General features: G+C 64.1%; 105 protein-coding genes and 1 tRNA gene (1 of these 106 only partly in view). 53 read left to right on the top strand and 53 right to left on the bottom strand.

Going from position 1 to position 115,343, the window contains the following annotated elements; translation table 11 throughout:
• Positions 1–95: 95 nt before the first annotated feature.
• The 14 genes from mutL (at position 96) to F2P44_RS12640 (ending at position 12,628) form a co-directional block, all read left to right on the top strand.
• Positions 96–1,973 (top strand): DNA mismatch repair endonuclease MutL, encoded by a 1,878-nt coding sequence (gene mutL / locus F2P44_RS12705; protein ID WP_167087055.1) that lies wholly within the window; start codon positions 96–98, stop codon positions 1,971–1,973.
• Positions 1,970–3,199, top strand: coding sequence for a multidrug effflux MFS transporter (locus F2P44_RS12700; protein ID WP_167087054.1), 1,230 nt, complete (start codon positions 1,970–1,972; stop codon positions 3,197–3,199). The genes mutL and F2P44_RS12700 overlap by 4 nt, the downstream gene beginning before the upstream one ends.
• Complete coding sequence (gene miaA, locus F2P44_RS12695) at positions 3,196–4,140, top strand: tRNA (adenosine(37)-N6)-dimethylallyltransferase MiaA (RefSeq protein WP_167087053.1); 945 nt, start codon at positions 3,196–3,198, stop codon at positions 4,138–4,140. Before F2P44_RS12700 ends, miaA begins: the two co-directional genes overlap by 4 nt.
• 51 nt (positions 4,141–4,191) lie before the next feature.
• Positions 4,192–4,268, top strand: a tRNA-Met gene (locus tag F2P44_RS12690).
• 165 nt (positions 4,269–4,433) lie between these two features.
• On the top strand, positions 4,434–5,678 hold the full coding sequence (locus F2P44_RS12685) for a tyrosine-type recombinase/integrase (protein WP_167087052.1): 1,245 nt from the start codon (positions 4,434–4,436) through the stop codon (positions 5,676–5,678).
• A complete protein-coding gene (locus F2P44_RS12680) occupies positions 5,665–6,471 on the top strand; it encodes a hypothetical protein (RefSeq protein ID WP_167087051.1) in 807 nt (268 codons plus the stop codon). The genes F2P44_RS12685 and F2P44_RS12680 overlap by 14 nt, the downstream gene beginning before the upstream one ends.
• A gap of 103 nt (positions 6,472–6,574) precedes the next feature.
• Positions 6,575–6,805, top strand: a complete 231-nt coding sequence (locus F2P44_RS12675) for a helix-turn-helix transcriptional regulator (RefSeq protein WP_167087050.1) — start codon at positions 6,575–6,577, stop codon at positions 6,803–6,805.
• Positions 6,802–7,365 carry a hypothetical protein gene (locus tag F2P44_RS12670; protein ID WP_167087049.1) on the top strand — a complete coding sequence of 188 codons (564 nt, stop codon included), beginning with the start codon at positions 6,802–6,804 and terminating at the stop codon, positions 7,363–7,365. The genes F2P44_RS12675 and F2P44_RS12670 overlap by 4 nt, the downstream gene beginning before the upstream one ends.
• Entirely contained in the window at positions 7,362–7,652 is a 291-nt protein-coding gene (locus F2P44_RS12665; RefSeq protein ID WP_167087048.1) for a hypothetical protein, read from the top strand. The genes F2P44_RS12670 and F2P44_RS12665 overlap by 4 nt, the downstream gene beginning before the upstream one ends.
• Positions 7,653–7,666: 14 nt before the next feature.
• Complete coding sequence (locus F2P44_RS12660; protein ID WP_167087047.1) at positions 7,667–9,913, top strand: AAA family ATPase; 2,247 nt, start codon at positions 7,667–7,669, stop codon at positions 9,911–9,913.
• Positions 9,910–10,377: a hypothetical protein gene (locus F2P44_RS12655; protein WP_167087046.1), complete on the top strand. Its 468-nt coding sequence runs from the start codon at positions 9,910–9,912 to the stop codon at positions 10,375–10,377. Before F2P44_RS12660 ends, F2P44_RS12655 begins: the two co-directional genes overlap by 4 nt.
• A complete protein-coding gene (locus F2P44_RS12650; protein WP_167087045.1) occupies positions 10,370–10,663 on the top strand; it encodes a hypothetical protein in 294 nt (97 codons plus the stop codon). The genes F2P44_RS12655 and F2P44_RS12650 overlap by 8 nt, the downstream gene beginning before the upstream one ends.
• Positions 10,664–10,808: 145 nt before the next feature.
• Entirely contained in the window at positions 10,809–11,459 is a 651-nt protein-coding gene (locus F2P44_RS12645; RefSeq protein WP_167087044.1) for an HK97 family phage prohead protease, read from the top strand.
• Positions 11,456–12,628: a phage major capsid protein gene (locus F2P44_RS12640; protein WP_167087043.1), complete on the top strand. Its 1,173-nt coding sequence runs from the start codon at positions 11,456–11,458 to the stop codon at positions 12,626–12,628. The genes F2P44_RS12645 and F2P44_RS12640 overlap by 4 nt, the downstream gene beginning before the upstream one ends.
• A gap of 826 nt (positions 12,629–13,454) precedes the next feature.
• Here F2P44_RS12640 and F2P44_RS12635 read toward each other — a convergent pair.
• Complete coding sequence (locus tag F2P44_RS12635) at positions 13,455–13,667, bottom strand: hypothetical protein (RefSeq protein WP_167087042.1); 213 nt, start codon at positions 13,665–13,667, stop codon at positions 13,455–13,457.
• Positions 13,668–13,690: 23 nt separating this feature from the next.
• Positions 13,691–14,971: an SGNH/GDSL hydrolase family protein gene (locus tag F2P44_RS12630; RefSeq protein ID WP_167087041.1), complete on the bottom strand. Its 1,281-nt coding sequence runs from the start codon at positions 14,969–14,971 to the stop codon at positions 13,691–13,693.
• 109 nt (positions 14,972–15,080) lie between these two features.
• Between F2P44_RS12630 and F2P44_RS12625 the strand changes: the two genes are divergently transcribed.
• Positions 15,081–15,995, top strand: a complete 915-nt coding sequence (locus tag F2P44_RS12625; RefSeq protein ID WP_167087040.1) for a LysR family transcriptional regulator — start codon at positions 15,081–15,083, stop codon at positions 15,993–15,995.
• 9 nt (positions 15,996–16,004) lie between these two features.
• Here the strand turns inward: F2P44_RS12625 and F2P44_RS12620 are convergent, their stop codons facing one another.
• The 4 genes from F2P44_RS12620 to F2P44_RS12605 all read right to left on the bottom strand — a co-directional run bounded on the left by F2P44_RS12620 (position 16,005) and on the right by F2P44_RS12605 (position 19,935).
• On the bottom strand, positions 16,005–16,349 hold the full coding sequence (locus F2P44_RS12620; protein WP_167087039.1) for a putative signal transducing protein: 345 nt from the start codon (positions 16,347–16,349) through the stop codon (positions 16,005–16,007).
• Positions 16,350–16,438: 89 nt separating this feature from the next.
• Positions 16,439–17,590 (bottom strand): CaiB/BaiF CoA transferase family protein, encoded by a 1,152-nt coding sequence (locus F2P44_RS12615; protein ID WP_167087038.1) that lies wholly within the window; start codon positions 17,588–17,590, stop codon positions 16,439–16,441.
• Positions 17,591–17,602: 12 nt separating this feature from the next.
• Positions 17,603–18,745, bottom strand: a complete 1,143-nt coding sequence (locus F2P44_RS12610; RefSeq protein WP_441295292.1) for an acyl-CoA dehydrogenase family protein — start codon at positions 18,743–18,745, stop codon at positions 17,603–17,605.
• A gap of 5 nt (positions 18,746–18,750) precedes the next feature.
• Positions 18,751–19,935 (bottom strand): lipid-transfer protein, encoded by a 1,185-nt coding sequence (locus tag F2P44_RS12605; RefSeq protein WP_167087037.1) that lies wholly within the window; start codon positions 19,933–19,935, stop codon positions 18,751–18,753.
• Between the two features lie 102 nt (positions 19,936–20,037).
• Between F2P44_RS12605 and F2P44_RS12600 the strand changes: the two genes are divergently transcribed.
• A complete protein-coding gene (locus tag F2P44_RS12600; protein ID WP_167087036.1) occupies positions 20,038–20,673 on the top strand; it encodes a TetR/AcrR family transcriptional regulator in 636 nt (211 codons plus the stop codon).
• A gap of 63 nt (positions 20,674–20,736) precedes the next feature.
• A complete protein-coding gene (locus F2P44_RS12595) occupies positions 20,737–22,449 on the top strand; it encodes a cation:proton antiporter domain-containing protein (RefSeq protein WP_167087035.1) in 1,713 nt (570 codons plus the stop codon).
• 80 nt (positions 22,450–22,529) lie between these two features.
• Here F2P44_RS12595 and F2P44_RS12590 read toward each other — a convergent pair whose 3' ends face one another.
• Positions 22,530–24,494, bottom strand: coding sequence for an AAA family ATPase (locus tag F2P44_RS12590; RefSeq protein ID WP_167087034.1), 1,965 nt, complete (start codon positions 24,492–24,494; stop codon positions 22,530–22,532).
• Between the two features lie 453 nt (positions 24,495–24,947).
• Between F2P44_RS12590 and F2P44_RS12585 the strand changes: the two genes are divergently transcribed.
• Both F2P44_RS12585 and F2P44_RS12580 read left to right on the top strand, forming a co-directional pair.
• Entirely contained in the window at positions 24,948–25,085 is a 138-nt protein-coding gene (locus F2P44_RS12585; RefSeq protein WP_167087033.1) for a hypothetical protein, read from the top strand.
• 250 nt (positions 25,086–25,335) lie between these two features.
• Positions 25,336–25,599 (top strand): PEP-CTERM sorting domain-containing protein, encoded by a 264-nt coding sequence (locus tag F2P44_RS12580; RefSeq protein ID WP_167087032.1) that lies wholly within the window; start codon positions 25,336–25,338, stop codon positions 25,597–25,599.
• Between the two features lie 61 nt (positions 25,600–25,660).
• On the opposite strand, the gene F2P44_RS12575 is transcribed toward F2P44_RS12580, so the two are convergent.
• From F2P44_RS12575 to F2P44_RS12565, 3 genes are all read right to left on the bottom strand, one after another.
• Positions 25,661–26,215, bottom strand: coding sequence for a DUF1697 domain-containing protein (locus tag F2P44_RS12575; RefSeq protein ID WP_167087031.1), 555 nt, complete (start codon positions 26,213–26,215; stop codon positions 25,661–25,663).
• An 11-nt stretch (positions 26,216–26,226) separates the two neighbouring features.
• Positions 26,227–26,835, bottom strand: a complete 609-nt coding sequence (gene gstA, locus F2P44_RS12570; RefSeq protein WP_167087030.1) for a glutathione transferase GstA — start codon at positions 26,833–26,835, stop codon at positions 26,227–26,229.
• Between the two features lie 176 nt (positions 26,836–27,011).
• Positions 27,012–28,613: a sensor histidine kinase gene (locus tag F2P44_RS12565; protein ID WP_167087029.1), complete on the bottom strand. Its 1,602-nt coding sequence runs from the start codon at positions 28,611–28,613 to the stop codon at positions 27,012–27,014.
• Between the two features lie 170 nt (positions 28,614–28,783).
• Here F2P44_RS12565 and F2P44_RS12560 point away from each other — a divergent pair, with 170 nt between their 5' ends.
• Entirely contained in the window at positions 28,784–29,131 is a 348-nt protein-coding gene (locus F2P44_RS12560; protein ID WP_167087028.1) for a hypothetical protein, read from the top strand.
• A complete protein-coding gene (locus F2P44_RS12555; protein WP_167087027.1) occupies positions 29,128–29,970 on the top strand; it encodes an HDOD domain-containing protein in 843 nt (280 codons plus the stop codon). Before F2P44_RS12560 ends, F2P44_RS12555 begins: the two co-directional genes overlap by 4 nt.
• Positions 29,971–30,052: 82 nt before the next feature.
• On the opposite strand, the gene F2P44_RS12550 is transcribed toward F2P44_RS12555, so the two are convergent.
• Complete coding sequence (locus F2P44_RS12550; protein WP_167087026.1) at positions 30,053–30,394, bottom strand: hypothetical protein; 342 nt, start codon at positions 30,392–30,394, stop codon at positions 30,053–30,055.
• A 607-nt stretch (positions 30,395–31,001) separates the two neighbouring features.
• Between F2P44_RS12550 and miaB the strand changes: the two genes are divergently transcribed.
• The 13 genes from miaB (at position 31,002) to F2P44_RS12485 (ending at position 48,442) form a co-directional block, all read left to right on the top strand.
• A complete protein-coding gene (gene miaB, locus F2P44_RS12545; RefSeq protein WP_167087025.1) occupies positions 31,002–32,363 on the top strand; it encodes a tRNA (N6-isopentenyl adenosine(37)-C2)-methylthiotransferase MiaB in 1,362 nt (453 codons plus the stop codon).
• Positions 32,360–33,409 carry a PhoH family protein gene (locus F2P44_RS12540; protein ID WP_167087024.1) on the top strand — a complete coding sequence of 350 codons (1,050 nt, stop codon included), beginning with the start codon at positions 32,360–32,362 and terminating at the stop codon, positions 33,407–33,409. Before miaB ends, F2P44_RS12540 begins: the two co-directional genes overlap by 4 nt.
• Positions 33,393–33,857 (top strand): rRNA maturation RNase YbeY, encoded by a 465-nt coding sequence (gene ybeY / locus F2P44_RS12535; protein ID WP_167087023.1) that lies wholly within the window; start codon positions 33,393–33,395, stop codon positions 33,855–33,857. Before F2P44_RS12540 ends, ybeY begins: the two co-directional genes overlap by 17 nt.
• Before the next feature lie 41 nt (positions 33,858–33,898).
• Complete coding sequence (locus F2P44_RS12530; protein ID WP_167087022.1) at positions 33,899–36,154, top strand: hypothetical protein; 2,256 nt, start codon at positions 33,899–33,901, stop codon at positions 36,152–36,154.
• Positions 36,155–36,293: 139 nt separating this feature from the next.
• A complete protein-coding gene (locus F2P44_RS12525; RefSeq protein ID WP_167087021.1) occupies positions 36,294–38,627 on the top strand; it encodes a hypothetical protein in 2,334 nt (777 codons plus the stop codon).
• Between the two features lie 176 nt (positions 38,628–38,803).
• On the top strand, positions 38,804–40,399 hold the full coding sequence (locus F2P44_RS12520; protein ID WP_167087020.1) for an FAD-dependent oxidoreductase: 1,596 nt from the start codon (positions 38,804–38,806) through the stop codon (positions 40,397–40,399).
• A 178-nt stretch (positions 40,400–40,577) separates the two neighbouring features.
• A complete protein-coding gene (locus F2P44_RS12515; RefSeq protein ID WP_167087019.1) occupies positions 40,578–41,456 on the top strand; it encodes a CorC family transporter in 879 nt (292 codons plus the stop codon).
• Positions 41,456–43,012, top strand: coding sequence for an apolipoprotein N-acyltransferase (gene lnt / locus F2P44_RS12510; protein WP_167087018.1), 1,557 nt, complete (start codon positions 41,456–41,458; stop codon positions 43,010–43,012). The genes F2P44_RS12515 and lnt overlap by 1 nt, the downstream gene beginning before the upstream one ends.
• Positions 43,013–43,115: 103 nt before the next feature.
• Positions 43,116–44,027: a glycine--tRNA ligase subunit alpha gene (gene glyQ, locus F2P44_RS12505; protein ID WP_167087017.1), complete on the top strand. Its 912-nt coding sequence runs from the start codon at positions 43,116–43,118 to the stop codon at positions 44,025–44,027.
• Positions 44,028–44,044: 17 nt separating this feature from the next.
• Positions 44,045–46,132 (top strand): glycine--tRNA ligase subunit beta, encoded by a 2,088-nt coding sequence (glyS, locus tag F2P44_RS12500; RefSeq protein ID WP_167087016.1) that lies wholly within the window; start codon positions 44,045–44,047, stop codon positions 46,130–46,132.
• Between the two features lie 11 nt (positions 46,133–46,143).
• Entirely contained in the window at positions 46,144–46,707 is a 564-nt protein-coding gene (gene gmhB / locus F2P44_RS12495; RefSeq protein WP_167087015.1) for a D-glycero-beta-D-manno-heptose 1,7-bisphosphate 7-phosphatase, read from the top strand.
• Positions 46,708–46,754: 47 nt separating this feature from the next.
• Positions 46,755–47,495, top strand: coding sequence for a lysophospholipid acyltransferase family protein (locus F2P44_RS12490; protein WP_167087014.1), 741 nt, complete (start codon positions 46,755–46,757; stop codon positions 47,493–47,495).
• A 14-nt stretch (positions 47,496–47,509) separates the two neighbouring features.
• Positions 47,510–48,442: a M48 family metallopeptidase gene (locus F2P44_RS12485; RefSeq protein WP_167087094.1), complete on the top strand. Its 933-nt coding sequence runs from the start codon at positions 47,510–47,512 to the stop codon at positions 48,440–48,442.
• Positions 48,443–48,456: 14 nt separating this feature from the next.
• Here F2P44_RS12485 and F2P44_RS12480 read toward each other — a convergent pair whose 3' ends face one another.
• The 10 genes from F2P44_RS12480 to rfbB all read right to left on the bottom strand — a co-directional run bounded on the left by F2P44_RS12480 (position 48,457) and on the right by rfbB (position 58,004).
• Entirely contained in the window at positions 48,457–49,026 is a 570-nt protein-coding gene (locus tag F2P44_RS12480) for a YcxB family protein (RefSeq protein WP_229423518.1), read from the bottom strand.
• A 44-nt stretch (positions 49,027–49,070) separates the two neighbouring features.
• Entirely contained in the window at positions 49,071–50,336 is a 1,266-nt protein-coding gene (gene waaA, locus F2P44_RS12475) for a lipid IV(A) 3-deoxy-D-manno-octulosonic acid transferase (protein WP_167087013.1), read from the bottom strand.
• Positions 50,336–51,316: a lipopolysaccharide heptosyltransferase I gene (waaC, locus tag F2P44_RS12470; protein WP_167087092.1), complete on the bottom strand. Its 981-nt coding sequence runs from the start codon at positions 51,314–51,316 to the stop codon at positions 50,336–50,338. The genes waaA and waaC overlap by 1 nt, the downstream gene beginning before the upstream one ends.
• Positions 51,317–51,338: 22 nt before the next feature.
• On the bottom strand, positions 51,339–52,733 hold the full coding sequence (locus F2P44_RS12465; protein ID WP_167087012.1) for a phosphomannomutase/phosphoglucomutase: 1,395 nt from the start codon (positions 52,731–52,733) through the stop codon (positions 51,339–51,341).
• A gap of 200 nt (positions 52,734–52,933) precedes the next feature.
• Positions 52,934–53,242, bottom strand: a complete 309-nt coding sequence (locus F2P44_RS12460; RefSeq protein ID WP_054268487.1) for an H-NS histone family protein — start codon at positions 53,240–53,242, stop codon at positions 52,934–52,936.
• Between the two features lie 82 nt (positions 53,243–53,324).
• Positions 53,325–54,419 (bottom strand): glycosyltransferase family 4 protein, encoded by a 1,095-nt coding sequence (locus F2P44_RS12455; protein WP_167087011.1) that lies wholly within the window; start codon positions 54,417–54,419, stop codon positions 53,325–53,327.
• A gap of 219 nt (positions 54,420–54,638) precedes the next feature.
• On the bottom strand, positions 54,639–55,529 hold the full coding sequence (gene rfbD, locus F2P44_RS12450) for a dTDP-4-dehydrorhamnose reductase (protein ID WP_167087010.1): 891 nt from the start codon (positions 55,527–55,529) through the stop codon (positions 54,639–54,641).
• The gene (rfbC, locus tag F2P44_RS12445) at positions 55,526–56,071 is read right to left on the bottom strand and encodes a dTDP-4-dehydrorhamnose 3,5-epimerase (protein WP_167087009.1); all 546 of its coding nucleotides are present in this window, start codon (positions 56,069–56,071) and stop codon (positions 55,526–55,528) included. Before rfbC ends, rfbD begins: the two co-directional genes overlap by 4 nt.
• A complete protein-coding gene (gene rfbA, locus F2P44_RS12440; RefSeq protein WP_167087008.1) occupies positions 56,071–56,964 on the bottom strand; it encodes a glucose-1-phosphate thymidylyltransferase RfbA in 894 nt (297 codons plus the stop codon). Before rfbA ends, rfbC begins: the two co-directional genes overlap by 1 nt.
• Positions 56,961–58,004, bottom strand: coding sequence for a dTDP-glucose 4,6-dehydratase (rfbB, locus tag F2P44_RS12435; protein ID WP_167087007.1), 1,044 nt, complete (start codon positions 58,002–58,004; stop codon positions 56,961–56,963). The genes rfbA and rfbB overlap by 4 nt, the downstream gene beginning before the upstream one ends.
• A gap of 69 nt (positions 58,005–58,073) precedes the next feature.
• Between rfbB and F2P44_RS12430 the strand changes: the two genes are divergently transcribed.
• Positions 58,074–58,925 (top strand): symmetrical bis(5'-nucleosyl)-tetraphosphatase, encoded by an 852-nt coding sequence (locus F2P44_RS12430; RefSeq protein WP_167087006.1) that lies wholly within the window; start codon positions 58,074–58,076, stop codon positions 58,923–58,925.
• Here the strand turns inward: F2P44_RS12430 and F2P44_RS12425 are convergent.
• The 6 genes from F2P44_RS12425 to F2P44_RS12400 form a co-directional block, all read right to left on the bottom strand.
• A complete protein-coding gene (locus tag F2P44_RS12425; RefSeq protein ID WP_167087005.1) occupies positions 58,922–59,662 on the bottom strand; it encodes a lysophospholipid acyltransferase family protein in 741 nt (246 codons plus the stop codon). The two genes, F2P44_RS12430 and F2P44_RS12425, sit on opposite strands and share 4 nt — an antisense overlap.
• Before the next feature lie 78 nt (positions 59,663–59,740).
• Positions 59,741–61,057 carry a dihydroorotase gene (locus F2P44_RS12420; RefSeq protein WP_370662682.1) on the bottom strand — a complete coding sequence of 439 codons (1,317 nt, stop codon included), beginning with the start codon at positions 61,055–61,057 and terminating at the stop codon, positions 59,741–59,743.
• Complete coding sequence (locus tag F2P44_RS12415) at positions 61,054–62,019, bottom strand: aspartate carbamoyltransferase catalytic subunit (RefSeq protein WP_099875215.1); 966 nt, start codon at positions 62,017–62,019, stop codon at positions 61,054–61,056. Before F2P44_RS12415 ends, F2P44_RS12420 begins: the two co-directional genes overlap by 4 nt.
• Positions 62,012–62,530 carry a bifunctional pyr operon transcriptional regulator/uracil phosphoribosyltransferase PyrR gene (gene pyrR, locus F2P44_RS12410; protein WP_167087004.1) on the bottom strand — a complete coding sequence of 173 codons (519 nt, stop codon included), beginning with the start codon at positions 62,528–62,530 and terminating at the stop codon, positions 62,012–62,014. Before pyrR ends, F2P44_RS12415 begins: the two co-directional genes overlap by 8 nt.
• A complete protein-coding gene (ruvX, locus tag F2P44_RS12405) occupies positions 62,514–62,855 on the bottom strand; it encodes a Holliday junction resolvase RuvX (protein ID WP_223165028.1) in 342 nt (113 codons plus the stop codon). The genes pyrR and ruvX overlap by 17 nt, the downstream gene beginning before the upstream one ends.
• Before the next feature lie 89 nt (positions 62,856–62,944).
• Entirely contained in the window at positions 62,945–63,607 is a 663-nt protein-coding gene (locus F2P44_RS12400) for a YqgE/AlgH family protein (RefSeq protein ID WP_167087003.1), read from the bottom strand.
• Between the two features lie 182 nt (positions 63,608–63,789).
• On the opposite strand from F2P44_RS12400, the gene F2P44_RS12395 reads away from it, so the two are divergent.
• A complete protein-coding gene (locus F2P44_RS12395; protein WP_167087002.1) occupies positions 63,790–65,244 on the top strand; it encodes a cryptochrome/photolyase family protein in 1,455 nt (484 codons plus the stop codon).
• A gap of 149 nt (positions 65,245–65,393) precedes the next feature.
• Here F2P44_RS12395 and F2P44_RS12390 read toward each other — a convergent pair whose 3' ends face one another.
• The 6 genes from F2P44_RS12390 to F2P44_RS12365 all read right to left on the bottom strand — a co-directional run bounded on the left by F2P44_RS12390 (position 65,394) and on the right by F2P44_RS12365 (position 75,240).
• Positions 65,394–71,270 carry a hybrid sensor histidine kinase/response regulator gene (locus F2P44_RS12390; RefSeq protein WP_167087001.1) on the bottom strand — a complete coding sequence of 1,959 codons (5,877 nt, stop codon included), beginning with the start codon at positions 71,268–71,270 and terminating at the stop codon, positions 65,394–65,396.
• Positions 71,271–71,297: 27 nt separating this feature from the next.
• Positions 71,298–73,610 (bottom strand): methyl-accepting chemotaxis protein, encoded by a 2,313-nt coding sequence (locus F2P44_RS12385; protein WP_229423517.1) that lies wholly within the window; start codon positions 73,608–73,610, stop codon positions 71,298–71,300.
• Between the two features lie 44 nt (positions 73,611–73,654).
• On the bottom strand, positions 73,655–74,188 hold the full coding sequence (locus F2P44_RS12380; protein WP_289312240.1) for a chemotaxis protein CheW: 534 nt from the start codon (positions 74,186–74,188) through the stop codon (positions 73,655–73,657).
• A gap of 3 nt (positions 74,189–74,191) precedes the next feature.
• Positions 74,192–74,563, bottom strand: a complete 372-nt coding sequence (locus F2P44_RS12375) for a response regulator (protein ID WP_167087000.1) — start codon at positions 74,561–74,563, stop codon at positions 74,192–74,194.
• 17 nt (positions 74,564–74,580) lie between these two features.
• Complete coding sequence (locus F2P44_RS12370; protein WP_054268473.1) at positions 74,581–74,982, bottom strand: response regulator; 402 nt, start codon at positions 74,980–74,982, stop codon at positions 74,581–74,583.
• Between the two features lie 105 nt (positions 74,983–75,087).
• A complete protein-coding gene (locus tag F2P44_RS12365; RefSeq protein ID WP_054268606.1) occupies positions 75,088–75,240 on the bottom strand; it encodes a rubredoxin in 153 nt (50 codons plus the stop codon).
• A 107-nt stretch (positions 75,241–75,347) separates the two neighbouring features.
• Here F2P44_RS12365 and thiD point away from each other — a divergent pair, with 107 nt between their 5' ends.
• Both thiD and hemL read left to right on the top strand, forming a co-directional pair.
• Complete coding sequence (gene thiD, locus F2P44_RS12360; RefSeq protein WP_167086999.1) at positions 75,348–76,202, top strand: bifunctional hydroxymethylpyrimidine kinase/phosphomethylpyrimidine kinase; 855 nt, start codon at positions 75,348–75,350, stop codon at positions 76,200–76,202.
• A complete protein-coding gene (gene hemL / locus F2P44_RS12355; RefSeq protein ID WP_167086998.1) occupies positions 76,199–77,488 on the top strand; it encodes a glutamate-1-semialdehyde 2,1-aminomutase in 1,290 nt (429 codons plus the stop codon). The genes thiD and hemL overlap by 4 nt, the downstream gene beginning before the upstream one ends.
• A gap of 95 nt (positions 77,489–77,583) precedes the next feature.
• On the opposite strand, the gene corA is transcribed toward hemL, so the two are convergent.
• The 9 genes from corA to mpl all read right to left on the bottom strand — a co-directional run bounded on the left by corA (position 77,584) and on the right by mpl (position 86,205).
• Entirely contained in the window at positions 77,584–78,549 is a 966-nt protein-coding gene (corA, locus tag F2P44_RS12350; RefSeq protein WP_054268469.1) for a magnesium/cobalt transporter CorA, read from the bottom strand.
• Between the two features lie 81 nt (positions 78,550–78,630).
• Positions 78,631–79,059, bottom strand: coding sequence for a DUF4124 domain-containing protein (locus F2P44_RS12345; protein WP_167086997.1), 429 nt, complete (start codon positions 79,057–79,059; stop codon positions 78,631–78,633).
• Positions 79,060–79,079: 20 nt separating this feature from the next.
• Complete coding sequence (gene mtgA, locus F2P44_RS12340) at positions 79,080–79,790, bottom strand: monofunctional biosynthetic peptidoglycan transglycosylase (protein WP_167086996.1); 711 nt, start codon at positions 79,788–79,790, stop codon at positions 79,080–79,082.
• Positions 79,787–80,614: a shikimate dehydrogenase gene (aroE, locus tag F2P44_RS12335; protein ID WP_167086995.1), complete on the bottom strand. Its 828-nt coding sequence runs from the start codon at positions 80,612–80,614 to the stop codon at positions 79,787–79,789. Before aroE ends, mtgA begins: the two co-directional genes overlap by 4 nt.
• On the bottom strand, positions 80,611–81,495 hold the full coding sequence (locus F2P44_RS12330) for an energy transducer TonB (RefSeq protein ID WP_167086994.1): 885 nt from the start codon (positions 81,493–81,495) through the stop codon (positions 80,611–80,613). Before F2P44_RS12330 ends, aroE begins: the two co-directional genes overlap by 4 nt.
• A gap of 80 nt (positions 81,496–81,575) precedes the next feature.
• On the bottom strand, positions 81,576–83,636 hold the full coding sequence (locus tag F2P44_RS12325; protein WP_167086993.1) for a ribonuclease catalytic domain-containing protein: 2,061 nt from the start codon (positions 83,634–83,636) through the stop codon (positions 81,576–81,578).
• Between the two features lie 15 nt (positions 83,637–83,651).
• Positions 83,652–84,245: a chorismate--pyruvate lyase family protein gene (locus F2P44_RS12320; protein ID WP_167087087.1), complete on the bottom strand. Its 594-nt coding sequence runs from the start codon at positions 84,243–84,245 to the stop codon at positions 83,652–83,654.
• On the bottom strand, positions 84,242–84,829 hold the full coding sequence (locus tag F2P44_RS12315; RefSeq protein ID WP_167086992.1) for a YqiA/YcfP family alpha/beta fold hydrolase: 588 nt from the start codon (positions 84,827–84,829) through the stop codon (positions 84,242–84,244). The genes F2P44_RS12320 and F2P44_RS12315 overlap by 4 nt, the downstream gene beginning before the upstream one ends.
• Positions 84,826–86,205 (bottom strand): UDP-N-acetylmuramate:L-alanyl-gamma-D-glutamyl-meso-diaminopimelate ligase, encoded by a 1,380-nt coding sequence (mpl, locus tag F2P44_RS12310; protein WP_167086991.1) that lies wholly within the window; start codon positions 86,203–86,205, stop codon positions 84,826–84,828. Before mpl ends, F2P44_RS12315 begins: the two co-directional genes overlap by 4 nt.
• A gap of 208 nt (positions 86,206–86,413) precedes the next feature.
• Between mpl and F2P44_RS12305 the strand changes: the two genes are divergently transcribed.
• From F2P44_RS12305 to F2P44_RS12270, 8 genes are all read left to right on the top strand, one after another.
• Positions 86,414–87,061, top strand: coding sequence for a hypothetical protein (locus F2P44_RS12305; RefSeq protein WP_167086990.1), 648 nt, complete (start codon positions 86,414–86,416; stop codon positions 87,059–87,061).
• On the top strand, positions 87,058–87,624 hold the full coding sequence (locus F2P44_RS12300; protein WP_167086989.1) for a TlpA family protein disulfide reductase: 567 nt from the start codon (positions 87,058–87,060) through the stop codon (positions 87,622–87,624). Before F2P44_RS12305 ends, F2P44_RS12300 begins: the two co-directional genes overlap by 4 nt.
• Before the next feature lie 138 nt (positions 87,625–87,762).
• A complete protein-coding gene (aroQ, locus tag F2P44_RS12295) occupies positions 87,763–88,200 on the top strand; it encodes a type II 3-dehydroquinate dehydratase (RefSeq protein ID WP_167086988.1) in 438 nt (145 codons plus the stop codon).
• A 93-nt stretch (positions 88,201–88,293) separates the two neighbouring features.
• On the top strand, positions 88,294–88,758 hold the full coding sequence (gene accB / locus F2P44_RS12290; RefSeq protein ID WP_167086987.1) for an acetyl-CoA carboxylase biotin carboxyl carrier protein: 465 nt from the start codon (positions 88,294–88,296) through the stop codon (positions 88,756–88,758).
• A 9-nt stretch (positions 88,759–88,767) separates the two neighbouring features.
• Complete coding sequence (gene accC, locus F2P44_RS12285; protein WP_167086986.1) at positions 88,768–90,168, top strand: acetyl-CoA carboxylase biotin carboxylase subunit; 1,401 nt, start codon at positions 88,768–88,770, stop codon at positions 90,166–90,168.
• Positions 90,165–91,112: a 50S ribosomal protein L11 methyltransferase gene (gene prmA / locus F2P44_RS12280; protein ID WP_167086985.1), complete on the top strand. Its 948-nt coding sequence runs from the start codon at positions 90,165–90,167 to the stop codon at positions 91,110–91,112. The genes accC and prmA overlap by 4 nt, the downstream gene beginning before the upstream one ends.
• 4 nt (positions 91,113–91,116) lie before the next feature.
• Positions 91,117–93,381, top strand: coding sequence for a zinc-ribbon and DUF3426 domain-containing protein (locus F2P44_RS36360; protein WP_167086984.1), 2,265 nt, complete (start codon positions 91,117–91,119; stop codon positions 93,379–93,381).
• An 8-nt stretch (positions 93,382–93,389) separates the two neighbouring features.
• The gene (locus F2P44_RS12270) at positions 93,390–94,328 is read left to right on the top strand and encodes a carbohydrate kinase family protein (protein ID WP_167086983.1); all 939 of its coding nucleotides are present in this window, start codon (positions 93,390–93,392) and stop codon (positions 94,326–94,328) included.
• A 125-nt stretch (positions 94,329–94,453) separates the two neighbouring features.
• On the opposite strand, the gene F2P44_RS12265 is transcribed toward F2P44_RS12270, so the two are convergent.
• Positions 94,454–94,753, bottom strand: coding sequence for a DUF167 domain-containing protein (locus F2P44_RS12265; RefSeq protein WP_167086982.1), 300 nt, complete (start codon positions 94,751–94,753; stop codon positions 94,454–94,456).
• On the bottom strand, positions 94,750–95,280 hold the full coding sequence (locus F2P44_RS12260) for a YggT family protein (RefSeq protein ID WP_167086981.1): 531 nt from the start codon (positions 95,278–95,280) through the stop codon (positions 94,750–94,752). Before F2P44_RS12260 ends, F2P44_RS12265 begins: the two co-directional genes overlap by 4 nt.
• 107 nt (positions 95,281–95,387) lie before the next feature.
• On the opposite strand from F2P44_RS12260, the gene F2P44_RS12255 reads away from it, so the two are divergent.
• The 4 genes from F2P44_RS12255 to F2P44_RS12240 all read left to right on the top strand — a co-directional run bounded on the left by F2P44_RS12255 (position 95,388) and on the right by F2P44_RS12240 (position 97,793).
• On the top strand, positions 95,388–95,609 hold the full coding sequence (locus F2P44_RS12255; protein ID WP_167086980.1) for a hypothetical protein: 222 nt from the start codon (positions 95,388–95,390) through the stop codon (positions 95,607–95,609).
• The gene (locus tag F2P44_RS12250; RefSeq protein WP_167086979.1) at positions 95,582–96,487 is read left to right on the top strand and encodes a hypothetical protein; all 906 of its coding nucleotides are present in this window, start codon (positions 95,582–95,584) and stop codon (positions 96,485–96,487) included. Before F2P44_RS12255 ends, F2P44_RS12250 begins: the two co-directional genes overlap by 28 nt.
• A gap of 499 nt (positions 96,488–96,986) precedes the next feature.
• Entirely contained in the window at positions 96,987–97,172 is a 186-nt protein-coding gene (locus tag F2P44_RS12245; protein ID WP_167086978.1) for a hypothetical protein, read from the top strand.
• Between the two features lie 186 nt (positions 97,173–97,358).
• Positions 97,359–97,793 (top strand): cache domain-containing protein, encoded by a 435-nt coding sequence (locus tag F2P44_RS12240; RefSeq protein ID WP_167086977.1) that lies wholly within the window; start codon positions 97,359–97,361, stop codon positions 97,791–97,793.
• A gap of 94 nt (positions 97,794–97,887) precedes the next feature.
• On the opposite strand, the gene F2P44_RS12235 is transcribed toward F2P44_RS12240, so the two are convergent.
• The 9 genes from F2P44_RS12235 to F2P44_RS12195 form a co-directional block, all read right to left on the bottom strand.
• Positions 97,888–99,084 carry a ribonucleotide-diphosphate reductase subunit beta gene (locus F2P44_RS12235; protein ID WP_167086976.1) on the bottom strand — a complete coding sequence of 399 codons (1,197 nt, stop codon included), beginning with the start codon at positions 99,082–99,084 and terminating at the stop codon, positions 97,888–97,890.
• Between the two features lie 76 nt (positions 99,085–99,160).
• Positions 99,161–102,115, bottom strand: a complete 2,955-nt coding sequence (locus F2P44_RS12230) for a ribonucleoside-diphosphate reductase subunit alpha (protein WP_167086975.1) — start codon at positions 102,113–102,115, stop codon at positions 99,161–99,163.
• Positions 102,116–102,912: 797 nt separating this feature from the next.
• Entirely contained in the window at positions 102,913–104,340 is a 1,428-nt protein-coding gene (locus F2P44_RS12225; protein ID WP_167086974.1) for a sigma-54-dependent transcriptional regulator, read from the bottom strand.
• Entirely contained in the window at positions 104,337–106,067 is a 1,731-nt protein-coding gene (locus F2P44_RS12220) for a sensor histidine kinase (RefSeq protein WP_167086973.1), read from the bottom strand. The genes F2P44_RS12225 and F2P44_RS12220 overlap by 4 nt, the downstream gene beginning before the upstream one ends.
• Positions 106,068–106,070: 3 nt before the next feature.
• Positions 106,071–106,310, bottom strand: a complete 240-nt coding sequence (locus tag F2P44_RS12215) for a PP0621 family protein (protein WP_167086972.1) — start codon at positions 106,308–106,310, stop codon at positions 106,071–106,073.
• On the bottom strand, positions 106,307–107,110 hold the full coding sequence (locus F2P44_RS12210; RefSeq protein WP_167086971.1) for a cytochrome C assembly family protein: 804 nt from the start codon (positions 107,108–107,110) through the stop codon (positions 106,307–106,309). Before F2P44_RS12210 ends, F2P44_RS12215 begins: the two co-directional genes overlap by 4 nt.
• A gap of 66 nt (positions 107,111–107,176) precedes the next feature.
• Positions 107,177–107,974, bottom strand: coding sequence for an ABC transporter ATP-binding protein (locus F2P44_RS12205; protein ID WP_167086970.1), 798 nt, complete (start codon positions 107,972–107,974; stop codon positions 107,177–107,179).
• Position 107,975: 1 nt separating this feature from the next.
• Positions 107,976–108,791, bottom strand: a complete 816-nt coding sequence (locus tag F2P44_RS12200; protein ID WP_167086969.1) for an ABC transporter permease — start codon at positions 108,789–108,791, stop codon at positions 107,976–107,978.
• Between the two features lie 54 nt (positions 108,792–108,845).
• On the bottom strand, positions 108,846–109,820 hold the full coding sequence (locus F2P44_RS12195; RefSeq protein ID WP_167086968.1) for an ABC transporter substrate-binding protein: 975 nt from the start codon (positions 109,818–109,820) through the stop codon (positions 108,846–108,848).
• Between the two features lie 282 nt (positions 109,821–110,102).
• Here F2P44_RS12195 and F2P44_RS12190 point away from each other — a divergent pair, with 282 nt between their 5' ends.
• The 3 genes from F2P44_RS12190 to F2P44_RS12180 form a co-directional block, all read left to right on the top strand.
• On the top strand, positions 110,103–112,289 hold the full coding sequence (locus F2P44_RS12190) for a hypothetical protein (protein WP_167086967.1): 2,187 nt from the start codon (positions 110,103–110,105) through the stop codon (positions 112,287–112,289).
• A gap of 132 nt (positions 112,290–112,421) precedes the next feature.
• Positions 112,422–114,419: an NHL repeat-containing protein gene (locus tag F2P44_RS34895; RefSeq protein WP_187363295.1), complete on the top strand. Its 1,998-nt coding sequence runs from the start codon at positions 112,422–112,424 to the stop codon at positions 114,417–114,419.
• A gap of 209 nt (positions 114,420–114,628) precedes the next feature.
• Positions 114,629–115,343 carry the start of an NHL repeat-containing protein gene (locus tag F2P44_RS12180; RefSeq protein WP_167086966.1) on the top strand. Its footprint extends 1,190 nt past the window's final position, so only the first 715 of its 1,905 coding nucleotides appear in the window; the start codon lies at positions 114,629–114,631; its stop codon lies off the right edge, out of view.

Below are 115,343 nucleotides of genomic sequence, written 5' to 3'. Positions count from 1 at the left end.
CAGAGGTCAGACCCCGGTTGTAGGAATTTGATTCATGTTATGGGAACTCGGGAGAGCGCTGCGGCAATCGCGGGAGCAGGGGATATAATTCGCGCATGAACGCTCCTATTTCCGCGCACCGCCCGATCCAGGCCCTCCCCGACCAGCTGATTTCGCAAATTGCCGCCGGCGAGGTGGTCGAGCGGCCGTCGGCCGTGGTCAAGGAATTGCTGGAAAACGCGCTCGACGCCGGCGCCACCCAGATCACCGTGCGCCTCGAAGAAGGCGGCGTGAAACGCATCGCGATCACCGATAACGGCCGCGGCATCGCGCCCGACCAGCTGCCGCTCGCCCTGGCGCGCCATGCGACGTCCAAGATCGCTTCCCTGACCGACCTCGAAAACGTGGCGACACTCGGCTTTCGCGGCGAGGCACTCGCGTCCATCGCGGCCGTGGCCGCCGTCTCGGTCACCTCGCGCACCGCCGATGCGCCGCACGCCTGGGAAATCGTCGGCTCGCATCACGGCACCGTCGCCCCGTCCTCCGGCGCGCACGGCACCACCATCGATGTCCAGGACCTGTACTTCAACACCCCGGCACGGCGCAAGTTCCTCAAATCGGAGCAGACCGAATACGGCCATTGCGCGGAAGTGGTGCGCCGCATCGCCCTGGCGCGTCCGGACGTGGCCTTTTCGCTGTCGCACAACGGCCGCACCATCGATCACTGGAATGTGAGCGAGATGGCGCGCCGCAGCGCCCATATCCTCGGCAGCGATTTCGCCGAGGCGCGCCTGGCCATCGATGAATCGGCCGGCCCCCTGCGCGTGCACGGCTATGCCGGGCTGCCCACCGCGTCCAAGGCGCGCGCCGATGGCCAGTTCTTTTACGTGAACGGGCGCTACGTGCGCGACAAGCTGCTGGTGCACGCGGTGCGCGCGGCCTACCAGGATGTGCTGCACGGCGACCGTTTTCCTTCCTACGTGCTGGCGCTGGACCTCGACCCTTCGCTGGTCGACGTCAACGTGCACCCGTCCAAAATCGAAGTGCGCTTTCGCGACAGCCGCGCGGTGCACCAGTTTGTGTTCCACGCGGTCCAGCGCGCGCTGGCCAAGACCTCGGCCACGGACCACGGCAGCGTGCCGGCGCCGCAAATGGCCGCTGAAGTGGGCGGCGCGTCGACCTGGCGCCGCGAGCACGAGCAGACCAGTTTCGGCGCGCAGCTCTCGGCCACCTATTCGCCCTCGCCCTACCCGCCCGGCAGCCGCTACGACGGCCCCGGCGTGGCGCAAACGATGGACAGCTACGGCGCGCTTTTTTCCGGCGCTTCCGGCAGCACCGATGCGGCCTGCGCGCCCGTCACGCCCTACACCGCGCCGGCGCAGAGCATGTCGAACGATGAATATCCGCTCGGCTTCGCCCTGGCCCAGCTGCACGGTATCTATATCCTGGCCCAGAACACCAAGGGCCTGGTGCTGGTCGACATGCACGCCGCGCACGAACGCATCTTGTACGAACAGCTGAAAAACGCGCTCGACGCGCAGGTCGGCGGCCAGGAGATGCAGGTCCAGGCCCTCCTGATCCCGGTGACCTTCTTCGCCGATGCGGTGGAAGTGGGCACCGCCCAGGAGAACCGCGAGACCTTGCAGGCGCTCGGCTTCGACATCGCGGCGCTGTCGCCCACCACGCTGGCGGTGCGCTCGGTGCCGGCCCTGCTCAAGAACGCCGATGCCCAGACGCTGGCGCGCGACGTGCTGCGCGATGTGCGCGAATTCGGCGGCTCGCGCGTGCTGATCGAGCGCCGCAACGAGTTGCTCGGGACCCTGGCCTGCCACACGGCGGTACGCGCCAACCGCATCCTGAACCAGCCCGAAATGAACGCCCTGCTGCGCCAGATGGAAAGCACCGAACGCGCCGACCAGTGCAACCACGGGCGTCCGACCTGGGTGCAGCTCGATATCTCCTCGCTCGACAAGCTGTTCCTGCGCGGTCAATGACGATGCGCCAGACCGACACCATCGCTCCGCTGGCGCAGTACGCGCACGCCCCGATCCTCCTGCTGATCATCGGTTTCCTGATGCTGCAGCCGCTGTCCACCGATTTGTACCTGGCGTCGCTCCCGAGCCTGGCCACCGGCTTCGGCGTGCCCGCCGCCACCGTGCAACTGACCTTGTCGATGTTCGTGATCGGCTTCGGCGGCGCGCAGTTGATTATCGGCCCGCTGTCGGACCGCTTCGGACGCCGCCCCGTGCTGCTATGGGGCTTGTCGCTGTACGTGGTGGCCAGCCTGCTGTGCGCGGCCTCGCCCAATATCGGCCTGCTGATCGTGGCGCGCTTCCTGCAGGCGCTAGGCTGCTGCTCGGGCGTGATCGTGGCGCGCGCGATCGTGCGCGATGCCTATGCGCCGGCCGACAGCGTGCGCGTGATCGCGCGCGCCAGCTCGTGGATCTCGCTGGCGCCCCTCACCGGCCCCATTCTCGGCTCCTACCTGCAGGTGGCCTTCGGCTGGCGCGCCGCGTTCGTGGCGCTGTCGATCCTGTCGGCGCTGCTGCTGGCGGCGGTCGTGCTGCGCCTGCCCGAGACCAATGCGCATAAAAACCCCAGGGCGACCGAGATCGGTGGCCTCGCGGCCAATTACCGGCTGGTGCTCGGTGCGCGCGAATTCTGGGCCCATGCGCTGCCCGGCGCGCTGTCGTTCGGATCGATCTTCGCCTTCATCTCGGGTTCCTCGCTGGTGCTGATCCGCGTGCTGGGGGTGCCGACCGAGTGGTTCGGCTACTGCTTCGCGCTCGGCGTGTCCGGCTACCTGACCGGCACCATCGTGTGCCGCCGCCTGCTGCCGCTGTTCGGCGCCGCCGTCACGCTGCGCATCGGCAGCACCCTGTCGCTGGCCGCCGGCGCGGTGTTCCTGGCCGCCGTCGGCGCGGGCCTGGCGCATTGGAGCGTGGTGGTGCTGGCCATGTTCATGACGATGGGCGCGCACGGGATCAATTTTCCGGTGTCGCAATCGGGTTCGGTCTCGCCCTTCCCCCAGCAGGCCGGCACCGCCGCCGGTTTGATGGGCGCTTTATATATGTGCGTGGCGTTCGGCGTCGGCACCGTCGTCGGCGCGAGCTTCGACGGCAGCCTGTATCCGCTGGCGCTGATGTCGTGCGGGCTCGGTCTGGCCGTGTTTGCGTCGGTGCGCATGACCGCCACGCCAGTGACGAGGGCCACTTCATGAAACCATTCGCCGTTGCCATCATGGGCCCGACCGCGTCGGGCAAGACCGCGGCCGCGCTGGCCATCGCGCGCGCCATCCCCGCCGAGATCATCTCGGTCGATTCGGCGCTGGTGTACCGCGACATGGATATCGGCACCGCCAAGCCCACGCCCGAGGAACTGGCCAGCGCGCCGCATCACCTGATCGACATCATCGATCCGACCGAGTCGTATTCGGTGGCCCAGTTCCGCGACGATACGCTGCGCCTGGTGGCCGAGATCAGCGCGCGCGGCAACCTGGCGCTGCTGGTCGGCGGGACCATGATGTATTTCAAGGGCCTGGCCGATGGCCTGGATGACTTGCCGGTGGCCGATCCGGCCCTGCGCGTGCGGCTCGATGCCGAAGCGGCCGTCATCGGCTGGCCCGGCATGCACGACAAATTGCGCGCGCTCGATCCGCAAACGGCCGAGCGGCTGGCGCCCAACGACGCCCAGCGCATCAACCGTGCGCTCGAAATCATCGCGCTGTCGGGCAAACCAATGTCGGAACTGCTGGCCAAACGCGAAAAAACCGTGCTGCCCTTCGATCTGCTCTCGTTCGGGCTGGAGCCGCTTGACCGCAGCGTGCTGCACGCGCGCATCGCCACCCGCTTCGACCAGATGCTGGGCGCGCGCGACGACGCCGGCATCGTGGCCGAAGTGGCCGGCCTGCGCGCGCGCGGCGACCTGCATCCGGGCTTGCCGTCGATGCGCTGCGTGGGCTACCGCCAAGCGTGGGATTATCTCGATGGCAAGATCGACCGCGCCGCCCTGCGCGAAACCGGTATCATCGCCACCCGCCAGTTGGCCAAGCGCCAGCTGACCTGGCTGCGTTCAATGCCGGAACGGGTCGTGATTGATTGCCTGAGTGATAACCCTGCCGGGCAGATGCTGGACTTGATTGTGGCCCGACAGCAAAAATAATCAGACGGCCTTGACACGCAAAAAGCAGTTCTCTATAATCTTGGTCTGTCGGGTGATATAGCTCAGTTGGTTAGAGCACAGCATTCATAATGCTGGGGTCGGTGGTTCAAGTCCACCTATCACCACCAAAAACATGGCAAAGTATGACCAAGTTTGCCAAGAAACCCTTAAGAAATCAAACGCTTAGGGGTTTTTTTACGCCTATAGCGCCAAAGTTTGCCCATTGACACCTATGTATTTTGGGGGCAGTCTTGGGGGCCAAACCGATGCCCCCAAAAGGCGATGCCCCCAAAATGCCAAAAATTGTTCTACCTCTCGCTGACAAAACCATCAAAAACGCCAAGGCGAAGGACCGTGCGTACAAGCTTGCTGACGGCGGCGGGCTCTACCTGGAGGTGATGCCCACTGGCGTGAAGCTATGGCGCATGAAGTTCAAGCAGGCGAACGGCAAAGAGAGTCGCCTGTCGTTCGGTTCCTACGACGAGGTGTCGCTGGCCGAGGCCCGTGACAAGCGCGACGCGGCCCGCAAGCAAATGGCCGGCGGCGTGGACCCGGCCCAGGCCCGCCGCATCGAGAAGCAGCAGAAAGCAACACTGGCGAGCAACACGTTCGAGGCTGTGGCGCGCGAGTGGCACGCGAACAAGCTGGATTCCTGGCAACCCCGCACGGCGGCGAACATCATTCACCGGCTGGAAGTCGACGTATTCCCGCTGATCGGGCGGCACCCAATTGCAGAAATCAAGGCTCCGGTCATCCTGGACGTTCTGCGGCAGATCGAAAAGCGTGGCGCTCTCGACATGGCAAAGCGCCAGGGGCAAGTGTGCGGCCAGGTGTTCCGGTACGCCATCGCATCGGGCAAGGCCGACACAGACCCCGTGCCAAGCCTACGGGGCGCTCTCAAGCCCACCATGGGCGGCCACCATGCCGCCATCACCGCCGACGACCTGCCGGACTTCCTGAAAGCCTTCGCCAAGATCGAGGGGCGCATGTTCGTGCCGACTAAGGTCATGTTCCGGCTGATGATGATGACCTTCGTGCGCACCAGTGAGCTGACCGAGACGCCGTGGTCAGAAATCGACCTGGTGAACGAGTCATGGGTCATCGACTGGCACCGCATGAAGATGGGAAAGAAGAAGGTCAACCCGCGCAAGGTCAATCACCATGTGTTCCTGCCGCGCCAAGGCTGGGAGCTGCTGCGCGAACTGCACACGATCACTGGCGGGAACCAGTTCCTGTTCCCCAACATGCGCGACCACACCAAGCCGGCGACGAACTTTGGCATCCTCGCGGCTCTCAAGCGCATGGGTTACGCCGGCAAGATGACCGGCCACGGCTTCCGCTCGCTGGCGATGGGGGTCATCAAAGAGCGGCTGGGCTACCGGCATGAGGTTGTGGACCGCCAGCTCTCGCACGCCTCCGGTGATGCATATGGCGAGGCATACGACCGGGCGCTGTTCCTGGATGAGCGCCGCGTGATGATGCAGGAGTACGCCGACTACCTGGACGCCGTGGCAGGGGTTAAAAGTGAGCTTTCCTAACTGGGCACCACCAGAGATTATTGAGTACCTTACCGAGCTTAGCGACTATCGGGGACTCGGCGTGCTTAGCGAAAATGAAGCGGCAATTACTCTGCGCCTTCATGAGATGTGGACACGGCTCGTTACAAGGACGGAAATGGAACTTGTGTGGCGCTTCATTATTGGGTTAGACAATCAAGTCATGTGTACATTGCGAACAAATGGCGGGCTGCTAGCTACCGTTAATAGGGCGGTGCGAAATTACGAGGAAAACCCAAAGTTCACACGGAGGGGATACGAGGAAGAAATGCACGAGATTGCCAAGCTTGCCGATACCCTTGCGCGCAAGTTGAGCAAATTCAGCAATGCGGGTGCGTGTTACAACCCTTTTCCTCTGCACTCGTTGTTGGATAGCGAACAGATTGAACGTGCCCGCCTAATGATGCACCCTGACATACTCTCGCGCAGACGGGCATTAGCGCCGTTTAGCCTGACATATTACCTGCCGGCAATTGACAAGCAATTGACGCGCCTTTCCAAGAGCGCAATAGAAGAAGCAGTCCGACAGTCGAGCAAACTAAGGCTACCGAGGAAAGTGAACGACAAGAACACTTTCCGGACGTATTTCACCAAAGTAATTGTAGATTTTTTCTTCATCACGTACGCGGATTACTCGCCTTCACGCATTGCAATCTTTTGCAGTGTGGCGCTTGACGACCCGGATATAACTCCGAATCTGGTGGGTAAAATTTTTCCACTTGGGAATGACGAAAAGGAAATGCTTAAACTGAACAAGGCACAACCGGAAGATTAGCGCCGGGAAATCCGTGTAATGCTCCGCGACTCACAAAGCTTCAATCGCTAACCTTTGCATCAATCCGCTGAATCACGGCGGCAACATGCAAAGGTAGGCAACCATGGCACATTCGACCGCAGAACTTAGCAAGACCCTTCCAGTTGACGGCATGAGCCGCTGGAATCAGATCGCCCCCTTCTCGCCATTCAGCCGCGAGAAATTCCGCCAACTTGTTATTGCAGGCAAAGCGCCCCCAGCTCACCGCCTGTCGGAGCGCTGCACCGCGTATCAGAACCGTGAGCTGCACCGTTTCTTTGCCGATCCGGTGAATTACACGGCGGAAACTAAATGAGCGCCGCCAGCATGATTTACTTGACCGAGCACCCGTTGCCGGCCTATGCTGATCCTGTCGCGAAAAAAGAAGCGACCGAGTTTGACAGCTCGAACTACACACGGCGGACGACCGCCACAAGGCGGTATTTTTTCGTCCATACCATTGCGTCTCCTATGAGCGGCGATGGTGGGGAGGCTTCGGCCTGCCGGTTTCCCTGTGTACCGGTCTGTCAACCCTGCCATTTGCCGCTCACCCCGTTTGACAGCGGGTTGTGCGGTTCTACACCACACACGGAGGCAACCATGCCAGGCACCACCACATCCCAACATTCCCCATCATCCGTCGGCACCCTGTCCGTCGAGCAGCTTTTTCAAACCGCGTTCTACAACGGTCGCACGCCACGCAGCCAGGAATACAAGGCCGGCGCACGCATGGCGCTTGAGCACCGCATCGAGCGCAAGAACTTCGACATGCCGTATCAGGCGGGCACAGCCGCGGCTGATGCCTACTTCGCTGGTATCGAGGAAGGCAAGACTATCTGGCGCGCCGCTGTCGCAAAGATCGGCGGTGCAGCATGAACGCCCCTGTTGCGATGACATTCCCTGTGCCCCCTTACCGCTTCACTGGCGGCGACCTGGGCCTGAACAGCGACAGCGACCAAAAGCCGTGGATCTATTTCGTTGACAAGAACGGCGAGGAGTGGCTTGCCCATTCGGTCGAGTCGGTATTGCGTGTCATCGACCAGTTCCAAGAGACCGGACGCGGCGGACGTGAGCAGCTTCTCTGCGCCGCAGCCATCCACTACGGCATGGACGCGTACGCCCTGATCGACGGTCGAGACTTCCAACCACGGGCGGAGGCGTAACAATGCAAGCGACCATGACCAACATCGAGGCCGAGTTCGGCGCAGCAATGGCCGTCTACGACCTGGCGCCGGCCGAGATCATCGCGGACGGCAAGCGCCGCCGCTTTGATGCCGCCGACGACAAGAAAGGCAATAAATCAGCCTGGTACATCCTGCACGGCGATGGTGTGCCGGCTGGGGCATTCGGCAACTGGAAAACTGACCTGTCGGAGAAGTGGTGCGGTAAGTCTGACCAGAAAATGACGCCGATAGAGAATGCCGAATACCGGACGCGTATTGACAAGGCACGCCAGGAAGCCGAGCTGACCCGCTTACAGCTGGAAGCCGAAGCAGCGACCGCGTGCGTGCGCATCCTGGCCGGCGCGCATGACGCCACTGACGACAACCCCTATTGCGTGCGCAAAGGGATCAAGCCGTACGGGCTGAAAGAGGACAAGGACAAGCGCACCCTGATTGTGCCGATCCGTGACGCTGGCGGCGCAGTCACCAGTCTGCAATTCATCGCCAAGGACGGCACCAAGCGCTTCAAGTCGCACGGCAAGGTCAAGGGCTGCTATTACAGCTTCGGCGGCAAGCCTGTCGATACGCTGCTGGTCTGCGAAGGGTTCGCCACAGGTGCAAGCCTGTTCGCGGCCCTCGGCCATCCGGTAGCTGTCGCCTTCAACGCTGGCAACCTGGAGGCGGTGGCGCTGGCGCTGCGCGGCAAACTGCCAGGCGTCCAGATCATCCTATGCGCTGACAACGACCGGTTCAACACTGTCGGCAACGTGGGAGTGGAGAAAGCCAAGGCCGCAGCGCGCGCGGTCGGCGGCTGGCTCGCAGTGCCGGAGTTCGAATCCGACGAAGGAAACCCAACTGACTTCAACGACCTGGCCCAGCGCCAGGGCGACGAAGCGCTAGTCGAGGCGCTCTCAAAAGCTGTGTACTTCGAATTGCCAGCCCACCAGCCGGCACAGCCTCCAAGCATGCGCCCTACCGCTCCGCCCGAAAGCCGGGTGGTGAAAATCCGGTGTGGTAACGACATCAAGCCGCTGCCCATCACCTGGTTGTGGCCGGGCTGGCTCCCGGCCGGCAAACTGACGATCCTGGCTGGTGCGGCCGGCACCGGCAAGACCACGCTTGCATTGGCTCTTGCGGCGGTGCTGACATCTGGCGGGCGCTGGCCTGACGGTAGCCCGTGCCACCGTAAAGGCAATGTGTTGGTCTGGTCCAGTGAGGATGTGGCCGATGACACGCTGGTGCCCCGCCTGATCGCATCGGGTGCCGATCTGAACCGCTGTCACTTCATCGAGGGCATTGTTCACAACGGCGAGAGCGTGCCGTTCGATCCGTCGCAGGATATCCCGGAGCTGCACAGGGCCGTGGACCGCATTGGCGGGGTGTCACTGCTGATCATCGACCCGATTGTGTCGGCTGTCGCTGGCGACATGCACCGCGCCAACGATGTGCGCCGAAGCCTACAGGCGGTTGTGGACTTCGCAGAGGCTCATAGCTGCGCTGTCATCGGCATTACGCACTTTGCCAAGGGCGGCGCCGGCAAGTCGCCCCAGGACCGCGTAATCGGCTCCCAGGCGTTCGGCGCGCTGGCTCGCATGGTGTTGGTCACCGCAAAGGAAGAAGACAGCAGCCGGCGTGTTCTCGCCCGTGCTAAGTCGAACATCGCTCCGGATGATGGGGGCGTGTCGTACGGCCTAGCAATGGTAACGATTGATGGCGGTATTGAGGCGACTCACGCTGTATGGGAAGGCACTATCGAGGGGACTGCACGGGAGATTTTGGGCGAGGTCGAGCATGACGAAAACGGTGACGGCGGCGGCAAGGCGGATGCAGAACAATTCCTGTCTGATCTGCTGGTTGATGGCCCGATATCGACCAAGCAGGTGAAAGCCGATGCTGCCGGGGCCGGTTACTCCTGGCGCACGATCGAGCGAGCAAAACGCGATCTTGGCATCGAGGCGGTGAAGGTCGGGATGAAGGAAGGTTGGCAATGGTTTCTTCCGAAGACCGCCAAAAACTCCGAAGACCGCCACACAAATAATGTGACGGTCTTCGGTAAAAATGGCGGTCTTCGTGGCGGTCTTCGGGAAACCACCGATCAACAGCCCGACCCCGAAGACCCGTTCGGGACCACGAAATTACTTAGAGGCAATCCACAAGAAACACAAGAATCCACAGAAATTGAGTGTGTTTCTTGTGTTTCTTGTCCGGATTCTTGTGACACGACGACCGACCAAGAATCCACCGTCGAGGTGTCGATATGAACCCGCAAGCACTGATCGACAGCTGCAAAGCGGTCGGCGTTTCCGTCCACCTGGCCGGTGATGGCCTCAAGCTTCGCGGCACGGCCGAAGCCGTCAATGCGGTATCCGCAAAGGTCCGGGCTAACAAGGCGGCGCTGCTGGCGCACCTGTCGGCCAGCTCCGCCATCGACCTGGTGGCCGAGTTCATGGAGGTTGACGGCTTGACCCGGACCGAAGCCGAGGCCATGGCGGCAATCTCCGTCCAACCGCGCACGCCCGCCGTCTGGCTGGGCCTGATCGCTGAATTGAACACGTTGATTGCGACGTACTGCGACAGCGCCCAGGTCAGCCAAGAGGCCAAGCAGCGCCTACACGCCGTCGCCGCTTCCCAAAGCCTGGCAAGCATCCCCACAGCAATCGAATGGTTCCGCGCCGAGCTGCGCACCCTGAACGCATCCACCCTACTGAAAGCACAAAATGACTGACAAGTTTATCCCCGCCGCAAACGCCGCCGACCTGTCCGCCCAGTGCGCCGCATTGGTCCGCGCATCCGGCACGTTGATGCACACCCTCATGGTCGACCTTGGCCTGGAAAAGCAGGAGGGTCTTAACCGCTTGCTGGCCGGTGGCGGGCGCGTCGGCATCGAAATCACGATCGACCGCCACGGCTCTAACCAGATCAGCCTGGTTGCTGTCGAGCGCGAAGGAACGCATCGCACCCTGGCGACCGTGCAAACCATCGGAAATGGTGTCACCGGAGTTGCGAATTGATCAGGAGTAACGTAAACTTACGGTCAGTGATCGAGCTTGCGGGATGCAAGCCCGGTCCACTTCAACAGCAGCGCGGGATGCCTGCCGAAGTCAAATCGACACCTTCAACGGTGTTCAATTTCGCTCGGACTAAAGGATCCACATAATGTCGCTATCTCACTCTCTACCACTCCTGGAAGTACGCTCGCAGGCCGAAGGAATCGTCACAGGTTACGCCTCCGTTTTCGGCGGTATCGACTCGTACGGGGACCAAGTTGCCAAGGGCGCTTTCGGCGCCTCACTGGCACACCACCGCGCCCATGGCACCGCCCCAGTCATGCTGTGGGCGCACAAAGCCGACACGCCAATCGGGCGATGGGTCGAAATATCCGAGGACTCACGCGGGCTTCTGGTAACCGGACAGATCAACCTCAAGACGACTGCCGGCCAGCAAGCTTTTGAGCACCTTCGTGCTGGCGATATCACGGGCCTGAGCATCGGCTACCGGGTCGTCAAAGGTGGCGCCAAGATGCGAGAAGGGGTCAACGTCCTGACCGCTATCGACCTGGCGGAAATCTCAGTGGTATCCGTGCCTGCCGATTCGTCGGCCCGGATCAGCGAAGTGAAAGCAGCAGGGATCAAGCCGACCACACTCCGAGCCTTTGAAAAGGCAATGGAGCAAATCGGGTTCTCACGAAGCGAAGCACGGCACATCGCCGCCAAGGGATTTTCCCTGTCTGGCGAGCCCGACCCATCGAACGAAATCATCGCGGCACTCAAAGCCGCCACTCAACAATTTACGAAAGCATCCCAATGAAAACTCAGAACACCACCACCACGCCCCTGCTGACCAAATCCTACGGCGACCAGCACGGCGGCGCCGGCGACGTGGCCCAGGCCATCACCGAGCTGACCAAGTCGGCAAACGCACGCATCGACGCAACCGCCGCCGAGCTCAAGGAATTCAAACAAGAGACGAGCGCCCAAATCATGGAGCTTGAGCAGAAGGGCGCGCGACGCCAAGGCGGTGAGGATAGCGGCACCCCATCGGTAAGCTCTCTCGTACTCAAGAGCGACGGCCTGAGTATGCTGCGCGATAGTTCGATCAAGAACCTGCGCATCTCCGTTAAGGGATTCGAGCTGGGTCAGAAGGCAACCGTGACCAGTAGCGCGGTGCGCGTCCAGGCCGCACGTGACACCGAGATTTATGGAACCATGGGGCGCCGCACTGCCGTTCGTGACCTGCTGATTACCCGACCGACCACAGCGGCCAGCATCGAATACCTCAAGGGTGTTCGCACTGGCGCCGCAGCGGTCCAAGTAGTCGAAGGTGACACCAAATCGGAAATCGGCCTGAACATCGCGCTCGAGTCCGCGCCCGTCCGCACCATCGCGGTATGGATCCCAGCCTCGCGCCAGGCTCTCGATGATGAAGTGATGCTGGCCGACTACATCGACACTGAGCTGCGCGATGCTCTCCAACTTGCCGAGGATGCTCAACTCCTGAAAGGCACCGGCACCGGCGCCAACATCATGGGCATGTGGACTGTGGCGACAGGCTACATTCGTCACGTTACTGGTGACACCCCAAGCGACACACTGCGCCGTGCAATCACCCAGGTGCAGCTGGCGCGGGGCGTGGCCACTGGCATCGTCATCAATCCGATCGGCCTGGAGCGCCTCGAGCTGGACAAGGATAAGGAAGGCCGCTACCAGTTCTCGTACAACGTGACCGATGACAACGGCCGCGCCAGCGTGTGGCGTGTGCCTGTCGTGGTCACCGACGTGATGGGGGAAACAGAGTTCATGGTAGGGGACTTCGCCCGCGCTGCACGGCTGTACGACCGCCAGCAGGCCACTGTCGAAATCGCTACCCAACATGCGGACTACTTCACCCGCAACCTGTTGGCGATCCTGGCCGAAGAGCGTTTGGCTCTGACCGTCAACCGTCCTGAAGTGCTGATCAAGGGCGTGTTCCTCCCATAACGTGGCAGCAGGGCGTAACTCATGAGTGGCCCGCACGACAAACCATGAGACCTGCAGGACGTCATCCTTGCGGCTGATGCAGGACTGGCCCAGCCTCACACGCTGGGCCTTTTTGCGTCCGGCGCCAGGTGCGCAGAGGGTCAGACTTAGAATCCAACCCTTGCCAGAGGGGGGGCGTCGAGACTGGCGGAAGGTCACCCACACAGGACCGCTCCGACCCTCGATGCGCACAACCGCGAATTGAGAATATTTTTCTGGAACGGCACCTGCCGCCAGAATCAGACCCAGAGTGGGGGCATCGAAACTCTGCACGGCCACGCAGAACAGGACCGCGCTCTCCCTCGAATTTAACGCTAACCCACAAAACGCCAGGCCCCCGAATCGGGGTTCTCGATCCCCTGGCCGGCAACCAGCAGCGTTGTGCGCGCGCGTACGCGAGGGGGCGGGTCGAAAGTCTGGGGTGATTTTCCCTGGACACCCCTAGTTCCCTCACGCGCAGAACTTTTCCCCTATTTCAAAGGATTCAGCAAATGGCAGGCGAAAAATTAGTCTGCCGCCATGGGAGAAGTGCCCTGATCCGGGGCATTTGATTTTGGTAAAATCAAGTTCTCCACACAAGGGTTAAGAAAGAATATTTGGGGGCAGATTTAGGGGCAGAAACCGTGCTGGAATATGCGAGAGTGAGTGCCAGTGCGGCTTACAGGCCACAATCCGAGTCCACCTATCCCACCACGAACACGGCAAATAACGATTTGCCTTAAAACCCCTGAGACCTCAACCGCTCAGGGGTTTTTTTACGTTGATTCGCCCGCTGGCATCCGGCTCCCTAGGAAAAATTCATGGGACCGCCCTCGCTGTCGATGATGGCGCTCAGGCGCGCCAGGGCGGCGGCATCGCCCACGAACACGTACAGCACGGGGTCGGTGCCGTCGATCGGCATGCACAGCGCTTCGGTCCGGTTATGGTCGAGCACGTTAAGCGCGGCGGTTTGCAGGTCGCGCATCAGCTTTTTGTTGCGCGCTTCAAAAAAATCGTTCATGGGCAACTCCTTGGCAGGTGATTTCATCTCCTTGGACGCCTCCCGGTGCCATCTGGTTCAGCGCGGCGCTCGCTTTTTCCCATCAGCTCGCTCAAATCGAGCGCATGTGCCAGCGCGCGGTAGCCGCCGTCACCCGGATGCAAATGGTCGCCGGAGTCGTATTCGGCCCGCATGCGCGCATGCCGCGCAGGATCGCGCAGCGCCGCATCGGCATCGAACACGGCATCAAATTCGCCGCCGCTGACGATCCAGCGGTTCACGCGCAGGCGCACCGCTTCCTTGGCAGGACTGTAATGACCTTCGAAAGGCGTGCCGGCCAGCGCCCCCTCGAACGGCGTGATCGTGGCGCCGACGATGCGCACATTGTGCGCGCGGGCGCGCGCGATCAGCTGGCGCAAGGCGGTGATGACCTGCTCGGCGCTCATGGCTGTATCGTGCGGCGCGAACGGGCTGCCGGGCCAGCCGATGTCGTTAATGCCCATCATGACGATCACGCTGGCCACGCCGGGCTGCGCCAGCACATCCTGGTCGAAGCGCGCCAGCGCATTGGCGCCCATGCGGTCCCCCAGCAGGCGTGCGCCGGAAATCCCGGCGTTGACGACGCCCACGCCGGCCGGCGCCAGGCGCTGCGCCAGCACGTCGGTCCAGCGCCGGTCCTGGTCGGGCGAGGAGCCATTGCCGTCGGTGATCGAGTCGCCCAGCACCACCACACTGCGCGCAGCGGCAGGCGCCTCGACCAGCACCGCGTTCAGGAACGCGCGGCCCGCAAAACGCGCTGCCGCCGGCAGGTCGGGCGCCGCCGTGGCATTGCCGCGTGCCAGATACGGCGTTTGCTGCGCGCCCCAGTGAAAAGTCGATACCGGCGTGGGCGCCGGGTAGTAGGTCGTGATGGCCAGCCGGGCCAACGCGCCGGCGGGCAGGTCGACCGGATCGCTGACCAGCACCGCACCAGGCGCCGCGCTGGCGTGGGCACTGCCGCCGAAGGTCACCGCGCGGCTGCTGCCCGCTACCACGGCGGCGCCGTCGCCGGCCAGGCCAACCCGCATCTCGCCCACTTGCAGCGGCGTCGCGCCATGGCGGTTCGACAGCACGATGCGCAGGCGCCGCCCGCCCACGCTCAGCCTCACTACATCGCGTACCGACTGCCGCTCGAACGACGCCGGCACCCCGACCGGCAGGATGAAGCTGTCGTCCCAGCGCGCCTGGGGACTGGCGCCCCAGCTGGCAACCCAGCGGTGTGGACTCGCGGCCGCAGCCTGAACGCACAACATGAACAGCACCGGCAATGTTCGCCATATCGACATGGTATTTCTCCTTTGAGTGAAGTAGCCGCTCAAGGTAGGCCATTCCATCCAGCGCTGGTAGACGGGTAAATCGACTATCATCCATTCCAATATGGAATAAGGAGCGATGATGGATACCCTGCGCCTGATGCACCTGTTCACCCGCGCGGTCGACCTGGGCAGCCTGTCGGCAGTGGCACGCGAATCCGGCACCACGCAGCCGACGGTCAGCAAGGCGATCAACGCGCTGGAGGCGCATGTGGGCGTGCGCCTGCTCGAACGCAGCACCACCGGCCTGCTGGCGACGGCCGAAGGCCTGCGCTTCCACGAGCGCGCCCGGCGCCTGCTCGACGAGTACGACGATGCGCTGGCGGACGTGCGCGGCCATGCGCGGCAAGCGCAGGGCCTGCTGCGCGTGAACGCTCCGGTGGCGCTGGGCCAGTTTCATCTGAACGCGCTGGCGCAGGAATTCCTGGCACTGCATCCGGATATCGAGATCGAACTCATTCTCGACGACCGCTTCGTCGACCTGGTCGGCGATGGCGTGGACGTGGCCGTGCGCCTGGGCGGGCCGCTGCCGCCCGATGCCGTGGCCCGCACGATTGCCGCATCACCGCGCTCGCTGCTGGCGGCGCCCGCCTATCTGGCGCGGCACCCACGCATCAAGCTGCCGGACGACCTGGCGCGGCACGATTTTCTCCGCTTTGCGTGGCTGGCCACGGGCGACGAGATGGCGCTGCAGCGCGGTGCGGAAGTAGTGAAGGTGACGACGCGCGGGCGCTATCGGGTCAATAACGCGCTGGCGATTCGCGACAGCCTGCTGGCCGGCGCCGGAATCGGCCTGTGTCCGCACTGGCTGGTGCACGACCTGGTGCAGGCAGGCCAGTTGGTGCGCGTGCTGCCGGCGTGGAGCGGCACGCCGCAGCAGGTGGCGCTGGTGTATCCGTCCAGGCGCTACCAGCCGGCGCGCGCACGCCTGTTCATGGACTTCCTGGCACAGCGCATCGGCGCCCTGCCAGGATGGATGGCGACGGTCGACCGCTAGCGCTGGCGCCTAGGCGGACGGGCCGACGTCGGCGTCGTCGCTCAGGGTGAAATCGCCATGCTCGCGCGCGGCCAGCAGGTCCTGGGCCTGCTGCAGGTATTCGGCCGGTGCCAGCACACGCACGCCGCCCATGGCCGGCAGCAGGAACTGGTTGGCCTGGGCCAGGTTGGCGTCGGCCACGACGGCGGGAATGCCCTCGGCGACCAGGAAGCCGCGCACCAGGTGCGCATCGGTCGGCGTGAAGAAGGTCGCGACGATGAACAGGTCGCGTCCCGGAATCGCCTGCGCTTCCGCCGTGCCATCGGCCGTGTCGTCCCCGGGGAAGGAATCGGGGCCGTTCAGGGTATCTTGCATGATGCCTCCGCATGGTGTTTGACTATGACGATCTTACTCCTGATCGCCGCCGATGCCGGTTAATCCGGCCACACACGCGCAACATCCGATTAAATGACTCCCTGGGCCGCCAGGCTGGCAATCGCGGCGTCATCCCAGCCCCAGTCCATCAGTACCGCCGCGCTGTGCTGGCCAGGATAGGCCGGGGCACCGCCCAGTTCCGGCACCGTGCGCGAAAAGCGCGGGGCCGGCGCCGGCTGCATCACGCCGTCGACCTCCACGAAGCTGGCGCGGGCGGCGTTGTGCGGATGCAGGGGCGCTTCGTCCAGGTCGAGCACGGGCGCGAAGCACGCGTCGGTCCCTTCCATCAGCGCGCACCACTCGTCACGCGTGCGCCGCGCAAACAGCGCCGCCAGTTTGTCGCTGAGCAGGGGCCAGCTGGCCGGGTCCATCTGGGCGTCGAAGGCCGGATCGTCGGCGCCGGCGAGCTTGAGCAGCAGGGCGTAGAACTGCGGCTCGATCGCGCCCACCGAAACGAACTTGCCGTCGGCGCAGGCGTAGGTATCGTAGAAATGGGCACCGCCGTCGAGCAGGTTGGCCTCGCGCCGGTCGCTCCAGCCGCCCTGCGCGCGCAGGCCGTACATCATGGCGCCGAGCAGCGCGGCGCCGTCGGTCATGGCGGCGTCGATCACCTGGCCCTTGCCCGAACCGCGCGCTTCCAGCACGGCGCAGACCACGCCGAAGGCGAGCATCATCCCTCCCCCGCCGAAGTCGCCCACCAGGTTCAGGGGCGGCGCCGGCGGCGCATCGGCGCGGCCCATCGCGTGCAGCATGCCGGTCAGGGCGATGTAGTTGATGTCGTGCCCCGCCGCCTGCGCCAGCGGGCCAGTCTGACCCCAGCCGGTGACGCGCCCGTACACCAGCGCGGCGTTGCGCGCCAGGCAGGCGTCCGGTCCCAGGCCGAGACGTTCCATCACGCCGGGGCGGAAGCCTTCGAGCACGACGTCGGCTTTGGATATCAGGTCCAGCGCGATCGCTTGCGCGGCCGGCTGCTTGAGGTCCAGCGCCAGCGAACGCCGTCCGCGCGCCAGCACGTCGTACTTGGTGCCCAGCATTGGGAACGGGGTGGCCGCGCCGGGCGCGGTCTTGCGCTCGATGCGGATCACTTGCGCGCCCATGTCGGCCAACATCATGGCGGCGAACGGACAGGGTCCTAGGCCGGCCATTTCGATCACTTTGATTCCTGCCAGCGGTCCTGCCATGGTGGTGCACTCCTAAAGTGAACGGGCGATGATTTCCTTCATGATCTCATTGGCGCCGCCGTAGATGCGCTGCACGCGCGCGTCCACGTACATCTGGGCGATCGGGTATTCGAGCATGTAGCCGTAGCCGCCAAAGAGCTGCACGCACTGGTCGATCACCTTGCATTGCAGGTCCGAGATCCAGTATTTGGCCATCGAGGCGGTCACCGTGTCCATCCGGCCGGCGATGGTCTCGGCGATACAGCGGTCGATGAAGATGCGCGCAATCGTGGCCTCGGTCTTGATTTCGGCCAGCACGAAGCGCGTGTTCTGCATCTCGATCAGCGCCTGGCCGAAAGCACGCCGCTCGCGCGTGTGGTCGATTGTCAGGCGCAGCGCGCGTTCGATGGCGGCCACGCCGGCGACGCCGAGAATGGTGCGTTCGTACGGCAGCTCGGTCATCAGCTGGGCGAAGCCCTGGCCCTCGGCGCCGCCCAGCACATTGTCCAGCGCCACATGGGCGTTATCAAAAAACAGCTCGCAGGTGTCCTGGCCCTTTTGCCCGACCTTTTCCAGGATGCGGCCGACGCGAAAGCCCGGGTTCTCCTTCGTTTCCATCAGCAGCAGCGAGACGCCCTTGGCGCCCGCGTCGGCATCGGTCTTGACCACCACCACGACCAGGTCGGCCAGGTAGCCGTTCGAGATGAAGGTCTTGGAGCCGTTCACCTTGTAGCCGTCGGCCGTCTTGACGGCGGTGGTGCGGATGCCTTTCAGGTCGGAGCCGGCGCCTGGCTCTGACATGGCGATCGCCGCCACCATCTCGCCGCTGGCCAGCTTGGGCAGGTACTTGAGCTTTTGCGCTTCGGTGCCCTGGTTCAGCAGGTAATGGGCGACGATGGCGTGCACGTGGATGCCGAAGGCCATGTCGCCGCAATAGCCCAGTTCCTCGAACACGATGGCCTGGTGCGCGAAGCTGCCGCCCGAACCGCCGTACTGCTCAGGGATGTCGGCGCACAGGATGCCCATGGCGCCGCCCTTGTGCCACAGGTCGCGGTCGACGTGCTGCTGCTCGCGCCAGCGCTGCTGGTGCGGCGCCACTTCGCCGTCCACGAAGCGGCGCACGGCGTCGCGAAAGCCGTCCAGTTCGGGCGTCATCCAGGGCGATGCGGAGTGCATATCCATCATGCCGCCCGGTACATGGTGACCACGCAGGCGCCGCCCAGGCCCAGATTGTGCTGCAGGGCGATGCGGGCGCCGTCGACCTGGCGCGCCCCGGCGCTGCCGCGCAACTGGTGGGTCAGCTCGTAGCACTGGGCCAGGCCGGTGGCGCCGAGCGGGTGCCCTTTCGAGAGCAGGCCGCCGGACGGATTGGTGACGACCTTGCCGCCGTAGGTGTTGTCGCCGTCGTTGATGAATTTGTCGGCGCCGCCCTCGGGACACAGGCCCAGCGCCTCGTAGGTGATCAGTTCATTGTGGGCGAAGCAGTCGTGCAGTTCGACCACATCGAGCTCGCCCGGGCCGATGCCGGCCTGCGCGTACACCTTGTCGGCGGCGGCGCGGCTCATGTCGTAGCCGACCAGGCGCATCATGTCGCCCGACTCGAACGTGCCGGGACGGTCGGTGGTCATGGCTTGCGCGGCGATATACACATTCGCCTTCAGGCCGCGCTTTTTCGCGAAGTCTTCCGATACCAGCACCGCCGCGGCGGCGCCGCAGGTGGGCGGGCAGGCCATCAGGCGCGTCATCACACCCGGCCAGATCATCGGCGCGTCCAGCACGTCCTGGGTGGTCACTTCCTTGCGGAACAGCGCCAGCGGATTGTTCACGGCGTGGCGGCTGGCCTTGGCGCGGATTTTGGCAAAGGCGTCGAACGGGGTGCCGTATTTTTTCATGTGGGCCAGGCCGGCGCCGCCGAAGTAGCGCAGCGCCAGCGGAAGGTCGGGCATGCCGACCAGTTCATCGGTCACGGCATCGAACGGCTCGAACGGGCTGGGACGGTCGGCGAACACGGAACCGAGCGCGCCCGGGCTCATTTGCTCGAAGCCGAGGACCAGCACGCATTCGGCGGCGCCGCTGGCAATGGCCTGGCGGGCCAGGAACAGGGCGGTCGATCCGGTCGAGCAGTTGTTATTCACGTTGACGATCGGGATGCCGCTCATGCCGACCTGGTACAGCGCCTTCTGGCCGCTGGTCGAGTCGCCGTACACGTAGCCGGCATAGGCTTGCTCGATGTCGTCGTAGGCCACGCCGGCGTCGTCGAGCGCCTGGCGCGCCGCCATGGCGCCCATCTGGTCGTATGGCGCGCTGGCGCCCGGCTTGGCGAACGGGATCATGCCCACGCCAGTGACAAATACGTTGCGGCTCATGCGCGTCTCCTGAGATGTTTTATGAACTAGGTCGCTCGACCTAGTGCACCGATTATAGGTCAGCCGACCTGCTTTGCATAGCGCCATGCGATAATCCGTCCCATGTCCAGTACCGTCGCCAGCGCCCTCAAACACAAAGCCTCCGTCACCACCGAAAAAGGGTTGGGACGGGCCCACGATATCCTGCGCGCGGCGCGCACCCTGCTCGCAGCCGAGGGCTATGCCGGGCTGTCGATGCGCAGGGTGGCACAGGAGGTGGGCATCAGCCTCTCGAACGTGCAGCACTACTACCAGAGCAAGGATGCGCTGCTCGAAGCGCTGCTGCTCTATACGATGGACCTGTTCCAGTCGAAGATGGATTCGATTTCGGCGGCCATGACGAGCGCCTCGCGCCTGGACCAGTTTTTCTCGACCTGCGACATGTTCCTCGACGAGATCACCGACCCGGTGACGCATGCGATCTTCTTCGAGATCTGGGCCCTGGCCTCGCGCAATGCCTTCGCATCGAGCCTGATGGATACCATGATGGCACGCGAGCGCAAGGCCATCTTCAAGCTCATTCGCGGCCTCAATCCCGCCATCGGCGACGACGAATACCGCCAGCGCGCGATCCTGATGGTGGCGCAGATCGAAGGCCTGATGCTGTTCCGGCTCGATAAATCCGGACGGCGCGCCGAATTCCTGGCGGTGCGCGCCTCGGTGCGCAAGGTGCTGCTGGCGCTGGCCACGGTGCCGTAGGCGTCTTTACAGAGGCATGTACCCTATACTGGGAGCTCCGTCCATCACGAGGAGAGCGTCCGTATGCACCACAACATCAGCCTGATCACCACCATCGCCGCCGCACTTGGCTTCGGCCTCATATTCGGCATGATCGCCGTGCGCTTCAAGCTGCCGGCGCTGGTCGGCTACCTGGCCGCCGGGATCGTGATCGGGCCGGCCACGCCGGGCTTCGTTGCCGACGTGGCGCTGGCCGGGCAACTGGCCGAAATCGGCGTGATGCTCCTGATGTTCGGGGTTGGCCTGCACTTCTCGCTGGACGACCTGATGGAAGTGCGCGCCATCGCGCTGCCCGGGGCCGTGCTGCAGATCGGCGCGGCCACCGGCATGGGGATCGGCATGGCGCACCTGTGGGGCTGGAGCCTGGGCGCGGGGCTGGTGTTCGGGCTGGCGCTGTCGGTGGCCAGCACGGTGGTGCTGCTGCGCGCGCTGGAAGACCTGGGCATCCTCGATTCGATCAACGGCCGCATCGCGGTCGGCTGGCTGGTGGTCGAGGACCTGGTGACGGTGCTGATGCTGGTGATGCTGCCGGCGCTGGCCGGTGCCTTGGGCGGAACAGGCCCGGATGGCGCCGCCGCCGCTGCGGACGCGAACATCTGGAAAACCTTGGGGCTAACCCTGGGCCAGGTTGCCGCCTTCATTGTGTTCATGCTGGTGGTCGGGCGCAAGCTGTTCCCGTGGTTCTTGTGGCGCGTGGCGCGCACCGGCTCGCGCGAACTGTTTACGCTGGCCGTCGTCGCCACGGCGGTGGGCATCGCCTATGGTTCGTCGGAGCTGTTTGGGGTGTCGTTCGCGCTGGGCGCGTTCTTTGCCGGGATGGTGCTGCGCGAGTCACCCCTGAGCCACCGCGCCGCCGAGGAATCGCCGCCGCTGCGCGATGCATTTTCGGTGCTGTTCTTCGTCTCGGTCGGCATGCTGGCCGATCCGATGGTGCTGGTCGAGAGCCCGCTAAGGGTGCTGGCGGTGGTCGGCGTGATCATGTTCGGCAAGTCGCTGGTGGCGTTCGCGCTGGTGATCGCGCTGCGCTATCCGCTCAATACCGCGCTGACGGTGTCGGCCAGCCTGGCGCAGATCGGCGAGTTCTCGTTCATCCTGGCGGCGCTGGGCATGGCGCTCGGCTTGCTGCCGAAAGAGGGCCAGAGCCTGATCCTGGCTGGAGCGATTATTTCGATCGCGCTCAATCCGCTGCTGTTCAAGACGATCGAGCCGCTGCAGCGCTGGCTGCGCGGCAAGTCGGACGCGGCGCGCAAGCTGGAACGTTCGACCGATCCGCTGGCCGAGCTGCCGATGTCGGTGCCGCAGGAGCGCCTGAGCGGCCAGGTGGTGCTGGTCGGGTACGGGCGGGTCGGACGCATGATCGCCGATGCGCTCATGGCGCAGGGCGTGCATATCGTGGTGGCGGAGCAGAACCGCGAGCTGGTCGACCAGCTGCGCAAGCGCGATATCGCGGCGGTGGCGGGCAACGCGGCGGAACCGGCGGTGCTGATCCAGGCGCATATCGCGCGCGCGGCCTTGCTGGTGATTGCCACGCCCGATACCTTCCATGTGCGTGCCATGATCGAGACGGCACGCGCGCTCAATCCGGGGATTCGCACGCTGGTGCGCACGCATAACGAGGAAGAGGCGCAATTGCTGCGCAAGGAGACCGGCAGCCAGGTGTTCGTCGGGGAGCGCGAGCTGGCGCGCAGCATGGCGGAGCGGGTCGGCGTGGAACTGGCGGGGGTGAAGCCGCATTAACAACTAGCTCGTCGTTCCCGCGCCAAGGCGGCACTCGGCGGGAACGACGGAACTTCTTTTAGCGGTGCCAAGGGACGTTATTAGACCGCGGCAGCCTCGGTACACAGCTTCAGATTACCCAAACGCTGGCTGGCAACGTGGAAGGCCAGCAGATCGCGGCGCTCTTCCAGCAGCGCGAACACGGCATCCTTCGACAGCACGTACTGATCGAGCAAGGTATCCTTGAGCGACTCGATCACTGCCTTGTAATCGCGGATCGCGCCCAGGGTGTAGCTGTATAACTCGTCCGACTTCTCTTCCACCTGGCGGATGGTGTGCTCGCCGCTGCCTTCGTGCTTCAACTGCGTGTAGTCGATCTTCGAACGCGAATACATCGACAGGCGGTTGACCATCAGGTTGAGCATCTTGGTGGCTTTTTCGATATCGTTCTGGCTGCCCACGGAAATCCCGCGCGCCCCATAAAACAGTTCCTCGGCTGCGACGCCGCCGTACAGCTGGATCACGTCCTGCTCCAGTTCTTCCAGCGTGCGCAGCGAGACATCGTCGCCCGACTGCAGCACATACCCCAGCGCGCCAAGCTTGGACACCGATTCGGTACTGATCTTGAGCAGGTGCGACTTTTCCTTGACCTCGGCCAAGGTCATGCCCTGGCGCAGATAGGGGTCGATCTGCATGAAGAAGTGTCCCAGTTCATGCAGCGCCACGCGCTCGCGCTGCTTGTGCTTTTCGGCCGTGGTGGCGCGGTCGGTCAGGCCCAGGGTGGCGCGCTCGAAGGCGCGGAACATCAGGTCGGTGTTGATGATCGCCTTTTCCTGGATCGAGATCATGCTGGCGCGTTCGACCACGGTTTCCAGCAGCGCGGGACTGAGGTTGGCCGTCATTTCGGCGACCTGGCCCAGATCGAGGTCGTTCCAGTCGACCAGGCCATCCTTCTTGCGGCCCAAAAAGCTCTTGAGCAGCGCACCGCGCTCGCCCTTGTTCGGCAGGCGGAAGTTGATCTTGACCGAGAAGCGGCGCAGCATCGCTTCGTCCATCTCGACCGACGCATCGTCGAAATTCGAGGCCACTACCCAGATCACGCCGGCGCCCTTGTCGCTCTTGACGCCGTCGAGCAGGCCCAAAAGCGTGTTGGCGGTATCGTCTTCCCACTTCTTCTCGCCACGGCCGCGCGGCATGAACAGGGTTTGCGCTTCGTCCAGGAAGATGATGCAGCTGCCGCGCGCGCACGCCTTGCGGTACAGCGCATTGAGGGCCTTGGAACCGCCACCCACGTAGCCCGATTCGAGCGCCGAGCCGGATGCCTGGATCAGCGGCACATTGAGTTTCTTGGCCAGGTAGCCAACCAGCTTGGTCTTGCCGGTGCCGGCGGGGCCGGTCAGCATCACGTTGAACGGCTTGTCGATGTTGTGCGACTTGTATTCGCCGCGGTTGCGGATCATGTCTTCCAAATGCAGCACTTCCTGCTTGATGTCGTCCATGCCGATCAGGTCATCCATGCTGCCTTTGAGCTTGTCCGGCATGATGACGGCGGCGCTCATGCCCATGCCCGGAATGCCGAACTTGATCGCGTAGAGAATCAAAAGAATCAGGAAGATATCGAGCGCATGGCGCTTGAGGAAGGCGATCGCTTCGGCGCTGGCGGCGCTCTGGCCTTCGTCGAGCAGGACCGCCTTGTGCGATGCCAGGTAGTCTTCCTTGGCGATCGAATAGGGAATCGCGTTCTTGAGCAGCACTTCGCGCTCCAGGCTCAGGTGCGAGGTGCTCGGCACCTTGATCACGTGCAGCTGGGGCGCATCCTTGAACTTGAAGATGTAGCGCGGCGATTCCGACAGCGGCTTGGCCACCATCAGGTATTCCAGCTTGTCCTTTTGCGCAGCGAGCGCGGTGATGCGCGAAATGTCTTGCGAATGGACCAGCGGGCTGGTGTTCTGCTCCACGTCGGCACTGTAGATGGCCAAGCCGACAAGCAGCACGAACAGGAGGCCGGCACCGATGCGCACGTAGACATTCTTGAAGGCGAGCTGAAGCTTGGCAAGATTGGGCATGTGGTTACTCTATGAATGGTGGCTGCGGACGGAATTACTATGCAAACATCGTTTTCTGCCGCGCAATGGTAGGGAGCGGCAGTGACAGCGACGTTCGATATCTGGACCATGAGAATTTCCGCAAACCATGTGGCCAATCGATGTCGCCTGACGGTACAGCTGCATGCGGGGCGACGTGGCACCAGCATGTCCAATTGCCATCAATAAAATGCCTATGAGCAATAGGATAGAGAAACTATACCGCCAAAAAAAAGCCAGGTATACCTGGATGTGCTGAAAAAATTTTGCGGCGCAACACCTCTGATCAACTCGACAATGCGTCTTGCGCTGGACCTGATCAAGCGCAAGGCGTGCCAGGGACAGATGCGTATGTTCGTAACATTTCGTATCAGCCCTTGATGGTAAATCCGGATCATTAGATGATCCTTAAAACCCCACGATTGGATCAGTGCCATGCGTCGACTCCTTGCTTACTTTGCCGGCCTGTTCGGCGCCCGCCCACTTGCCGAGGACGACCACCTGACCGGCGCGGTCGACCTGTCCGATGCCGCCTACTGCCTGGGACTGCTGTCGCACGACCGCGAGCTGTAACTCCACGTCAACCTCCGTATCTTCTTAACAGTCTTCTTGTACTTTGCCGCAGTGCAGCATTGACCGAGAAATGTTAATTCCTCTAGACAATAAAACATCAAAAAAACGACGTTTATAGCGGAATGGCTTGGAAATCGGTGGTGAGCGTGGTTAAATACGGAGCTGGATGATTCGCATTTACTGCTCATCTGGTTGCAATGCAGCATGAGCAATCCTGCACTTGCGAAAACCAAAAAGAAGAGGAAACACCGTGAAAAAATACGCAGTCGCAGCAGCTTTCATGCTCGCCCTGGTCGCCGCCGCACCGGCCAGCGCTATCGAAGTCGTGGACAATGCACAGGCGTCAGCCGCCCAGATGGATTCCCATCCGCAGATGAGCGCCATGGAAATGGCCACCATGCCCGCCCCGCACATGTCGGAATTGCCCGAGCCTGAAGTCTTCGCCATGATGTTGCTCGGTCTGGTGCTGATCGGTTACCGCGCACGCCGCGAAAGTGGCGAAAAATTCCGTTAATCACAGAATAGCATCAAAAAATCCCGCATCGTGCGGGATTTTTTTTGCCTGCACGCCCACCTCACTCCTTGACGGAGCCGGCGCACAAGGCCTGCAGCTTGCACACGGTATTCCAGTTGCGCGAAGTCAAGCCATCGCCCAGCAGTTTGCCTATGGCCACGGCGATTTTGCTGTCGAGCACGCCAGTAGGGCACCACAGGTAAGCGGCTTGCCCGGCCACGGCCAATTGTTCCGGCGCCCAGTGCGCCGCCGCCAGCGGCGCCAGCAAGGCCGGCGCGCCCGGGTCGCTGAACACGAACAGCAGCAGGCGCGCATGGTCGGTCGCCACCGGCAGCAGGGGATTGGCGGCGACGATGCGGTCGAGCTCGTCGCTGACGAGCACCATCACCCTGGCCGCCACGCCCAGTTTGAGCACCAGCGCATCCTGGATCAGGGCCGCCAGCGCCGCCGGGGCCTGGCGCGGGGCGCTGAACACCACATTGCCACTGTTGAGCAGGGTGCGCACCTCGGTGCAGCCCAGTTCGCCGACGAGCTGGCGCAGATCGGCCATGGCGATGCGCTTGGCGCGGCCGACGTTGATGCCGCGCAGCAGGGCAATATAGCGTTGCCGGGTCATGGCCGGGCGGCTTATTTGAGCAAGCCTTCGTCGCGCAGCGCCTGCTGCACCAGGGGACGCTCGCCCACGCGCTTCTGGAACGCTTGCAGCAGCGGAAAGGCCGACAGGTCGAACTTGACCAGGTTCGCCCAGTTCGCCACCGTAAACAGATAGGCATCGGCCACCGTGAACTGGGTGCCGGTCAGGTAGTCGCGCCCGTCGAGCATGCGTTCGACGTAGCCGAAACGCAGGGTCAGGTTGGCGCGCGCGTAGCTGGTCAATTCTTCACCCGCGTTGGGGCGGAACAGGGGGCTGAAGCTCTTGTGCAGCTCGGTCGAAATGAAGTTCAGCCACTCGACCAGCACATAGCGTTCCGGGGTGCCGGCGGCCGGGGCCAGCTTTTTCTCGGGAGCCAGGTCGGCGAGGTACTGGACGATGGCCGGGCCTTCGGTCAGCAGCATGCCCTGCTCGGTTTCGAGGGCCGGCACGTAGCCCTTGGGATTGATCACGCTGAAGTCGGCCCCGCTGGCAGTGGCCTTCTTTCGCAAATCGACGCTTTCGGTCGTGAATGCCAGCCCTGCTTCGAGCAGGACGATGTGGGGAGAGAGGGAGCAGGCACCGGGACTGAAGTACAGTTTCATGATGATCCTTTGAGAGGCGAATGGGCGCAGCCGGCATGCATGGCGCGTCGGAAAGGCCGGCGCCCGGCGAGGGCGCCGCCAAAGAATGGCAAGCGTACAATAAAACCAGCGCTCGCGCTTGGGCACGCGCAAGGGTGGCGCTCAGGGCGATACGGCGGCCCCGCCGCGCGCGGCGCTCATGCGCGCACGCCCAGCGCCCCGGCTGGCGCGGCCTGGACCTCGGCCTCGGCCTGGCCATCGACCGGCGTCACGCGCGGGATGCGCAGGGTGAAATGGGTGCCCTGCCCCAGGGTGCTGCTCACGGCGATGGTGCCGCTGAACTGCTTGACGATCAGGTTGTACACGATATTGAGGCCCAGCCCGGTGCCGCCCTGGCCGCGCCGGGTGGTGAAAAACGGATCGAAGATGCGGTCGAGCACTTCCGGCGCGATGCCCCTGCCATCATCCTTGACGTGCAACTCGACCACCTCGCCGTCGAGACGGGCGCTGATCATGATTTCGCCGGCGGTATCGACCTCGAAGGCGTGCTCGACGCAGTTGAGGGTCAGGTTGGTGATGACCTGGGCAAAGGCGCCCGGATAACTGTCGAGCATGATCGCTTCGGGGCAGTTCAGCACCAGCGTGATCGGGGTTTTCTTGAGCTTGGGCTGCAGGCTGGAGACGATTTCTTCGATGTATTCGTGCAGGGCGAAGGGGCGGCGCGCCTCGCTGGTCTGGTCGACCGCGATCTGCTTGAAGCTGTGGATCAGGTGCGCCGCGCGGTAGGCATTGTTCATGATCAGGCGCGCGCTTTCGCTGGCGGTCTCGACGTAGCGCAGGATGTCGGACTTTTTCAGGCCGGCGCCTTTGACGGCCAGTTCCAGCTCATCGGTGGCGGCCTTGAGCACCGACGCGCTGGTCAGGGCGATGCCGACCGGGGTGTTGATTTCATGGGCGACCCCGGCCACCAGGCTGCCGAGCGAGGCCAGCCGTTCAGCCTGGAGCAGGGATTCCTGGGTCTGGCGCAAGTCTTGCAGCGCCTGGGCGGTCTGCTGGGCCGAGCGGCGCGCCGCATCCTCGGCTTCGCGGATGCGCCCGATGGTCGATTTCAAGCGGCGCTGGATCTGGTTGAAGCCGCGGATCACGTCGCCCAGCTCGTCGCGCCGGTTCTCGGGCAATTCCTCGACCTCGTCGCTGCCGCGCGTGGCCAGGTCGAACAGGCCATCGCGCAATTGCTTGAGCGGCTCGAACACCACCCGCAGCGACAGCGCCAGCGCCGCCACCAGGATCAGGTCGAGCAGCAGCACCTCGATCACCTTGCGCATCAGTTCGGAGGCGAGGGCCTGGTCGATCTGGGCGCGGCTGAAATTGATCACCACCCGCCCCACCGAGACCGGCTTGATCGAGGCGCTGGCCGAGCCGCCTTCGAGGAACACCAGCGGCGCGTCGACCGCCTGGCCGCCCGGTTCCGGCGCGCGCTCGACCGTGACCAGCCTGCCGTCGGCCGCGCGCAGCTTGCCGGCGAACAAGCCGACCGAGCTGTCGTAGACGCGGATCGCCACCACTTCGGGCGGCAGCATTTCGGCCTCGACGATGCTGTCGACCTTCGATTTGTCCAGGTCCCACAGGGCTGACGGCAGGCTGATCTGCAAACGCGTGATCACGCCCTTGCGCAGGCGCTGGTTGCTTTCTTCCAGCGCCTTGCCCAGCGAATACTGGGTATAACTGCCCGAAATGCTCAGCACCAGGGTGACGATCACCACGAACAGCAGTTTCAGCCGGCTTTGAATACTGAACATCCGATTCCTCCCGATCACCAGCGCATGCGCGCGATGTAGCTCCGAATGTACGGTAAGCACTACTTCTTGGCAAGAAATTGAGGTGCGCACCTGTGCAAAGTAAAGGTTTTTGCGTGGCGCACAGCCCGGATCAGCAATGGTAAGATCGTAGCATGAGAGGGAGGATGCCTATGAGCGCAGCTTACCAGCACCTGGCCCTGGCCGACGTGGAGCCGGGAATGGTCTTGTCCGACGAACTGCTCGACCGGCAGGGGCAAGTCCTGCTGCCCAAGGGCGCCATCCTGACCGACCGTACCATCGCCTTGCTGCCCAGCCATGGCATCGATGCCGTGCCCGTGCTGCGCAGCGCCGGCGCGGCCCCGGCCCAGCCCCGTTCCGCGCCCGACCTGGCCGCCAGCGGGAAGCGCCTGGCCATCTTGTTTCGCAAGCACCAGCCGGACGACACCCACGACTGGGCCACCAGCGCCCTGCGCCGCTACGTGGAGGATTACCGCGCCGCGCGCGAGGTCGCCTTATGAGCGCCATCGTGCTCGACGACGTGCTGCGGCGCCTGGCCGACCTGCCCTCGCTGCCGGCCGTGGTCATGGAACTGCTCACCAGCATCGACCAGGAAGACATCGACATCGCGGTGCTGGCCAAGAAAGTCTCGCACGACCAGGCCCTCACGGCCAAGACCCTGCGCCTGGCCAATTCCTCGCTGTACGGCTTGCAGGTCCGGGTGACCACCATCCAGCAAGCGATCACCTATCTCGGCTTCCAGACCACGCGCAACCTGATCACGGCCTCGGCCCTGACCGGCTGCTTCGCCGAGGGCCGCTGCCCCGCCTTCGACCACAAGGCCTTCTGGCGCCACTCGATCGCCACCGCCGCCTGCGCCAAGGTGCTGGCGCGGCGCGTGCGCTTCAACCAGGATTACGCCTTCACCGCCGGGCTGCTGCACGATATCGGGCGCCTGGTGCTGGTGAGCAGCTATCCGGATTTATATCAGCAGGTGATGGAATACCGCGCCGCCAACGACACCTACGTGCAGGATGCGGAGCTGGCCATATTGGGAGTGGACCATGTGCTGGCCGGCGTGGCGCTGGCCGAGCACTGGAATTTTTCGGATACGATGAAGATGGCGATCGCCTTCCATCATGATCCGGGCGCCCCGGATGCGGGGCTGCTGGCCACCATCGTGCATGTGGCCAACGCCATCGTGCATGCGCTCGACCTGGGGCGCGAAGAAAACGATCTGGTGCCAGCCGTGTCGCCGGTCGCCTGGACCGCCTTGGGACTGAACGAAGAATGCTACCTGCAAGTGTTCCGCGAAACCGAACTGCAGTACGAGGAAATCACGATGATCCTGATGGGCTGACCGACCCGCCTCTGCGTGCAGAGGCGCCAATCAGGCGCCCCGTTCCGCTGGCATGACAGCGGACACCGCCATGCCGGAGAACTTAGTGCGCATAGTTACCGGACGTCGCTGCGTCTGGTGGCGTGCCTTTTTCCTCGGCCGCTTTGGGACGGCCCTGGGCGTCCGACAGGCGATACTTGGTGCGGCGGTCGCCCATCAGGTCGCGCAGGTCGCGAATGCTCATGCCGGTCACCTCGTGCATGCGGATCAGGAGCGAGGCGCCAACCGGCAGGCGGTGGTGGCGGATCTTGCTGATGACCGGTGGCGCGACTTCGAGCATGCGCGACAGCGCTGCATCGTTTTTCAGCTGCATCTTGCCAAGCAGAATGTCGAGCAGGTGGTTGGGATTATAACTTTCCTGTGATGCCAGAGCATGGTGTGCCATGATTTACCTCGTGGTGAGTGGTTGAAATAATGCCGTTACGAACTATGTTAAAGACCATACGTGTCTTAATAAAGTTCCCGGAAAAATCGCCCTTGAGCGTGATTAAACAGAACAAATCTGATAACTGGCTTAAAAGCACGTTCCCGGATCGTATGCGCTCTGCGCTACTCACTTCCAACGCACTTGAAATGCAAACTAATTATGAGACTCATAAGCCTTTAGTACAACTTACTCGCGCATGGGTGACATTGTTTGAAATCAAGGTATCCGCCGGAAAGCTTGTCACATAGTCATTTCAACACAGGGAGATAAATGGTGGCGCACGCAAGAACTTTTCGTGTGCTCAGTTCCTTGTGAGAATACTGCCGGAACTCATTGATTTACAAGAAGAAATAGGTAGTGTGCAATTAAGCAATTGTGAAAGATTATTGTGCGAAACTTTTCCCTGCGATATGCAAGAGTGACGGGTGGCTAGCTCAACCCTTGATTGCGTGCAATGAAGCGGGCCGGACAGGGTCCGCTGTCGTGGACATGGCCGCCCCCGCTGATTTACGATAAACTGGCAACCCCGCCTGAAACCAGGCAGCAGCGCCACGTTGATCATTCCATGCAGAAAAAAGTCTTCATCAAAACCTTCGGTTGCCAAATGAACGAGTACGACTCGGACAAGATGGCGGACGTGCTCGGCGCTTCCGACGGCCTGATCCGCACCGACACGCCGGAAGACGCCGATGTGATTTTGCTCAATACCTGCTCGGTCCGTGAAAAAGCGCAAGAAAAAGTCTTTTCCGACCTCGGCCGCCTGCGCGAACTGAAACTGGCCCGGCCCGACCTGCTGATCGGCGTCGGCGGCTGTGTTGCCTCGCAGGAAGGCGCCGCCATCGTCAAGCGCGCGCCGTATGTCGACATGGTGTTCGGCCCGCAAACGCTGCACCGCCTGCCGCAGATGATGCGCGAACGGCGCGCGAGCGGCGACGCCCAGGTCGACATCAGCTTCCCCGAAATCGAAAAATTCGACCACCTGCCGCCGGCCAAGGTCGACGGCGCCTCGGCGTTCGTCTCGATCATGGAAGGCTGCAGCAAATATTGCAGCTACTGCGTGGTGCCCTACACGCGCGGCGAGGAAGTCTCGCGCCGCTTCGAGGACGTGCTCACCGAAGTGGCGGGCCTGGCCGCCCAGGGCGTAAAAGAAATCACCCTGCTCGGCCAGAACGTGAACGCCTTCCGCGGCGTGATGGAAGGCGGCGAGATCGCCGACTTCGCCCTGCTGCTCGAATACGTGGCTGACATTCCCGGCATCGAACGGATCCGCTTCGTCACCAGCCACCCGAAGGAATTCACCCAGCGCCTGATCGACGCCTACGCCAAGATCCCGCAGCTGGTCGACCACCTGTACCTGCCGGCCCAGCATGGCGCCGACAATGTCCTCGCCGCCATGAAGCGCGGCTACACCGGCCTCGAATACAAGTCGATCATCCGCCGCATCCGCGCGGTGCGCCCGAACATGTCGATTTCGTCCGACTTCATCGTCGGCTTCCCCGGCGAGACCCAGGCCGACTTCGACGCCATGATGAAGCTGATCGCGGACGTCGGTTTCGACACCAGCTACAGCTTCATCTTCAGCAAGCGTCCCGGCACCCCGGCCGCCAACCTGGCCGACGACACAGCGCACGAGGTCAAGCTGGCGCGCCTGCAGCAGTTGCAGGCGGCGATCGACGCCAACACGCGCAAGTACAGCGCCGCCATGGTCGGCAGCGTGCAGCGCATCCTGGTCGAAGGCCCGTCCGTCAAGAATGCCGCCGAACTGCAGGGCCGTACCGAAAACAACCGGGTCGTCAATTTCGAACCCGGCATCAATGCGAGCGCGCTGATCGGCCAGATGGCCGACGTGCGCATCACCGAGAGTTTTAACTACACCCTGCGCGGCGAACTCGTTGCGCGCGGTGACACTTTAGCCTGCGCCAGTTGAAAACCAAGACACCTATCCAGCCCCACTACTTCATCCCCGAACCGCTCGACAACACGCGCCTGGCCCACCTGTGCGGGCCGCTCGACGAGAACCTGCGCCAGATTTCGTCCGCGCTCGACGTGACCATTTTCCGGCGCGGCGAAAAGTTCATCGTCAGCGGCCATAACGCCGGGCACGCGGTCCAGATCCTGGAACGCTTCTACGAGGTCGCCAACAAAGTCGTCCCGATCGAGGAAGTGCAACTGGCGCTGGTCGAACAGCGTTCCGGCCTGCATAGCCAGCACAGCCCGGACAGCACCCCGACCGAAGCGCTGCCCGATATCGAAATCAACAGCCCGGTGCTGAAAACCCGCCGCCACGACCTGCGCGGGCGCACCCCGCACCAGATCCAGTACCTGCGCTCGATCCTCGACCACGACATCAGCTTTGGCGTCGGCCCGGCCGGCACCGGCAAGACCTACCTGGCGGTGGCCTGCGCGGTCGATGCGCTCGAACGCGACGCCGTCAAGCGCATCATCCTGACCCGCCCCGCGGTGGAAGCGGGCGAGCGCCTCGGCTTTTTGCCGGGCGACCTGACCCAGAAGATCGATCCCTACCTGCGCCCCCTGTACGACGCGCTGTACGACCTGCTCGGTTTCGACCGCACCCAGAAGATGTTCGAAAAACAGGTGATCGAGATCGCCCCGCTGGCCTACATGCGCGGGCGCACGCTCAATCACGCCTTCGTGATCCTCGACGAAGCGCAGAACACCACGGTCGAACAGATGAAGATGTTCCTGACCCGGATCGGCTTCGGCAGCAAGGCCGTGGTCACCGGCGACGTTACCCAGGTCGACCTGCACAAGACGCAAAAAAGCGGCTTGAGCGACGCCGTGCATGTGCTGAAAGACGTGCGCGGGATCGCCTTTACCCAGTTCTCCAGCGCCGACGTGGTGCGTCACCCGCTGGTGGCGCGCATCGTCGATGCTTACGAGTCCGCCGCCTCGGTCGACGACCTGGTGGCCTTGCCAAAACCTGCCGCAGCTAAAAATGTCCGCAAAAAATAAGCTCTCCCTCTCGGTCCAGTATCCCGACGCCCGCCTGCAAGAATCGATCACACGCCCGAAGGTGCGGCGCTGGGTGCAGGCGGCGCTGTTCGCGCCGGCCGAACTGACCATCCGCTTCGTCGGCGCCGAGGAAGGCCGCATTCTCAATCGCGATTACCGCGCCAAGGATTACGCCACCAACGTGCTGACCTTCGCCTACAACGAAGGCGAAGACATCGCCGAGGACGAGCCAACCCGCGCCGACATCATCCTGTGCACCGACGTGCTTGAAAAAGAAGCGCTCGAACAAAAGAAAACCGTGGAAGAGCACAGCGCGCACCTGATCGTGCACGGCGTGCTGCACGCGCAGGGCTACGACCACGACGACGACGAGGAAGCGGCCGAGATGGAGCAGCTCGAACGCGACATCCTGGCGGCGCTCGGCTACCCCGACCCTTACGCCACCTGATTGTCCACGTGGGCACGCCGTGTCCACGCATCGGCACCGCCATGACTTCCTTCCTGTTCCTGCAACGCTTCGACAACGGCAAGCCGGCGCCGCTTCCTTACGACGATGTCATGGCGCTGCTGCGGCGCCACGGCAAGGCGCGCCGCTGGCCGGTCGATACCGAAGTGAGCTTCGGCCCTGGAAAAATCGCCGCCAGCTGCACCGTCGTTGGCGACGCCGCCTCGGGCGCCGCCTGCATCGCCTTCGAGCGCCCGCGCTACGATGCCGCCCTGCGCGCGCTGGCCTGGGAGTGCATCGAGCGCTTCGGCTGCACCGTGTTCGACGACACGCTCCATAGCGTCGGCGCGGCGCCCGGCGGCCTCGATGCACTGCCCCAGCCGCTACGCGCCGCCTGCGCCGCCGGAGCGCGCCAGGTCGCCAGCATTCAACAACTGTGGTCGCACGACGCCGCGCCGGGTAATGACGCTGCAATGCCGGCGCTGCACTACCGCAATGCCAACGGGGCCGGCCGCAGCGTGCAGCTGTTCGACAGGATCGACAGCGACGCGCACCAGGTCGAGATTGTCCTGGGCATGCGCCCGCAAGCCTGCAACGGTGCCACCCTGCGTGTGCTGCGCAACCTCGAACTGCGGGTCGACGCGGCCCTCAGGGCCAATCCCGGATACCAGTGCGAGTACCGGCATGCCTACCTGGAGGTGGCGCGGCTGCTCAAAAGCTCGCCCGCGCTGGGCGTCCTGAAACACAGCGACAGCATCGACCACGCATCCTGGAGCGAGACGCCGCCATCGGCCGGCTTCGTCATGGACCGCGCGCTGTCGGCCAGCGCCAGCGGCGAGGCGGCGCGCCTGGCCACCCAGGTGCGGGAACGCTACGGCATCGTCCTCGACCTGAGCGCCGAAAGCATCGACGCGCTCGCGCCGCTGCTCGACAAGGTGCATGCCATGGTCCGCCGCGAGCGCGCCGTGCATGCGGCGGACACGCCCTACGTCAGCGAGCTGGCCGCCAGCTGGGCGGCCAGGGCCGGCAGCTACCTCGGCGCCGTCATCGCGCGCTGCATCGGCGGCCAGTGGGGTTATTGCCTGCACGGCGCGCGGCGCGAACCGGCTGTGCGCACGCATCGGGGCGGTCTGTGTTTTCCGCACCTGCTGGTGCTCGACCACATCGTCAACGGCGCCGCCGACAACGTGGCGCAGCGCATGCGCCAGCTCGCGCTGATCCACGCCTCGAGCACCGCGCGCGCCGACGACGTGGCCGCCAACGTGCCCGCCCTGTGCCAGATGCTGCTGGCGCGCCTGCCGCACGCGCGGCTCGATTTCAGCCTGGCCTCGCTGCGCCATGTGGACGGCTACCTGGCCCAGGCCGGCGCCATCGCGGCCCAGGACGAAGCGCGCATGGTCATGGCCTGCGGCGCCTATCTGGGCGAAGTGGTGCGTACCAATGGCGCCGCGCCGGACGCCTGGCAATGGACCAATTACGACGACGCCGCCGCGCTCCACCCCCGCTTCGCGCAGCAGCAGCCGCGCGAAGCGGGCATGCGCGGCTTGCTCGACAGCGCCGCCGGCATGGCGTTTCCGATGGCGCAGGCGGCGCTGGCATTGGCGGGCCAGGGCAAGCTGCGCGCCTACGCACGGCAGCTGATCCACGGCACCAATGCCCCTGTACTCGGCCCGGACGAGATCAACGACTGGCCGTGCGACCCGGTCATGGCCGGCGCGCTCGACGACGTGCGCGCGGCCCTGATCCGCTGGCGCGGCGTCGCCAACAAGGGCGACTTCGAGGTCTTGCGCGGCGCCGATCCGGGCTGGCTGGCCGACGACCCGCTCGGCATCATCCTCGAAGGCCAGCTGGACCTGCTGGCCAAGGGAACCGTTGTGTGGGGCGCGCTGGTGCAAGCGAACAGCATGCTGTTCGAGCCGGGCGTGCACGACTGTCCTGGCGATCTGCTCTACAGCCGCGATCCGCATGTCGATGGCCGCCCCCAAGCCCTCAAACGCATCGCCCGCGCGGTGTCTTCGCACAAAAGCGAGACGGCGGCGGGCGCCTTCAAGATCATCGGCCAAAACCTGGCTGCGGAAACCGTGCGCTCTTTCAATCTGCCCGTACCCGACCTGCTCACCGACCAGGAAGTGCTGATGTCGTCCTTCATGGCGTTCCGCAAACACCTGCCCGAGAGGATCCTCAGCGGCGCCTGGTTTCCCGTGCTGGTCCATCCCGGCGTGCGCGCCGTGATGATCGTGCCGAGCTGGTTCTGGCCGCCGCATCTGCTCGATATGTGGAACAGGGGTCAGCTCTATTAATTCGCCGCGTGTCACTTTAATGCCACAATGCTAACACTTTGATGGACCCGGCACAGGGCTGTGAAGTACCATACGGAAAAATCTAAATCGCATGTACGGCGGCGCTGTTGCGCCGCGCAGCATCTTTTCCTGGACCTTTGTGACCACTTTTCTTTACCTGCAGCGATTCGCCAACGGCGAACCGGCAGCCATGCCTTTCGATGTCCTGATCTCCATCCTCGCGCGCCACGGCAAACCCGGACGCGGTTTGCACGACACTGAAATCACCTTCGAAGCCGGCCGCACCGCCGCAGGCGCCACCGTCATCGGCGCGCGCACCGGCGGCGCGCTGTGCGTCGGCTTCGAGCGTCCGCATTTCGACGCGCCCCTGCGCGCGCTGGTCTGGGAATGCATGCGCCAGCTGGGCTGCGTCGCCTTCGACGACGCCCTGGACATGATCTACACGCCGCTGCATGGCGCACACGGCCTGCCGTCCGCCATGCGGGACGCCTGCGTCAACGGCGTGCGGCGCATCGACAGCGCCCAGCAGCTCTGGCCCGAGCAGCTGGAAACGGCCATGCCGGACCCGCAGCGCCCTGCCCTGCGCTACCCCAGCGTCAACGCCAACGGCCCGTACCTGCAACTGTTCGATCACGGCGAGGCGGCAGCCAAGGAATTGACGATCGAACTGGCGACGCGGCCCGAGGCATGCAACAGCGCCACCCTGCGCGTGCTGCGCAACCTGACCGCGCGCGCCGACGCCGCGGTCGGCGCCAATCCCGGCTACCATCCGTTCTACCGCTTCGCGCACGACGCCAGTTCGCTGCTGTTCATGGAATCGGCGCCACTGGGCACGCTCGCCCACCGCGCCACCATGGTCAGCCCCGGTCCCGGCCTGAGCACGCACCTGCCCGGTTTTGCCAGCGACCGCGGCGTGTATGCCAGCGCCCACGCCGAACAAGCCAAACTGGTCGCGTACGCGCGCGACAAATACCGGATCGCCCTCGACGGCAGCAGCGTCAGCATCACCGCGCTGGCCGGTCTGCTCGACAAGCTGCACGCCTTCTACGTGCACGAACGCGGCAAGCAGCCGGCCAACGCCGCCTTCAGCAGCGCGATCGCCACCAGCTGGGCAATCCGCGCCGGCAGCTACCTCGGTTCCGTGATCGCCAGCCAGATCGGCGGCCAGTGGGGCTACGTCACGCGCGGCCAGCGGCGCCTGACGGTGGTGCGCACGCACCGCGGGCGCGTATGCCATCCGCACCTGCAGGTGCTCGACCACATCATCAACGGCGCCCACGACAGCGTGGCGCGCTGGTATGCGCAACTGGCCGTGAGCGACGCCAGCGCCTGCGCGCGCGCCGACGACCTGGCCTGCCGCATCCCGCGCCTGTGCGCCATGCTGCTCGGACAAGGCGATGTCGCGGACGGCGCCTGCCTGCCGCTCGAAGCACAGCTGCCGCGCGATAAACTCGACTACAGCTTCGCCTCGCTGCGCCCGCTCGAAGCCTGGCTCGGCCTGGTGCGCCAGCGCCATGCGGCCGGCGAGCTTGCGGCGCCGCTGCTGGCGCGTCTGATCGATGCGGCTGGCGCCTATCTCGGTGAAGTCATCCGCAGCAATACGCCGGACGCCAGCCAGTGGCAATGGATGAACTACGACGACATGGTGCGCGCCCATCCCGCCTTTGCGCGCCAGCGTCCGCGCGCACGCGATTTCCTGGTGTTTCTCGACAGCGTCGAATACACCACCTACCCGCTGGCCAGCATCAGCGCCGTGCTGACCGACGCGCGCGCCGAATCGCTGCAAGACTACGCGCGCAAGCTGCTGCCGCACAGCGCCGGCGACGGTGCCAACCCGCTGGCGCCAGCCGATATCGAACAATGGCCGGCCGATCCCAAGATGGACCTGGCGCTCGACAAGGTCCGCAACGCCATCATGAAGTGGCGCCGCGCGGCCACGGCGGCCGACTACGACACGCTATACGCCGGCAATCCGGGCTGGCTTGGCAACGACAGCCTGGCCGAGATCTACCGCCGCCAGCACATGCTTCTGGAACGCGGCATGGTGGTGTGGGCCTCGCTGGTACAGGCCAACAACGCCCTGTTCGCCGAGGGACCGCACGACATGCCGGCGCTGCTGGCCTACAGCCTTGACCGCCATTTCGAAGCGCGCCCGCAAGCCTTGCAGCGCGTCGCGCAGGCGCTGTTTGCGTACAAGGGCAAGGACGTACCGGCGCCGCTGCAGCACATCGCCACCTGCCTGTCGAATGAACTGCAACGGCCGCAAGACCTGGCGCTGCCGGACATGCTCACGCGCCGCCGCGTGATGATTTCGGCCTTCCTGGCGGTGCGCAAGCACATGCCGGCCGACGTGATGCAGGGCGCCTGGTTCCCGGTGCTCACGCATCCAGACACGCTGTGCCTGATGATCGCGCCGCGCCAGTTCTGGCCGCAGGAACTGGTCACAGCGTGGAAGTCGGGCGCGATGGTATGAATGACGGCGAGTGAGGCAAGGTAGTATTTGCCGCACTCGCGCGCGGCTTCCAGGCCTACATGAAAAGCTAACTCCACTCACCCGCTTTTGTACGTCACCGCACTGTAGCAATTGGCACGACAGGTTCTACTTGGTCTTCTCAAAAAGAGGAAAACCAAGACAGGAGGAACCTGCCAATGACAGCAGCAACAACGCAAGCACCCCACGCTACGGCATCCGCATGGCTCGCCACCGCGAGCCTTCCCCGCTACTCCCCCTTGACGAATCCGGAACGCGCCGACGTGTGCGTGATCGGCGCCGGCATTGCCGGCCTGACCACTGCCTACATGCTCCTGCGCGAAGGCAAACCGGTGGTGGTGCTCGACGCTGTCGGCGTGGGCGCCGGCGAAACCGGGCGCAGCACCGCGCATCTTTTCCCGCCCGACGAGCGCTTCTTCGAGATCGAACGCAGCTTCGGCAGCGACAAGGCCGCGCTGGTGGCCGATTCCTACCGCAAGGCCACCGACTGCATCGAGGCTATCGTCCGCACCGAGCATGTCGACTGCGAATTCGAGCGCGTCGACGGCTACCTGTTCACGCCCGATGGAGCCTGGAACGATATTCTCGAACGCGAGTACGCCATCACCACGCGCCTGGGTTTGAACGTGCGCCGTTTCGAGCGTGTGCCTGGCCTGCACTTCGATACCGGCCCATGCCTGCGCTTTGCGCGCCAGGGCCAGTTCCATCCGCTCAACTATCTCGACGGGCTGGCGCGCGCCATCGAACGCTTGGGTGGCCGCATCTACGACCGCACGCGCGCGCTTAGCCTGCGCGCCGACCAGGCGCGCCAGCACGTCACCACCGAGCATGGACAGGTCGATGCGGCGGCCGTGGTGGTGGCGACCAATACCCCGTTCAACGAACCTGTCCTCATGCATGCCAGGCAGGCCGCCTACCGCACCTACGTGGTGGCGCTGCGGGTGCCCAAGGACGCCCTGCCGCGCGTGCTACTGTGGGACACGGGCGAGCCGTATTACTACGTGCGCCTGGCTGCGGCCGGCAGCGGCGCCGACCATGAACTGCTGATCGTCGGCGGCCAGGATCACAAGAGCGGGCAGGATGCGCATCCGCAGCAGCGCTACGATGCGATCGAGGCGTGGACGCGCCAGCGCTTCCCGATCGCCGGCGAGGTGGCGTACCGCTGGTCGGGCGACGTGATGGAGCCATCCGACGGCATCGCCTTTTTGGGCCGCAAGCGCTCCGGCCAGGAGAATGTGTATGTGCTCACGGGCGACTCCGGCAACGGCATGACGCACTGCACGGCGGGAGCGATCCTGGTGACGGACCTGATCGTCGGACGCAGCAATGTGTGGGCCGAGCTGTATTCGCCGTCGCGCACGGTGCTGCATGGGCTGGGCGATTTTATTACCGAGCAGGCCAACACCTTGACCCAGCACACCGACTGGCTGCGCGGCGGCGATGTGGAAAGCGCTGACCAGATTGCCATCGGCGAAGGCGCCCTGCTGCGCGACGGCGGACGTCTGCTGGCTGTGTACCGTGGCGACGATGGCGGGCTGCAAGCGGTATCGGCGGCCTGCACGCACCTGGGATGCGCAGTGCACTGGAACGCGGGCGAGAAGTCGTGGGACTGTCCTTGCCATGGCTCGCACTTCGCGCCGGATGGGGAGGTGCTGCATGGGCCGGCCAGGCGCGCGCTGACGGCTGCCACGCTGGAAGGAGTAACGGGTGCCGGGACGCATCCGGTAGCGGGGCAAGAGCGCAGGACTGAATAACTGTTAACGTCGCCCCCGCGCGTCCCCGTCGCCCCCGCCTTCGCGGGGGCGACGGGGGGGGGCGGGGGTTAGACGGGCAACATCGAACCACCCATGCATACCCCCATTCCGCTTAAAAAACAGGCAATTGCGCTTTTGGTGTATCCTACGCCTATCGCAACAACGGCTCACGCCAACTATGCCAGAGCACCCTTATGACGTCCGAACGGACGCCAAGACCCACCGGTCACTGTTTGAACGCCTGACCGCACTGATCTCTCCCGAGCCCGAAAACCGCGCCGAGCTGCTAGAAGTCCTGCACGACGCCCATGAACGCAACCTGATCGACGCCGATGCGCTGTCCATGATCGAAGGGGTGTTCCAGGTCTCGGACCTGTCCGCGCGCGACATCATGGTTCCGCGCTCGCAGATGGACGTCATCGACATCAGCAAGCCGATCGAGGAATGGATGCCGCAGGTGCTGGAAACAGCCCACTCGCGCTTCCCTGCCATCGAAGGCGAACGCGACAAGGTCATCGGCATCCTGCTGGCCAAGGACTTGCTGCGCTATTACGCCGAAGAAACTTTTGACGTACGCGACATGCTGCGTCCCGCCATCTTCATTCCCGAATCGAAACGCCTGAATGTGCTGCTGCGCGATTTCCGCGCCAATCACAATCACATGGCCATCGTGGTCGACGAATACAGCGGCGTTGCCGGCCTGATCACGATCGAAGACGTGCTTGAACAGATTGTCGGCGACATCGAAGACGAATACGATTTCGATGAAGAAGAAGACAACATTCTGTCGATTAAGGAAGGCCTGCTCGGCCCGCGCTGGCGCATCAAGGCGCTGACCGAGATCAGCCAGTTCAACGAAGAACTCGGCACCAGCTTGCCGGAAGACGACGTCGATACCATCGGCGGCCTCGTTGCCAGCCATCTCGGCCGCATGCCGCACAAGGGCGACGTGTTCGATATCGCCAACCTGCGCTTCGAGGTGCTGCGCGCCGACGCGCGCCAGGTTCACGTCTTGCTGGTGGAAAAACTGCCGCTGCCCGAAGACGAACACGATTGATGTTGCGCCGCTCGACCGTTCCGCTCGATCCGGCGCTGCGCGCCCCCCGCACCACGCTGCTGCCCATGCTGTTCGCCGCCCTCGCAGGCGCGACCAGCGTGCTGGCGTTCGCGCCCATCGGCTGGTGGCCGCTGCAAATCCTCGCGCTCGCCTTCCTGTTCTACCAGGTCGGCATGGACACCAATGTCCGCCGCAGCAGCCTGATCGGCTGGGCCTTCGGCTTCGGCTGGTCGGTTGCCGGCATGCACTGGCTATACATCACCATGAATCGCTTCGGCAATATTCCGGGACCGATGGCGGTGGCGGCCGTGTGCCTGCTGGGCCTGTACATGGGCTTGTTCGGTGCCTTCGCCAGCGGCTTGTCCACCTGGCTGCGCAAGCGCTGGTCGCTGCCGGTCACCAGTTTCCTGCTGCTGGTGCTGCCGGTGGCCTGGGGCTGGTCGGACTGGATGCGCGGCTGGGTCATGACCGGCTTCCCCTGGGTTGCCACCGGTTACGCCCATAACGCCAGCCCGCTGGGCGGCTACGCGCCGCTGGTCGGCGTGTACGGCATCGGGGCCATCGCCGCCCTGTGCGCCAGTTGCATCGTCATGCTGACCCAGCGCGCGCGCTGGCCCGGCATGGGCTTGCTCGGCGCCATCCTCGCGGCCGGCTACGGCCTGACTTTCGTCGCCTGGACCGCCCCCCAGGGCAATCCCATCAGCGTGCGCCTGATGCAGGGCAATGTGGAACAGATGAAGAAGTTTGATCCGGATCATGTCATGCGCGCGGTGGAGATGTATCGCGGCATGATCACGGCCCAGCCAGCCGACCTGATCGCCCTGCCGGAAACGGCCGTCGCCACCCTGCCTCAGTATCTGCCACCCGATTATTTGCCGTCGATCAAAAAATTTGCCGCCGACACGGGCAGTCACGTGCTGTTCGGCATCCCCTTGTCCGACGGTCCCGGCAGCTATGCCAACAGCGCGGTCGGTGTCAGCCCGTCCGGCCAGTCTTACCGCTACGACAAGCACCACCTGGTGCCGTTCGGCGAGTTCGTGCCGGCCGGCTTCCGCTGGTTCGTCGACATGATGCGCATTCCGCTGGGCGACATGAGCCGTGGCGCGCAAGTCCAGGGCGCTTTCGCCGTCAAGGACCAGCTGGTGTTGCCGAACGTCTGCTATGAAGACGTCTTCGGCGAAGAAATTGCCCTGCAACTGCGCACCATGCCGCGTCCGGCCACGATGCTTCTTAATATGTCGAACCTGGCCTGGTTCGGGGAATCGGTGGCGATTCCCCAGCATGTGCAAATGTCGCAGATGCGTTCGCTGGAAACCAGGCGCCCGATGCTGCGCGCCACCAACACCGGCGCGACCGTCGTGATCGATGGCCGTGGCAAGATCGTCAACACCTTGCCGATGTACACGCACGGCACCCTGGCTGCCCAGGTACAAGGGATGGGCGGCATGACGCCATTCATCCGCATGGGCAATTATCTGTTCCTCGCACTGGCGGCGCTGGCATTGGCTTTTGCCTGGTTCTCGGGCCGCATGTACGCAAAAACGCAGCAAACATGACATTGTCGTCACTTGCCCCCCAGCGTCCCGCTAAAACCCGCTAAAATTGGTCGCTTTAGCAAACTCATTCGTTCGCGCCGTCAGCCGCGCGACAGCCACCAAGATGCTCACATTTCAACAAATTATCCTGACCTTGCAAACCTACTGGGACAAGCAGGGCTGCGCCTTGCTCCAGCCATACGATATGGAAGTCGGCGCGGGCACCTTTCACACGGGTACATTCCTGCGCGCAATCGGACCGGAACCCTGGCGTGCCGCCTACGTGCAGCCGTCGCGCCGCCCGAAAGATGGCCGCTATGGCGAAAACCCGAACCGCATGCAGCACTACTATCAGTATCAGGTGGTCCTCAAGCCGGCGCCGGAAAACATCCTCGACCTGTACCTCGGCTCGCTCAAGGCGCTCGGCCTCGACCTGCAAAAGAACGATGTGCGCTTCGTCGAAGATGACTGGGAAAGCCCGACACTGGGTGCCTGGGGCCTGGGCTGGGAAGTGTGGCTGAACGGCATGGAAGTGACACAGTTCACCTATTTCCAGCAAGTGGGCGGCCTCGATTGCAAGCCGGTGCTCGGCGAAATTACCTATGGTATCGAACGGCTGGCCATGTACCTGCAGGGCGTCGAGAATGTGTACGACCTGGTCTGGACCGAGTGGGAAGAAAACGGTACCAGGAAGTCGCTCAGCTACGGCGACGTGTTCCATCAGAACGAAGTCGAGCAATCGACCTATAACTTCGAACACGCCAACACCGACCTGCTGTTTACCCAATTCGCCAATCACGAATCGGAAGCCAAGCGCCTGATCGAACTCGAACTGACCCTGCCGGCCTATGAGCAGATCATGAAGGCTTCGCACAGCTTCAACATGCTCGACGCGCGTGGCGCCATTTCGGTCACCGAACGCGCCGCCTACATCGGGCGCGTGCGCACGCTGTCACGCCTGGTCGCACAAGCCTATTACGACTCGCGCGAAAAGCTGGGATTCCCGATGGCTCCCAAAGCGCCGCTCGCCGCCTGAAAGATAAAACTAGAATGATGAACAACACCTTACTGGTCGAACTGCTGACCGAAGAACTGCCCCCGAAAGCGCTGGTCAAACTGGGCGCCGCTTTTGCCACCGGCATTACCAACGGCCTCAAATCGCGCGACTTCCTGGGCGACGACAGCGTGGCTACCGCCTACGCCTCGCCGCGCCGCCTGGCCGTCTCGATCACCGGCGTGCGCGCCATGTCGCCCGATAAATCGGTGCGCGAAAAAGTCTTGCCGGTCAGCGTCGCATTGGATGCCGACGGCAAGGGCACCGCGCCGCTGGCGAAAAAACTCGCAGCCCTCGGCGTGCCCGACCTCGATATCGCTACGCTCGAACGCGCCGTGGACGGCAAGGCTGAAAGCCTGTTCTACACCCGCAGCGTGGCTGGCAGCGCGCTGCACACCGGCCTGCAAGCCGCGCTGGAAGAATCCGCCGCCAAGCTGCCGATCCCAAAATTGATGAGCTACCAGCGTCCGGACGGCACCACCGTGCAGTTCGTGCGCCCGGCCCACAAGCTGGTCGCCCTGCATGGCGAGGCCGTCGTGCCTTTGGCCCTGCTCGGCCTTTCGTCCGGCAAGCAGACGCTCGGCCACCGCTTCCTGACCGATGGCGCGCCCCTGACGATCGCGCATGCCGACCAGTACGCGGCCACGCTCGAAGCGCAGGGCAAAGTCATCGCCAACATCGAAGCGCGCAAGGAAAAGATCCGCAGCGCGCTGCTGCAAAAGGCCGGCGCCGACCAGGTGCTGATGCCCGAGTCGCTGCTGGACGAAGTGTCGGCGCTGGTCGAATGGCCGGTGGTGTACGAATGCCACTTCGAGGAAGAATTCCTGGCCGTGCCGCAGGAATGCCTGATCCTCACCATGCAAACCAACCAGAAGTACTTTGCGCTGACCGATGCCGACGGCAAGCTGCGTTCGCGCTTCCTGATCGTGTCCAACATCGAGACCGACGATCCGCAGCACATCATCGGCGGCAACGAGCGCGTGGTGCGTCCGCGCCTGTCCGACGCCAAGTTCTTCTTCGAGCAGGATAAAAAGAAGACCCTGGAATCGCGCCTGCCGCTGCTGGCCAATGTGGTCTACCACAACAAGCTGGGCACCCAGGCCGCGCGCTCGCAGCGCGTGGTGGCCATTGCCACCGCCATCGCCCACACCATGGGCTACAACGAACAACTGGCCGCGCGCGGCGCGCAACTGTCCAAGGCCGACCTGCTGACCGACATGGTGGGCGAGTTCCCCGAGCTGCAAGGCATCATGGGCACCTATTACGCGCGTCACGACGGCGAGCCGGAAGAAGTGGCGCTGACCGCGACCGAACACTATCAGCCGCGCTTTGCCGGCGACACCCTGCCATCGACCGAGACCGGCACCGCCGTGGCGCTGGCCGACAAGCTCGAAACGCTGGTCGGCATCTGGGGCATCGGCCTGCAGCCAACCGGCGAAAAAGATCCGTTCGCACTGCGCCGCCATGCGCTGGGCGTACTGCGCATGCTGGTCGAAAAGCGCATGGACGTGTCGATCATCGAGCTGCTCGGTTTTGCCAATGCGCGCTTCGACGGCATCGCCGGCTTTACCGATCCGGTGCTCGACGTGCGCGCCTTCATGTTCGACCGCCTGCGCGGCGTGCTGCGCGAGCGTGGCTTTAGCGCCAACGAAGTCGAAGCCGTGCTCACCTCGCACGTGGACCGCCTGCACGACATCGTCGAGCGCCTGGAAGCGGTGCAAGCCTTTGCCGCCCTGCCGGAAAGCGTCACCCTGGCCGAAGCGAACAAGCGCATTACCAACATCCTCAAGAAAAATGGCGCCGTCACCGGCGCACCAATCGAGGCGCTGCTCAAGGAAGACGCCGAACGCACCCTGTTCGCGGCCGTTACGCGCGTGCGTCCGGAAATCGATGCGGCCTTCGCGGCGCGCGACTTCGCCGGCACCCTGAAAACGCTGGCCCAGCTGCGCGACGACGTCGCCAGGTTTTTTGATGACGTGATGGTGATGGACGAGGATCTGGCGCTGCGCAACAACCGCCTGGCCCTGCTGTCGGTCCTGCACGGCATGATGAACCGCGTCGCCGACATTTCCAAGCTGGCGGCCTAGGAGACACCGGCATGAAGATGATCATCCTCGACCGAGACGGCGTCATCAACCACGATTCGCCGGCCTTCATCAAGTCGCCGGCGGAGTGGATTCCGATCCCCGGCTCGCTCGAAGCGATCGCCCGCCTGAACCAGGCGGGTTATCGGGTGGTCATCGCCTCGAACCAGTCGGGCATTGCGCGCGAACTGTTCGACATGGCGATCCTCAACGCGATTCACCAGAAGATGCACGCCAGCGCGCAGCAGGTTGGCGCCGACATCGACGCCATCTTCTTTTGCCCGCACGCGGCCATCGACAACTGCGATTGCCGCAAACCGAAAGCCGGCATGTTCGATGAAATCGCCAAGCGCTTCAAAGTCAGCCTGAAAGGCGTGCCGACCGTGGGCGACTCGCTGCGCGACCTGCAGGCGGGCTTCATCAGCGGCTGCACGCCCTATCTGGTCCTGACCGGCAAGGGCGAAAAGACGCGCCAGACCGGCGGCCTGCCGCCCGGCACCCAGGTCTTCCCCGACCTGGCGACGATGGTCAGCGCGCTGCTCAAGGTCAATGCCGCGGCCGCGCACATCCCCATCTGATTGCCGTATCCGACTCCCCATCGACTCACGCATCCCCGGAGACTTCTTTGCGTCATACCATCCTGTTCCTGCGTTCCATGCTGTTTACCGTGGTCATGGCGATTGCCACCATCGTGTGGGCCTGCGTATGCTTCCTGGCCGCGCCGCTGCCGTACAACAAACGCTTCTGGGTCACCTCGCGCTGGAACGTCTTCGTGATCTGGTGCGCCAAGGTCATTTGCGGCATCCATTATGAATTCAAGGGTTACCAGAACCTGCCCGACGAACCGGCCATCGTGCTGTCGAAACACCAGTCGGCGTGGGAGACGATTTTCCTGCTGCCGAACCTGACGCGCCCCCTGGTGTACGTCTTCAAGAAGGAGATCTTGTATATCCCCTTCTTCGGCTGGGGCATGGCGCTGCTGCGCATGATCCCGATCGACCGCAAGCAGGGCAAGCACGCCTTCAAGCACGTGGTCGCGCATGGCAAACGCCGCCTGGCCGACGGCCAATGGATTATCATGTTCCCTGAAGGGACCCGCATCCCGGTCGGACAAAAAGGTAAATACAAAAGTGGCGGAACGCGCCTGGCGATTGAAACCAATGCGGTGGTGGTGCCGATCGCGCATAATTCAGGTGAATGCTGGCCCAAGAACTCTTTTCTGAAACGCCCTGGTGTGATCACGGTATCGATCGGCAAACCGATTTCACCGGACGGGCACACCCCTGACAGCTTGATGCAAGAGGTAGAAAATTGGATAGAATCCGAAATGCGCGTCATTTCGCCCCACGTCTACAGCGCTGGCTGAGCGGGGTCGGCGCCCTGATCCAGGCAGCGGCGCCGCAGCAGACCGAGTCCTCTCCCAAGAGCAACGGCGACCAGCTCGAATTATTCGCCCAGGATTTTTTTGCGGCGCTGGAACCGGCCGCAAAGCAGTCGATCGCGCCGCAGCCGCTGTTCAAGGCGCCGCCGGCGCCGCCCAAAGTCGTTTTCCCCACGCCGGTGCGCGCACCGGACGCGCCGCCGCTGCGGCGCATCCAGCTCGGCCCCCACAGCCTCGAATTTGAATTGCGCCGCTCCAGCCGGCGCTCGATCGGTTTCATGATCGACGACCATGGCCTGCGCGTCACCGCGCCCAGGCGCATCACCCTGGCCGACATCGACAACGCCATCCGCGCCAAGCAGCGCTGGATCATCACCAAGCTGCGCGAACGCGGCGAGCGGCGCGCACTGCGCCAGGAACGCGCGCCGGTGGTGTGGGTCGACGGCGCCCAGCTGCCCTACCTGGGCGCGAACATCACGCTGCGCCTGATCGAGGCGCCGCGCAGCCGCTGCGAGTTCGATGCGGATGCGCGCGTGCTGACGGTGGGCGTGGTGGCCGGGCTGGCCGAATGGCAGTTGCAGGAACGGGTGAAGATCTGGTTCCAGGCCGAGGCCAAGCGCCTGTTCGCCGAACGGCTCGACCTGTATGGGGGAAAACTGGGCGTGCGCCACGCCTCGCTGGCGCTGTCGTCGGCCGGCACGCGCTGGGGTTCGTGCACCGTCGATGGCCACATCCGCCTGAACTGGCGCCTGATCCACTACGCGCTGCCGCTGGTCGACTACGTGGTGGCGCACGAACTGGCGCACCTGATCGAAATGAACCACAGTGCGCGCTTCTGGGCCAGGGTGGAGTCGGTGTATCCCGATTATGACGGCGCCAGGACGGCGCTCAAGCAGCGCTCGCAGGAAATGCCGGTGGTATTTTGCGCCTGAGGCGCAGCGCGCTCTCAGAGCCGCGTGGCGGCCCGCAGCGACTCGCTGAAGCGGACCATGCTCTCGCCCTGCGCGGCGTTCAGGCAGCGGAACGGTACCGGCAGGGTGCCGCGCTTGAGAACCATCATGAAGCCGCGCGAATAGCGCCGGATCGAATACACATCGCCCCACGGTACCAGGGTCACGCCACTGCGGCTGGCGCGCACGATGCCATGCGTGTCGATCGTGAATTCATAGGTATTCCGGGAACGCCCCTGCGTGACGAAATGCAAGGCCGCGGACCAGGTACTCTTGGTTTGCATCCAATACGTAGCAAGAGTACCAATGCGGCGGCGGCGGATGATATATCCGGCATGCTGCCACATGAAACTGACATATTCCGGCAGCGCATAGCGCACCGAAAACTGCACCGTCTCAGGTGCGGCCGCCGGCACCAGGCCCGGTCCGAGCACCGGCAGCGGCAGCGGCAGCGGCATCATCGGCGCGTCAATGGTGACGCGGTTTGCTGAATCGAGCCGTTCGCGTTGAACCAGCACAGCGACGGGTTTGCGGCTGCCCACCGGCTTTGGATGAATGAACCACATGCGTTTCCCCAGTTTTATTTGTTGTGGTCACATGTTACCAAAGCCTAATAAATCAATCGTCGCAATAAACCAACTGTGCGCGCGGTCGCGCCACGGTGCCGTTGCGCGTACGCGGCGGCCTGCGCACCCATGGCGGCACGCGCGGCGGGGTCGGCGAGCAGGCGCGCCGCTTCGCTGAGCAGCACGGTGGCATCGGGCACGCGAATCGCGCCGCCGGCGGCGATGGCGTCTTCTGTGGCCAGCGCAAAATTGAAGGTGTGCGGGCCGACCAGCACCGGTTTGCCCAGGGCGCACGGCTCGATCAGGTTTTGCCCGCCCAGCGGCAGCAGGCTGCCGCCCACGAAGGCCACGTCGCATGCGGCGTAGTAGGCGAACATTTCGCCCATCGAGTCGCCCAGCAGTACCTGCGCGTCGAGGTCCTCCTGCCCGATGGCCGAGCGGCGCCGCAGCGAAAAGCCGCGTTCCCTGACCAGCGCCGCCACGTCATCGAAACGCTGCGGGTGGCGCGGCACGATCATCAGGAGCGGCGCCGGGCCGGCCGCCAGCGTCATTTTCCTGAACGCGTCGAGGATCAGGGCTTCCTCGCCGTCGCGCGTGCTGGCGCACAGCAGCGCCGGGCGCGCGCCGATGTTCGCGCGCAGCCAGGCGCCCGTCTCCAGGGCCGCATCGGGCACCACCACGTCGAACTTGATGCTGCCGGTGACTTCCACGTTCGGGGCGCCGAAAGAGCGCAGGCGCGCCGCGTCAGCCTCGGTCTGGGCCGCCACCAGGGCGATGCCACGGCCGGCATCGGTCATCAGCTTGCCGAAGCGCTGGCCGCGCCGCAGCGAGCGTTCCGACAGGCGCGCATTGACCAGCGCGACCGGAATGCGCTCGCCGCAGGCGGCGATCAGGTTGGGCCAGACTTCGGTCTCCATCAGGATGCAGATGCGCGGCGTGAACTGGCGGATGAAGCGGTTCACCATGCCCACCGTGTCGTACGGCAGATAGGCCTGGACCAGGCGCTCGCCATGCTTGGAAAACAGCGCCTTGCCGGTGGCGCGCCCGGTGGGGGTCATATGGGTCAGTACGATACGGCTGTCGGGATACGCCTCGGCCAGCGCGTCGATCAGCGGTTCGGCGGCGCGCGTTTCGCCGACCGACACCGCATGCACCCAGATCGTGTGCCAGCCGGCCACGCGGCCGCCGTAGAAGCCGAGCCGCTCGCGCCAGTGCTGGCGGTAGCCCGGTTCCTTGAAGCCGCGCCACCACAGGCGCCCCAGCACCAGCGGCAAGGCCAGGTACCACATGACGCTGTAGAAGGTGCGCATCAGGCCGCGCCCCGCAGCTGCTTCACGGCGGCCAGTACCTCGGCCACTGCGGGCGGTGCGCCCTGGTCGCCCAGGTTGATGATATGCGGCGACCAGTTGCCTTCGGTTTTCCACTTGGGCGAGTCGCAATAAATCTCGATCACGGGGCGCATGAAGGCGGCGGCGATGTGGGTCAGGCCGGTGTCCACGCCGATCGCCAGCGCCGCGTTGCGCGCCAGGCTGACCGCTTCATCCATCGACAGCTTGGGCAGCACGGTGGCATTCGGCAGGCTGGCCGCCAAGGTCTCGGCTTCGGCTTTCTCGACGGGCGAACCCCAGGCCAGCAGCACCGGCATGGGCGCGAGCGCACGTCCGGTGGCGATCCAGTTCTCGGGCGCCCATTTCTTGGCGTTGCGCGCGGTCCCGTGGAAGAACACCGCGTAATCCCCGGCCGGCATCCATGCCGGGCGCTTGGCGTGTTCCGGTCCCGGCAAGCCGAAGTCGGGCTGGGTGTCGAGCGCGTAGCCGAGCGCCGCGCCTGCCACCAGGCGTCCGCGCGCCACCGCGTGCGTGCGCGGATCGGTGGGAATGCTGTGCGTGTGGAAGATGCGCGAAATGCCTTCGTAGCCGGAGCCTTCGCTGCCGTTGGCCAGGCCGACCTTGCGCCCGCCCTTGATCACGCGCGCGGCGCCCATGATGATGCCGGTCTTGAGCAAGCCCTGGGTATCGAACACGTAGTCGTACTGTTCTTCGCGCACGGCCTTGAAGAAGCCGCGGATCTCGGCGCGCGTTTCCTTCTTGCCGAGGCTCTTGCGCCAGCGCCGCAAGGCGAACGGGATGATGCGGCGCACGTGCGGGTTCAGGCGCACCAGGCTGACATAGCCCTCCTCCACCACCCAGTCGATATTGGCGTCGGGATGGTGGCGCAGGATATCGGCCACCATCGGCAGGTTGTGCAGCACGTCGCCCAGGGACGACACGCGCACCAGCAGGATGTTCAGGCGCGCCAAGCGGGGCTCGCGCTCAGAACGGCAGTTCGGCGTCGGGCCGCACGGCCACGATCACGCGCCGGAATTCGCTCTGGATGCGGCGCAGCGCTTCCGGCGTTTCCGCTTCAAAGCGCATCACCACCACCGGCGTGGTGTTGGACGAACGCGCCAGGCCAAAGCCATCCGGATATTCAACGCGCAAGCCGTCGATGTCGATGATGCGCTCGGAGCCGGGGAAAGTCGCTTCATTGCGCAGGCGCTCGATCAGGGCCACGTTCTCGCCTTCGGCCAGGTGCAGGTGCAGTTCGGGCGTGCTGTCGGACTGCGGCAGCGCGTTCATCATGGCCGACGGATCGCTCTCCCTGGTGAGCAGTTCCAACAGGCGCGCGCCGGAATACAGGCCGTCGTCAAAACCATACCAGCGGTCCTTGAAGAAGATATGGCCGCTCATTTCGCCGCCCAGCGGGGCGCCGGTTTCGCGCAGCTTGGCCTTGACCAGCGAGTGGCCGGTCTTCCACATCAGGGGACGGCCGCCATGCTTGCTGATCCACGGCGCCAGGTGGCGCGTGCATTTGACGTCGTACAAAATCTCGGCGCCCGGATTGCGCGACAGGACATCGGCCGCGAACAGCATCATCTGGCGGTCCGGATAGATGATCTGACCATCCTTGGTGACCACGCCCAGGCGGTCGCCGTCGCCGTCGAAGGCGATACCGATTTCGGCATCGGTCTCTTGCAGGCAGCGGATCAGGTCTTGCAGGTTTTCCGGATGGGCCGGATCGGGATGGTGGTTCGGGAAGGTGCCGTCCACTTCGCAGAACAGTTCGATCACTTCGCAGCCCATGCCGCGATACAGGTCGCCGGCAAAGGCGCCGGCCACGCCATTGCCGCAGTCGACCGCGATTTTCATCGGGCGCGCCAGCTTGACGTCGCCGATGATGCGCTCCAGGTAAGCGGCGCGGATATCGTGGGTGCTGTAGGCGCCCGGCGTTGGAGCGGCGCTGCCGTCATGGGCGGCGATGCTGTCGGTTATGCTGTGAAACAGCGCCTGGATGGTTTCGCCGTGAATCGCTTCGCCGGCCAGCACCATCTTGAAACCGTTGTAGTTGGGCGGATTGTGGCTGCCCGTGACCATGATGCCCGAGGCCGCGCCCAGCACATTGGTGCCGAAATAGACCATCGGGGTTGCCACCACGCCCAGGTCGATCACATCGACGCCGGCCGCTTGCAAGCCTTGCGCCAGCGCTGCCGTCAGTTCCGGGCCGGACAGGCGGCCATCGCGGCCGATCACGACGGTGCGCTCGCCCTTGGCCAGCGCGGCCGTGCCGAACGCCTGGCCGATCTGGCGCGCGATGCCGGCGTCGAGCGTGCTGCCGATGACCCCGCGAATGTCGTAGGCTTTGAAGATCGTCTTGGAAAGTGGAAGCATGGGATAGAAACCTTAGGAGAGTCGCGGCGCGGCAGGATGCTGGCGTGCGCCATGCAGGAACAGGCGGTACCGGGCTTGCAAACAGTGCGTCGAGATGAATGTGGGGGAAAGCGGTTAAAAGAACGTGGTTGATATTGTAGCGGCAAGCGGGGCTGTTGGGAATTGCCGGCCCGCAGATCTTGCCGCTACATGGAAAACGACTAGACGCGCAGCTTGTCGATGTCTTTGCCGCCTTCGACCCATTCCTTGACCCATTTCGGCTGGCGGCCACGGCCGGTCCATTGTTGGGCTGCATTGTCCGGATGACGATAACGCACGGCCACGCTGCCGGTCTTGGCGCGGATGCCGGTGCCAATCAGGTCCTTTAGTGGCACACCAACGCTCTGTGCAATTGCCAGGATCTGTTCGCGCGCCTTGGCGACTTCCTGGTGCTCGCGCTTCTTCATTTCTTGCTTGATTTGATCCTGCAGGTTGCGCAGGTCACCAACGGACATATTTGACAGATCCATCATCGTTCCTTCAAAGTGGGGTTGAAACAAATTAAGTGAAATCTCACCAATTGTCGCAATATACTACATCCGTGTATTAATGCTAGCCCTTCTTGCGAAGAATCAGCCAGCGGGGTGACTTAAATCGAACAATACGCGCATACAGCCACACATAACTGACGACGAACAATAAACAGAAAAAAATCAATACGCCTGTGTCTTTCCAGAACACCGTGGCCGGGATTACCGCCATCAGCGAAAACATCCACAGGTAGGGCGATGTTAGCGAATTGCGGCGCATCAGGGCGCGCGCTTCTTTGCGTCCGACCGCCCATTGCACGATGCGCCGGAAAATCAGGCTGTGCAGGTGAATTCCATCGGGCATCGCGGGGGATTTGCCGCGCAAGAACATGCGGCGATAGGCGGAGAAAATCGTTTCAAACGCCGGATATATCAGCAGCAAAGCCGCATACCAGGTCGACACGTCGGGGTTGCGCATTACCAGCAGCAGCGCCAGCTCGCCCAGCATGAAGCCGATAAAATACGCGCCGCCGTCGCCCAGGAATATCAGGCCGACCGGGTAATTCCAGATCAGGAAGCCGGCCGTGGCGCCCGCCACCATCAGCGCCGCCACCAGCACGAACACATCGCCCACCTGCCACGCCACATAACCGAGCGAGATCAGCATACAAATGGTTACCACGCTGGCCAGGCCATTAAAGCCGTCGATGATATTAATCGCATTGGCGATCCCGGCCACCGCCAGCACGGTCAGCGGCACCGCCACCCAGATATACATGATGCGCCACGAACTGAAGGGAAAGTCAATGCGGTCGAGTTTGGCGTCGAGCAAGAAATAACCGAGCAAGGCGGCCGCCATCGTCAATACCAGGCGGCGCAGCGCGCTGACATTGCCGGTATAGTCTTCCACGATGCCGCCGACAAATGCCACGCCCGCGCACAGCATCAGCGACATCAGCCAGCCCGCCATGGCCGGCACGCGCCAGATCGAAATGAGCGCACTGATGACGACCGCCATGAAAATCGGCAGCCCGCCAATGCGCGCCACGGTATGCGAGTGGACTTTTTGCACGCCGAAAAAATCGGCATCGAGCGCGGGACCATGCAGCCTGGCCTGCTTGATCACAAGCAGGGTCAGCAAGGCGGAAGCGACGAAACTCACGAGAAATGAAAACATTATTATTTATATATGCAAAAACGCGGGCAGGCTCGTGCCCTACCCGGCGGACCAACGCATGCGGTGAGTGTTGCCGTCGCCATGATCTGGTGTGAAGGTAATCCGTGATTGTACCGGATTACCCGCCCCTTAATTACGCCTGGATGGGGGCTGGCGGCCGACGATGCGCAGGTTTTATGCAAAAAAGAGCGCTATCGGCGCCTGTTGCGGCACTTTTGCTCACTCCGGGCCGACGGCGCCGCTCGCGCTTGCCCCGGCCAGGCAGTCGGCCAGGGCCGCGCGCCAGTGCGGCAGGGGGCCGCACAAGGCCATCAACCTGGCGCAATTCAAGCGCGAATTGGCGGGCCGGGGCGCGCTGGCGCCATACTCGGCGGCGCTGATCGGGATCACCTCGCAGGCCGTTCCGGTCGCGGCGAAAATCGCCTCGGCAAAGCCGGCCCAGCTGGTCTGGCCCTGGCTGCCGAGGTGGTACAGGCCGCCGTGGCGCTGCCACCAGGGCGCGCCACCCGCCAGCGCCAGTCCCAGCAGTTGCGCGCTGGTGTCGGCCACCGTGCGGCTCCAGGTGGGCGCGCCGTGCTGGTCGGCGACGATGCGCAACTGCGGTCGTTCGCGCGCCAGGCGCAGCATGGTCAGCAGAAAATTATTGCCGTGCATGCCATATAGCCAGCTGGTGCGCAAAATCAGGTGCGGAATGCCGGCGGCGGCAATCGCCTGCTCGCCGGCAAGCTTGCTCTGGCCATAGACATTCAGCGGCGCCGGCGTATCGGTCTCGACGTAAGGGGCCGCGCTGCTGCCGTCGAACACATAATCGGTGGAATAATGCAGCAGCGCTGCCCCCAGCGCGCGGGCTTCCTGCGCCATCAGGGCGGGCGCGTCGGCGTTGATGCGCATCGCCAGCGCGCCCTCGCCTTCGGCCCGGTCCACGGCCGTGTAGGCGGCCGCATTGACGATCAGATTGGGCCGCGCGGCGCGCAGCACGGCGCGCAGCTGGTCGAGGTCGGCCAGGTCGCACTGCGCGTGCCCGGGCGCGACCAGTTCGCCCAGCGGGCGCAGGCTGCGCGCCAGTTCATGCCCGACCTGCCCGCTAGCACCGGTGAGTAAAATCTTCACGGAAACACGTCGGACTGGGACAGCGGCGCACCCTTGCTATCCTTGCCCGATAGCATGGGCAGTCCGCGCAAGGGCCACTCGATACCGATATCGGGATCGTTCCACAAAATCACCCGCTCCAGCTCGGGCGCCCAGTAATCGGTGGTTTTGTACTGGACTTCGGCGCTCTCGCTGGTGACCATGAAGCCGTGCGCGAAACCGGGCGGAATCCACAGCTGACGCTGGTTTTCGGCCGATAAATCGAGCCCGATCCAGCGCCCGAAAAAGGCCGATGATTTGCGCAGATCGACCACCACGTCATAGATCGAACCGGCGCTGGCGCGCACCAGTTTGCCTTGCGGCTGGCTGATCTGATAATGCAGGCCGCGCAAGACATTCCTGGCCGATTTGGAATGGTTATCCTGGACAAAATGGACGGCAACGCCGGTCAGTTGCTCGAACTTGCGCTCGTTGAAACTCTCGAAGAAAAAGCCCCGGTCGTCGCCGAACACGCGCGGCTCCAGGATCAGCACTTCGGGCATGGCGGTGGGTGTGACTTTCATCAGAAAATCCTATCATTTAAGACGTGCAGCAAATACTGCCCGTAAGCATTATCTTTTATCGGCCGGGCCAGCGCTTCCAGGTCGGCGGCGCTGATAAAACCCTTGCGGTAAGCGATTTCTTCGGGGACCGCGACTTTCAAACCCTGCCGCTTCTCGATTGTGGCAATAAATTGCGAGGCGTCCAATAGCGATTCGTGGGTACCGGTATCGAGCCAGGCCAGTCCGCGCCCCATCACTTCCACCCGCAATTGCCCGCTGGCCAGATAGGCGCGGTTAACATCGGTAATCTCCAGCTCGCCGCGTGCCGACGGCCGGATCGCGGCGGCGATGTCGCACACCTGCCTGTCGTAAAAATACAGGCCGGTCACCGCGTAATGCGATTTCGGCAGCAGCGGCTTTTCTTCGATCGACAGCGCATTCTGGTGCTGGTCGAATTCCACCACCCCGTAGCGTTCCGGATCGTGCACGTGATACGCGAATACCGTGGCGCCATCGGTGCGCGCATTGGCCATATTCAATTTATGATCAAGTCCATGGCCGTAATAAATGTTGTCGCCCAAAATCAGCGCTGAAGGTTGCGCGCCGACAAAATCTCGCCCGATAACGAAGGCTTGCGCCAGGCCATCGGGCGACGCCTGCACCGCGTAGCGCAGGTTAATGCCCCAGGCGCTGCCGTCGCCCAGCAGCGCGTGAAAACGCGGCGTATCCTGCGGCGTCGAAATGACCAGGATATCGCGTATCCCGGCCAGCATCAGGGTCGTGAGCGGATAATAAATCATCGGCTTGTCGTACACCGGCAGCAACTGCTTGGAGACGCTGGTGGTAACCGGATACAGGCGCGATCCGGAGCCACCCGCCAGGATAATGCCCTTGCGCGCCACTGGCGCCGTCATGCCGCCGCTCCCGCGTGACGATAAGCGCCCGAGGCGATATCGGCCGCCCATGCGCGGTGCTCCAGGTACCAGCGCACGGTATTGGCGATACCGCTGCCGAAACTCTCGGCCGGGCTCCAGCCCAATTCGCGTTGCAGCTTGCCGCTATCGACGGCATAACGCCGGTCGTGGCCCGCACGGTCCGCCACATGCGCGATCTGGCTGCGATAACTGGCCGCGCGCGGGGCCGCGCCGTCCAGCAGATCGCACAGGGTGTGGATCACATCGATATTCTTCATTTCATTGCAGCCGCCGACGTTATACACCTGGCCCGGCCGCCCGGACTCCAGAATGCGGCGCAGCGCCGCGCAGTGGTCGCCCACATACAGCCAGTCGCGCACCTGCTGCCCGTCGCCGTACAGCGGCAGCGGCTTTCCGGCCAGCGCATTGGCGATCATCAGGGGAATCAGCTTTTCGGGGAACTGGTAGGGACCATAGTTGTTCGAGCAATTGCTGGTCAGGGTCGGCAAGCCGTAGGTGTGATGGCAGGCCCGCACCAGATGGTCCGACGCCGCCTTGGAGGCCGCATACGGGCTGTTGGGCGCATACGCGGTGTGCTCGGTAAACGCCGGATCGGCCGGACCGAGCGTGCCATACACTTCATCGGTCGACACGTGCAGGAAGCGAAACGCGCTTTTCGGCGCGCTTGCCAGGTCCTGCCAATACGCGCGCGCCGCTTCGAGCAGCGCGAAGGTGCCGTTGATATTGGTGGCGATGAAGTCGCCCGGGGCGTCGATCGAGCGGTCCACATGGCTCTCGGCGGCGAAATGGAGCAGCGCGCGCGGCCGATGCCGCGCCAGCAGCTGCGCCACCAGCGCGCGGTTGCCGATATCGCCCTGCACGAACAGGTGGCGCGGGTCGTCCTTGAGCCGCGCGAGATTATTCAGATTGCCTGCATACGTCAGCTTATCCAGATTCAATACCGGCTCGTCGGCGAGCGCGAGCCAGTCGAGGATGAAATTGGATCCGATAAAACCGGCACCACCGGTTACAAAAATCATTTAGTATCCGCGCAGGTCGGAAATTTGAAACCACGATTTTATGTGAAACCCGCCAGTACTGGAATTTAATTGTTAAGAACTTACGTAATTGGCGACCTGCAAGGGTGCGCCCACGAAGCCGCCGTCCTGCTCAAGCGCATCGATGACGATGCTGCGGGACAGGCGCGCGTGCTGTTCGTGGGTGACCTGATCAACCGCGGCCCGGCCTCGCTGGACGCCTTGCGCCAGGTGGCGGCGCGCGCGCGCGCCAGCGGCGGCACCAGTGACGCCCTGCTCGGCAACCACGACCTGCACCTGCTGGCCGTGGCCGTGGGCGCGCAAAAGATGTCGAAATCCGACACCTTGGACGCCATCCTCGGCGCGCCCGACCGCGATCAATTGATCGACTGGCTGCGCCATCGCCCGCTGGCCATGATCGCCAAAGGCCACCTGCTGGTGCATGCCGGCGTGGCGCCCCAGTGGGATGCGGCGCAAACCATGGCGCTGGCGGCGGAAGTCGAGACGGTGCTGCGCGGGCCGGGCTGGATCGATTTTTTGCGCGCCATGTACGGCAACGAGCCGGCGCGCTGGGACGATGCGCTCACCGGCATCGCGCGCCTGCGCTGCATCGTCAACGCGCTCACGCGCATGCGTCTGTGCGCGCCCGACGGCAGCATGGATTTCAAGGAAAAGGAAAGCGCGGGCGCGCCGCCCGGATCGAATCTGCTGCCCTGGTTCGACCTGCCCGGCCGCCGGAGCCTAGGCACCACCGTGGTGTTCGGCCACTGGTCGGCCCTCGGCCTGCTGCTGCGCCCCGACGTTATCGGCCTCGATAGCGGCTGCGTGTGGGGCGGCAAACTGACGGCCCTGTGCCTGGACGACCGCAGCCTGCTGCAGGTCGACTGCCCCGAGTACAGGGAACCCGGCAAGCAGAAGCCCTAGACGGCCTGCTGGCCCAGCGCCGCGCCCACGGCCACTTGGGCGGCGGCGCACAGGTCGCGCCGGTGCGCGCCGGCGCCATCCATCGCTTCCAGGCATATCAGGCGCGCAGTGACCGGCGGGCCGGAGAGAATCGCCACCATGCTATCGGCGAAGGTCATCTCGCCGATGAATTCAATCGATGGATGCGGCGCGCCGCTGGCATCCACATAGCTCACCGCGTACGGCTGCACCATCACTTTGGCATCCACCGCCGCCTCGAACAGATTGGCATGGAAGGGCAGCAGGGTGCCCTGCGGGGCCGTGGTCCCTTCCGGAAAAAAGGCGACGCGCTCGCCCTGCTCCAGCTTGAGCACCAGGCCCTTGAATATCTGGCGCAGGTCGCGCCGGTTGCCGCGCGCGAGAAACACCGTGCCGCCCTTGTCGGCCAGCCAGCCCAGCACCGGCCACTCGCGGATTTCCGACTTGGCCACGAAGCGGCACGGGTACAGCGCATTGATCACGAAGATATCGAGCCACGAGACGTGGTTGGCCACCACCATCGCGTGCGCCAGCGCCGGCACGCCGGTCGATGGCGTCACCGTCACGCCGCAGATGCCCACCAGACGCCGTGACCAGCTCTGGGTCACGCGGTCACGCAGCCGGTGGCTGGCCCACGGGAACACGAATGCGCACGCGGACAGGCCGGTCACCAGATGGAAAAACACGCGGCACAGCCGGAAATAGAGCTTGATCTTCACATGACACCAAAGGAACGGGAATGCCGGGCGCGCGGACGGCGCCCGGTTTGCCTGCGGCGTCGCGCGCCGCCGGTCATCTTAACGCTGGAACGCGATGCGTCCGCCCACGATGGTCGCCTTCACCTGCCCGGCCAGTTCATAGCCGAGGAAAGGCGTGTGCTTGCCCTGGCTGGCCAGCGCTGACGCTTCGACCGTCCAGCGCGCGGCCGGATCGAACACCACCACGTCGGCGCAAGCGCCCGGCGCCAGCTGGCCCACCGCCAGGCCGGCAATGCGCGCCGCGTCGGCCGTGATCTTGGCGATGGCGCGCGCCAGCGGGGAGCTTGACCCGCCCGCTCCATGCTGCACGCTGGCATAATCGTCGGCCCACTTGATGGCCAGCGACAGCAGCAGTTCCAGCCCGGTGGCGCCGGGAGAGGCTTCGCCGAACGGCAGCAGCTTCTCGTCGTCGTCGACCGGGGTGTGGTCGGAGCAGATCGCGTCGATGGTGCCGTCGTACAGGGCGGCGCGGATCGCATCGCGGTCGCGCTGGCTGCGGAACGGCGGCGTGACGCGCGCGTTGGAATCGAAAAAGCCGATGTCGGCGTCGGTCATGTGCACATGGTGCACCGCCACGTCGCAGGTGACCGGCAAGCCTTCCTTCTTGGCCGCCCGCACCAGGTCAAGGCCCGCGCTTGAGGACATGCGGCACAGGTGCACGCGCGCGCCGGTGGCGCGCACCAGTTCGAACACGGTGTGCAGCGCGATCGTCTCGGACATGACCGGCACCCCGGCCAGGCCAAGGCGCGAGGCCAGCGGCCCGCTGTGGGCGATGCCGCCGCGCCCGATGTGCGCATCCTGCGGACGCACCCACACGGTAAAGCCGAAGGTTTTCGCGTACTGCAGGGCGCGCAGCAGCACCGTGGTGTCTTCGATGACTTCCTCGGCCTGCGAAAAGCCGATACAACCCGCTTCCGTCAGCTCCACCATTTCGGTCAGGGCCTTGCCCTTCAGGCCCATGGTCAGCGCGCCCAATGGGTGCACGTGCGCCTGCTGCAATTTGCCGGCACGGTACTTGAGCATTTCGACCAGGCCCGGCTCGTCCAGCACCGGATCGGTATCGGGCGGGCAAATCAGGCTGGTCACGCCGCCCTGCATCGCCGCCTGCATCTCGGACTTGAGGGTGGCCTTGTATTCGTAGCCCGGCTCGCGCAGGCGCGCCGACAGGTCGACCAGGCCGGGAGCGACCACCAGGCCGGTGGCGTCGATGCTGTTGCCGGCCTTGAAGCCGGCCGGCGCCGTGCCGGTCGATGCCACTTTGCCGTCGACGATAAACAGGTCGGTGACCGTGTCGATGCCGTTGGCCGGGTCGATCAGGCGCCCGTTCTTGATATGAAGATGGTTGTTCACGTTCACCCTTGCGCTCCTGCCAGAATACTCATTACCGCCATCCGTACCGCGATCCCGAACGTCACCTGCGGCAAAATCACCGCCTGCGCGCCATCGGCCACCGCCGAATCGATTTCCACGCCCCGGTTCATCGGACCCGGATGCATGACGATCGCATCGGGTTTGGCCAGTGCCAGGCGCTCCGGCGTCAGGCCGTAGCTCTTGAAATACTCCTGCGCCGACGGCAGCAGCGCGCCGCTCATGCGCTCGTTCTGCAAGCGCAGCATGATGATCACGTCGACGTCTTTCAGGCCCTCGTCCATGTTGGTAAACACGCGCACGCCCATCTGTTCCAGCCCGCCCGGCAGCAGCGTGTGCGGGCCGATGGCGCGCACTTCCGGCACGCCCAGGGTGGTCAGCGCGTGGATGTCGGAACGCGCCACGCGGCTGTGCAGGATGTCGCCAACAATCGCCACGCGCAGATTGGTGAAGTCTTTCTTGTAGTGGCGGATCGTGTACATGTCGAGCAGGCCCTGGGTCGGGTGCGCGTGGCGGCCATCGCCCGCGTTGACCACGTGGACGTGCGACTGCTTCGTGTCGATCAGGTGCTTGGCGATCAGGTAGGGCGCGCCCGACTGCGCGTGGCGCACCACGAACATATCGGCGTGCATGGCCGACAGGTTGTCGATGGTGTCGAGCAGCGACTCGCCCTTGCTGGCCGACGACGCCTGGATATTCAGGTTGATCACGTCGGCCGACAGGCGCTTGGAGGCGATCTCGAAGGTGGTGCGGGTGCGCGTGGAGTTCTCGAAGAACAGGTTGAACACGCTCTTGCCGCGCATGAGCGGCACCTTCTTGACTTCACGGTCGGAGATGCCGACAAAGCTCGACGCCGTGTCGAGGATATGGTTGACGATCGATTTTGGCAGCCCTTCGATGCTTAACAGGTGCTGCAGTTCGCCATTTTTATTCAGTTGCGGATTAAGCATGGTCTTCTTCTATGGTGAGCGAAAATTGCCCGTCGCCGGCACGCGCCAGCGCAAGCGACTGATTGGCTTCCAGCGCGACCGAGGTGGCGACGAAATCGGCCGCCACCGGCAGTTCGCGCCCGCCGCGGTCGGCCAGTGCCGCCAGCATGATGCGCGCCGGACGGCCATAGTCGAACAGCACATTGATCGCCGCGCGCGTGGTGCGCCCCGTGTACAGCACATCGTCCACCAGCACGATGGTGGCGCGGTCCACGTTGAACAGGATGTGCGTGGGTTTCACGTCCGGATGCAGGCCTTTTTTGGCAAAGTCGTCGCGATAGAACGAGACGTCGATGAAGCCCAGGCGCTCCTTGAGGCCCAGGTCCGCCGCGAGGCGTTCGGCCAGCCAGGCGCCGCCCGAGTGAATGCCGATGATCGCCGCGTCCTGCGCCCCGCGCAGGCCGTCACGCACCTGGCCGAGCAGCGTCTGGTACAGCGCCTCGGCGTCGAACTGCTTAGTTGTTGTTGGCATGGTCGTCAAAGTATTGTTGCAAAATGATGGAGGCGGCTTGGTCGTCGATGATCTGGCCGCGTTTGGCGTGGATCACGGCCGACGAATAGCGTTCGTCGACCAGCGTGACCGGCAGGTTGAAGCGCCCGTGCAGCTGGTTGGCGAAGCGGCGGCAGCGCAGCGTCATGTCGTGTTCCGTGCCGTCCGGGTGGCGCGGTTCGCCGACCACTAGGCGGGCCGGGGCCCAGGCGGCGATCAGCTCGCCGATCTGCTCGAAGCGCGCCGCGTTGTCGATGGCGTTGACCACCGCGAGCGGCTGCGCCTGGCCGGTCAGGGTGTTCCCCATGGCGATCCCAATACGCTTGATGCCGAAATCGAAGCCGAGTACCAGTTCAATCACCGCTTCAGCCACGCGCGCGGTTCCCGCTGTGATGGTCAAGCATGGCCGGCCTCGGAGGCGAGCATCAGCGGGTCGATGCCAAGCAGTTTGATGGCGGCGTTGTAGCGCTCTTCGATCGGCAGGTCGAACAGCACGTGCGCGTCGGCAGCCACCGTCAGCCAGCCATTGCGGCCGATTTCATCTTCCAGCTGGCCGGGGCTCCAGCCGGCATAGCCGATCGACACCAGCAGGCGCCGCGGCCCCTCGCCCTTGGCCACCGCTTCGAGCACGTCGATCGAGGTGGTGAAGGCCACGTCCTCGGTCACCGTCAGCGACGAGGAATAGCGTGCGCCGGGCGTGTGCAGCACGAAGCCGCGGTCATCCTGCACCGGGCCGCCGAACATGATCGGCTCATTGACGACGGCCGTGCGCAGGCCGTCGGCCAGTTTCAGGTCGATGCGCTCGAACAGCACTTCCATGGTCATGTCGGTCGGCTTGTTGATGACGACACCAAGCACGCCTTTGTCATTGTGCTCGCAGATGTAGACGACAGTGCCGCCGAAAATCGGGTCCTGCATCGATGGCATCGCTATCAGGAAATGATTTGCCAGGTTCAAGGTGGACGCCGATGCCAGGGCGCTGCGCTCGTCGAGACGAACCTCGTCGTCCTGCGACATGCCGGGCACGGGCAGAGTTTTGCCGATTTTGCTTTTCTTCATATGCGTCACTCTCTCTGCTCGCTCTCTGATGTTTACTGCTAGTATCCGGGCCGGCAAACGATGGAATTTTCGATAGTTTACACTGATTTGCGGCCGCCACCCACCGGAAGCGCCATCGCGCGCGCAGCTAACTGCGATGGTAGCCGATAATTCGCCTTCCATTCTTGACACCCAACACCATCATGACATTGAGTAAATCGCTTGTCTGGTTTCGCCGCGACTTGCGCGCTTTCGATCACGCCGCGCTGCATCATGCACTAACATCGTCGAACAGCGTTTATTGCGCGTTCATTTACGATAACACAATCCTCGACAGTTTACCGCGCGCGGACCGCCGGGTCGAGTTCATTCATGCCAGCCTGGCCGAACTCGATGCCGAATTGCGTCAATTGGGCGGCTTTCTGATCGTGCGCCATGCCGACGCGGCGCAGGCAATTCCAACACTTGCGGCGCAATTGGGCGTGGATGCAGTCTTCGTCAACGGCGACTACGAGCCGCAGGCCATCGCGCGCGATGCGGCCGTGGCCAGCCGCCTGGAGGCCGACGGGCGGCGCTTTTTCAGCTACAAGGACCAGGTCATTTTCGAGAAAAGCGAGGTGCTCACGCTGGCGGGCCAGAACTTCTCGGTGTTCACGCCGTACAAGAACGCCTGGCTCAAACGCATGGCGGCCGAAGCGGATTGCGTGGTGCCGTATTCGGTGGAGCCGCATGCGGCGCGCTTCGCGCCTCCTTGCGGCGACGAACGCCTGCCGGCGTTGAGCGAGATCGGTTTCGAGCCGACCAATCTGGCGGCCTTGTCGATCCCGACCGGCATGAGCGGCGCGGCGCGCTTGTTCGAGGACTTCATCGGGCGCATTGCGGACTACGGCGAGGCGCGCAACTACCCTGCCGTCAAGGGGCCGTCGTATCTGTCGATCCATCTGCGCTTCGGCACCCTGTCGCTGCGCCATCTGGTGCGCACGGTGACGCAGCTGATCGCGCGCGGGGCGGGCGGCGAAGGTGCGCCGGTGTGGCTGTCGGAACTGATCTGGCGCGATTTCTACGCGATGATCCTGTTTAACCATCCGCACGTGGTCGAGCGCGCATTCAAGCCGGCCTACGATGCGATTGCGTTCGAGACCGGGTCGGAAGCCGACGCGATGTTTGCCGCGTGGTGCGAAGGGCGTACCGGCTATCCGCTGGTCGATGCGGCCATGGCGCAGTTGAACCAGACCGGCTACATGCACAACCGGCTGCGCATGGTCACGGCCTGTTTCCTGATCAAGGATCTGGGCATCGGCTGGCGCCGTGGGGAGGCGTATTTCGCACTGCATCTGAACGACTTCGATCTGTCGTCCAACAATGGCGGGTGGCAGTGGGCGTCGTCGTCGGGATGCGATGCGCAGCCTTACTTCAGGATTTTCAATCCGGTGACGCAGTCGGAAAAGTTTGACGCCAAGGGGAAGTTCATCCGGCGCTATCTGCCGCAGCTCGATGGCTTGTCGGACAAGGAAATCCACGCGCCGTGGACCGTGCCGCCGATGGTGCTGGCGCAGAAGAAGGTCGTGCTGGGGAAGGATTACCCGGCGCCGGTTGTCAGGCATGACGAGGCGCGGGCGAAGACGCTGGAGCGGTATGCGGTGGTGAAGGTCAGCTAACAGCCCACCCTGCCCCCTCGCTCCGTCGTTCCCGCGAAGGCGGGAACGACGGGCTGGTGGGGGGACGACGATGAAAAGGGTAGCGAAAATAAAAAACGCCTTGCACCGTTTGACCGGTGCAAGGCGTTTTTGTCTTTGCAGTCTAGCGCTTAATGCGCAACCGGCATATCCCGGTTCAGCAAACCGGCAATCGCCGCCAGCAGCATCTCTTCCTGGAACGGCTTACCGAAGTAGGCATTCACCCCCAGATCGAGCGCGTAGTTGCGGTGCTTGTCCGCGGTACGCGAGGTGATCATGATGATCGGGATCTCGTTGGTGCTGCTGTTGCCGCGAATATTGCGCGTCAAGTCGAAACCATCCATGCGCGGCATCTCGATATCGACCAGCATCAGGTCCGGCACCGTCTCTTGCAGGTGTTCGAGCGCATCGACGCCGTCCTTGGCCAGCACCACCTGGTAGCCCTCGCGCTCCAGCAAACGCTGGGTCACTTTGCGCACGGTCAGCGAATCGTCGACCACCATGATGACAAAGTCCGCCGCCCGCGTCTCAGGCACCGCCGCCGTCGTTTCCACGACAACGCGCTGGCGCAGTTGCGGATGATGGTCGAGGTGATGCGACAAGGCCACCGGATTAAGAATCAGCACGATATCGCCCGAACCGAGCACCGTCGCACCGGAAATCCCGATCATGCGCGACAACTGCGGTCCGATATTCTTAATAACGACCTCGCGGTTGCCCTGGATATCGTCAACCTGCACCGCCAGGCGGTCGGCGCCGCTTTTGAGCACCATCACCGGGCAGGAACGCTGCGACATCGGACGCGCTTCGGCATCGCCCAGCAAGGTCGGCAGATAATGCAGCGCCACCTTCTGGCCCTGGAATTCCACGAAACCTTCTGCGTGCGCGGCGTTGACGGCCGCTTCTTTCATCTGCAGTACCTGCTCCACCAGGATCGATGGCAGCGCAAACGTCTTGGTACCGCTGGTGGTCAGCACGACCTGGGTGACCGCGAGGGTCAGCGGCAGGTGAATCGTGAAGCGCGCGCCCTTGCCGGCTTCGGTGGCAATCGCCACCCGGCCGCCAAGCGCTTGCGCTTGCGAGCGCACCACGTCCATACCCACGCCGCGGCCGGCCAGTTCGGTCAGCGCGTCGGCGGTCGAGAAGCCTGGTTCGAAAATCAGGTCGGCCGCCTCGGCGTCGGTGACGGTGGCATTCGGCGCCAGCAGGCCGTTTTCACGTGCCTTGGTGCGAATACGCGCCAGGTCGAGACCTGCGCCGTCATCGTTGAACTGGATGACCACCTCGTTACCCTGCTGGCTGACCTGGATCAGCAGCTCGCCGGTTTCGGCCTTGCCGGCCGCACCACGGCGTGCGCGCGATTCGATACCGTGCACGATGGCGTTACGCAGCAAGTGCTCGAACGGCGCGGCCATCTGCTCCAGAACGCTGCGGTCGATTTCGACCGTGCCACCCCGGATATCCAGGTTGACCCGTTTGTCGATTTCTTTCGCGGTCTGGCGCGCCACGCGGAACAGACGTTCCGACAGGCTGGCAAACTGCACCATCCGCACGCGCATCAGATCCTGCTGAAGATCGCGCGTCAGGCGCGACTGCACGTTCAAGTCGTCGGTGGCGCCGTCGACCGTGCGCGTCAGGCTTTCGTGGAACGACGCAACGTCGTTCACCGATTCGGCCATCATCCGCGTCAGTTCCTGCAAGCGGGTGAAGCGGTCGAATTCGAGCGGATCGAATTCGCGTTCGCTGGAAATCGACATACGCGACGAAATCTGCGATTCCGCCTGCATCTCGACTTCGCGCAGCTGGCGACGCAAACGGCCAAGATTGTCCGAGAAGTCGCTCAGCGACGCCTTCAGGGTCGAGACCTGGCTCTCCAGCTTCGAGCGCGTGATCGACACTTCACCGGCCTGGTTGACCAGGCGGTCCAGAATGTCGGCACGCACACGCACCAGCGGCGTACGGGTCTGGGCTGCGTGCGCATCGTCCATGCTGCCCGGGGCCGTAGCGGCCAGGCCAGGCACCGGCACCACGCCGAGGGCAGGCTGTTGCAGTTGTTCGAACAGCAGCAGCGCGTGATCGTAGTTGGCCATCAGTTCGTCGAACGCGGCTGGCGTCGACGTTCCGGCGTGGACCATGTTCTCGATCTGCGTTTCGATTTCGTGGGTGTGCTGACCGAGGCGCATCGCACCGGCCATCCGCGCACTGCCCTTGACCGTGTGCAGCGTACGCAGAAGCTGCTGTACCGGACTGGTATCGGACGGATTCTGCTGCCACTTGCGCAGGTTGTTGCCGATTTCCGGCAACAGGTCGGTACCCTCTTCCAGGAACACTGGCAGCAGGTCGACGTCAAGGTCATCGGCGAAGGCCGTTTCGGCCACCGCAGGCGCGGCTGGCGTGTCCGACTCCGGCTGCAGCAAGGCTTCGAGCAGCGGCACGTGCGCCGTCATCGGCTGCATCGGTACGACCGGCGCCGGTTCTGGCTCCGGCAGCGCTGCGGCCACTGGCTCGGCTTCGGCCACAGGCTCTTCGATCACCGGCTCTTCAACCAGCGGCTCGGCTTCGGGCACGGTTTCTTCGGCCACTGGCTCTTCGACCAGCAACTCGGCTTCGAGCACAGCTTCATCGGCCAGTTGTTCTTCAAGCACCGGCTCGGCTTCAATCACCGCTTCCGCTTCGATCACCGGTTCGGCTTCGATCACCGCTTCCGCTTCGATCACCGGCTCGTCGAACAGCGGTTCGGCTTCGATCACGGCTTGCGCTTCGATCACCGGCTCGTCGAACAGCGGTTCGGCTTCGAACACGGCTTCCGCTTCGATCACCGGCTCGTCGAACAGCGGTTCGGCTTCGAACACGGCTTCCGCTTCGATCACTGGAGCGTGCTGTTGTTCCGCCACCGGCTGCGCCGGTTCCGGATTGTCCAGCAGCGGCACATCGAACGGATCGTCCTCGCCGAACAGGGCGTCGATCGCGTCGACTTCCGGCTCGGACGGCGTCTGCGCCACGGCCGCTTCGCGTTCCGGCATCACTGGCGGCTCTGCCACCAGGCTGTCGAGCGTATCGGCAAACAGGCCATCCAGACGGCGTGCCAGGTCTTCGTCGGCGCCCGCGTACACGGCGGCCGCTTCCTGGGCTGCGAGCTGCTCGCGCAATACGTGCAGGCGTGCCACCAGATCCGGTTCGGCCGCTGCCAGTTCGCCGAGCGCGAAGCGCTGCAGCATCTGGCGCACGCGGTCGATGGTTTCGTCAAGCAGGTCGCGCTGGGCTTCGTCGAACACCGGGGCTGGGCTCTTGAGCACCATCTCGACTTCGTACGCGATTTCGCGCAGGGCGTGGAAACCCACCGTGGCCGAGGTGCCGGCCAGGGTGTGCGCGGCTTTTTCAGCTTCCGGCGTGACCTGGCGCTGCGGCTCGTGACGCCATTCGGCGAAATCCTGGCTCAACAAACGAACCAGTTCGTCGGTCTCGGCGAGGTAAATGTTATACAGCGGCAGCGGGATTTCGAGTTCGCCAATGCGCTTGGTGTTGTCGTCGGCCGCAGCCAGGGTGCCCGGGACCGGGAACTCGATGACATTGCCCGGCGCCGCGCTCCCCGTGGCCGGCAGGGCGATGATGTCGTCCAGGACCATCGGCTCGAACGAGTCGTCGATCGCGAAGTGTTCGTCGTGATGCTCGTCCACCGGCGTTGCCGCCTGCACCGGCTCGTCGGCCATGGCCGGCGTGACGTCGGCCGGCGTCGCATCCATCGAGAAGGCTTCGCCATGCTGCACGCGTTCGGCGGCGGCAACCAGCGCTTCGCTGGTGCGCTGCGAGCTGCCGGTGGTCGCCAGCTGCTCGACCCAGACGGTCATGTCGGCGGTGGCGCGGGTAAGGAGCGCCAGCAGGTTGGCGTCGGCTGCGCGTTCTTCCGACAACCACAGGTTCATCACTTTTTCGACGGCGGCGGCGCCTTCGGCGAAATTGTTCAGGCCAACCATGCGGCCGCTGCCCTTGAGCGTGTGGAAGGAGCGCCGCAGCATCGTCAGCGTTTCCATATTGGTCGGCATGCTTTGCGCCGCCGGCAGGGTCGAGCCGACAAAGGCCAGCACTTCCTGTGCTTCGGAGATGAAAATCTCGAGCAGTTCGGCTTCGATTTCGTCGTCGCCCGGCGGTGCCGGTTCGGCCACCACCATCGGCGCCCTGGCTTCTGCTTCGACCACCACCGGCGCAGCCGGCGCAGGCGCCTCGGCTACCGGCACGGCCTCGATCACCGGTTCCTGGTCGAATTGCGATTCGCCGTGCGCCGGTTTTTCAAACGGAACGGCGCGCAGCATGCCATCGTTGCTGTCGAACGTGAAGCGCTCGCGCGCCTCGTCGACGTTCTTGGCCAGCATATCGACAAAAAAGCCCAGCGCGCCGACGTTTTGCGCGATGTTTTGCAGCGACGCGGCTTCGAGTTCGGCATTGCCTTCAGCCGCGGCCAGCGTGCGTACCGCATCCTTGACGTGCAGGGCGGCGCGCATCGCGTCTTCCTGGTCGAGAATGGCGACGGCGCCCTGCAACTGGTGCAGTACCGGATCGATCTGGGCCAGGGTGGCGCGCTTGCTGGTGTCGGAGTAGTAATCGTCGAGGACTTTCTCGACCTGGCGCAAGCCGTTTTTCATTTCGGCGGCCAGCACGGCGACGGTTTGCTCGTGCTGGATGCGGCGCGACAGGTCGCCCTGCCATTGCGGCGCTTCCGGCGGCGTTTCACCGGCGCCGATGGCCTGCAGGCGCGCGCCGATCACTTCGGCGTGGGCGTCGAAATCGTCCGGCAACTGGCGTATCTTGTCGAGGCTATTCTCGATGAACAGCATGGCGGTCGCCATTTCGAGGCTGAACACGCTGTTGCGTTTCGAGGCGGCCGAATCTTCTGTGACGCGCACCATCAGGTGCTGCAGGCTTGCCAGCGCCGGGGCGCCCAGCTTTTCGCCGGCCGCGGCCAGGGTGGCCAGCAGTTCTTCGAATTCGGTTTCCAGCGCCGGCAGCGGTTCGACCGAGAGCCGGTCCCAGATGGTCTTGGCCTTGGCCAGCGCTTCCTTGGCGGTCTTGAGCGCCTCGGCGTCGATGCGGCCGTAACGGCGCGTATCGTAATCGGCCGGCACCATGCCATCGAGCTGATAGGCGCGGCGCAGGGCCAGCGCCGTCGGCGGCGGATTGGGCACGGCGGCCATGAAGAACAGGGCGTCGCGCAGCATCGTTTCGGGCAGGCTGACCTGGCCTTGCGAGAGGCGGCGGATTTGCAGATTGATCAGGCCAAACAGCTGCTTGACATACAGGTCGCTGGCCAGATGGCCTTCGGTCACCAGTTCGGCAAAACCCTGCATCGCCATCCAGAAGGTGCGCGGCAAGGGCTGGTCCTGGGCGTCGGCCACATGGGCGATCGCTTCGAGCAGCACTTGCGCATGCATTTGCTGGCTGGCCTGGTCGGGGCTTTTCAGGAACGGCAGCAGCGCTTTTTCAAAGCGCGTGCGGCAGGCGGCGTAATCCGGCGCACTGTCGGGCGCCACGTGGCGCTTGAGCGACACCGGCGCCGACAGGTCGGCGAAAAACAGGTCGGCCGGGTGGATCCGGTCGGCGCCCAGCATTTCCTTGAGCGCGCGGTAATAGGGGAACAGGCGCGCCGGCTGCTGTGGCGCGCCCGAAAGCAGTTCTTCGAGATACTCGATCAGCGCCTGGTAAGCGTGGGCGATGACTTGCGCGCGCTCGGGCGTGCAGTCGAGCAGGCCATCCTTGAAGCGGTCCAGCGCGTTTTCCGCGGCCTCGGTCATGGCGCCGGCGCCATCGACATCGACCATCTGCAAGGCGCCGTGCGCCTGGTGCAGATAGGCTTTCGCATGCTTGAGCGAACTTGCCTGGGCTTCCGCCGTATGCTCCGCCGCCTCTGCCAGCGCGGTGTTGGAGCGGCCCAGCGCATCGCGGATCTCGCTCATGACCCAGGACAGCGGTCCTGTGTCGAACTGCGGTACGTGCGAATTGTCAGTAGTGGTCATGCTTACCTTGATAAATCAACCGGGTTCTCAAGCCACCACGCGGAAGCGCGATACCGAGTTTTTCAGTTCCTGCGCCAGCAGCGAGAGCTGGCGAATCGATTGTGCGGTTTGCTGGGTACCGTCCTGGGTGTTCTCGGTCACCGACAGGATGTGCTGAATGTTGTGCGCCACATCGTTCGCCGATGTCGCCTGCAGCTCCGTCGCAAACGAAATGCCCTGAATCAGTTCCGCAAGGCGGTTCGAAACGCGCGAAATGTCGGACAGTGCGGCACCCGCAGCATCGGACAGCCTGGCTCCCTCGACCACACCCTGCGTCGATTTTTCCATAGCGGCCACCGCGTCGTGGGTATCGGTCTGAATGGTACGCACCAGCGCGCCGATCTGTTTTGCCGCTTCCGCCGAACGTTCCGCCAGTCGCTGAACCTCTTCCGCAACCACCGAGAAGCCGCGACCCGCTTCGCCGGCCGATGCCGCCTGAATCGCCGCGTTCAGCGCCAGTACGTTGGTCTGTTCGGTAATGTCGGAAATCAGTTCCGTGATCTCGCCAATCTCCTGGGACGATTCGCCCAGTCGCTTGATTCGTTTCGAGGTTTCCTGGATCTGCTCGCGAATTTCGTGCATACCCTTGATCGAGTTTTCCACCGCCGTCGAACCTTGCAATGCCGCCGCAACCGACTGGCGCGCAACCTCTGCCGATTCATTCGCCGACTTCGATACGTCGGTAATTTCGTTCGCCATTTTCAGAACCGTCTCGGACGCTTCCTGGATCTCGCGCGACTGCTGCTCGGTCGCCGCCAGCAGGTCGGTCGAAATATTCTGCGCGTTGGTCGATGCAGAGGTAACCTGCTCGGCCGTGGTCGTGACGCGTTCCACCAGCCCGCGCAGCTCTTCCACCGTGTAGTTAACCGAGTCGGCGATCGCGCCGGTGATGTCTTCCGACACCGTTGCGTGCACGGTCAAGTCACCATCCGCCACTTCTTGCAGTTCGTTCATCAAGCGCAAAATAGCGGCCTGATTCTGGTCGTTGGTCGCTTTCGCTTCTTCTTCCTTCGACTGCGCCAGCTGGCGCATCGTTTCCGCTTCGTGGCGACGCGCATCGGCGCCGCGGGCACGGGTACGGGAATCTTGCAGCATGACGCGGGCGATACTCACGCCGACGGCCAGGGTAAACATGGTGGCCAGGGCCATCACCCAGAACCAGACATTGTTCGAATCCTGCTCGGTACGAAAGCCTACCTGCACCTTGGTCAGCAACGCCTTGACTTCTTCGTTCTCGTAAAAGATCGACTGTTCGGCGCCCTTGGCGGCCGTGAATTTCGGCAGGTTGTCGAGGATCGAGGCCACCAGTTTCTGGTAGGTGTCGAACTTCGATTTGATCAGTTCGAGCTTGACCCGCAGTTCCGCGTCTTTCGTTGCGGACAGCTGCATCGTCTCGTTCCCGTTCAGGAAGCCTTCGACCGTGGTACGGAAGGTCGTGGTGTCGCGGCCCAGCTGGAACGCGGTTTCGGAACGGATACCGCCGGAGGTCAGGAATTCACTGGCGCTGCGCGAGAGGCGCTGGGTCAGCATCATCAGGCGCCCGATGGCGGCCAGTTCACGCGGCGTGCCGCCGCGCTGGACTTTTTCGTTGAGCAGTTCTTCGGTCATCGACAACAGCTCTGGCGAGAGCGTGTCGAGCTGGCGCAGGGTCTTTTCAAAACCGGTCAGTTCCGGCTTCATGCGCAAGATGGTGCCTGCGGAATTGTCGGAGGTAACCCATTTGGTTTTCGCAGCGGCGATCAGCTTGTTCATGCTGGCCGGTGGCGTCGGCAGCTGCACGCCGCCGATCTTGCCGCCGCGCTGGAGCGCGTTCAGGTCGGCCGTCAGCTGGACCCGGCTCTGATCGAGCTGCACGAACGCTTCCTGGTTACCCTGGATCGCGTTAGGCGCCGCTTTACCGATACGCTGAGAGTGCATCAGCGCATCCGATGCGATCTGGGTCTGGGCCGACGCGTCCGAGCTACTGGCCGCGTTGCGCCACAGCGCCACCACGGTGACCAGGATGCCGGCCACGAACACCATCAGCAAGATACGCAGCTGGCGCGGCAGCGACAGGTGGCCGATCAGCGGCAGGCGCGCTTCGGTCTCGCCATCGTCGTCGTCCGCGCCTCGCTTGCGGCCCATGATGTTGGCCAGGCGCAGCTCGTCGTGCTGATCGAGCTCGGCGCGCAGACTGTCGTCCACCACGTCGGGCGCAGGCGCGCTATCGTCCTTGTTCAAGGCCGCAGCCTCCAGGTCGGGACCGAATTCTGTATCCGGTACCGGCTCACCCTTTGGGGTACTCTTCCATGCAAATCCCATTCCAGCTCCCAGTTTCTTAAGGTATGGCCACTTATGACTGCGGCTTAAAATCCAACGTGCAAAAACCGCGCATCGGTGACGAGGGCCGCCAGGTCGAGCGGGATCCATTCGTTTGCATCGGTATCGCGTAATCTGTCGCCGACCACTTCCATGTCGCCGGCGTGGCGCAGGCCGTACACCCGGGCCACCAGCAGGCCGCAGTTAAAGCCGAGGTGGGTGGCCAGGGTGACCACCCGGCTGTCCGGGCCGGTCACCGTTTCGGCGCCTCCCTGGAAGCGCGCGAAATCGATCAGGCCGACCAGATTGCCCCGGATATTGGCCAGGCCAAGGTACCAGGGCTGCGTCAGCGGCACCACCGTCACCGGCGGGATCGGCACGATTTCGCCGGCCTGGGTCAGGTCGAGCAGGAAGCGCTCGGCGCCGATCAGCACCCCCAGTTGATTGACGCGCGCGCCGCTGTTGGTACGGGCCGCCTGCATGCGTTCGAGCAGCTGCACCTGGTACTGGCGCAAGCGCGTGCGGCGGCTGGCGCCGTCCGACGGGGCGGAGGCGACTGGGGCGAAATCGACGTCGCTCACGGTTTAGGCGCCGCCCAGGGCAGCGATTTTCGCCAGCAGCAATTCGGCATCGACCGGCTTGACCATGTAGTCGCGCGCACCCTGGCGCAGGCCCCAGACGCGGTCGGTTTCCTGGTTCTTGCTGCTGCAAATGATGATCGGCACGTCGGCCAGCTCGGGGTCGCGCGCGATGGTGCGGGTGACCTGGAAGCCATTGGCGCCAGGCATGACCACATCCATCAGGATCAGTTCAGGCTTGTCGTCCTTGATCTTGAGCAGCGCTTCCTCGCCATTTTCGGCGGTGGTCACGGTGAAGCCGGCTTTGACCAGGATATCGGTCAGGTAGTAACGCTCGGTCGGGGAATCGTCGACGATCAGGATTTTTTGTATGGCCACGGTAGGCTCCAGAAATATTATTTTGAGTCGGCGTCGGCAGTATGTTCGCGCACCGCGCTGAGCAGACTGTCTTTGCTGAAGGGTTTGGTAAGGTAGGCGGAAGAACCGACCATCAGGCCGCGGGCGCGGTCAAACAGGCCATCCTTCGATGACAGCATCAGCACCGGGGTGGCATGAAACCGCGCGCTGCGCTTGATCAGCGCACACGTCTGGTAGCCGTCGAGGCGTGGCATCAGGATGTCGCAGAAAATCAGCGACGGATGATGGTCGTTAATCTTGGCCAGGGCATCGAAACCATCTTCGGCCAGCACCACCTGATACCCAGCCTGGGTGAGGAAAATCTCGGCCGAACGACGGATCGTGCTGCTGTCGTCGATCACCATGATTTTCAGTACATTCGGTTGCGGCAATGTCGTCATTTTCAATTTCACTCAGCATGAACCTGAACGATATCATAGGGCAACCCTTTTGTCCCCTTAATGTTGCGGCCAGTCAACATGTGTCTGCAATAAGCCTCATGGCGATTAGATAACAGTCATTTCGAAGTCATCTTTACGGGCGCCGCACTCGGGACAAGTCCAGTTCATCGGCACATCGGCCCAGCGGGTACCGGGGGCGATGCCTTCTTCCGGGATGCCGGCGGCCTCGTCGTAGACCCAGCCGCAAATCAGGCACATCCAGGTCTGGAAAGCGGCGCCTGCGGCGCCGGTTGTTTCAATGCTGCTCACGTTGACTACCCTTCTATCTAGTAAAATGCCGAATCAGGCATCTTAATCTACCGGCCGTGCAAATCCAAACTTCTCCTCTGATCTTAACGTTCGGCGTGTCCGACCCCATAGGCGCCATCGGCATCCAGGCCGACCTGGCGTGTTTTTCAGCCCTCGGCTGCCACGGCCTGTCGGTCACCACCGGCATTCTCATTGCCGACACCGCGCGCGTCGAAGACCTGCAGGAAGTCGACGCCGACTGGGTCTGCGACCAGGCCCGCGTGGTCCTCGAAGACATGACGGTGGCGGCCTTCAAGGTGGGCGCCCTGAGCAGCGTCGAACAAGCCTCGGCGATTGCCGAAATCGTGTCCGACTATCCGGACGTGCCGCTGATCCTCGACCCGTTTTTATCGAGCTTGCCCGACTCCGGCCTGGCTGACGACGACATGCTGGTCGCGATCCGCCAGATCCTGGTGCCGCAGGCCAGCGTACTGCTGCTCACCCAGGTGGAACTGGCGCGCATGGCCGAAACCTGGCGCGACGGCGGCGGCGAGATGCTGAAAGAAGACGTGGCCGAGCTGACCGGCATGGGCTGCGAGTACGTGCTGGTCAAATGCACCTCCACCAGCGGCAGCGGTGCCGGCGCGCAGCTGGCCAACACCCTGTTCGACGAGAACGGCGTGGTCGGCACCTTCAACTGGCAGCATTTTGCGGGGCCGTTCGTGGGCGCCGGCAGCACCTTGTCGGGCGCGCTGGCGGCGCTGATGGCGCGCGGGGTCCACGCCGGCGGCGCCGTCGACACGGTCGACGCCATCCAGGCAGCCCAGGAATTCACCGTCGGCGCGCTGGCCAATGCGCAGCGCTTCGGCATGGGCAAACTGGTTCCCAACAAATTTTTCGCACACTCTATTCCTCCACCGAGCAAGCCATGACCACAGACTCCCTGAATAACACGCTGTTCGCGCGCGCCCAGAAAACCACCCCGGGCGGCGTCAATTCGCCGGTGCGCGCCTTTAAATCGGTGGGCGGCACGCCGCGCTTCATCACCCGCGCCGAAGGCCCCTACTTCTGGGACGCCGACGGCAAGCGCTATATCGACTACATCGGTTCCTGGGGCCCGGCCATCGTCGGCCACGCCCATCCGGAAGTGGTCAAAGCGGTGCAGGACGCGGCCGCGCGCGGCCTGTCGTTCGGCGCCCCGACCGAAGGCGAAATCCTGATGGCCGAGGAAATCTGCCGCCTGGTGCCATCGATCGAGCAGGTGCGCCTGGTGTCCTCGGGCACCGAAGCGACCATGAGCGCGCTGCGCCTGGCGCGCGGCGCCACCGGACGCGACAAGATCGTCAAGTTCGAGGGCTGCTACCACGGCCACGCCGATTCCCTGCTGGTCAAGGCTGGCAGCGGCTTGCTGACCTTCGGTAACCCGACCTCGGCCGGCGTGCCGGAAGACTTCGTCAAGCACACCCTGGTGCTCGACTATAACAATGTGGCCCAGCTGGAAGACGCGTTCGCATCGATGGGCGACACCATCGCCTGCGTGATCGTCGAACCGGTGGCCGGCAATATGAACCTGATCAAGGCCACGCCGGAATTCCTGCGCGCCATGCGCGACCTGTGCACCAGGCACGGCGCGATTTTGATTTTCGACGAAGTCATGTGCGGCTTCCGCGTGGGCCTGGGCGGGGCGCAGGAACTGTACGACATCGTGCCGGACCTGACCGCGCTGGGCAAGGTCATCGGCGGCGGCATGCCGGTCGCGGCGTTCGGCGGTCGCGCCGAGCTGATGCAGAACATGGCGCCGATCGGGGCCGTGTACCAGGCCGGGACGCTGTCGGGCAATCCGGTGGCGGTGGCGGCGGGCATGACCACCCTCAGGCTGATCCAGGAACCGGGCTTCTACGAGAAGCTGACGGCGCAGACGGCCAGGCTGGCGGCCGGGCTGGCGCAAGCGGCCAAGGAGGCGGGCGTCTCGTTCTGCGCCGATTCGGTGGGCGGGATGTTCGGGATTTACTTCAGCGATGAAGTGCCGGGCAGCTATGCCGAGATGATGGCGGGCGACAAGACCCGCTTCAATGCGTTTTTCCACGCGATGCTGGACGAAGGCGTGTACTTTGCCCCGGCCGCGTTCGAGGCGGGGTTTGTCTCGGCGCAGCATGATGATGCTGTGATCGACGAGACCATCGCGGCGGCGCGCCGGGTGTTTGCCAAGCTGGCTTGAACACCATGCCGTGAGCGGCATTAAGCTGAAAACCGTCGTTGCTGCCAATCGCAGAAACGACGGTTTTCAGTCTGGGGCGTACCCGGCGCTTTACCTTACTTCAACCAGCCCCTGCGCAAGAACACCCACACCGGCGAAATCATCGACGCCACCATCAGGGTCAAGGCCAGCGGATAGCCGTACTGCCACTCCAGCTCCGGAAAACTCTTGAAGTTCATGCCGTAAATACTGGCGATCAGGGTCGGCGGCAGGAACGCCACCGAGGCTACCGAGAAGATCTTGATGATCTTATTCTGGTTAATGTTGATGAAACCGACCGTGGCATCCATCAGGAAGTTGATCTTGTCGAACAGGAAGGATGTGTGGCCGTCCAGCGATTCGATGTCGCGCAGAATCTGGCGCGCTTCCTCGAACTGCTCGGCGTTGAGCAAGCGGCCGCGCATCAGGAAACTGACCGCGCGCCGGGTATCCATCATGTTGCGCCGGATACGGCCGTTCAAATCCTCTTCGCGCGCGATGGCGTTCAGGGCGTCGGCCGCGTCTTTATCGGTGAATTCTTTTTGCAGCACCAGCCCGCTGACTTCTTCCAGGTGCTGGTAAATCCCTTCCAGCGCATCGGCCGAATATTCGGCATCGGTGGCGTACAGGTCGAGCAGCACATCCATATAGTCGGCGATCGACCCGGGGCGCGAGCGGGCGCGCATGCGCACCAGGCGGAATACCGGCAAGTCGTCGGTGTGCACCGAAAACAGCATCTTGCGCGCGAGGATGAACGCGACCGTGACCACGCGCGAGGGGCCATCGTCTTCTTCCAGCAGGAAATCGGTGCGCAGATGCAAGTCGCCGTTTTCCGCTTCGTAATAGCGGGCCGACGCTTCGATATCCTTGACTTCGTCTTCGCCCGGCAAAATCACGCCGTAGATTGTCTTGACCCAGGCCCGCTCGTCGTCGGTCGGATCGGTCAGGTCGACCCAGACCGGCGCCACGTTTTCCAGATCCGCGCGGGACTCGATCGGTACCTGATTGAGTCGGCCATTTTGTAGGACAAATACGTTGATCATGCGCTTTCTCGGCCGGATTCAAAACAGCGCAAGTGTACCCGTTAGGCCTGAGCCCGGCCACCCCGAAACACTTAAATTGGCTCAGCGCAGGTGTTTTTCGATCATTTTGTCGATGGTGGGGCTGGAGCCCGGCGCGGCCTTCTCCACCGGCGGCTTTTTCGGTGCCTCGAAGCCCTTGGTATCGTGGATCTCGATGACCTTGCTGGTGCGGTTGCCGGGCGTGCAATCGGTGTTGGAAATGACCGTCTTGCCGTTGATGATGCACTTGCGCATCACGCCATCGCCCTGGCCGGTCACCGCATTGACCGTCTTCCTGGCCGAGTCGATCACCGTGCCGGCGGGACTGGCGCCGACCATCTTGCCGGCCTTGGCCGCGCCTTCGGCGAACAGATTGCGCTCGTAACGCATGGAAAACAAGGCGGCCATGGCGAGCGCGGCCAGCACGGCCGAGCCGGTGCCGACCCAGAACAGGGACATGGCGCCCTCTTGGAAACGGCGGGGATGGGACATGGTCATCTCTTGGTGAAGGATTAGGGCAATTCCGCCGAACTCATGCGGTTGACGATCAGCGTGGTGCGCTGCGCCAGGTAGCTCGAACTGCGGTGGCGGTCGTAATAACGCGGATTGGGCAGCATCACGGCCAGTTTGGCGGCCTGTGCCACGCCCAGGTTGGCCGCGCTGGTACGGTAATAATAGCGCGAAGCCGCCTCGGCACCGAAAATGCCGCGCCCGAATTCGGCCACGTTCAGGTAAATTTCCAGGATGCGCTGCTTGCTCATGACCGTTTCGAGCATGAAAGCGATGATCATTTCCTGGCCCTTGCGCAGGTAGCTGCGCGAGCCGGACAGGAACAGGTTCTTGGCCAGCTGCTGGGTGATGGTGGACCCGCCGCCGACCACCTTGTGCTTGCGGTTGTTGCGCTCATAGGCTTTTTGCAGCGCTTCCCAGTCGACCCCGTCGTGCTCGGAAAAATTGGCGTCTTCGGAGGCGATCACGGCCCGTTTCAGATTCTCGGAAATGCGCTCGTAGGGCACCCATTGCTGCTGCAGCATGGCCTTGGGTTTTTTTTCGCGCATCAGCGCCAGCTGGTCGTTCATCATGCTGGTGCTCGAGGGATTGAACCAGGACCACCAGCACACCATCAGGAAGAAATACAGCTGGGCCAGGACGATCAGCAGCAAGGGGCCGAGGAAGATCCACTTGACCCAGCGCCGCCCGCCCGCCTTGCCGCCCTTGCTCATACGCCCAGGCGCAAGCGGTCCAGGATGGCCGCGGTCTCGGGACGGGCGCCGCGCCACAGCAGGAAGGCTTCGGCGGCTTGCTCGACCAGCATGCCCAGGCCATCGCGTTGGCGCGCGCCATGCTCGCTGGCAAACACCATGAAGGGGCTCGGCGCCTTGCCGTACATCATATCCAGCGCCAGCGTGCCAGCGCCAAAGGCGCTGCCCGGCACCGGCGGCAAGTCGCCGGCCAGGCTGGCGGAAGTCGCGTTGATCACCACATCGTACGTGCCGGCAATGTCCTCGAAGGCGCAGGCGGCCAGGCGCTGGTCTTGCGCCAGCTGGGCGAAAAAGCGCTCGACCAGGGCCTCGGCCGTGGCCACGGTGCGGTTGGCGATGGTCAGTTCGGCCGGCAAGGCGGCCAGCAGCGGCACGACCACGCCGCGCGCGGCGCCGCCCGCGCCCAGCAGCAGCACGCGCTTGCCCTCCAGGTCGAGGCCGGCATTGCGGGTGATGTCGTTGACCAGCCCGGCGCCATCGGTATTGTCGCCAATGATGCCGCCGCTGCTGTTAAACAAGAAGGTATTCACGGCGCCGGCCGCGCGCGCGCGTTCGGTCAGGCGGTCGGCCAGGTCGGCCGCCTGCAGCTTGAAGGGCACGGTGACGTTGGCGCCCTTGTGGCCGGCCGCCACCAGCGCGCGCACGGTGGCGTCGAACTGGTCGAGCGGTGCCAGGCAGCGCTCGTAAAGCATGTCTTGCCCGGTTTGCAGGGCAAAGGCGGCGTGGATCTCGGGCGACTTGCTATGGGCGACCGGGTTCCCGATGACGCAGTAACGCTCGCTCATCGCCCGTCGCCACGCAGCTCGGCTTCCAGCTTGTCTTCGCGCGTGAACTTGAAGCGCGTGATGATGACCCACAGGTCATCCTTGTCGGAGGACAGCATGTTTTTCGGAAAAGCCCCGAACGGCGCGGCGCGCCGCACGATGGCCAGCGCAGCCTTGTCGAGCGCCGGATTGCCGGAACTCTTTTCGATGCGCACCCCGCCATCCTTCTGGTAAATGCTGCCATCCTGGAAAATCGGAATGTACACGGTCAGCTCGCCGTACAGCTTCTTGCCGTCGCGCTGGGGGAAGTTCAGCGTACCGATATCCTCGACCCGCTTTTGCATGGTCTTGTAATAGATCGCGTAGCCCACCGCCTGGGTGCTCGGCGTGATGTAGGTCTTGCGCGGGCGCTTGTTCTGGTCTTCGATGCGCTGGGCAATCTCGGCCGTCTTGCGCGCCAGCGGGCGCGTGCTTTCGATCAGGTCGGCGCCGTCGCGCTCGGGATCGGGCTTTTCCTTCTCGGTGACCGGCGAGGCTTTCAGGGACGAGTCGCGCGTCTTGGTCAGCAGGTTTTGCTGCATCTGCTCAAGCTCGGTGATGCGGCGCAAGGTCGATTTGACGCTTTCGCCAGTCTCGTTCTTGTGCATGTCGGGCAGCGGCGAGGCGGCGCGGCCGCTCTCGGCATTGCCGCCGCCATCGAGGTTGGCCTGGGCCAGGGCATCGGCCTTGAGCGGCTTGTTGGCATGCTTGGCGTTGACCAGGATGACTTCGAGGCCGGGATCGGCCGGGGTCAGGGTGAACGCCTCGGGCGCGACGAAACGGACCGCCAGCAGGGCCGCGTGTACCGTGACCGAAACGGCGACGGCGATGGACAGGGAGCTTAAATTTTGCAAGTGCTTCACACGATACCGGGAAGAATCTGTTGAATCAGGGAACGGCCATTCTACATTCTAATGGCCGCCGTGGCGATGCTGACAACTGCCTAGCTGGCCGCCGGTTCACTGGTGATCACGGCCACCGCGCCTTCGGCTTCCGCCGCTTCCGTCGCGGCCGCTTCGCCGCTATCCGGCGCGACAGTGTCCGGCGGTGCCGCTTCCTCTTCCTCGTAGTCGAGGTCGGCATCGGCGGCGATCTCGCTGAGCGCCGGCAATTCCAGCAGGCGCGCTTCGATCGTCAGGTCCAGCTCGTCCCAGCGCAGGATGTCGAGTTTGACCTGGGCCCCGCGCGCCACTTGCGGCATGCCGGGCAGGCGGATGATCAGCGGAATGTCGGCCAGACGCAACACTTCATCCTTGAGCACCACCGCGTCGACCTGGCGCTGGTCTTGCTGGCCGAGCCAGCGCAGGCACCAGTAGCGCTCCATGTTTTGCTGGTGATCGTTGTAGGCGGCGTAAGCGGCGTCGAACGCGGAGACGATGGCGAACAGGTTGGCGTCGCGCGGCTTGAACGGGGCCACCAGCGGGGCCGTCACGCCGTGCTCGGCGCAGGCCAGGATTTGCCACTGGTTGACCAGGTCGGTGTAGCGGCGCAGCGGCGAGGTGCTCCAGGCGTACTGGTCCACGCCCAGGCCCTGGTGCGGGGCGGCATGGGTGACCATGCGCACCTGCATCTTGGCGGCCCAGCCGGCGCCGCTGCCGGCGCCTTGCGAGCGGTAAATACCGGGCACGCCCGAGTCGTGCATCAGCTTGCCCCAGGTGCTGTTGGCGAAGATCATCAGCTCGGCCACGATCTTGTCGAGCGGCGCGCCGCGCTTGCGCCGCAGCACCGTGACCACGTCGTCTTCGACGTAGAAATTGAAGTCGACCCGGTTGTTTTGCTCGGGTTTGAGGCCGAAACCTTCGCGCTTGACCATGCGCGCCGCTTCCAGGGTGAGCGCCCACTGCCACAGCACGGCCATCTCGGCCTTGTGCGGATACTCGCCGGTGCCGGCGGCCAGGGCTTCTTCACTGACGACATCATCCAGGTCGTTGTTGCGCAGATTGCTCTTGATCGGCACCAGTTCGGCGCGGGTCACGGTCGACTTCACGCTCCAGTCGGCCGGGTCGATGGTGGCGTACAGCGACACCGCCGGGCAAGTCTTGCCTTCGGCCAGGGTGAAGGCGGCCACCAGTTCATCCGGCAACATGGTGATTTTGTCGCCCGGCATGTAGACCGTGGACATGCGCGCGCGCGCCATTTTGTCGATGGCGTCGTCGGGGCGGATGCCCAGGCCCGGCGCGGCGATGTGGATGCCGACCTGCACCATGCCGTCCGGCAGCGTGACGACCGAGAAGGCATCGTCGATTTCGGTGGTGGTGACGTCATCGATCGAGAACGCGGCCACGGCGGCCAGCGGCAGGTTGGCCGGCGCGGCTGGCACCGTCACGGCGGGGAAACCCGATCCGCGCGGGAAATTCTCGAACAGGAAGCGCGCCATGTGCAATTGCTTGGGCGACGCGATGCCGCCGGCGGCCAGCATCAGGCGCGGCGGCGTGGTGTGCAGTTCGTTGCAGGCGGCGTCGAGCGCCTTGAATTCGATGCTGTTCTTGTCCGGCTTGAACAGCAATTGCTGCACCAGCGGACGCATGGATTCCGGCAAGCGGTTGGCCTTGAGCTCGTCCACATAGGCGGCCTGGATCACCCCTTGCTGTTTCTTTTTCTCGATGCCGGCCTGGGCCGCGCGGAGCGACGCTTCCGGAGCCGCCTTGTAGCGTCCGCGTCCCTTCTTGTAGAAGTAGATCGGGGCGCCGTGCAGCGCCAGGATCAGGCCGGCAGCTTCCGACGGCAGCGGGGTGTGGCCGAAATACTCGGCGCCCAGCTCGGCGAAACCGAACTCTTCCTGGCCGGCGACTTCCCACAGGAACTCGAAATCGACGTCGGCGGCGACCGCCTTGGCCGCTTCCAGCAGTTCGGCGGCGGATGGCTTTTCGTACTGCAGCAGCACATCCTTGACCTTGACCTTGGTACGCTTGCCGCTTGGCATTTCGACCTGGTAGGCCTCGCCCGCTTGCGACAACACGGTGCCGACCTTGAAATCGCCGGATTCTTCAAAAAATAGATTCATGTGAATGCTTTGTCTTTACTTGGTATTGTTCGTTGGCGCTGGGTTGGCATCGCGCCGGGCCAGTGCCAGGACCGGGGGCAAGAACACCTCGGTCACCAGCAACATGCCCCGGTGGCGGCGATACAGGCAGCGCCGTGCATATAAAACAGTGTCGCCAGCCGCGCCCAGGGCAGCGCGGGCGCGCGCCATCAGGGGGTGGCCGGCGCGGATCCGCGCAAATTCCAGTTCGCCGCGTGTCACTTGCGGATCGTAAAACAGGGTACTGCCAAGCGAGCGCTCGCCCAGGCCGCCGAACAGCGGCCAGTCGCTGGCGCTGGCCGACAGCGGCACCACGGTGTGCGCAAACACCACCGGCGTGTCGTCGCAGCGCAACAACACTTCGCGTTCCAGCACCTGGACCGCGCGCGGCAGCTTCAGCGCGCCGGCTTCGTCCGCCAGGCACGGAGCGCGCCGCTGGTGCAGACGCTGCACCCGGAATGCCCCGCTATGCGCGATCAGGCGCGCCGTCAGCGAGCCGCCGCTGGTGAGCCAGTCGCGCAGCGCCGGCGGCGCGTTGACACGGTTCACGTGCGGATGCCACCACGCCTGGCGCAGCGAGGCGCCGCTCACCGCGCCGGGCTCGCGGCGCGGTCCAGGCAAAACGCCAGGACTTCGTCCACGTACTGCCCGAATTCGGCGATGGCGTGGTCGCTGCCATCGATCACGTGCTGGCGCGCGCCGGCGTAATGGGCCGTCATGTCGCGGTAGTCGAGCACGTCGTCGCCGCTGGCCGCGATCAGGAAATAACGCTCCGGGCGGGTGATGGCCGGCACCGCCAGCGCGCCCAGTTGGTCGATATATGCGCGCTTGAATTCAAAAACTTTGTCGGAATGATACTCGGTCGTGACGCCGACATGCTTGTCGAGGTCTTTCAGGGGGTAGACCGCCGGGTTCAGCAGCACTGCGCGGCAGCCCAGGCGCTCGGCCAGCCAGGTAGCGTAATAGCCGCCCAGCGACGAACCGATGATGGCCAGCTCGCTGGCGTCGTGGCGCTCGACGAGGGTCAGCGCCAGCGCCATCGCTTCTTTCGGCGAAGCCGGCAGCTGCGGGCAGATCAGCTCGGATGCGCGCCCCAGCGCCGCCATCTTCTCGCCCACCACGCGCGCCTTGAACGAGCGCGGCGAGGAGCGGAAACCGTGCAGGTAAAGAATCATCGGGCCAGCGCCTCAAGCAGTTTCTGGTGCACGCCGCCGAAGCCGCCGTTGCTCATGACCAGGATATGGTCGCCCGGCTGGGCCGCGTCGACCACGGCTTTCACCAGGAAATCGATCTGGTCGAAGCTGTGGGCGATGGCGCCCAGCGGACAGAGGGCGTCGGCCAGGCTCCAGCCGAGCGCCTGCTGGCTGCCGAAGCCGAACACCAGGTCCGCTTCGCGCAGGCTGCCGGGCAAGGCATCTTTCATCGAGCCCAGTTTCATGGTGTTCGAGCGCGGTTCCAGCACGGCCAGGATGCGGCCCTGGGCCTTGTCGCCGCTGCCAATCTTTTGCCGCAAGCCATTGACGGTGGTCGCAATCGCGGTCGGATGGTGGGCGAAATCGTCATACACGGTAATGTCGCGCACCACGCCGCGCACTTCCATGCGCCGCTTGACGCTCTCGAAACGGGCCAGCGACTCGGCCGCCTGGGCCAGCGGCACGCCCACGTGGCGCGCCGCGGCAAGCGCCGCCAGCGCGTTCAGGCGGTTGTGCTTGCCGGTCAGGCCCCAGGCCACGGTGGCGACTACCTCGCCCTTGAAGACGACGTCGAAGTTGCCGCCGGCGTGTTCGGTCATGGTCCAGTCGACCCCGTCGCTGGCGCCGAACATTTCCTTCTCGCTCCAGCAGCCGCGCTTGAGCACGCGCCCGAGCGAGGCTTCGTCGCCGTTCACGATCAGGCGTCCGAGGCCCGGCACGGTGCGCACCAGGTGGTGGAATTGGGTTTCGATGGCACCGATATCGGGGAAGATGTCGGCATGATCGTATTCAAGGTTGTTCATCACGGCCGTTTTGGCGTGGTAATGCACGAACTTGCTGCGCTTGTCGAAAAAGGCGGTGTCGTACTCGTCCGCTTCGATCACGAAGAAGATCGACGGTTCCGCACCCGACAGACGCGCCGAGATGCCGAAGTTCATCGGCACGCCGCCGATCAGGAAGCCCGGCGCATAGCCCGCGTCTTCCAGTATCCAGGCCAGCATGGCCGAGGTGGTGGTCTTGCCGTGCGTGCCGGCCACGGCCAGCACCCATTTATCGTGCAGGATGTGTTCGCCGATCCACTGGGGACCGGACATGTACGGCAGGCTGCGGTTCAGGATTTCCTCGACCAGCGGATTGCCGCGCGCCACCACATTGCCGATCACGTACAAATCGGGATTGAGCTGGGTCTGCTCCGGGCTGAAGCCCTGGATCAGTTCGATGCCCTGGGCTTCGAGCTGGGTGCTCATCGGCGGGTAGACATTGGCGTCGCAGCCGGTGACCTTGTGGCCGGCTTCTTTCGCCAGGACCGCGAGGCCGCCCATGAAGGTGCCGCAAATGCCGAGGATGTGAATATGCATGATGTCGGGGTGTGGCCAAATGAATGAATACGCGATTTTACCCGACCCAATGGGATGGCTCGAAAAACCGTAGCGAGCGGTGTGAGTTTGGGCCGAGAAGCGCAGCCGTACGAAGGTACGGTGAGCATCGCAGGCCCAAAATCGCGCCGCGCAGTAGGGTTTTCGAGCTATCCCATGGCATTTGCCGTTCCAGAGTATTATCTCGCTCATGATGCCTACCCCGATTGACGATCTCCCCCAGCTGCGCGCGGAAATCGCCGCCGTCGCCGCGCGCATGATTGCCCAGGACGGCGCCGACTACGCCAGCGCCAAACGCAAGGCCGCGCTGCAAGTGCTCGGCGAGCGCGCCGACGCCGGCCGCGCGTATGCCGCCAACCTGCTGCCCGACAACGCGCAGATCGAAGACGCCGTGCGCGATTACCAGACGCTGTTCCAGGCCGACACACAGCCGGCGCGCCTGCTCGCGCTGCGCCAGGCGGCCCTGCAAGTGATGGATGCGCTGGCCGAATTTTCGCCGTACATCAGCGGCGCCGTGCTGAACGGCACCGCCGGCGAGTACGACGACATCGAGCTGCAATTGTTCGCCGACAGCGCCAAGGAAGTGCAGATTTATCTGCTGAACCGCAACGTCACCATCGATATTTCCGAAACGCCGCACTTCAAGGGCGCGCGTTACGACCCGGTCGAGACGGTCAGTTTCTTGTGGCATGGCGAAGGCGTGCACGCCGAACTGTATGAAAAGCACGACTTGCGCGGCGCCCTCAAGCCACGCGCCGACGGCCGCCCCCAGCGCGCCGACGCCGCCACGCTGCGCAGCATGATGACACCCCCGACTTCCCCCCAGGATCCGATATGAACAAGCAGACCCTTTTCACCTTTGCCGGCATTGCCGTGCTGGCCGGCGCGCTGGGCGCCTACGTTGGCGTGCGCAATAAACAAGCACCGCCGGTGGCGGCCACCATGCCGGCCGGGTCCGCCGCCGGCACTGCGGGCACCCCGGTCGAGACCCTGTTTGCCGAAACCATGAACGATCCGGCCGGCAAGGCCCAGGCGCTGGCGCAATGGAAGGGCAAGCCGCTGGTGGTCAATTTCTGGGCGCCCTGGTGCCCGCCGTGCGTGGAAGAAATGCCGGAACTGGCCGACCTGGCCCGCGAGCACAGCACGAAAAATATCAATGTGATCGGCATCGGCATCGATTCGCCGACCAACATCGCCGAATTTGCCACCAAATTCAAGATCACCTATCCCATCTACGTGGCCGGCATCAGTGGTACCGATTTGTCGCGCAAGTTTGGCAACAGCGCAGGCGGCTTGCCCTACACCGTGCTGATCGGCGCGGATGGCCTGGTCAAGAAGACTTATCTGGGGCGTATCAAGTTCGACGAGCTCAAGGCTGACCTGGCCGCGCTCAAGTCTTGAGAGGCAAAAGCCCGCCCTTAACCGTGCTTTACGGTACGGAATGCACGGTTCAGTAATTTCAAGCAATTTTTTTCGCTTGCCAATGCCCGCCGTTGGCGGCAAAATGCGGGACTTTCGCGCAATAACGACCCTTCAACCATGGCAAAAAAGCTCCTTCTGCTCAACGGCCCCAACCTGAACCTATTGGGGACACGGGAGCCAGAGGTGTACGGCAAGGCAACACTGGCCGACATCGAGAACGCTGCGACAGCCCAGGCTGGCGCGGCGGGTGCGACAATATCTTGCTTTCAGAGCAATCATGAAGGTGCGCTGATCGATGCCATCCATGCCGCCCGTTTGGACGGCGTGGACGCCATCGTCATCAATCCGGGCGGGTTGACGCATACCAGCGTCGCCTTGCGCGATGCCCTGGCCGGCGTTGCCATCCCGTTTGTGGAAGTCCACATCTCGAATATTTACCAGCGCGAAGCATTCCGCCATCATTCTTTCCTGTCCGCGATTGCGCAGGGCACCATTTGCGGGCTCGGCATTGATGGATATCGCTTTGCCATCGACTTTGCGCTTAAAAAGCGTTAATCTACTGGCATCTTCAAGCATTATGCGCGGTTATGCTTTTATCATGAGCATTCCGCATACTCTTAAAACACAATAAATTCCAAGGGGTTTCACATGGATTTACGAAAACTCAAGACCTTGATCGATCTCGTCGCCGAATCGGACATCGCTGAACTCGAAGTAACCGAAGGCGAGAGCAAGGTCCGCATCGTCAAGTCATCCGCAATCCCGCAGAATCAGATGGTCATGATGCAGCCGCAAGGCATGCAGCAGCACTACGCCGGCGCCCCGGTCCCGGCAGCCGCTCCGGCCGCCGCCCCCGTGGCCGTCCCGGCCGAGCCAACCGGCCACATCGTGAAGTCGCCGATGGTCGGTACTTTCTACCGCTCGTCGGCACCGGGCTCCGCCGCCTACGTCGACATCGGCTCGAACATCAAGGAAGGCGACACCCTGTGCATCATCGAAGCGATGAAGCTGCTCAATGAAATCGACTCGGATGTATCCGGCGTCGTGACCAAGATCCTGGTCGAAAACGGCCAGCCTGTCGAGTTCGGCCAACCGCTGTTTGTGATTGGCTGACCGACCACTATGTTTGAAAAAATTCTCATTGCCAATCGTGGAGAGATCGCGCTACGTATCCAGCGCGCCTGCCGCGAGATGGGCATCAAGACCGTGGTGGTCCACTCCGAAGCCGACAAAGACGCCAAGTACGTGAAGTTGGCCGATGAATCGGTGTGTATCGGACCGGCGCCATCGGCCCTGAGCTACCTGAACATGCCGGCGATCATCAGCGCGGCCGAAGTCACCGATGCCGAAGCGATTCACCCCGGCTACGGCTTCCTGTCCGAAAACGCCGACTTCGCCGAACGCGTGGAAAAATCCGGCTTCGTCTTCATTGGTCCGCGTTCCGACTCGATCCGCCTGATGGGCGACAAGGTCTCGGCCAAGCAAGCCATGATCCGCGCCGGCGTGCCCTGCGTGCCAGGCTCGGACGGCGCCTTGCCGGACGACCCGAAAGAAATCATCCAGACCGCGCGCCGCGTGGGCTATCCGGTGATCATCAAGGCCGCCGGCGGTGGCGGCGGACGCGGCATGCGCGTGGTCCACACCGAAGCGGCCTTGCTCAACGCCGTGGCGATGACCAAGACCGAAGCCGGTGCCGCCTTCGGCAATCCGGAAGTGTATATGGAGAAGTACCTGGAAAATCCACGCCACGTGGAAATCCAGATCCTCGCCGACGAACACAAGAACGCCGTCTGGCTGGGCGAACGCGACTGCTCGATGCAGCGCCGCCACCAGAAAGTGATCGAAGAAGCGCCGGCGCCGGGCATTCCGCGCAAACTGATCGAAAAGATCGGCGACCGCTGCGCCGAAGCTTGCCGCAAGATCGGCTACCGTGGCGCCGGGACCTTCGAGTTCCTGTACGAGAACAACGAGTTCTATTTCATCGAAATGAACACGCGCGTGCAGGTCGAACACCCGGTCACTGAAATGATTACCGGCATCGACATCGTGCAGGAACAGATCCGCATCGCCTGCGGCGAAAAACTGCGTTTCCGCCAGCGCGACATCATGCTGTCGGGCCACGCCGTCGAGTGCCGCATCAATGCCGAAGACCCATTCAAGTTCACCCCGTCGCCGGGGCGCATCGTTTCCTGGCACGCGCCGGGCGGCCCGGGCATCCGCGTCGATTCGCATGCCTACGCCGGTTATTATGTGCCGCCGCATTACGATTCGATGATCGGCAAGGTCATCGCCTACGGCGCCACGCGCGAGCAAGCCATCCGCCGCATGCAAATTGCGCTGTCGGAAATGGTGGTTGAGGGTATCCTGACGAATATTCCGCTGCATCGCGAACTGATGATCGATGCGCGCTTTATCGAAGGCGGCACCAACATCCATTACCTCGAGCAGAAACTGGCCGCCAAGCCGGACCTGCCGAAAGGCCCGACCAGCCCTAACAAATCGGAAACGAAGGCAGACGCATGAGCTGGACAGAAGTTGTCATTGAAATTGCACGTGAACACGCGGAAGCCCTGTCCGACGCGCTGATGGAAGCCGGCGCCCTGTCGGTGTCGGTGGAAGATGCCGACGAAGGCACCGACCAGGAAAAGCCGCTGTTCGGCGAACCTGGCATGGAACCGACCGAAGCGGCGTGGGAACACAGCCGCGTGGTAGCCCTGACCGACGTTGACGCCGACCAGGCCGCCATCGTGGCCGAAGCGGCTGCGGCGATTGGCATTGAAACCACGCCGGCGTTCACTACACGCGCCGTGGCCGACGAAGACTGGGTGCGTTTGACCCAGTCGCAGTTCGCGCCTATTCATATTGGCAAGAACATCTGGGTCGTTCCGAGCTGGCACGAAGCGCCGGATCCGGACGCCCTGATTCTCGAACTCGACCCGGGCCTGGCCTTTGGCACCGGCAGCCACCCGACCACGCGGCTGTGCATGGAATGGCTGGAGGCGCATCCCGCCCCCGGCAAGACCGTGCTCGACTACGGTTGCGGCTCCGGCATCCTGGCCATGGTAGCCAAGAAAATGGGGGCGGGCGACGTGGCCGGTGTCGATATCGATCCGCAAGCGATCGAATCGGCGCGCGACAATGCCGCGCGTAACCAGTGCGAGATCGATTACTACCTGCCGGACAGCTTCGCCATCTCGGCCAAGCCGCATCACGCCACCGGCAAGTTCGACACGGTCGTGGCCAACATCCTGTCGAGCCCATTGAAACTGATGGCGCCGATGCTGGCCGGCCGGGTCGCCCCGGGTGGTTCGCTGGTGTTGTCGGGCGTGCTCGCGCGCCAGGCGGAAGAAGTGGCCGAAGCGTATGCACCGTTCATCACGCTCGGCGTGTGGGCGGAGCAAGATGGCTGGGTAGCACTGCACGGCCAGCTTGGCAGCAACGTTCCACCTACCCCTCGCGGTCAATAAAGGCATGGCGCTCGCCACTCGATGCCCCCATTGCAGCACGACTTTCCGGGTCGCTTCCGACCAGCTGAAGTTACGTGGGGGCATAGTGCGCTGCGGCGCCTGCAATGAAATTTTTGATGGCAACGCGGCACTGATCGAACTCGACGCGCTGCCGCCAGCCGCACCCTCCACTGTTGTCGAACCGCCTGCCGGCCCGGCGCCGAGTGCGTTCGCCGATCCCGGCAATGCCGTGTCCACGCTGCACATGGAGACTGCTTTCGTTCCGGTGTGGCTCAGGCCGCAACCGGCGCCGGTTCCCGAGCCTGAACCGGTTCCTGAGCCTGAACCCGAACTGGTGCATGTGCCGGAACCCGAGCCTGTCGCGGAACCAGAACCGGAACCAGAACCGGAACCAGCGCCACGAACCAAGCCCTTCATCCCGCTCTCGATTGCGACCTTTGTCGAACCCGAGGACATGTATGACGAGCCCTACGCGGCGCCGTACGTCGAACCCGAACCGCCGCCGGCAGTCTGGCGCGGCAAGTCCAAGACACCCTGGCCGACGATCGATATCGACGGCCACGATCAAGCGCCGCCCGCGTCTGGCCCTGCGCCATTTCCGGTCGACATGCCGATCGATGAAGAAATCGTCGCGATTGCGCCACCGGAAGACCTGTCCGAGCCGGAGTTTGGAGAGCTGAGCTTCAACGAGCCTGTGCTCGACCTGACCTACCCGTCCGCCCCGGTACGCGATCCGAACGCGCGCATCGAGCCGGTGTTCTTCGCGCCTGAGCGCAAGGAGCCGGTATTTGTCGAGCCAGTGCGCGTCGAGCCGGCCCGGTTCGAACTATCGCCGATCGAACCCGCATTCGACCAGCCGATCCATGCCGAAGCCGTGGTCGCCGAGCCTGCGAAGGTCCTGCTGCCGCTGGTCGAACCAACGTTCGACCAGCCGATCCATGCCGAAGCCGTGGTCGCCGAGCCTGTCCAGTTCCTGCCACCGCTGGTCGAGCCTGCGTTCGATGAGCCGGTGCATGCCGAACCGGAATTTGCCGAACCTGCCCAATTCCTGCCGCCGCTGCTTGAACCTGCGTTCGACGCGCCAGTCCATGTCGAACCGGAACTTGCCGAAGCCGCCCAGTTCCGGCCACCGCTGGTCAAGCCTGCGTTCGACGAGCCGGTCCATGTCGAACTGGAGCTGGCCGAGCCTGCCCAAATCCTGCCGCCGCCGGTCGAGCCTGCGTTCGATGAGCCGGTTCATGTCGAACCGGAGCTGGCCGAGCCTGCCCAATTCCTGCCGCCGCCGGTCGAGCCTGCGTTCGATGAGCCGCTCCATGTCGAACCGGAACTGGCCGAGCCAGCCCAGTTCCAGCCACCGCTGGTCGCGCCCTCGTTCAACGAGCGGCTCCATGTCGAACCGGAACTTGACGAGCCGGCCTACGACGAACCAGTCGGCGTCGAGCCACGTGCCGCCAGGCCGGCCAGGTTCCAGCCTGTGGTCGAGCATGCATATGACGAGCCGGGACACACCGTGCTGGTGCTTTCCTACGCTGAAGAAACCACGCCGCACGACGACGAGGCGCGCAGCGACGCATTGCTGAACCCCAACACTGAACCACTCGTGCGCGACCTGGAGCATGCCCCGCTGCCGCTGCTGCGCCAGTCGTCGGGCGAGAATCCCGCGCCGAAGCCGTCGAAAAAGGTGGCAAAGAAGCCGGCCGCGCCACCGCCACCGCCGCCCGCAGCGGTCGTTCCCGAGCCGGAGCACGACGAGCCCGATTTCCTGCGCCGCAGCCGCGAACTGGAAGAAAAACAAGGCTCGCGCCGGATCGCGATGCTGCTCGGTTCGGTCTTGCTGGCGATCCTGCTGGTGGGCCAGGGCGTTACCACCTTCCGCAACATCCTGGTGGCCAAGTTCCCTGCGATCAAACCCGTGCTGGTCTCGGCCTGCGCCACGCTCGGCTGCAAACTCGAACTGCCGGCCCAGATCGACAGCCTGAGCATTGAAACGGGCGAGCTGCAATCGCTCGGCGCCAACGCCTTCACGCTGTCGACCCTGCTGCGCAACCAGAGCGACCTGACCCAAGCCTGGCCGAACATCGAACTGGCGCTGACCGATGGCAACGACAAGACCCTGCTGCGGCGCGTGGTCGTGCCCGCCGAATACCTGCCCAAGGGCACGGTGACGGCCAAAGGCTTCGCGGCGCGGTCCGAACAAGCCGTCAAACTGACTTTTGAAGTAAAACAGATCAAGGCGTCCGGCTACCGTATCGCCATCTTCTATCCATAAGGCACATCATGACCAAGACCACGCTGATCTGCGGATCGCTCGCATTCGACAAGATCATGCAATACAACGGCCGTTTCGGCGAAACGCTGCTGGCCGACCAACTGCACAAGGTCAACGTCTCCTTCCTGGTACCGACCTTGCGCACCGAATATGGCGGCTGCTCGGCCAACATCGCCTACAACCTCAAGATGCTGGGCGGCGAGCCGCTGATCATGGCCGCGATTGGCCAGGATGGCGGCGAATACCTGGAACGCTTCGAAAAGCTCGGCATCGAAACGCGCGCGATCCGCAAGATCACCCACTCGTACACCGCGCAATGCTTCGTCACGGCCGACCTCGACAACAACCAGATCAATGCCTTCCACCCGGGCGCGATGGAATTCGCGCATGAAAACAATGTCGGCGACCAGGGCGCGCTGCGCGTGGCCATCATCGCGCCGGACGGGCGTGGCGGGATGATCAAGCACGCGCGCGACTGCGCGGCGCTGAACGTGCCGTTCATGTTCGACCCGGGCCAGCAATTGCCGATGTTCAGCGGCGACGAATTGATCGAATTCATCAACCAGGCGACCTATGTGGCCGCCAATGACTACGAGTTCGAGATGCTGATGGACCGTACCGGCCTGACCCTGGCCGACATCGCCGGCCGCCTGGAAGCGCTGATCGTCACGCGCGGCGAGAAGGGTTCCGAGATTTACACCGGCGGCAAGCGCCACGAGATTCCCTGCGTGCAAGCGGCGGCGGTAGTCGACCCGACCGGCTGCGGCGACGCCTACCGCGCCGGGCTGCTGTTCGGCATCACGAACGACCTCGACTGGCCAACCACAGGCCGCCTGGCGAGCCTGATGGGCGCGATCAAGATCGCGCACCAGGGTGGGCAAAACCACGTCGTCACGGCCGCCCAGATCGCCGACAAGTTCGAAGCCGAGTTCGGTTACCGCTTCTAAGTTGCCAAACCGGGGTCTGACCTCTGATTAGTAATCTTTCTAATCAGAGGTCAGACCCCGGTTGGGAAACCTGATTAGTAATCTTTCTAATCAGAGGTCAGACCCCGGTTGGGAAACCAGTGGCCTTACTTCAATAGTATTTGCGCGACCCGCTCCGGCGTCAGGGTCGCCGACGCCACTTCGACCAGCTTGCGCTTGCTGGTCAGCCCGTGCGTGATCGTGAGCGCACTTTTCGGTACGCCCAGTTCTCCCGATAAATATTTGATCAAGGCCTCGTTGGCCTTGCCTTCGATCGGCTGCGCTTGCAGCTTGAGCTTGAGGGCGTCGTCGAGCACGCCGATCACCTCGGTCTTCTTGGCATTCGGGGTGATCTGCAGCGCCAGCCGCAATGCGCCCGGCAGCGCCGAACACCAGGCCCGGCTCATCGCAGGCCGAACAGCATCTGCACCAAGATGTGCACGATCTTGAGCAGGATCATCGCCACCATCACCGACAGATCGATTCCGCCAATCGGCGGCACCACTTTGCGCAGCGGACGCAGCAAGGGGGCATTGAGGGCCTGCACGAAGGGCGCCATCGGCGCCTGCGGGTTGACCCAGCTCAGGATGACTTCGATGAACAGCAAGCCGATGAAGCCGTACAGGATCCAGGTCAGGAAGTTGTACAGCGCCAGGATGGCCACCATCTCGAACGAGGCGCCAAAGAACAGGATCACGGACGTCGCCAGCGCCACCACCAGAAAGGCGCCGACCAGGCTGGCCCAGTCGTAGCCACCCACGCCGGGAATGATGCGCCGCATCGGCAGCACCATCCAGTCCGACAGGGCATAGATAAATTGCCCGATCTGCGACGGCGGGCGCACGCGAATCGCCTGCATCCAAAACCGCAGCAACAAGACTCCACCGAGAATGGAGGAGATGGTGTCGACGATCAACTGAACAATACTGTGCACATGCTCTCCTTAAAAAAAAACCGCTGTGTGAATCAAGTCACACAGCGGCATTTTGCCTGATCCAGGCCCAACTGCCTGTTACGGACGGCTGCTGGTCGGGAAAGGCCATGCTGCTGCTGGAGCCAACACAGTTTTCGCCGCTGGCGCTGGCGCCGGTGCTGCCGCTACTGCTGGTGCAGGAGTGGCTGGCTTCGATGCCGCGTCGGCTTTCGGCGCAGCTGCCTTCTTCGGCGGTCCCGCCTTCTTTACAACCGGCTTGGCTACCGCAGCGACAGGAGCTGCCGCTGGCGCCGCTGCTGGCTTGGCTGCTGGCTTCGCCGCAGCCTTAACCGGCTTTTTTGCTGCTGGCTTAGCCGCCACCTTTTTTGCTGCTGGCTTTGCTGCTGCTTTCGCTGCTGGCTTTGCTGCTGCTTTAGTTACTGCTGGTTTTTTGGCGGTCGACGTCGCTGCTGCTTTTTTGGCGGCTGGCTTGGCTGCGGCTTTGCTGGCTGCTGGCTTCGCTGCTGCTTTTTTGGCGACAGGCTTGGCGGCCGGTTTGGCGGCGGCTTTTTTCGCTACCGGCTTGGCTGCTGGCTTCGCTGCCGACTTGGCTGCTGGCTTGGCCGACGACTTCGCTGCGGCTTTTTTCGCTGCTGGCTTCGCTGCTGCCTTCTTCGCTACCGGCTTGGCCGCGGCTTTTGCCTTGGCTGCTGGTTTGGCTGCTGGCTTGGCTGCCGCTTTTTTGGCGACTGGCTTGGCTGCTGCTTTTTTAGCGACTGGCTTGGCGGCCGGCTTGGCTGCTGCTTTTTTCGCTACCGGCTTGGCTGCCGACTTCGCTGCCGACTTGGCTGCTGGCTTGGCGGCGGTTTTCGCTGCGGCTTTTTTCGCTACTGGCTTCGCTGCTGGCTTGGCTGCGGCTTTTTTCGCTGCTGGCTTTGCTGCTGGCTTGGCTGCGGTTTTCGCTGCGGCCTTCTTCGCTGCCGGCTTGGCTGCAGGTTTCGCTGCGGCTTTCGTGGCTGGCTTGGCTGCGGCTGCTTTCGCGGCGACTTTCTTCACTGGTTTCTCGGCAGCGGCTTTCGCGACTGGTTTCTTTACTGCGGGTTTCTTAGCGGCTGTTGCCATTTGGGTTCTCCTTCATCTGCGATGGGAAAAAATCACGCTACAAGATTTAAAACCCGTCCGACCCGTAACTGGAGGTCAGGCGAATTATTCATCGGCACAAACGTGATCGTGTTTATGCTAATGAATTCGGCACCAGCTGAACTGCTGCAACTCCTCAAGTTTGCAGCGCTTCAGCTATAGTCGTTTCTGAAAACAGAGACGACGGATACGGTGTTCATGGTTCGCTGTCCACATCCAAAAGCCCACAACCGTAAAAGAAAAAGCCGCCATGCCTGAACTGGATCAGGCAGTGCGGCTTTGTCTTTTGCAGAAGTTTAAGCACATATCTGTTGAATCAGCGTCCCATTTTGATCGATGATTTTGTCGTCGCGCGCGGCTTGCATCTTCGCGTTCACGTTTTGACAAATTCAATCACGTAAAGTACACGAAAACCTTGTCAGTGCGCAACTGGCACACTGCATTTGTTTGACTTTTTTTTTCGCGTGGCGCGCGCATCGGCACGCGATCGTTGCGCGCGGCGGCGCGCCAATGCGCGCAGCGCGTCGCCGCGCGTGCGGTCGATGCGGCCCGGGCACTGCGGGCGCGCGCCCACGAGCAACGCAGACATGCCGTACCTAAAGGCGCTATGCGGCGCCGCCAAGCGCGCGCCGGCAGCGCCGGCGGCAGGCGGCGCGCGCTGCGCGCTGCGCGCAGCGACATGCGCGGCGTCGAATGCGGCAGATGCGCACGACGCGCGCATCGCGCGCTGTTCGTTGCTGCTGCGAGACGTATTGGCGCAAGCGCGCACGTGAATGGCGCTGCGCGCTCGCGCGCTCGCTTGAAGTAAACAGTTTGGCGCGCCGCTGCGCTCCTTGTCGCGTGCGCTCTTGTGCCAGGTCCGGCGCCGGCATAGCATCGCTTCAGGCGCCGCGCGGCGACCACAACAAAACAGGAGACGATCGATAAACAGATTAGTCAAGTGGCTCACCATCCTCGGCATGGCATCGCTGATGGCGGCGGCGGGAGCTGCCGAACGCGGCACCAGCGAGGAAGCGGTGGCCCTGGTGAAAAAGGCGATCACCTACTACAAGACGAACGGCATGGAAAAGACCGCCGCCGAGATCAACGGCAAGACCGGCCTGTTTGAAAGCAAGGACCTCTACCTGTTCATCGCGCCCGTCGCGCCAGGGCCGGTGAGGGCGCACGGCGCCAATACCAAACTCGTTGGCAAGGAACTGGGCGACCTGCGCGACGTCGACGGCGTGTATTTCACGCGCCGCTTCCGCGAGGTGGCCGCCAAGGAGGGCAAGGGCTGGGTCGAGTACAAATGGCCCAACGCCAAAAGCGGCGCGCTGGAAGCGAAGAGTACCTACGTCGAGCGGGTCGACGATGTGTACTTGGCGTGCGGCGTGTACAAGCCCGGCAAGTCCTGAGACACGGGCGTGCGCGGCTCCCAAAATGAAGAAAGCTCCCACAGGGAGCTTTCAGAAGAACGCACGGCAGGGTGATCCCGCAGCGCAGCGATGCTTATTCCCAGTTCAGCGCGCCGCCGGTCTGGTACTCGGTCACGCGCGTCTCGAAGAAGTTGCGTTCCTTCTTCAGGTCGATCATCTCGCTCATCCACGGGAAGGGGTTTTCCTCGTGCGCGAACAGCGCGTCCAGGCCAATCTGCTGGGCGCGGCGGTTGGCGATGAAGCGCAGGTAACCCTTGAACATGGTCGCGTTCAGGCCCAGCACGCCGCGCGGCATGGTGTCTTCGGCGTACGCATACTCCAGGTCGACCGCTTGCAGGAACAGCGCCTTGATCTCTTCGCGGAACGCCGGGGTCCACAGCAGCGGGTTTTCCATCTTGATCGTGTTGATCAAGTCGATGCCGAAGTTGCAGTGCATCGATTCGTCGCGCAGGATGTACTGATATTGCTCTGCCGCACCCATCATCTTGTTCTGGCGGCCCAGCGCCAGGATCTGGGTAAAGCCCACATAGAAGAACAAGCCTTCCATCAGGCAGGCGAACACGATCAGCGATTTCAACAGCTTCTGGTCGTTTTCCACGGTGCCGGTGGTGAACGCCGGATCGGTCAGGGTGTTAATGAACGGAATCAGGAACTCATCCTTGTCGCGGATCGACTTGACTTCGTTGTAGGCGTTGAAAATCTCGGCTTCGTCCAGGCCGAGCGACTCCACGATGTACTGGTAGGCGTGGGTGTGGATCGCTTCCTCGAACGCCTGGCGCAGCAGGTACTGGCGGCACTCGGGCGCCGTGATGTGGCGGTAGGTGCCCAGCACGATGTTGTTGGCGGCCAGCGAATCGGCGGTCACGAAGAAGCCCAGGTTGCGCTTCACCAGACGGCGCTCGTCGTCGGTCAAACCGTTGGGATTTTTCCACAACTCGATGTCGCGCTGCATGTTGACCTCTTGCGGCATCCAGTGATTCGCGCAACCGGCCAGGTATTTGTCCCACGCCCATTTGTACTTGAACGGGACCAGCTGGTTGACATCGGTCTTGCCGTTGATGATGCGTTTGTCGTCGGCGTGCACGCGCTTGGCGACCGCTACGGCATCCGCTGCGGGTTCGGTACCCGCTACGGCACCCGCTACGGTACCCGCTACGGCACCCGCTACGGCACCCGCTACGGCACCCGCTACGGCACCCGCTACGGCGGCGCTTGGCGCCACGGGGCGCGCGGCTGGCGCGCTGGCTGTTTCATCGTCCCAGGACAACATGGTGATTCCTCTTTTCGTCAGTCTTCAATTCGGTCTTGCGCGAAGCGCCGTGGCGCTGTCGCCTCTTTGCCAGCGCTTACTGGCAGGCTTCGCATTCCTCGAAGCCATCGTCGCCCGGACGCAGGTAGCACGCCGCGCCGTCTTCCTCGGCCGCCGCCGCTGCCGTCGCCGCCGCGCTTGCCGCCGCTGCCGCCGCCGTGTCGGCCGCCGCACCCATTGCGTGGGCCGACATGCCGCCATCGACCGCCACCGCGTTCAGCGCGCCGGTCTTGGAGGTCGACTTCTCCATGTGGGTCGCCGCGATGGTGCGCAGGTAATAGGTGGTCTTCAAGCCGCGCAGCCAGGCCAGCTTGTAGGTTTCATCGAGCTTCTTGCCCGAGGCGCCAGCCATGTAGATGTTCAGCGACTGGGCCTGGTCGATCCACTTCTGGCGGCGCGACGCCGCTTCCACCAGCCAGCTCGGCGAGACTTCGAACGCCGTTGCGTAAATGTCACGCAAGTCTTGCGGGATGCGGTCGATCTTGGCCAGCGAACCGTCGAAGTATTTCAGGTCGGCGATCATGACTTCATCCCACAGGTCGCGCGCCTTGAGGTCGCGCACCAGGTAAGAATTGATCTCGGTAAATTCGCCGGACAGGTTCGACTTCACATACAGGTTCTGGAAGGTCGGTTCGATGCAGGCCGACACGCCGATGATGTTCGAGATCGTCGCGGTCGGGGCGATCGCCACGCAGTTCGAGTTGCGCATGCCGAACTGCTTGATGCGCTCGCGCACCACGGTCCAGTCCATGGCCGACGACATGTCCACTTCCAGGTAGCCGCCGCGTTCCTCGGCCAGCAGCTTGATCGAATCCTGCGGCAGGATGCCGCGCTCCCACAGCGAGCCGGCGTACGACTCGTAGCGGCCGCGCTCTTCGGCCAGCTCGGTCGAGGCCAGGTAGGCGTAGTAGCACACCGCTTCCATCGAACGGTCGGCAAATTCCACCGCCTGGTTCGACGAATACGGTACGCGCATCATGTGCAGGCAATCCTGGAAGCCCATGATACCCATTCCCACCGGACGGTGGCGCATGTTCGAGTTACGTGCTTTTTCGACGGCGTAGTAATTGATATCGATGACGTTGTCGAGCATGCGCATCGCGGTGCGCACGGTTTTCTGCAGCTTGACCGGATCGAGCTTGCCTTCTTTCATGTGCGCCGGCAAGTTCACGGAACCCAGGTTGCAAACAGCAATTTCCGACTCGTTGGTGTTGAGGGTGATCTCGGTGCACAGGTTCGAGCTGTGGACCACGCCCACGTGTTGCTGTGGCGAACGGATATTGCATGGATCCTTGAAGGTGATCCATGGGTGGCCGGTTTCGAACAGCATCGACAGCATCTTGCGCCACAGGTCGAGCGCGGCGATCTTCTTGAACACGCGGATCTCGCCGGCGGCAGCCTTGGCTTCGTAACCGGTGTAGGCCAGTTCGAAGGCCTTGCCGACCTTGTCGTGCAGGTCCGGCGTTTCCGATGGCGAGAACAGGGTCCAGTCGCCCTTTTCCATCACGCGCTTCATGAACAGGTCGGGAATCCAGTTGGCCGTGTTCATGTCGTGGGTGCGGCGGCGGTCGTCGCCGGTGTTCTTGCGCAGGTCGAGGAATTCTTCCACGTCCATGTGCCAGGTTTCCAGGTAGGCGCACACCGCGCCCTTGCGCTTGCCGCCCTGGTTGACCGCCACGGCGGTGTCGTTGACCACTTTCAGGAACGGCACCACGCCTTGCGACTTGCCGTTGGTTCCCTTGATGTGGGCGCCCAGGGCGCGCACCGGCGTCCAGTCGTTGCCCAGGCCGCCGGCGAACTTGGCCAGCAGCGCGTTTTCCTTGATGGCGTCGTAGATGCCTTCCAGGTCGTCCGAGACGGTGGTCAGGTAGCACGACGAGAGCTGCGAGCGCAGGGTGCCGGCGTTGAACAGGGTCGGGGTCGAGCTCATGAAGTCGAACGAGGACAGCAGGTTGTAGAACTCGACGGCGCGCGCTTCGCGGTTTTCTTCGCGCAGCGACAGGCCCATGGCCACGCGCATGTAGAACGCCTGCGGCATTTCGATGCGCACATCGCGCACGTGCAGGAAGTAGCGGTCGTACAGGGTTTGCAGGCCAATGTAGCCGAACTGCAAGTCACGGTCGGCAACCAGGGCTTTCGCCAGCTTGGCCAGGTCGAAGGTGGCCAGGACCGGGTCCAGCAACTCGTTCTCGATGCCCTTGGCGATGTATTTCGGGAAGTACTCTATATAGTGTGCCGCCGCCTTTGCTTGCGGGACTTCTTCGCAGAACACTTCCTTGCGGATGGTGTGCAGCAGGATGCGGGCGGTCACCTGCGAGTAAGCCGGGTCCTTTTCCATCAGCGCGCGCGCAGCCAGGATGGCGGACTTGTGCAACTCTTCGACCGGCACGCCGTCGTACAGGTTCTTCACCGTTTCAGCCAGGATGGCATCGGCGTCGACGTGTTTTTCCAGGCCGACGCAGGCGGCGGCGATCAGGTCGCGCACCTGGTTCATGTCGAGCAGGCGGCGCTGGCCGTTCTCAGTGACGTGGATCTGGGGCGCGGCCACCTCGGCCGAACCGCCCAGCGCTTCCTTCTGCAGGCGGCGCTCTTCCATGTGCTTGGCGCGGTACAGCACGTAGGCACGCGCCACGTCGTGCTCGCCCGAACGCATCAGCGACAGTTCAACCTGGTCCTGCACGTCTTCGATGTGGAAAGTGCCGCCCGATGGCTGGCGCCGGATCAGGGCCGACACGACGTTCTCGGTCAGTTGCTCGACCAGTTCGCGCACGCGCGCGGAGCCGGCGCTCTGGCCACCGTTGATGGCCAAAAAGGCCTTGGTGACGGCGATCGAGATCTTCGATGGTTCAAACGCGACGACAGCGCCGTTGCGGCGGATGATGCGATAGTCGCCGCGGGCGGCGACGGCGGCGGCGCTGGTGGACGCTGGCTGGCCAGCCGCTCCAGGTGTGATGTGCAATTGGTTAATCGAAGAATCTTGGGATGTTTGCATTGGACCTCCTGGAGCGGCGGGCTTTGGTCTGCCGCCGGTTGTTATCAAGTGGACGGCGTCATTCAACCGTCCCCAACAAATATAAAAACAAAAAACTACCCCGCCAGCCTGGATTGTCGAGGCCGGCGCCGTGAGGCGATGGTGGGTGGATTGCGCTAAAAAACTGGGCTTGCCGTGCTGCGTTATGGATGCTGAGTTATCGGTGGTAGCGCTTCAAAAACCACTATATCTAGTCGATTCATCAAATGTGGGACTAATTGTAGTGCCTCACCCGGGGAGTGGCAATAGAATTAAGTAGCAATATTTTCCTGTGCGTCGCTTGACTTTTTTGACTCAGGCCGCATGAAGGACTGCCCGGTTAGCACATACTAACGGATGCCATTTTTTGAAGCAGCCGCCAGCGCGCGCGCCTGCCATTTCTGCGTCGCGGGGCAGCATTATAAACCGTGGCGGGAGTGGGCGCTGGAATGGGCCTGGAAGGACGCCGCCCGGCTATCTCGTCGCGTGCGCGCAGCCTCCGGTTTCTAAGAAACTCCTCCAATTCCGTGGAACCGGGCCAGTCCAGACCTTCATACCGATAACTTACGCTCCGTCATTCCCGCGCAGGCGGGAATCCACGTCCGGCGCTCAGCCGACGGCTACGGAACAAAATTGGATTGCCGTGGGGGCGCCTAGCCCTCCGCGGGAAGTCATTTCTGCCAGTGGCAGGAATGACGGAGGCCAATTCCTGGAGAGGCGGGGGCCCAAGTTATTTCTGCGCGGACGCGCCATCGGCCCCAGGTGCTGGCAGCCGCACCCTACCCTTCCGGCTCCTGGATATCGAGCTTTTGCATCTGATAGCGCAGCTGGCGGAAGCTGATCCCCAGCAACAGGGCCGCCTGGGTGCGGTTGAACTGGGTCTGGGTCAGCGCGCGCAGAATGATCTCGCGCTCGACCTGCTCCAGATAATCGGGCAAGTTGCTGGGCAACTCCGCCGGCCCGCTCACGCTCATCGGCGCAGCCACCTGCGGCGCGCCCGCCTGCAGCGGCGCCGCCACCGCCTCGGCCACCGGCGCCGGCCGCTCGGCCACGCGCGCGCCCTTGAGCGACAGGTCGCCCACTTCGATCACGCCATCGTTGGCGAACGCCAGCGCCCGTTCCAGCACGTTCTCCAGTTCGCGCACATTGCCCGGGAACGAATACGTGCTCAAGGTTTCCAGCACCTGCGGCCCAAGGGCGGCCTGCTGCCCCGCTCCGGCCAGGCGCGCCAGCATGCCATGGACCAGCACGCCCAGGTCGTCGAGCCGCTCGCGCAGCGGCGGCACGCTCAACTCGATCACGTTCAAGCGGGAAAACAGATCCTGGCGGAACTTGCCGGTTTCGACGCACTGCGCTAGGTTCTGGTGCGTGGCGCTGATGATGCGCACGTCGACCGGCTCTTCGCTGGTGGCGCCGATCTTGCGCACGCGCCGTTCCTGGATCGCGCGCAGCAGCTTGACCTGCATCGCCAGCGGCAAATCGGCCACTTCATCGAGCATCAGGGTGCCGCCGTTGGCCGCGTGGAAAAACCCGTCGCGCTCGTCGGCCGCGCCGGTAAACGCGCCCTTGCGGTAGCCGAAAAACTCGGCTTCCATCAGCGCTTCGGGAATCGCGCCGCAATTCACGGCAATGAAGGGCTTGCCCGCACGCGAACTGCGGGCGTGGATTTCGCGCGCCACCAGTTCCTTGCCGCTGCCCGACTCGCCCGTGATCGCAATCGGCGCCATCGAGCGCGCCAGCCGTTCGATCTGGTTGCGCAGCGATTGCATCACGGCCGATTCGCCGATCAGGCGCGACGCCGTGCCGGCCGCCGCCGCTCTGCCGCTGTGCGTGGCCGGGGCCGACAGGCGCAGGGCCGACTGCACCATCACGCGCAAATCGTCCAGCACCACCGGCTTGGAGACGTAATCGAAGGCGCCCGCCTTCAAGGCCACCACCGCGTTTTCGGCGCTGCCGTAGGCGGTCACCACCGCGATCGGGGTCGACTTGTTGGACGCGTTCACTTCCTGCACCAGTTCCAGGCCCAGGCCGTCGGGCAGGCGCATGTCGGTGAGAATGAGACCGTAATCGTTCTGCGCCAGGAAGGCGCGCGCCTCGCGCAGCGTTTCGGCGCTGTCCACATCGAGCCCCATCCTGACCAGCGTGATTTCCAGCAGTTCGCGTAAATCCGCCTCGTCATCGACGACCAGTACGCGGGGTGATGTCATGTTGTTGCCTTTCTGTTACTAGTAACACCGCGCGCCCCCAGCGGCTGCGCGAATGAAATCACAAAGCGGCCACTGGCCGCGCGCACGCCGAAGCCGCTGGCATCGAAGCGATATTCGTAATCGAGCATCGCCGCGTTGTTCAGGCACAGCTCGCGCGCCAGGTACAGCCCCAGCCCGGTGCCCTTGCTCGAGGTCGTATAGAACGGCTCGAACAGGTGGGCCCGCACCTCGGGCGTGATGCCCGGACCGTCATCCTGCACGTGCAGCTCCATGCCGCCGGCCGAATCGGTCACCACGTAGACGCGGATACTGCCCGCCCCGCCGCTGGCGTAGCGCAGCGCATTGGTCAGCAGGTTGATCAGCACTTCGCGCAGGTGCAGCACGTCGAAACGCACCGGCGCGGCTCCAGTGTTGCCCAACCACACTATATCATCGGCGACACCCTGGGTTTCGTCAAATTCGGTTTTCAGCTCATTCAAAAACGGGCCGAGCAACAACGGATCGCCATTCGGCTGGACCTTGCGCGACAATTGCAGTATGTCTTCGACCATGCGGTTCACCCGCGCCACATTGTCGCCGACGATCTTGAGCAGGCGCGCCTGGCCCGGCGCGTGCAAGTCTTCCGCCAGCAGGGCGGTGGCGTGGCCGATCGCCGAGAGCGGATTGCGCACCTCGTGCGCGATGCTGGCCGTCAGGCGTCCCATCGATGCCAGTTTCAGTTCCTGGGCCTGGTTTTCGATGGCGGTCACATCCTGCAAGAAAATCACGCAGCGCTCGGACGCCTCGTCGACCGTGTCGACCCGCGCAAAGCGCAGCTTGAGGTGGGCCGCTAGGTCGCGTCGTCCGCTCCAGGCGGCCATGCCGGCCTCGCCGCCGCCGCTGTCGCGGTAGGGCTTGACGGTGACGAAGGCGGCGCGCGCCACGCCGGCGGCGCTGGCCGGCCCGACCTGTTGCTGCCACTCCGAAAACGCGAACGCGACCGGTTCCAGCGCGGCCACCTCGGACAGGGCAAAGCCGCTGTCGCCGTTGGCCAGCCCCAGCATGTGCTGGGCGGCCGGGTTGCCGGCGAAGATGTGGCCGTCGCGGTCGACCACGAGGATGCCATCGTCGACATCGGCGATGACGATCTGGTTGATCGCCTGCTGGATTTTCAGGTCGGCGCCGTGGCGCGTGGCCAGTTCTTCCTGCCGGATCAGCCTGGCGGCGAGGCGGCTGACCACCATCACGATGGCGAAGAAGGCGGCGCCGTACAGCCCGGCCTGGGTGAGCGGCATGCCGGCCGCGCCCAGGAAGACCTGGTACAGGGAATCGATCAGCAGGAACAGGGTGACCAGCGCGGCCGAAAACAGGGCCAGCAGGCGCGGTGCCAGGATCGCGGCCCCGGCCAGCGGAAACAGGTACAGGATCACCAGGCTGCCGCGGCTGGCGGCGGCGGCCATGTACAGCACCGAAATGACGCCGATGTCGACCGCGATCTGCAGCACCACCTGCATCAGGAAATGCTTGCGCACGTACACGCTGGCCAGCACGAAGGCGCCGGCCAGCACCAGGTAAGCGATGCAGGTGTCGGCATACAGATGCGGGCCGGCGCTGGCCACGTCTTTCTGGTCGAAGGCCAGGTAGGCCAGCAGCACCAGCGAGATGACGATGCGGGTGGCGGTCAGCGCCTGCAGCGAGCGCCAGAATGTTTCGCGCGACTCCGCCGACAGCCCGCTCCAGAAGGACATCACTCAGGCGGGCGGCAAACGCGCGTGGTCCGGGCTGCAATACTCGCGCCCGCCGGCCTTGACCGCTTCCGACTCGGGGAAGTACACATGGCAGTGGGCGCAGGCGATCATGGTTTCGGCCTCGCGCGCGGCCGGCCGTGGAGCGCTGCCCTGCCCGGGCGGCGGCGCCATGCCGCGCAGCTTGCTGCGGATGGCGGCGATAATCAGGATCAGCAGGGCGATCCAGAACAGAATGCGTGTCATGCCAGCCCCCGGTGCAAAACGACTTCAAGAACGAAACGGCTGCCAACATAGGCCAGCACCAGGGTGGCGAAACCGGCCAGGGTGAAGCGCAGCGCGGTCTTGCCGCGCCAGCCACGCCAGCGCCGTCCGGCCAGCAGCGCGGCGAACAGCAACCACGACAGCAAGGTGAAGACGCTCTTGTGATCCCACTTGAGCACGGTGCCGAACACTTGCTCCGAAAACACGATCCCCGACAGCACGGTCAGGCTGAGCAGCACGAAGCCGATCCAGATCAGGCGGAACAGCAGTTTTTCCATGGTCAGCAGGGCCGGCAGCTGGTCGAGCGCCGTGGCCAGCCAGCCGGCTTGCGGGTTGCGCGCGTGCAGGCGCGTTTCCTGGAGCGCCATCAAGACCGCGTGGAAGGCGGCGATGGTCAGGGTGCTGTAGGCCAGGATGGCCACCGAAATATGCCAGCCGAAGGCCGGGGCGCGTCCTTCGAGCTGCAGCACGCTGCCCGGAAACACGGCCGGCAGCAGCGCGGCGGCGGCGGCGCAGGGCATCACCAGGCGGCGCAGGCCATCGAGCGCGAAATTGCGGTTTTCGATCCAGTAGGCGGCCACCGAGATCCACAGGGCGGCGGAAATCATCAGCGCGAAGCCGATCCGCACGCTGCCGGGCGCCATCATGTCGAACCAGAGAGCGGCGCCGTGCAGCAGCCAGGCCCCGGCCGTGACCCCGGAAATGAGGGCGCCCCGGGGCGTGGGAAGAAGGGCGCACAGCGCGTACAGCAGCGCCGCTGCGATAAGTAAGTAAGTCTGCATGGCGCAAGTTTACACTATCGGCGCGCGCTGGCGGGGACGGCGTGACGGCGCCGCCGCCAGCGCCACCTAATCGACCGCCGCCATGCGCAACTCGTCGTTGTGGTGGCGCTGCTGCTCTTCCATGACCAGCTGCCCCAGCTCGCGCTTGAGCGCATTGAAATCGGGCGCGGCCGGGTCGCGCAGGCGCGCCAGATCGACCATCACGTCGCGCTTGACCGTGCCCGGACGGTAAGTCATCACCACGATGCGGTCGGCCAGGTAGATCGCTTCCTCGATGCTGTGGGTGACGAAAATGATGGTCTTGCCGGTGGCGGCCCAGATGCGCAGCAATTCGTCCTGCAGGTTGCGCCGGGTCAGCGCGTCGAGCGCGCCGAACGGCTCGTCCATCAGCATGATCGGCGAATCGAGCGCCAGCACGCGCGCAATCGCCACCCGCTGGCGCATGCCGCCCGACAAATCCTTGGGAAAGCGCTGGCGGAAGTCGCCCAGCGACAGCATTTCCAGCAGGCGCGCCACGGTGGCCGCGATGGCCGCCTTGTCCAGGCCCTTGATTTCCAGGCCGAAGGCGACGTTCTGCTCGACTGTCATCCAGGGAAACAGGGCGTACTCCTGGAACACCATGCCGCGCTCCGGCCCCGGCCCCGTCACCGCGTGCGCGCCGGTGCGGATGGTGCCGCGCGTGGGCAGCGCGAACCCGGCGATGGCGTTGAGCAGGGTCGACTTGCCGCAGCCCGACGGTCCCAGCAGGCAGGTGAATTGCCCGGCCGGGATCTCCAGCTTGATCTCCTTGAGCGCGACCAGTTCGCCCGCAGCGCTGTTGAAGACCTTGTCGACGCCCTCGATATGGATCGGTGATGCACTCATCTCAGTTCTCCAGGCCGCGGTGCCAGCGCAGCAGGTAATTGTTCAGGCGGTTCATGCCGATGTCGATCGCCAGCCCCAGCATGCCGATGGTGGCCATGCCGGCCATGATCTTGTCGGACCAAAAATACTCGCGCGCTTCCAGGATGCGGAAACCCAGGCCATTGTTTACTGCGATCATTTCCGAGACGATCACCACGATGAAGGCGGTGCCGATCCCGATCCGCACGCCGGACAGGATGTAGGGCACGGCGGCCGGCAAGATCACGCGCACGAACATGGTGCGCTCGCTGGCACCCAGGTTGCGCGCCGCGCGCAGGTAAATGGCGTCGACCTGGCGCACCCCGGCGATGGTATTGATCAGCACCGGAAAGAACGCCCCCAGCGCGATCAGGAACACGGCCGGCGGATTGCCCAGCCCGAACCACAGGATCGCCAGCGGAATATAGGCGATCGGCGGAATCGGGCGCAGCAGCTGCACCAGGGGATTGAGCCAGGCATACACGCGCGCGTTCGCCCCCATGGCCAGCCCGAGCGGCAGCGCCAGCGCGGCCCCGATGCCGAAGCCGAGCAGCACCCGGACCATGCTGGTGAGCGAATCGACCATCAGTTCGCCCGACACGGCCCAGGCCAGCCAGTTGCCGTCCACGTGCGGCTGCAGCGGCAGCAGGTACTCGATCCACTTGCGCAGCACCGCCAGCGGCGACGGCAACACCTGGGGATTGACCAGGCCCTGCACCGCCGCCAGCTGCCACAAGGCGATCACCACGGCCGGCACCACCAGGCCGATTCCCACTTCACGCAACTGTCTGCTATTCATGCCACCTCCGGAAAACGTCGTTACACCACGCTTGGATTGTCGAACGGGGCCCGCTCACTTGATCCCCAGGCTTTTTTTTGCCGCGTCCAGCAGGTCGGTCCTGACCCAGTCCCTGGCCAGCGGCGGGCGCGCCATGCGCCCCACGCCGGTCTTGACCATGGTGTCGGTGGTGATCTGGATATGCTCGGCCGTCACATCCAGCGAATACGGCGAATTGGCAATCGCATCCTTGAAGTCGGCCCCGCTGATCTGGCCCTTGTAGATCACGTCGCGCACGTACTTCTCGGCGATGGCCGGCTGGGTGATGAAGGTGCGGGTCGCTTCGACGAAGCAACGCATGAATTTGTCGGCCAGCGCCCGCTTGCCGTTGTAGAAAGCCTCGGTCATCACCATGGTGCGCACCGGCTCGCCGATCGGGGTGTCGTAGGGTTTCAGCACTTCCCTGCCGAAACCCCGGTTGATGGCTTGCGAGGATTGTGGCTCGGATTGCATCATGGCATCGATATTGGCGGCCATCAGCGCCTGGTTCAGGTCGGCGAACGGCAGGTAAATCACATGCACGTCCTTGCCGGGCGCGCTGTCGGCGCTCATGCCGTGCTTTTGCAATTGCGCCATCAGCAGCACTTCCTGGATGCCGCCGCGCGTGACCCCGACCTTCCTGCCTTTCAATTCGCGGATGCCCCTGATGCCCAGGCCGGGCCGCGCCACCAGGCGCGCGCCGCCCCTGGCGAAACCGGCGACGATGAAGATCGGCGCGCCGCTGGCGCGGCCCGAAATGGCCGCCTCGGACGCCGTCGTGCCCACGTCCAGCTCGCCGGCGATGATCGCTTGCATCACATCGAGGCCCTTGGCGAAGATCTTTTCGTCGACCTTGATGCCGCACTTGGGCGCGATTTCCTTGATGTACGAAACGGCGCCGAAATGCGCGAACTTGAGGTTGCCAAGCCGGATCACTTCCTCGGCGTGGCTGTGGCTGGCGGCAAACAGCGCCGCCAGTACGATCGTGTTGCAGATGAGCTTCCCTGGCATGCCTGTCTCCGTTGAATGGTGCAGAGTCGATAAAGTAGCGCGCGTGTCGTCATGCATGCCAACGAGCCGCCACCGGCCTCGGTACCCGACGCGGTACCCGGCGCGGTATCCGACGCGGTATCCGACGCGGTATCCGGCGCGGTATCCGAGGCCGTTGGCGCACGCTTTCATGCTTACCTCAGAGAAAGATAGCCCGGAGAGAAAGCAATGTCCAACGACTGGCGCAAGCTTTGCGCTGATAAGATGGCGCTCCCTCCGTGAAAGAAATCAATGAAACCCATTTTGCATAAGCGCATAGGCGCACCGTTGTTTTTCATGATGTTCGGCCTGGCTGCCATGAGCACGGCGCAAGCCGGCGAGCGCCGCTGCACGTTTTACGAAGACCCGTCGGCCGACGGCAACGTGTTCGAGCCGCCGCGCTGGCCGGGCAGCCTGACGCCGGGCATGTATGCCCAGCCCGGCATCGTGCGCGCCGGGCGCGACGATTTTTACCAGTTCATCGCCTGGCGCGCGCTGGCCGGCATGCCGCTCGACGCCGCCGCCCAGGAGCGCCTGCGCCCCTTCGACCCGTGCTGGCTGACCGAAACGAGCGAGCACCACGGCCACAATCCGCACAACGACGCCGCCCTCAAGCACGCGCTGGAAGGGTGGCAAACGGAACGCTTGCGCGGCGGCGGCCCCAAGCAGGCCGCGCTCGCCATCGCCGGCAAGGACAGTTCGGTGCTGAACTGCCCGGCGGACGCATTTCGCAACGCCACCCGCACCCTCGGCATTCGCCTCACCAACTACGGCGCCGACGCCACGCTGCGCGACTGGGTCGTGGGCCAGGACGCCGTGTTCGCCAACTGCGCCGCGCCCGGCGCGATGCCGGCCGATGCCCCGGCCGGCGCGCCCGACTGGCTGCGCATGGACCGCGCCTACCAGCAGGCGGCCGCCCACTTTTACCGCGGCGCCTACCCCGAGGCGGCCGCGCGCTTCGACGCCATCGCCCAGGACGCGGCATCGCCCTGGCGCGCCATCGCGCCCTACCTGGCCGCGCGCGCCGACGTGCGCGCCGCCAGCGCCGCCGACGACGGCAAGGCCGATGCGGCGCTGATGGCAAGCGCCTTGAAGCGCCTGGAGCCGCTGGCCGACGCCAGCACCGACACGCCGCTGCGCACCGATGCGCGCCGCCTGCGCCAATTGATCTTGCTGCGCACCGCGCCGGCGCAGGTACTGGCCCGGCTCGACACCGAACTGGGCAGCGCCGCCCCATCCGCCAATATCGGACAGGATGTACGCGATTACAGCTATGCCTGGCGCGCCACGGCGCCCGCCGAACGCGGCCAACTGGGCTATGGCGCCTGGCTGGCGGTCATGCGCAGCGCGCGCGCCGCCAACGCCTCGCCGGCCGAGGCGCTGCGCCAGTGGGAAGCGACCCAGCAATTGCCGTGGCTGGTGGCGGCGCTCACGCGCGCCACGCCGCAAGCGCCGCCGCCCGAAGCGCTGCTGACGGCCGCGCAAGCGCTGGCGCCCGCCTCGCCGGCCTACCTGACGGCGCGCTACCACCTGGCGCGCCTGGCCGCCAGCGACGCCGAGGCGGTCGCCATCGTCGACGCGGCGCTGGCCCTGCGGCCGGCGCTTGGCGCGGATGACGCCAACGCCTTCAAGCGCATCGGCCTGGCGCGCGCGCGCAACCTGGACGACGTCGGCCGCTTCATCGTGCGCAGCGGCGTGCTGCCGGTGCGCGGCGAAGCGCCGGCCGCCGCCATGGACGTGGCCGCCTTCCTCAACACCGGCCTGCCGCTGGACATGCTGGCCACCCTGGCGCAGCAAAAAAACCTGCCGCCCAAGCTGCGCGCCGAACTGGAAACGGTGGCCTGGACGCGCGCCCTGCCGCTCGCCCGGCCCGATGTGGCCACCCGCCTGGCGCCCGCCATCAAGGCGCGCTTTGCCGGTTCGGCCCCGCTGGTCGACCAGATGCTGGCCGAACCCAATCCGGCGCTGCGGCGCGGCATCAGCGCCATGCTGCTGGCGCGTTATCCGGGCATGGTTGCCAACGTCAGCCCGTTCATCGGCTACGAGGCCGACCCCACCAAATTCGCCCATCCGATCATGCGTGCCAGCAACAACCTCGAACGATCGCGCGAGAACTGGTGGCAGGTCTTCGCCGGCGGCAAGCCGACTTACGGCAAGAGCGTGCCGGCGCCCGCCGTGCCGACCTTCCTGGCGGCCGACGCGGCGGCCACCCTGCGCGCCGAACGCGCCACCCTGGCGGCCTTGCCGAGCGGCACCGACTACCTGGCCGGGCTGGTCATGGAGCACGCCACGCGCGAGCCGCGCGACGCGCGCCTGCCGCAGGCTCTGTCGATGCTGATCCGCGCCCACGGGGGCGACGCCAGGGGCCAATACACGGCTCCCATGTTCAAGCACTTGCACAAATACTTCACGCGCAACGAATGGGCCAAACGCACGCCGACCCACCGCTGAAGTCTCCCATCCTGATGAACCGGCGAGGCGTGCTGGCCGCAGCCAGCGCCACCATGCCTTGCTGATACACAACGTTACATCTTAATAAATATTTTCAGAATACACTCAATAAAAACTAACCAGGAGTCAACAATGAATTCACGCTCGTTTCAGCTGCGCCGCATGACCCTCCAGATGGGCGCCGCGGCGTTCCTGACCGCCTGCGGCGGCGGCGATGGACCGACGCCAACCCCGACGCCGACGCCAACACCAACACCAACGCCGACGCCAACACCAACGCCGACGCCAACACCAACGCCGACGCCCACGCCAACCCCGACACCAACCCCGACACCAACCCCGACACCACCCCAGACCTACCCCGGCCCAGTGCTGCCGGCAGGACTGACCCTGATCGCTGGCGACACCGGCAGCATGGTCACGGCGGACGGCACCGGCGTCGACGCCCGCTTCGGCTACATCCGCGACGCGCTGATCGACAGCAAGGGCACGGTGTACATCAGCGAGACCAGGATGGACAACCGTGGCATCTTCGTGGGGACCGGCCCGACGATCCGTGCGTTCGGACGGGACGGCGTGGTTCGTACCGTATTGTCCGCCCCGGTACCCGCCGATGAAAATCACGCGTCCCTCGATCCCACGGGCGCCGACCTGTCCTTTGACCGCGACGAGCAGATACGGGCAAGAGTCGGGCGCACGACTTACCTGATCCGGAAAGACGGCAGCACGACCCAGGTGCCGACCGAGCTCAACCCTACCTATCCCGACCAGTCCTTCATCGTCGGCAACGCGGCCGGCGTGCGTTACAGCATCAACTATAGCCGCGAGGGAGGGGGTACCTCGATCGCGCGCATCGGCGCCGACGGCAGCCTGACTGCGTTGGCGGGGAGCACCGTGCGCTCTTCGGAGCCGCGCGACGGCCAGGGCGCCGCGGCCCGCTTCGCCGCCCTCCGCGACGATGGCGTGGTGGTCGACCCGGCCGGCAATCTGTATCTGATCGACGCGGGGACGATACGCCGGGTCACGCCGGGCGGCCTGGTGACCACTTTGGCCGGCGTCGCCAATTCCACGGTGCCGGCCCAGGATGGCAGCGGCAGTGGCGCGTACTTCAACGAACCGCGATCGATCGTCATGCATGACGGCCAGCTGCTGGTGCTCGACAAGACAGGGCTGCGCCACGTCACCACCGGCGGCGTGGTCACAAGCGTCGGCCCCAAGCTGACGGACACGCCGCGCATGCTCTTCGCGACGGACACGCAGCGCCTGCTCTCCGACGGCCAGGGAAACGTGTACGCCATCCACCGAAGTCATGTTTCCCTGATTGTGCCCGATGGCGGCGCGTCGCTGTTTGCCGGCAAGCCCGACCTGTCCAGGTTGCCTGTGGACGGCATCGGCGCCGCCGCCCGCCTGGTGCGCCCGAAGTTCATGACGGCCGACAGCGCGGGCAACCTGTTCTTCGTCGAACAGCAACACATCGGCTACCGCTACGCCGGCTATGAGGAGGCCGGGGTGTACCTGCGCAAGGTGGCGCCGGACGGCACCACGACCAGCACCGTGACGTACGGAGGTTATCCGAGCGGCATCGCGGCGGACAGGGCGGGGAATGTGTATGTCTCGACCTTGCGTTACCTTCCACCAACCCATGCAGCGGGCCCGGAGCGTGGCGCCGTCATTCACAAGGTGGGCAGCGACGGCGTCTGGAGCGTGTTCGCCGGCGTCGATACCGAAAAAGGCGGGCAGGATGGCTTCGGCGCCGCCGCCCGCTTCAACGCGCCGTCGATTCTGGGCTTCGACCATGCGGGCGATCTGTATGTACAGGACGAGGGCAATGGCTACCGCCGCATCAGCCCGGCCGGCGCCGTGACCACGGTTGCCGCCGTGCCGCCGGAAGTGGGCCACATCACTGACGACGCCGGCAACCGCTACGTCGCCGACAGCGAGCAGAGCACGATATCGCGGATCAGCGCGGCCGGCGTCTCCAGCATCGTAGCGGGCATCCCCGGCCGCGCCGCCACGGTGCTCGGCCCCCTGCCCGGCAGCGTCGAACATCCGCGCGGACTGGTGCGGATCGGCATCAACAGCTACGCCTTCATCTCTGGCAGCGCCATCGTCAGGCTGGCGCTGCCGTAAACGGCGTACCGGCACCCGTTTACCTGGCCGGCCTGGTCATGGAACAATACCGCGCGCGCGCCGCGCGGTGCGCGCCTGCGCTGCCATCCTGATGAACGAACGAGGCATCGTGGCCGCGGCAAGCGCCCACGATGCATTCCCGATACACAACATTACATATTAATAAACATTTTCAGAATACACTTGTTAAAACCAACCAGGAGTTAACAATGAATTCACGCTCGTTTCAGCTGCGCCGCATGACCCTCCAGATGGGCGCCGCGGCGTTCCTGAGCGCCTGCGGCGGCGGCGATGGACCGACGCCAACACCGACGCCGACACCGACGCCGACACCGACGCCAACGCCCACGCCAACCTACCCCGGCCCGGCACTGCCGGCAGGCCTGACCCTGATCGCCGGCGACACCGGCAGCATGGTGCGCGCCGACGGGATCAGGCAAGACGCCCGCTTCGAGGCCATCGCCGACGCCGAGATCGACAGCAAGGGCACCCTGTACATCAGCGATCAAAAGCGCGACAACACCGGTGGCTACTATTTTTTCGGCTATGCGATCCGCAGCGTGGGACGCGATGGCACGGTGCGCACCGTGTACACCCACTCGTTCGACAACAATCCCGGCGCCACGCTCATCCCTGGCGACCCCAGGGTGTCGATCGACGCCCGCGACCAGGTGTTTTTCACCAACCTGAGCCAGACCTATTTGCTGGGCCAGGATGGCATGGCGACGCCGCTGCCCTTCGGCCAGGGGGGCGAGCGCGTGGTCACCAGCGCCGCCGGCATCAGTTACCGCATCACCTACAGTACCATCTCGCGCATCGAGGCCGACGGCAGCGTCACCTTGCTGGCCGGCGCCGACATCACGATACCCCTGGCCAGCGGCGCGATACCCCTGGCCAGCGGCGATCCCGCCTTCCCCGGTCCGG

The organism is Massilia frigida (assembly GCF_011682175.1).
GTDB lineage: Bacteria > Pseudomonadota > Gammaproteobacteria > Burkholderiales > Burkholderiaceae_D > Telluria_A > Telluria_A frigida.
The sequence above is the reverse complement of the archived record's forward strand: the minus strand, read 5'-3'. Positions and strand labels throughout refer to the sequence as shown.

Bases quoted from the DNA above. Each gene is read 5' to 3' on its own strand.
- mutL (WP_167087055.1), top strand. From the start codon at position 96: ATGAACGCTCCTATTTCCGCGCACCGCCCGATCCAGGCCCTCCCCGAC.
- F2P44_RS12700 (WP_167087054.1), top strand. From the start codon at position 1,970: ATGACGATGCGCCAGACCGACACCATCGCTCCGCTGGCGCAGTACGCG.
- miaA (WP_167087053.1), top strand. From the start codon at position 3,196: ATGAAACCATTCGCCGTTGCCATCATGGGCCCGACCGCGTCGGGCAAG.
- F2P44_RS12685 (WP_167087052.1), top strand. From the start codon at position 4,434: ATGCCAAAAATTGTTCTACCTCTCGCTGACAAAACCATCAAAAACGCC.
- F2P44_RS12675 (WP_167087050.1), top strand. From the start codon at position 6,575: ATGGCACATTCGACCGCAGAACTTAGCAAGACCCTTCCAGTTGACGGC.
- F2P44_RS12670 (WP_167087049.1), top strand. From the start codon at position 6,802: ATGAGCGCCGCCAGCATGATTTACTTGACCGAGCACCCGTTGCCGGCC.
- F2P44_RS12665 (WP_167087048.1), top strand. From the start codon at position 7,362: ATGAACGCCCCTGTTGCGATGACATTCCCTGTGCCCCCTTACCGCTTC.
- F2P44_RS12660 (WP_167087047.1), top strand. From the start codon at position 7,667: ATGACCAACATCGAGGCCGAGTTCGGCGCAGCAATGGCCGTCTACGAC.
- F2P44_RS12655 (WP_167087046.1), top strand. From the start codon at position 9,910: ATGAACCCGCAAGCACTGATCGACAGCTGCAAAGCGGTCGGCGTTTCC.
- F2P44_RS12650 (WP_167087045.1), top strand. From the start codon at position 10,370: ATGACTGACAAGTTTATCCCCGCCGCAAACGCCGCCGACCTGTCCGCC.
- F2P44_RS12645 (WP_167087044.1), top strand. From the start codon at position 10,809: ATGTCGCTATCTCACTCTCTACCACTCCTGGAAGTACGCTCGCAGGCC.
- F2P44_RS12640 (WP_167087043.1), top strand. From the start codon at position 11,456: ATGAAAACTCAGAACACCACCACCACGCCCCTGCTGACCAAATCCTAC.
- F2P44_RS12635 (WP_167087042.1), bottom strand. From the start codon at position 13,667: ATGAACGATTTTTTTGAAGCGCGCAACAAAAAGCTGATGCGCGACCTG.
- F2P44_RS12630 (WP_167087041.1), bottom strand. From the start codon at position 14,971: ATGTCGATATGGCGAACATTGCCGGTGCTGTTCATGTTGTGCGTTCAG.
- F2P44_RS12625 (WP_167087040.1), top strand. From the start codon at position 15,081: ATGGATACCCTGCGCCTGATGCACCTGTTCACCCGCGCGGTCGACCTG.
- F2P44_RS12620 (WP_167087039.1), bottom strand. From the start codon at position 16,349: ATGCAAGATACCCTGAACGGCCCCGATTCCTTCCCCGGGGACGACACG.
- F2P44_RS12615 (WP_167087038.1), bottom strand. From the start codon at position 17,590: ATGGCAGGACCGCTGGCAGGAATCAAAGTGATCGAAATGGCCGGCCTA.
- F2P44_RS12610 (WP_441295292.1), bottom strand. From the start codon at position 18,745: ATGCACTCCGCATCGCCCTGGATGACGCCCGAACTGGACGGCTTTCGC.
- F2P44_RS12605 (WP_167087037.1), bottom strand. From the start codon at position 19,935: ATGAGCCGCAACGTATTTGTCACTGGCGTGGGCATGATCCCGTTCGCC.
- F2P44_RS12600 (WP_167087036.1), top strand. From the start codon at position 20,038: ATGTCCAGTACCGTCGCCAGCGCCCTCAAACACAAAGCCTCCGTCACC.
- F2P44_RS12595 (WP_167087035.1), top strand. From the start codon at position 20,737: ATGCACCACAACATCAGCCTGATCACCACCATCGCCGCCGCACTTGGC.
- F2P44_RS12590 (WP_167087034.1), bottom strand. From the start codon at position 24,494: ATGCCCAATCTTGCCAAGCTTCAGCTCGCCTTCAAGAATGTCTACGTG.
- F2P44_RS12585 (WP_167087033.1), top strand. From the start codon at position 24,948: ATGCGTCGACTCCTTGCTTACTTTGCCGGCCTGTTCGGCGCCCGCCCA.
- F2P44_RS12575 (WP_167087031.1), bottom strand. From the start codon at position 26,215: ATGACCCGGCAACGCTATATTGCCCTGCTGCGCGGCATCAACGTCGGC.
- gstA (WP_167087030.1), bottom strand. From the start codon at position 26,835: ATGAAACTGTACTTCAGTCCCGGTGCCTGCTCCCTCTCTCCCCACATC.
- F2P44_RS12565 (WP_167087029.1), bottom strand. From the start codon at position 28,613: ATGTTCAGTATTCAAAGCCGGCTGAAACTGCTGTTCGTGGTGATCGTC.
- F2P44_RS12560 (WP_167087028.1), top strand. From the start codon at position 28,784: ATGAGCGCAGCTTACCAGCACCTGGCCCTGGCCGACGTGGAGCCGGGA.
- F2P44_RS12555 (WP_167087027.1), top strand. From the start codon at position 29,128: ATGAGCGCCATCGTGCTCGACGACGTGCTGCGGCGCCTGGCCGACCTG.
- F2P44_RS12550 (WP_167087026.1), bottom strand. From the start codon at position 30,394: ATGGCACACCATGCTCTGGCATCACAGGAAAGTTATAATCCCAACCAC.
- miaB (WP_167087025.1), top strand. From the start codon at position 31,002: ATGCAGAAAAAAGTCTTCATCAAAACCTTCGGTTGCCAAATGAACGAG.
- ybeY (WP_167087023.1), top strand. From the start codon at position 33,393: ATGTCCGCAAAAAATAAGCTCTCCCTCTCGGTCCAGTATCCCGACGCC.
- F2P44_RS12530 (WP_167087022.1), top strand. From the start codon at position 33,899: ATGACTTCCTTCCTGTTCCTGCAACGCTTCGACAACGGCAAGCCGGCG.
- F2P44_RS12520 (WP_167087020.1), top strand. From the start codon at position 38,804: ATGACAGCAGCAACAACGCAAGCACCCCACGCTACGGCATCCGCATGG.
- F2P44_RS12515 (WP_167087019.1), top strand. From the start codon at position 40,578: ATGCCAGAGCACCCTTATGACGTCCGAACGGACGCCAAGACCCACCGG.
- lnt (WP_167087018.1), top strand. From the start codon at position 41,456: ATGTTGCGCCGCTCGACCGTTCCGCTCGATCCGGCGCTGCGCGCCCCC.
- glyQ (WP_167087017.1), top strand. From the start codon at position 43,116: ATGCTCACATTTCAACAAATTATCCTGACCTTGCAAACCTACTGGGAC.
- glyS (WP_167087016.1), top strand. From the start codon at position 44,045: ATGAACAACACCTTACTGGTCGAACTGCTGACCGAAGAACTGCCCCCG.
- gmhB (WP_167087015.1), top strand. From the start codon at position 46,144: ATGAAGATGATCATCCTCGACCGAGACGGCGTCATCAACCACGATTCG.
- F2P44_RS12480 (WP_229423518.1), bottom strand. From the start codon at position 49,026: ATGTGGTTCATTCATCCAAAGCCGGTGGGCAGCCGCAAACCCGTCGCT.
- waaA (WP_167087013.1), bottom strand. From the start codon at position 50,336: ATGCGCACCTTCTACAGCGTCATGTGGTACCTGGCCTTGCCGCTGGTG.
- F2P44_RS12465 (WP_167087012.1), bottom strand. From the start codon at position 52,733: ATGCTTCCACTTTCCAAGACGATCTTCAAAGCCTACGACATTCGCGGG.
- F2P44_RS12460 (WP_054268487.1), bottom strand. From the start codon at position 53,242: ATGGATCTGTCAAATATGTCCGTTGGTGACCTGCGCAACCTGCAGGAT.
- F2P44_RS12455 (WP_167087011.1), bottom strand. From the start codon at position 54,419: ATGTTTTCATTTCTCGTGAGTTTCGTCGCTTCCGCCTTGCTGACCCTG.
- rfbC (WP_167087009.1), bottom strand. From the start codon at position 56,071: ATGAAAGTCACACCCACCGCCATGCCCGAAGTGCTGATCCTGGAGCCG.
- rfbA (WP_167087008.1), bottom strand. From the start codon at position 56,964: ATGACGGCGCCAGTGGCGCGCAAGGGCATTATCCTGGCGGGTGGCTCC.
- rfbB (WP_167087007.1), bottom strand. From the start codon at position 58,004: ATGATTTTTGTAACCGGTGGTGCCGGTTTTATCGGATCCAATTTCATC.
- F2P44_RS12415 (WP_099875215.1), bottom strand. From the start codon at position 62,019: ATGCTTAATCCGCAACTGAATAAAAATGGCGAACTGCAGCACCTGTTA.
- pyrR (WP_167087004.1), bottom strand. From the start codon at position 62,530: ATGCCAACAACAACTAAGCAGTTCGACGCCGAGGCGCTGTACCAGACG.
- ruvX (WP_223165028.1), bottom strand. From the start codon at position 62,855: ATGGGGAACACCCTGACCGGCCAGGCGCAGCCGCTCGCGGTGGTCAAC.
- F2P44_RS12400 (WP_167087003.1), bottom strand. From the start codon at position 63,607: ATGAAGAAAAGCAAAATCGGCAAAACTCTGCCCGTGCCCGGCATGTCG.
- F2P44_RS12395 (WP_167087002.1), top strand. From the start codon at position 63,790: ATGACATTGAGTAAATCGCTTGTCTGGTTTCGCCGCGACTTGCGCGCT.
- F2P44_RS12390 (WP_167087001.1), bottom strand. From the start codon at position 71,270: ATGACCACTACTGACAATTCGCACGTACCGCAGTTCGACACAGGACCG.
- F2P44_RS12385 (WP_229423517.1), bottom strand. From the start codon at position 73,610: ATGGGATTTGCATGGAAGAGTACCCCAAAGGGTGAGCCGGTACCGGAT.
- F2P44_RS12370 (WP_054268473.1), bottom strand. From the start codon at position 74,982: ATGACGACATTGCCGCAACCGAATGTACTGAAAATCATGGTGATCGAC.
- F2P44_RS12365 (WP_054268606.1), bottom strand. From the start codon at position 75,240: ATGTGCCTGATTTGCGGCTGGGTCTACGACGAGGCCGCCGGCATCCCG.
- hemL (WP_167086998.1), top strand. From the start codon at position 76,199: ATGACCACAGACTCCCTGAATAACACGCTGTTCGCGCGCGCCCAGAAA.
- corA (WP_054268469.1), bottom strand. From the start codon at position 78,549: ATGATCAACGTATTTGTCCTACAAAATGGCCGACTCAATCAGGTACCG.
- F2P44_RS12345 (WP_167086997.1), bottom strand. From the start codon at position 79,059: ATGTCCCATCCCCGCCGTTTCCAAGAGGGCGCCATGTCCCTGTTCTGG.
- mtgA (WP_167086996.1), bottom strand. From the start codon at position 79,790: ATGAGCAAGGGCGGCAAGGCGGGCGGGCGGCGCTGGGTCAAGTGGATC.
- aroE (WP_167086995.1), bottom strand. From the start codon at position 80,614: ATGAGCGAGCGTTACTGCGTCATCGGGAACCCGGTCGCCCATAGCAAG.
- F2P44_RS12325 (WP_167086993.1), bottom strand. From the start codon at position 83,636: ATGAATCTATTTTTTGAAGAATCCGGCGATTTCAAGGTCGGCACCGTG.
- F2P44_RS12315 (WP_167086992.1), bottom strand. From the start codon at position 84,829: ATGATTCTTTACCTGCACGGTTTCCGCTCCTCGCCGCGCTCGTTCAAG.
- mpl (WP_167086991.1), bottom strand. From the start codon at position 86,205: ATGCATATTCACATCCTCGGCATTTGCGGCACCTTCATGGGCGGCCTC.
- F2P44_RS12305 (WP_167086990.1), top strand. From the start codon at position 86,414: ATGATGCCTACCCCGATTGACGATCTCCCCCAGCTGCGCGCGGAAATC.
- F2P44_RS12300 (WP_167086989.1), top strand. From the start codon at position 87,058: ATGAACAAGCAGACCCTTTTCACCTTTGCCGGCATTGCCGTGCTGGCC.
- aroQ (WP_167086988.1), top strand. From the start codon at position 87,763: ATGGCAAAAAAGCTCCTTCTGCTCAACGGCCCCAACCTGAACCTATTG.
- accB (WP_167086987.1), top strand. From the start codon at position 88,294: ATGGATTTACGAAAACTCAAGACCTTGATCGATCTCGTCGCCGAATCG.
- accC (WP_167086986.1), top strand. From the start codon at position 88,768: ATGTTTGAAAAAATTCTCATTGCCAATCGTGGAGAGATCGCGCTACGT.
- prmA (WP_167086985.1), top strand. From the start codon at position 90,165: ATGAGCTGGACAGAAGTTGTCATTGAAATTGCACGTGAACACGCGGAA.
- F2P44_RS36360 (WP_167086984.1), top strand. From the start codon at position 91,117: ATGGCGCTCGCCACTCGATGCCCCCATTGCAGCACGACTTTCCGGGTC.
- F2P44_RS12270 (WP_167086983.1), top strand. From the start codon at position 93,390: ATGACCAAGACCACGCTGATCTGCGGATCGCTCGCATTCGACAAGATC.
- F2P44_RS12265 (WP_167086982.1), bottom strand. From the start codon at position 94,753: ATGAGCCGGGCCTGGTGTTCGGCGCTGCCGGGCGCATTGCGGCTGGCG.
- F2P44_RS12255 (WP_167086980.1), top strand. From the start codon at position 95,388: ATGCTGCTGCTGGAGCCAACACAGTTTTCGCCGCTGGCGCTGGCGCCG.
- F2P44_RS12245 (WP_167086978.1), top strand. From the start codon at position 96,987: ATGCCGTACCTAAAGGCGCTATGCGGCGCCGCCAAGCGCGCGCCGGCA.
- F2P44_RS12240 (WP_167086977.1), top strand. From the start codon at position 97,359: ATGGCATCGCTGATGGCGGCGGCGGGAGCTGCCGAACGCGGCACCAGC.
- F2P44_RS12235 (WP_167086976.1), bottom strand. From the start codon at position 99,084: ATGTTGTCCTGGGACGATGAAACAGCCAGCGCGCCAGCCGCGCGCCCC.
- F2P44_RS12230 (WP_167086975.1), bottom strand. From the start codon at position 102,115: ATGCAAACATCCCAAGATTCTTCGATTAACCAATTGCACATCACACCT.
- F2P44_RS12225 (WP_167086974.1), bottom strand. From the start codon at position 104,340: ATGACATCACCCCGCGTACTGGTCGTCGATGACGAGGCGGATTTACGC.
- F2P44_RS12220 (WP_167086973.1), bottom strand. From the start codon at position 106,067: ATGTCCTTCTGGAGCGGGCTGTCGGCGGAGTCGCGCGAAACATTCTGG.
- F2P44_RS12215 (WP_167086972.1), bottom strand. From the start codon at position 106,310: ATGACACGCATTCTGTTCTGGATCGCCCTGCTGATCCTGATTATCGCC.
- F2P44_RS12210 (WP_167086971.1), bottom strand. From the start codon at position 107,110: ATGCAGACTTACTTACTTATCGCAGCGGCGCTGCTGTACGCGCTGTGC.
- F2P44_RS12205 (WP_167086970.1), bottom strand. From the start codon at position 107,974: ATGAGTGCATCACCGATCCATATCGAGGGCGTCGACAAGGTCTTCAAC.
- F2P44_RS12200 (WP_167086969.1), bottom strand. From the start codon at position 108,791: ATGAATAGCAGACAGTTGCGTGAAGTGGGAATCGGCCTGGTGGTGCCG.
- F2P44_RS12195 (WP_167086968.1), bottom strand. From the start codon at position 109,820: ATGCCAGGGAAGCTCATCTGCAACACGATCGTACTGGCGGCGCTGTTT.
- F2P44_RS34895 (WP_187363295.1), top strand. From the start codon at position 112,422: ATGAATTCACGCTCGTTTCAGCTGCGCCGCATGACCCTCCAGATGGGC.